An 89,790-nucleotide genomic window follows, 5' to 3' on the forward strand; every position below is an offset into this window, starting at 1 on the left:
CGCCCGCCACTTGAGGTATAGAACGTCACGCCGGTAACGAATTTACCGTTTCCGTAGGTTATCGTGTCGCCGTTATAGACCGAACTGATCGTTTCGCCGTTCACCATATCGCTTCCAGGCGAAAGAATACCGTCTTCGTTGTCATCCGTAAGCGTGACGGTAATGACCGTCACATTTACAGGTGTTCCGTTCGCAGGGTCAAAATTGTTGTCAAAGGTCTGTGCGGTGTAGGTTTTGGCCATCGGCTCACAATACAAAAAACTTAATAAATTATCTCTGAGCATAGGGCTTTTTGTAAAAGCTTCACAACAGTTTCCTATCTTGTGATGGTGTTCGTTCAATCAGAACTATGTGAACAGGAGTGGCGCCAGCGCGTAGGTTCACCCGTGGCGAGCGTTCATCCAGCTTTCAAGCGCGGTTTTCTGGTCATTGCTAAGCCGCAAGCCGAGTTTGGAGCGGCGCCAGAGGATATCATCGGCGGTTCGGGCGAATTCCTTGTTGATGAGCCATTCAACTTCGCGTGCGGTTAGGGTGGCGCCGAAATCTTGGCCGAGGTCGGCCACGGATTGCGCGCCCTCGAGCAGGTCGAAAGCTTCGGTTCCGTAGGCGCGCACGAGCCGCGCGGCCCAGTCAGATGTGAGGAAAGGGAAGGTCTTCGCCAGCTTTTCGGTAAGCGCCGCCACGCCATCAACGGGGAAATCGCCCCCAGCAAGAGGGACGCCAGCTGTCCAGTCGTCGGTGATCTGCGGGAAATGAACGCGCAACTTCTCCAGCGCGGATTCCGCGAGGCGGCGATAGGTGGTGATCTTGCCGCCAAAGACGTTGAGCACAGGGGCGCCCGCGGTTTCGTTGAGCTTCAAAACGTAATCGCGTGTCGCTGCTGAGTTGGAGCTTGCGCCGTCGTTAAAGAGGGGCCGCACGCCCGAATAGGTCCAGACGATATCTGATTTCGCAAGCGGCGTTTTGAAGTATTCCGAGGCAAAGTTGATAAGGTACTCTTGCTCTTCTTCGGTGCAGGTGGGCGGCGTATCGGCGGCGGCATGGTCGGCGTCTGTGGTGCCGATCAGGGTAAAGTCACGCTCGTAGGGGATGGCGAAAATAATGCGCCCGTCGCGGCCTTGAAAGAAATAGCTTTTGTCGTGGTCATAGAGCTTGCGGGTGACGATATGGCTGCCGCGGACAAGGCGCAGGCCGAAGGGGCTTTCGATATCAAGCGGGCCGGTGATGAGATCGCGCACCCATGGACCACCAGCGTTGACGATGGCGCGGGCGGTTGATTGGCGGGTTTCGCCTGTGTCTTTGTCTTGCAGCGTGATGTGCCAAAGGCCATCGATCACCTTTGCGCCGGTGACTTTGGTTTGGGTGTTGATTATTGCGCCACGGTCGGCGGCATCGCGGGCGTTCAGCGCGACAAGGCGGCTGTCTTCGACCCAGCAATCTGAATATTCGAACGCCTTTGTGAACTGCTCTTTGAGCGGAGTGCCCTCTGGTGCGTTGCGCAGATCGAGTGTTTTGGCGCCCGGAAGGATGTTGCGGCCTCCGAGGTTGTCATACATCAACAGCCCAAGTCGGATGAGCCAGTCCGGGCGGCGGCCTTTGAGCCATGGCATGACCACGGAGAGGAGTTTTGATGTTGGCGTATCGCTTTCAAACCGCATGTCGGGCGAGAGTGGCAGAACAAAGCGCATGGGCCAGCTGATGTGGGGCATTGCTCTGAGCAGGGTTTCGCGCTCGATCAGCGCCTCCCGAACCAGTCGAACTTCCCAATATTCCAGATAGCGCAGCCCGCCGTGAAACAGCTTGGTCGAGGCGGAGGAGGTGGCCGAGGCAAGGTCGTTCATCTCTGCGAGTTCAACCGAAAGCCCGCGCCCCGCCGCATCCCGCGCGATCCCGCAGCCATTGATGCCGCCGCCGATCACAAAGAGATCGACAGGTGCGTCGGAGGATTTTGCGGTTTCGGGCATGGTGCTGGTCCGTAAATGAGGAAAGCGAAATATGCGCGCATACGAACATGAAAACGGCTAAAACCGCAAGTGAATTATGTTCGTTTATGTTCCTTTTGCGTTTGAGGCTCAGGTACTCCGGCATTCTTTTGGGAGGTCGCGGCTCCATTTTTCCAATTCATGCAGGAACCCAAGTGCGGTGCGGCCAAAATCGGTGAGCTCGTATTGAACCGACACTGGCGCGGTATCCATGACCTCGCGGCTGATGAGGCCGTGGCCCTCAAGCTGGCGGAGGCGCTCGGCGATCATCTTTTTGCTCACGCCACCGATTGAACGGGAGAGCACGTTAAACCGCACAGGGCCATACTGGAGGTGCCAGAGAATCGAGCCGGTCCATTTGCCGCCGATGATCCGCATGCCGTCTTCGATAGAGCAGGGCTGTTTCTTTGATTTTGGCGAAGTCGTGCCGGAGGCTTGGGTATTTTCCATTATTTGCCCTCAATTTGTAGGTTACAAAAAGTATACTAGTTGCCTTTTGTTTCTTGCAAGCACAGATATGGCCTAACGCTGCCGATAGAGACAGCCGACACGAGAACGAAAGACATTGAATCATGCAAAAAATCTTGATCCTGAACGGGGCTGTGCCCCACAACAATTCCATCGAAACGCTAAACAGCAGCTTTGCCGAGCGCGCCCGCGACAATCTTGTGGGGCAGGGCCACGAGGTGCGGTTAACCAACATCGCGCAGGGCTATGACATTGATGCGGAGGTCGCGGCGCATGTCTGGGCGGATGCGGTTATTTTGCAATTCCCCGTGCATTGGATGGGATTGCCGTGGACATTCAAGAAATATTTCGACGAGGTATATACCGCCAACACCGATAACCTTTTGTTCACCAGTGATGGGCGCACAAACGCCGATCCAAAGCGAAACTACGGCATGGGCGGCGTTCTGACGGACACGCGTTATATGCTGTCGGTGACCTTTAATGCGCCAAGCGAGGCCTTTGATAATCCGGACGAGCCGTTCTTTGCGGGGAAATCCGTTGATGACATGTTATTGCCGGTTCACAAAACGCTACAGTTCCTTGGCATGAAGCCAACAGCGACATTCTCGGCGCATGATGTGGTGAAGAACGCAGAGATCGAGAGCGATTTTGCACGGTTTGATACGCGGATTGCCGAGTTTGCGGCCGAAGGGAGCGACGCAGCCGCCGCCTAAGCCAACCGCCAGAAACGAAAACGGCCACGCGCAGAAGCTACGCGTGGCCGTTGTTTTTTATGCTAAGAGCGACTTAGAAGTGCGCCGACTTTGTTGTTGAAGGAACAGACAGGGGCGGTGCGAACTTGGTTAGGTCGATGCCCTCGACGGCTGTTTTGTATTCCTCAAGTGTTGGCGTACGGCCAAGGATCGCAGCGAGAACAACAACCGGCGTGGACGCCAGCAGGGATTCACCCTTCTTCTCTGCGCTGTCCGCAACGACGCGGCCTTGGAACAGGCGGGTCGATGTGGCGAGAACTGTGTCACCTTTGGCGGCTTTCTCTTGGTTCCCCATGCAGAGGTTACAGCCAGGGCGCTCGAGGTAGAGGATGTTCTCATACTCGGTGCGGGCTTCTGTTTTCGGGAACAGATCGTCGAAGGTAAAGCCGGAGTAGCGCTCGAGGATTTCCCAATCGCCTTCTTCTTTCAGCTCGTCAACGATGTTGTATGTCGGGGCCGCAACCACGAGGGGCGCATTGAACTCGACCGTGCCGTTGGCTTTTTCGAGGTTCTTGAGCATTTGGGCCACGATCTTCATGTCGCCCTTGTGCACCATGCAGGAGCCGACAAAGCCAAGATCAACTTTTTTCTCGGCATTATAGTAAGAGACCTCGCGGATTGTGTCGTGCGTATAGCGCTTGGACACATCGGCGTTGTTGACGTCTGGGTCGGCAATCATTGGCTCGTCGATGGCATCAAGATCAACAACAACCTCTGCGAAGTATTTTGCATCGGAATCTGGTGTCAGGGCAGGTTTTGCGCCTGATTTGATTTCTGCGATACGGGCGTCGGCCTTGTCGAGCAGGCGCTGCAGCATGCCGTTTTCATGCTCCATGCCTTTGTCGATCATGATCTGGATGCGGCTCTTGGCCAGTTCCAGCGACTCGATCAATGTGTCGTCGTTGGAGATACAGATCGAGGCTTTCGCCTTCATCTCGGCTGTCCAGTCGGTGAATGTGAAGGCTTGGTCGGCGAGGAGGGTTCCGATATGCACTTCGATCACCCGGCCTTGGAAGACGTTGTCGCCGTGTTGCTCCAGCATCTGTTTCTGGGTGGCGTGAACCACATCGCGGAAGTCGAGGTGGTCGGCCATTTTGCCTTTGAACGTTACCTTGACCGACTCGGGGATCGGCATGGAGGCTTCGCCTGTGGCAAGTGCAAGCGCAACTGTGCCGGAGTCCGCGCCGAAGGCAACGCCTTTGGACATACGGGTGTGGCTGTCGCCGCCGATGATGATATCCCAATCGCTCACCGTAAGGTCGTTGAGGACCTTGTGGATCACGTCGGTCATGGCGTGGTATTCGCCTTTGGGGTCGCGGCCCGTGACAAGGCCGAATTCGTTCATGAATTTCATAAGCTTAGGCGTGTTGGCCTGTGCTTTTGAATCCCAGACCGAAGCCGTATGACAGCCGGACTGATAGGCGCCGTCAACTGACGGAGACACAACCATCGCCGCCATCGCTTCGAGTTCCTGAACGGTCATTGGGCCAGTGGTATCTTGAGAGCCGACAACATTGACCTTCACGCGCACATCAGAACCAGCAGAGAGGGTTTTGCCCTCGGCCACGCCGATTGCGTTGTTGTTGAAGATCTTTTCAACCGCTGTCAGGCCTTGGCCCTCGGCGGAAATCTCTTTGGATGGCGCAAACACCAACGGCGCCTCGACGCCAAGCGTTTCGGCCGCGAATGTCTGGAGTTTCTTGCCGAAGACGATGGCGTAAGAGCCGCCAGCCTTCATGAACTCCATCTTTTGCGGTGTGAAGGCGGAGGACACATCGGTCAGCTCTTCGCCGTCTTCGCTCAGGAGCTTGTGGGATTTGGTGTTGATCTTGAGAACAGTACCAGTTTCAACCGAATATTTCTGTTCAAGAACAGGGTCGCCGTTGTTGTTCAGGATCGGGTTGCCGTCTTCATCCAGCTTCTTGACCCAGTTCTTGAGGTCAAGGCCGATGCCGCCGGTCACGCCAACGGTTGTGAGGAAGATCGGCGAGATGCCGTTTGTTCCGGCCACGATCGGCGCATAGTTTACAAACGGCACATAGGGGCTGGCTTGCTTACCTGTCCAGAGCGCCACGTTGTTGACGCCCGACATCCGCGAGGAGCCAACGCCCATGGTGCCTTTTTCGGCGATGAGCATGACCTGCTTATCTGGGTGCTGGAGCTTCAGCTCGTTAATGTGCTTTTGCGCAGCTTCGGAGATGAGGCATTTGCCGTGAAGTTCACGGTCTGCGCGGGAGTGGGCCTCGGCACCGGGGGAGAGAAGATCGGTGGAGATGTCGCCTTCAGCGGCAACAAATGTCACCACTTCGATTTCTTCGTTTACGTCCGGAAGCTTGGTGAAGAACTCGGCTTTGGCATAGCTTTCGAGGATGTCTTTGGCCACGGCGTTGCCAGCTTCATAGGCAGCGCTAAGGCGATCTGTGTCGGCCTCATAGAGGAACACTTGTGTTTTCAGAACATCCGCAGCGTCCGCCGCAGTTTCCGCGTCATCGCCAAGGGCGAGATCAAGCAGAACCTCAACAGAAGGGCCGCCCTTCATGTGAGACAGAAGTTCGTAGGCAAATGCGGGTGTGATTTCAGGAACCTCGGACTCGCCAAGGATGATCTCCTTGAGGAAACGGGCCTTCTCGCCAGCGGCGCTCGTTGTGCCGGGGAGGGTGTTGTAAATAAGGTAGTTGAGCGAGTCGTTGCGATACGCGTTGTCGGTATCCTTGATCTGGGCAATCAACTCTGCGACAAGCGCGCCGTCATCAATAGGCTTAGGGCTCAGGCCCTGTTCTTTACGCGCGTCGATTTCTTTCAAATAGTCTGTGTACAAGCTCATGATGATCCTGGCGGTTTTGAGTTGGCTATCGCATCAACGCCGGACCTTCGGGCCATGACCCTTTACCCAGCGACTCTGATTGTATGCGGATGTATACCAAATCTCTCAGGGCTGCAAGGCGCTTCGTTTGCTCGCAGAACCGTAGGGCGACAGGCGCGTAACAGTGGGATTGCCAAACCTTGGATTTGTGGATCGGTCATGAGGGCTGCCGGCCCGGTGATAGGCCGGCAGTCTGTGTTGTTTATGGCTGCAGCATAATCTTGCCGCGGCGTCCTGGCTCCAATGCAGCTTTCATTGCTTCTGAGCATTGCGATAGCGGGAACTTTCCGCCGGTTTCGAGCGGTAGGTCGCCTTGAACGGCCAACCCAACCAACTCTCCGATGAGGCGGAAGCGGGTGTCGGGGTCCATTTCCTTGCTCACGCGCGATCCCCAGAAGCCTTTGACTGTGATGTGTTTCATAATCAATGCGCCAGAGGACACAGGCAGCGGCGCGCCCGTCGCGGTGCCGAAGATGATCAGTTCGCCATCAACGCCAAGTAGCTCAATAAGCTGTGCGCCGACTTCGCCACCGACGGAGTCAATCGCGGAGGTTGCGCCTGCTTCTCCGATCAACGCTTGTGCCTTGGCAACCCAATCTGGATCATCGGTGGACAATACGTTTTCGACGCCAGCGGCTTTGAGTTCATCAGCAGCTTCTTGGCGCCGCACGAGGTTTAGCAAATGGATACCGCGCGCTTTTGCAAGACCTGTCATGATCTTGCCGACGGCGCCATTGGCGGCTGTTTGCACGAGCCACTGTCCTTCGCTGACTTTGAGCGTTTCAAGAAGCGAAATTGCGCTGAACGGCATCGCTACAAGTTGCGCCCCTGCCTCATCAGGAATTGCATCTGGCAGCGGGAGGAGTGCTGCGGCGGGGCCGGTAAAGTACTCTGCCCAAGTGCCGTGAACGCCTGCGGCCACGACGCGTTTGCCAATGAGATCAGAAGCAACGCCTTCGCCCACCGCTTCAACGATACCGAGGGCTTCGGAGCCGCCGATCGCGCCGGGAAGCTCGGGTTTGTATCCATAGTTGCCGCGGATCGTCCAGAGATCGTGGTTGTGGATTGGAGATAGCAACATACGCACCAGCGCTTCTCCTGCGGCGGGTTCTGGTTTGTCGGTTTGACGCGCTGAAAGAACCTCGGCAGGTTCGCCGAAGCTATCGTGGATAGCAGCTAACATAGTATTTTCCTTTATTAAGAAGTTGTGTTCCCGATGGGGGAAAGGTGTTTCGTGGCCTCGTCTTTGGCCATGCGAAGAGGGGCGTCACTTTGGGCAAGTTTCGCAAGTACGGCCGCGCCAACCCATTTGGCATAGAGCATCCGAGCGGTTGTTTCGGGGTCTTCAAAGGCGCGCACGCTTCCGTCTTGTTCGCCTTCACGTAGAAGCTGTGCAAGGCGATCAACAAGGGCGTTCACGCCAGAGTCGAGAATTTCGCGCATGGTGTCTGAGAGATCGGCGACTTCAGCGCCGAGTTTAATCACAAGGCATTTCGTCGCGATTCCGGGCTGATCACCCTCGGCGAGCCATGCATTCCAGAACAGGTTGAATTTCTCTCCCGCAGTTTCAGGCCGCGCGATCAACGCATCAACGCGTTCGGTATACCCTTCAACGTAATCTTGAAGGAGCGCTGCGCCGAATGCTTCCTTGGAGGGGAAATAGTAATAGAAAGACCCCTTCGGCACGCCGCTTTCGGCCAAAATGCGCGAGAGCCCAACCCCAGAGAAGCCATGGCGCAACAGCAAGCTGCGCCCTGCGTCAAGAATTCGGCTCCGTGTTAAATCTGATTTACTTGCTTCTGTCATGTTCTGGCAGATAGTCAGTAATAGACCGGTCGTCTAGTAGTGATCGCGTTTTCGTGAAGAGGGAGGTTTGGCCATGCTGGCAGCGCCCTTTAAGGGAGCTAGTTTAGCGGAGAAGGCAGGGCTAGTTGCGGTATTTTAGCGGGGGTCGCGCATTTGCGTTGCGCCATGCTTTGGGTGGCTGACCGAATTTGCGGCGGAAGGCGTAAGTGAAATTTGAGGCGTTTGCGTAGCCAAGGCGGTGTGCAATGGTTTTTACGGCTTCGCCATGTCTGAGCGCAACGCAGGCCGCCTCAAAGCGCAGATCAACCAATGCTTGCCGGATTGTCACGCCGTGAACCTGAATAAAGGCGCGCTCGAGACGGTGGGTCGAGAGACCGACCATTACGGCGATCTCGGCAATGAGTGGCGGGTTGGCAAGGTTTTGGCGCAGAATGTCCATCGCTTCATGGGCGCAACGGATTTGAAATGCATCAACGGAATGTTCGACAATCGTTTCTTGCGCGGCCGCATACATAAGGTGCGACATGATCTGGAGCGTTATCCCTTCGGTCGCAATACGAGCGAGCGGTCCAGTGTCAGAGAGTTGAGCCTGTAGGGCGGCTCGAAGCGGGGCAGGGACGGTAAGCTTTTGACACAGGGTTTGATCGACCTGATCCCGCGCGAACGGTTTCAACTCGTTTGGAAGCGTGTCACCGAACCATCGCCCGATCACATCGAGATGCATATGAATACCAAAGAGCAGGATCGGGCCCGGAACCAGATCATAAACAACACTCTTATGTGCCAGACGGGTAAGCGATACGCTCTTCGCGTTCAGGTTCTGCCCATCTTGACTGGACATGGTAAACCCCCCGCGCAGGGCGATTTGGGTAAAGATAATCTCGGTGGATTTATCGGAGCCGACCTCAAGGTCTGTTTTCTCGGAGACGTCTACTTCGGTTTTGCGCCATCCAACTCCCGCGCCGGTCACGCCCGGATCCTCGTGAATCCGAACTTCAACGTCTCTGCTCGCATAGGCGAAATCTATGGGTGCATTTTTGGGATGCTCCCGTAGATTCAAATAGCCGCGAGCGGGCCTGGATGCCGTTTGTGTATTAATTTGCCTGTCCGTCCTGTTTTCGCACCCGAGATGCAATATTGGAATATGAGGAATTTCAACAATTTTCTGGATCAAACGCAAAATTCATTGGCGAAAATGTTGGATTTCAGCCGGTGCGGGTAAATTAGCATCATATTCTTTGAATGTATGTTTGCGCGTTCCCGTATCGAATGGAACGCGCGCTATCGTTTAGATTGCGTTGCCTGTCCGACGCTTTGATTGCCGCGAACCCCATATTTTATTGTGGATTACTGCAGTATTGGTTGCGGCGAGAGTCCAGAGAGGGCGGCCAGATTTGTAAACAAAAGCCGCGCTCTATGGCGAATGTGTCTAATTTATCAACTGTTGAATTTGGCAAACAATGTTGAGATCAAATAGTTAACATTGAGTTAAATTAGCTAACACTCTAACGTCACCCGAAAAAAGTACCCGCAATGTGGCAATTTCGCGCATTGCGATAGTTGAGAGTAACACAGTTTGCGGCGGGCTTGTCCTGCCGTTTTGTGATGTCGGGAGGTATATGGTTAACGCGATGATACATAAATCTGCGTGGCTTGGCGTTATGTGTGCGGCAATCGTGTTCATGACCGCAAAGGCATTTGCAGTGGAGCGTATGTTCGAGGATTGGGAACTAACCTGTCCGTCGGATGGGCGGATCTGTACGATTGCGACGACCAGCTTTGCAGAAGACCGCACTTGGCTTGCGACGTTGCGCCTTCAACCGAATGGTGTTGAGGGTGCGAACCTACCGTTGCAAATTCTTGTGCCGCCCCAAGTTCATTTGGCGTCTGGTCTTTTTGTATCTGTGAACGGTGTTGGCCAACGTCAGGCCGCGTACCAAGTGTGTTCCCCCCGCGCTTGTGATGCGCGCCTGACCCTTTCCGAAGATGACCTACTGGCGTGGAAGCGTGCGCGGAGCGCGCAAATCCGGTTTCGCCCAAACCCCGCATCTCCGCCCATTGAGTTCGAAGTTTCGCTCATGGGGCTGACCGCGGCAATAGACGCAGTGGACGAGGTGGCGAAATGATGAAGCAGGTCTTTAGAGTATGTGCCATTGTTTTGGCGATGGCTTGCGCGTTGCCCGCTGCGGCCCAAAGTTTCCGGCTTGAGGGAATTTCTGTTGGGTCTTCTAGTTATCTGGATGAGGCCGAGATAAACCGCGTCACCCAGAAATATATCAAGCGCAATATCACTTTTGATGATTTGCAGACGATGATCGGCGAGTTAAACGCACTCTATACTAAGTCCGGTGTTCCGACCGCACAGGCAGTTTTGCCGCCCCAAGAGATTACCAACGGCATTCTGGAGGTTTCGCTGGTCGAGGCTTCGATCTCCGAAGTGGTGTTTGAAGGGTTTGATTCAACGAACCCCGGCTTCCTTAGAAGTACCTTGGCGCTTGATGCCGGCATCAAACCGGACTTTGATGCGCTGGAACATGATCTCCTTCTCTATGATATAGCGCATGATATTTCGCCGCGCCTGACATTTGAGGCAGGAGAAGAGGCCGGTACGACACGCGCGATTGTCACCGCCGAAGAACCAGAGCGATATTCATTTACCACTTCCGTGGATAACTTCGGACGCGAAGAAACCGGCGTTGCGCGGCTGACGTTGTTTGGGCGGATGGCCTCGATGACGGGGGTGCGCGACACGCTTTCGGTTCAGGCCCAGAAATCCAGCGGCGCCTCTTCGGCCTCTGCGAGCTATTCACGACCCGTTGGAACCGAAGGCGGGCGCGTGATCGCCGCGGCGAGCTTTTCGCGGTCTGGCATCATCGGTGGTGATTTTCAGGGGCTTCGGGTGATTTCGGATTATGCCTCCGCGAGTTTGTCATTCCGACAGCCGGTGTGGGTACAGACAAATCAATACACGATGCTCGAGTTCGGTAGCTCGCTTGAAGCGACAAGCTCGACCATCACAGGAAAAAAGTTTGCCGATGTCGACCTTTGGGATGTTTTCGCGCAGGCGCGCTATCTTCGCCGCACAGCGCACTCGACCTTGGGATTTAGCGCGGGGATGCGCGCGGGGAATTCCGAAGCGCTTGGTACATCCCTGACCGAAGGCGATTTCTGGCTTCTATATGGTGACGCGCTCTATGGGCGGAACCTTGGCAAATCCGTCACCTTCAACGGCAATATCAACTTCCAGCTCGCGCCGGGCGAAAACCTTCCGGTTGCGCGCGTGTTTACGGCGGGGGGCATTGGCTCTGTTCGGGGTTACCCAAGCAATATCCGCGCAGGCGACAGTGGCGCGGTCGTGAACCTTCAGCTTTCGAAATCCACACCTTACCGGCCGGACTCTCTGCCCAAACTTGATGTCACCCCCTTCGGGTTCGTCGATATGGGCTTGGTTGTCCCGTACCGCCTTGATGGCGGGGTCGATATGGACCGAGATTTCATTGCCTCGATCGGCGGCGGCGCAACCGCGAAATACGGCGACCATATTAATGTGTTCGCCGTTTTGGGCGTTCCGCTTCGAAACACCTTGGGATTCTACAACAAAGGCGATCCCGACTTTTATCTCGGCTTGGATTACGCGTTTTGAATCCGGCCACCTTGTTTAACGACCATATGAATGGAGCTAACACCTAATGACGATCATAACCCGACTTGCTTTGGCCGCTACGGTAGCGCTTAGCCCGCTGACTGCATTTTCGCAGGATGCAGAGACAACAGAGGAAGCCCCCGTAGAAGCCGCTACGGATGTGGTGAACGGATCTGCTTTTGGCGACTGGATTGTCGATTGTCAGGCTCTTACCGCCAAGCGCACGGCCTGTCGTCTTATTCAGGAGCAAAGCCTGCGTGAAACGGGCGAGCTTGTTGCACGGTTTGTTGCGGTGCCGGTTGAAGATGGCGCCATTCTTTTGGCTCAGGTGCCCATGGGTGTCTATCTGCCGGGTGGCGCTGTGTATCGCTTTACCGAGAATGAAGAGGTCGAGCAGCGCGATATGATTTGGCAACGCTGTGCCGCTGACATCTGCGAGGCCGCTGCGCCGCTTGATGACGACGAGCTGGCGATTTTCGCGGAACATGACTCCTTGCTCTTTGGCTTCCGCCCAACAGCGGATGGTGAGCCTGTGATCCTTAACGTGGATATTTCAAGTTTCGCCGAGGCCATCGCGGCCCTGCGCGCCAATAACAGCTAGGCGATTACGCCTTCATACAAAGGTTCGGGGCGAGTGACGCTCAATTCGGCCCGAACGCAAAGCGATTGATAGAGATGACATTATGTTAAAAGCTCAGTCTACCAAGTCCCGCAAACACATGCCCCGCAAAGGGCGCGTGAAGAAACAATCGCTGATCTCGCGCATCGGCGGTTGGGCCGGAGCCGTTTCGGTCGGGCTTATGCAGGTTTTGCCGGCATATGCGGATGTGGTGGCTGTTGGCGGGTCGGGCACAAGTGTTTCCTCCCCAAATGGTAATGTTGATGTCACAACGAGCAATGTGCAGAGCGGCACAGCGTTCAATCAATTCTCTGAATTTAATGTAGGCGGCGCGGATACCGTCAACCTGCACCAGCCACTTAACGCCCAGAAGCTGGTCAACATTATCAGCGGCGGCGGGTCGCAAGTTGATGGTATCGTCAACACATACTTTGGTACGCCGAGCGCTCGGACTGCCAATATGACCGATGTTTACTTTGTAAACGCTGACGGTTTTGTTGTTGGCTCTACCGGTGTGATCAACGCGGGGCAGCTTACGATCACAACCCCGACATCGGATTTTGTCTCTGATCTTATTGACGAGGCCAACGGAAGCGGGCCGATCACTTACACACCAACACAAGAGCTTTTTCTTGGTAGCGAGCCGTTGAACCCCGATGGTGTGATCGACATTCAAGGTGAGATTTTCGCGAAACGTCTGGATCTTCGTGCTGGTGCGCGGATGATCGTGGATGGGCGCATTGATATCGATACGAATGAAACGACAGGGCAAATTGATCCTGCGGTGAATCTTCAAGGCGTGCCAACGGCGGGTGGCGTGAACATCGACGCAAACGGCGTGATCCGGCTCGTGTCTGAAGGCACGGTCGAAATCGGGGATACGGCAGAGATTTCAGCGAAGGGCTCGACACTCGGCGCGAACGAACACGGCGGCTTGGTTGAGGTGATCGCCGATGGCGACATCACCGCAAGTGGCAGCATTGATGTTTCCAACGGCACGGGTGATGCGGGCAGCGTCATGCTTTATACCAAAGGGTCCGCCCGATTGGAGCCTGCTTTTTCGGTTGTGGCCAATTCAACGGGCGGATCGGGCGGCTTTTTTGCTCTGCGCGCCAAAGAGGATATCACAAGCGCAGGCGGTGATTTTGACTTGAACGGCAGCGGTGGCTCTGGCGAAGCGTTCCTGATTGCCAAGAATATCACAATTGATAATGACCTGAGCACCAACGGCGGTTCGCTCGGCGTAAGCGCATCGAAAACCGCGACAGTGACAGGCGCAACTGTTGATACTGCGCCTACTGCGGGCGGCGTCGCAGGTGATCTGATTATCACAGCGCCCTCGATCACAATCGAAAACAACGCCGAGCTTCTCGCCTCTTCGGCGGGGGCGGATAACGGCGGCTTCTTGGGGCTGATTGCGCGCAATACCAACACGGGTATCGTCTGGGCGATCAATCCGGAAAGCGAAGTCGCGGAAATCAACATTTCCGACGCGACAATCGAGGCGGGCTCAATTGTCATCAGTGCAGTTGCGAAAGCGTCAAATGTGTTTGGTGATCCACTGGATGACGATCTTGAGGCGACACAAGTCGAGGCGATGGAGAACTCCTCGACCGAAGAGCAGTTTGAAGAGATGGTCACCGCCATCGGCAACACAGCTACGCTCGCGCTTGAGGGTGGTCTTTCAACGCTGAATGGTCTTATTCCCCTGCAAGTTCAGGTGCTTACAGCCGATGCGAGCGTTACGATCACGGATAGCGACATCACCGCAAACGGCAACTGGGCCGGACGCAACTCAAGCGCGCAAAACAACGAATTGGAATATGCCGAAAACGGTTTCCTTTCGCCGCTTGGCCTGCGCGAAGACACCTATCGTTTCATGACAGCGGGGTCGTATTTTGATGTGCTGTTGGGCGACGATAACGCCTATCAGATGAAGCTCTATCTCCCCAGCGAATGGGACAGAGACGCAGATTCGCTCTTTATTCATAGCCATGCAGATAGCGAGCTTTCGATCAGCCCGTTTGCCTATGGTCTTGGGCTTGCTGTTTCGGTGACGGATACGAAATCGCAGGTGAAGGTAACAGACAGCGATCTTCTGACAGATGCTGGCAACATGAGCCTCGTTGCGACGGCGATGGAAAACCACACCGTTAATATTTCTGCCAAGAAGATTGCGAACGGTGCGGCGGCTGTTGTGGTCTCGGTGCGGAACCTGACGAACCAGGTTGTGGTTGATGGCGGCACCACAAACAGCGCGGGAACGCTTGATGTGGCGGCCTTTACGGGGCGCAACCTTTCGATGACGACGGTTGCGAATTCCGGTATGGAAGGACGCCTTGCCATCGCGGTTAATGTTGATGTTTCGAACTCACTGACCGAAGCCGCGCTTGGCGGGACTGTTACGGCGGGCGGGAATGTGAACGTCGAGGCAGAGAACCTGTTCTTTAACCTTGCGCATGTCACCACCGCGACCATGGGCCTTGCGAATGTGCAGAAGGTTGTTGCGAGCCACCGAAATTCCACCAGCAGCACAACAGGCCTTGCCGGAACGCTGATGGCTGCGGCCTCTGGTAAGCCAGCAGACCCGAACCGAAAGGCGCATTTTGGCCTTGGTGTTGCGGTTGATCTTCAGCTTAGCGACGACAACACATATGCCACTATCGGCGGCACCTATCACGATTTCGACGATCTCGATGCCACTCCGCTCGCGCTCGGTACAACAGAGGTCACGGCAACGGGCAAAAACGTAGCGGTTAACGCGTCTTATCGGTTTGCGGATCGCGGCTCTGAAGGTGGCAGCGGCTTAACGCGCGGAACATCTGCGGCCTTTGGCAAGCTCACCTTTGTGGTGCAGAAAATGCTCGAGCGTTACAACGCCAAGAATCCAGCCAATCCGGTAACAGAAGATGAGCTTCTTGGCCGTTATAGTGACGCGCTGATGATGAACATCTCGATCGCGTCATTGCTTGGGGAAACACAGGCGGAAATCGGCGGCAATGCAACGATCAATGCAGGCAGCCTTGATGTTAATTCCGTCACACGCTTCCCAAACACAAACCCTGTGGAGTCCCTTGTAAATCAATGGGATACATATGTTGACCATTACACAGATTATCAGCCCGTCGCCGAAACAGGGCAGGCCGAGCCACCCGCGGTTGAGGCCCCAGTTGCGCCGGATATCGCTGGCTTTATCGAGCTGGTGAACCCGCTCACATATCTAACAACGGATTCGAAGGCCAAAGGCGAGGCGCCTGTGCCTTCCGATGGAAGCAAACCGGTTGTGCCTGACTCAGAGCAGGGCAAGGCGATTGGCCTTACGGTTACGTATTTCAATACCTCGAACACAACCAAATCGGTGATCCGCGACGGCGCGACTGTTAACCTCAAGACCGAGGCAAATGTGAAGGCCTCACAGGAGTCTCTGTTCCTGCATGTGGTGAACCTTCCCAAGAAGAATCCGCTGTCGGGCGAAGCGAAAGTCAATGATGCCATTGGCGCAGGTATCTTTGTATCGCGCACGGTTTCTGATGTGATTGCAGAGATCGAAAGCGGCGCGAAGGTTATAGTGTCCGAAGGCAACGTGAACGTGGACGCAATAACCGACAACTTTGTTGCGAGCCTTGCCTATTCTGGCGGTCAGGGATCGGATGTGGCGGTGAACGCCACCATCGATGTACAGATTTCCGACGCGGATACTGTTGCGCGGATTGGCGAAGAAGCCGAAATCAAGGCCGAAGAGGTGTCGATCAAAGCGCGGGATGAATCTGTTAGCTGGTCGAGTGCGGGCGCTATTTCCGGCTCTGAAAATGTCGGCGTCGGGGCCTCGGGCGTGGTGAATTTCAACACCCGCAACATTTGGGCCGGCATTGGCCCCGCGGACCGCACAGCAACACTTGCTGATGCGAGCCTGACCGTCATCAAAGCCGACAAACTTGATATTCTGGCCGAGAACGCCACCACAGAGATTACAGTAGCGGTTGCTGGAACAAAAGTTGTCGGCAAGCCAACACCACCGGCCAATCAAGAGCCGCCTGCCAACGACTCCGAAGACGATATGATTATTCCGTCCTGGCTCTTTAGCGAGGACGAAGAGGATCAGGTAAACGCGCAGCAAAACGTCAACACGCCAGCAGATCAGCAAGGCCAGCAGCAGAAATCCGGTTGGGCTGTCTCTGGGGCGGCGGTTGTAAACCTGTCGCTTGGTAGCACGGTTTCGGCGGAAATCCTGACCAACAACAAGATTGATCTGACGGGCGACCTTAACCTGACTGCGAAGAGCACGGCCACTTCGGTGAATGTTGGTGGTGCGGTGTCGGCCGGTATGGGAAGCGCGCAGGACACGAATGCGATCGCAGGGGCCTTTGCTGTCCATGTTGAAGATCGCATTCTACGTGCGCGCATTGTCGGCGCAGAGGTCTTTGCCGATGACGTTATCCTCACCGGCGACGATCAGGCCACGGTTGTGAATATCGCAGTAGGCGGCGCGGGGACTTCGCGCGGTGATATTGCACTGGCGGGTTCGGTTGCGGTTGCGTCTTTGGGCGGTGAGGTCACGACGGAGCTACTGGATGCAGAAATTACGTCTGAGGCCCTGACGCTTGATGCGGATGATACTTCGACAACTGTTTCAGTTGGCGGTGCCGTGGGCATCAATATGGACGCAACGCAGGGTTACGGTGTTGGCGTTGGTATTGCTGTTAATGCGGTGAATCGGAGCGCGATGGCCAAAGTGAGCGGCAGCGGCTTTGTTGATACGGGCGCCTTTGCGGTGTTGGCCAATAGCACGCAATCGATCTATGGATTTGCGGTCTCGGCTGGGGTTGGCAAAACGGGTCTTGCGGGGTCGGTGACGGTGAACACGATCACGAGTGGAGCCAAGGCGCTTGTTCTGGGTGAAGAGGACGGCGTGAAGCTTGTTGTGAACGCCGACAGCGCCGAGGTTAAGGCCGAAGAAAATAACACGATTTTCGCGCTTGGTGGCGCATTGGCGGGTGGGCGATCAACGGCTGTTGGCGCGGCCCTTACCGCGAACGTAATCACCGCCGCAACAGAAGCGCGTTTGCAGGATGTGAGCCTAAGCAAACGGGCGGCAGGTGTTGATCTGGGGGCGGTGCGTGTCACAGGTAACAGCACCTCAACAATCACTACGATTGCAGTTGCGGGCGCAGCGGCGGCCTCTGGAATGGCAGCGGGCGTTGGTCTTTCGGGCAATGAAATTACTGCGACCAACCTTGTTTCGCTTGCACGTAGCGAGATCACAGACGCCGAACTCATTGAAGCCACAGCAGATGCGGGCCGCACGATTGCCTCGCTTGGCGGCGGTATTGGCATTTCGGGCAAAGGCGCTGCGGGCGTTGCGGCAACCTTGAACCTTCTGCTCGGCAACACAACCAAAGTCGACCTGACAGGCGCAAACCTCAGCACGCGCGATAGCGGCGCCATTTCCGCCAACGCCATTGCAAGCGGTACGATCCGCTCTATGGCAGCAGGGATTTCGGCCTCCAGCAATACATCTATCGGCGGCGCGGTCACTGTAAACGTGACGACAGCGGAAACATCCGTAATCGCGAATGGTGCCACAATTACAGCGGACGGAATGCTAACCCTTTCAGCAGATGACTCTGGCACTGTTCAATCGCTCGCAGGCGGCGCAGCGCTCTCGCTGAGTGGAAACGCAGCGGGTGGCGCGGTTGCGGCCAACTTTATCGATCATGACACAAAAGTCATCACCAACGGCGGGAGCCTCACCGGTGAGGGACTGTTGCTGAGTTCAGAGAATTCCTCAACCATTGAATCCATGGCAGTTGGTCTTGCGGGCGGCAATGGCAATGCGTTTTCGGGCTCTATCGCCATCGGCAGCATTGGCAACACAACGACAACGCAGGCGGTCGATACTGACCTGAACGCAAAATCCGGCGTCGCGCGACTTGCGTCAGCGCGGACCGGCGATATTGATATTCTTTCCGGTAGCGCAGCGGTTGGCGGCGCAAATGCTGTTGGTGTTGCGCTGACCGTGGCGAGCATTCACGGCGGCGTAAGTGCGGACCTTATTACCAGCGGAAGTATTAGCGGCGCGGCGCTTGAAGTAGCGGCGACCAACACCGCAAGTATTGATGCGCTTGCGGTTTCCGGCGCACTTGGCCTTGGTGGCGCGGGCGGTGCTGGCTCTGTGGTTTATACACAGATCGGACGTCCGGGCGTGGATGGGCCATCCATGCCGACTGTCGAGGGCGATGATCCAGCCGTTGACCCCATTGCGGACACCCAAACAGCCGTTGAAAACGAACGTGATGCAGCCCTTCAGAGCCTCGTGGAAGCAACCTCCTCCAATGCAACCTCGCTTGATTCAAATGATCTGGCGATGGAGCTTGATGTTGACGATGTTGTCCGCGCGCGGGTTGAGCTGACGGGTGCCGATCAAACCCTTCCTGGTGTGAGTGTTCAGACAACCGAAACAACAACCACGCGCTCGCTCGCTGGCGCGGTTGGCATTGGTGTGTCTTCGGCCGGTATCGGCGCAGGTCTTGCAGTGAACCTGATGTTTGGCAAGACAGAAGCAGAGCTCATTCTTCCTTCTGGCGAAGATACTTACGTTGATGGAGATATCGACGTGGGCATTACCCAGACAGGCACAGTTGAGACTGCGGGCGTTGCTGGCGGTGGCGGTAGTTCTGTTGGTGGCGCGGGGTCGGTCACGGTTAACGTGATGAACCGTCAGGCTGATGCACGGATTGCGGGGGCCCTGACCGGAACGCAATCGGGGCTTTATACAGACGGCGGAAATGTTGATGTCACCGTAACGCAGGGCGGTACAATTGACTCTCTCGCGGGTGCCGTGGGCATTGGCGGGACAGCTGGATTTGGCGGCGCGATCACTGTGAATGTGATGTCGGACGACGCTGAGGCAAAAGTCGAAGACGTAACCCTTGTTACAGCAGAAGCAACAACTCCCGTTGGCACACCGCTTTCGACAGCGGGTGATGTGACGATTACAGCGGATCAAACCATGTCGCTTGGCGCGGCGTCGGTCGCAGTTGGCGGCGGGGGAACCGGCGCGTTTGCGGGATCTTTTGCAGTGAACGTGGCTGATGGCGAAGTTCTTGCCACGCAGCGCAGCACGAATTTTGATGTTAAGAGCCTCACCCTTGCGGCCACGGCGACGCCATCGCTTGTTGGCAATGCGGGCGCAATTTCGGGCGGGGGCTCGGCGGCTGTGGGCCTTGGAATTGTAACCAATGTGACGCGCCAAACCGTGCGCGCGGACTATGATATGTCCGAGACTTTCGCGCATGGCAACGTCAGCATCACGGCCAAATCCAACGGCAGCATGTCAGGCAATGCTATCTCTGGCTCCGGCAGTGGCGGCGTAGCACTCACAGGTTCGGGCGTTGGCAACTCTGCTGAAAACCTCGTTGAGGCGCTGGTCCGCGATACGGATGTGGTGCCTAACGATGACTATCCAACAGGTGAAGCACCAGACGACTATGTTCCAGACGGCGGCAGCTATATCGGTACGCGGGGTTCTATCCTTGTGCTGGCCGAGGGTACGAACAACATCTCGCTCTTGGGCGGTACGGATGAAACTCCCGGAATCTCGGTGAACTTTGCGGGCGGCGGAACAGCGGGCATCGGGGCGTCTGTAACGGTAAACACGCTTGCAAATGATGTGCGCACGGCGGTTGAGGGCAACACTGTTCTTACTGGCCTTGGCAACAGCACGATTTCCGATGGAACAGATACCCATCGCGGTGTGGCGATCAAAGCGCGGGGCAATAGCACGATCAATATGGTTGCGGCCAACGGCGCGGTTGGTGGTGTTGCCGGTGTTGCGGCGTTGTTTGCGATGAACCTCATCAAAGATAAGGCTCGCGTTCAGATTTCCGCAAACAAAGGTATCGGGATGAGCGCGCGGATCAACGATCCATCGCTGCTTGATGATACCCTTGAGGACAAGATCGGCACCAAGGTCGCTAATAGTAATCAAGATACTGTTATTGAAGCGAAAACCGACAACTCGGCACTTGCCGTAACGGCGAATATTGCGGTTGGCGGTTCTGCGGGTGTTGGTGCGGGTTCGGGCAATACGCTTGTGACCAATCTGGCCGAAGTGGATATCGGGGAGGCGTTCATCGGCGCGCGCAAAACCGTGGATATTGATGCCTTGGCCAAGACCAAGATCGAAACTGTGACGCTTGGCCTTGCGGGTGGATTCGTTGGTGTGTCGGCGAATGCTGGCGTAAACCGGATTGCCTCTGAAGCACTTGTTACGCTCGACGGAACAGGGGTTTTGGCTGGCGATGATGTGCTCATTACCTCGAAAGTTGACAGTGACAGCTATGGCCTGACTGGTGCTGCAGGTGGTGGCGCGATTGGTGGCGCGGGTGGCGTTCAGGTCACGTTGTTTGACAGCACTTCGAAGGTCACAATCGGCAAAAGCCGCGCCTATTTTGAAGGTACAATCGAAGCTGGTGACGATATTGAAACCGAAGCCCTGACCGTTTTGAAAACCGATGCGAATGCGGTTTCCGGCGCAGTTGGTGGCGGCGCATTGGCGCTTGCGGCAAATATTTCGCTTATTGAAGCCACGACCGAAGTTAACCTTGGCGCAGGGACGCGAATGGATGCGGGTGGATCGCTCCTGCTGCGGGCGAAGGATGAAGCGGATATTGACAGCCTGACCGGATCGGTCGGTTTGGGCGGCGTCGGGATCGGTGCGTCTATTGATTACGTGAGCTTTGAAGGCACAACCAAGGTTGCGATTGGCTCTGGTGCAAAAATCAACGCTTATGTGGGCTCAAATCCGGTGGCCAACCCTTCTGGAGCAAGCGACGGCCTAACAATCGAAGCCCTTTCAGAGCGCGATGTTGAGACAGGAGTCTTGGCCGTTGGCGCGGGCTTCCTGAGCCTTGCGGCGGCGATTTCCGCGATTGATATGGGTGGCGCTTCTGAAGGCGACGATGGCAATACCGCAACCTTGCTTGCGCAAGCCCAACAAGAGTTGGATGCGGATCAGTCAGGCGAAACGACCCGCGACGTTGATGATGACACGCGTGAAAGCACAGAGCGGGAACTAAGCGACGAAGACAAGAAGAGTTCTGCGGGCTCACTGATGACATATGCAGGTGCGTCCGGTACGGCCTCTGAAGTTACCGCGTCGCGTCAGTCGATAGACCTTCTTGCAGCGCCCGGAGCGGATGTTGTGAAGGTTGAGATCGGATCGGATGCGATCCTGACTTCGCGCGGGAATGCGACCATTAACGCCACAAGCCGCACGGCGGTTAAACAGACCGCAGGTGGTGCAGCGGTAAGCCTCGCTGGTGGCGCGATCAGCGGCACGGCGGTAAGCAACATCGGAACAGGTTCGAGCATCACGATGGGCTCTGGCGCGCGTCTGCTGGCGGATGGCAATATTGCGTTGAGTGCCGCAAACGAAAACATCGCTGGCCGCAATCTGATCGAGTCAAATGCGGTTACTGTGGCAGCTTCTGGCGGCTTTAGCGCCGGTGTCGGGGTGTCCTATGCGAAATTGAGCGGCAGTTCCAAGATTGATCTTGGTGCGGGTACAGCCCTTGAGGGTCATCTTCTCACCCGTGCCGAGAAAGTTGCACTGAGCGCGACGCGTAGCGGAACCGTGCTGACCGATACGTTCAACCTCTCTTTGGGGGTTGCTGGTGGTGTTGGTGTTGCTGTGTCTCATGCCAAAAACTTTGGCAGTTCTATCATCAACATCGGCCGAAACGGCGGCGCGACCTCGCGTATTCTGGCCGAAACGGTGACGCTCAAAACGGATGATACATCACGGGCCGAGGCCACAGGTGAGGGGAGTTCGGGAGGCATCGCGGCAGGCGTGAACGCAGTTGTTATCACTGCGGATGCCGGTAGCGACAGCGTGTTGACCACTCATGCGCTTGATGTGGATGCGCGCACGATCACATTTGAAAACCTAAATGCTGCTACGGCCTATGCCGAAGCTCGGGGTATCGCGGTTGGCGCAGTTGCCATCGGCGCAGCAGTGGCCCGCGCGAACCTGTTCAGCACAGTCACAACCGCCGTAAATGCCAATCTAGATGCGCGCACGATCACGTTGAAAAGCAAGATCTATAAAGGCGCATATGATCACGCCAAGGCGATCTCGGCTTCGACGTCGGGCGGCCTTCTTGCAGGTAATGGCGCGGAATCAGAGGCTTACGCGAACTATAAGGTCAATGCTGCTTATTCCGGTTCGTTCCAAAGCGATGGCCTACTGACCTTTGAAACCGATGCAACGGCCGTTTCGACACGCGCAGAAACAACAGGACGTGCAGGCGGTTTGGCGGCCATTGGCGTAACCATTGCGCGGTCAGGGCAAAACACGGCTTCCTCGCTTGATGCGGCGGATCGTGTGGCCACCGTTACGGCCTCTGTGAACGATGCAACGATTGCGGCGGAGAGCCTTGTCATCAATACAGGCAACGCGCCAAGTGCATATTCCAAGGCGGATTCCGGTTCGGGCGGTGTGGTCTCTGGCTCTGGTGCGGAAACGCGCGTCACCACAAACACAGCAACGGTAACCAATCTTGGGAACAGCGGAACATTCAATGTTGCCGCCGATACCGTCACCATTTCGACAGGCCAAACGGCTGCGCTTGGCAGCAAGGTTGATACCATGAGTGCCGCTGCGATTGGTGCTTCGGGTTCAGATAGCCGTACAAACGTCGCAACGGCCGTTGTGACGCGCATTGGTGGCAATGCAAACATTCTTGCCAAGAACATCGATATTACAGCCAAAAACACGGTGAACCGTCCTGAAGATGATTGGAATATCAAGTCGGGTTCCGGCGGCGCAATTGACGTGGCCGCGATGGTTAGCCGCGTTGGGGTTGACGCAACAACCGATCTCTATGTCGATAACGGTGCGAAGCTGACGCAATATGGCATCACGGGCGCGAACCAGACGTTCGAGATGGGCACATATACAAACATGGCCATCGTCGATCGTCTTAAACTGGATGCAGGCGGGGCGATTGCGATTCCGATCGGCGAGAGCGAAATTCGGATCAACACCAATACCGCGAAGGTCACGATTGGCGCGGCAGACATCTTTGCCATTGATGATGTGACGTTCTATTCCGGTGGTGACGCGACGATTAAGGCAGAGGTGGATGCCAAATCCTATGGCCTTGCCGGTGCCGCAACAGGCAGCACCGAAGCAATCTTTAATTCCGACAACCGCGTCATCTTTGGCAATGGCGCGCGCATTGAATCGCTGCGCAATGTGAAAGCACAAGCAGGTTTCGGCGCTCGTGAAGCCCAAGACGTTAGTGTCCGTGCGGAAACCCGTGTGTTCAACAAAACCGCGATCCCGATCCCAACAGACCCAGCCGCAGACGCAGAAGCCAACACGAACTCTATCGTTGATATTCAGCAGGGTTCCGAAATTTTTGCGGTGAAGGACGTTTATCTTCTTGCCGAAGAGGGGAGCCGCGATATCGTTGGTTACGGGCGCGGCAAAGACCTCTATCGCGAGGCGTTGGCCGCGCTTGGTTCTGCATTTAGCGAAGCTTTCGGCGGCGAGCCGGTCAGCCTTGATATTGAGAGCGGAACGTCGAAGAACATCTCCAATGATGGCATTCTGGTAAACGGCTATGTGCGTGCAGGTTCGCGCAACAAGCAGATTCTGATCCTGAATGCGCTAAATGAATTGGATAACGGCTCGGTCGATGATGCAAATGGCAATCCGTATACAGACGAGATGGTCGAAGGCATCGCGTATTCCATCCGCAAGAATGTTCTTATCGCGTCAGAACTTCAGGAGCGCATCGACCTTCTTACAGATCTGATTAATGACCCAATTCTGAATCAAGACGCAGCCGCTGTGCTTGCATGGGAAGCAGAGAAAGCCCAGCTACAGGCGCGCGCAGCAGGGGCCGCGGGAACCGCAACATTTGTGGACCTCGAAGATATCATTGCCTCTGAAGGTAACATCGTTATCCGCGCAGATTACGTGCACGGCACCAATACAGGTACGCTCGACGCACCAGGTAATGCTGAAATCAAGGTGCATATCTGGGGCGAGAACACATATCTTAATACGGCGAATATGATCATCCCCGAGAACGAGGGCGGCCGCATTATCTTTAATGACGTCAACGTTCAAACGCCTCAGGATATCAATGCGCTTTCCGATCCGAACCGTCCGGGTATCACAAACTATACCATGATCTCGGGTGATGATGCGGGCGAGCCACGGATCGAAGCTGTCACCTATGGCGGCGGCGGGCTTATTGTGGGTGGTGACATCTATAATGCTGATGGCGTGGCACATTTCACAGCGAATGGCCCGACCGCAGATTTGGACGTACGCGGCGACATTTCTGCAAAAACGATCGAGCTTAGCGCTGGCCGCGATTTTGTTCAGGGCTACAAAGCGGGCTTTACCGAAATCGAAGGCGACCCGCGCGAAATCTACGAGTCGTTCTTTGAAACGCACGAAGGCAAGGCGCGCAAGACTGTGTTGGCTGGTCTGACTGTGACGGGCTATTCTGGTGGCAACCTGTCGTTTGATTTCATGGGTAACCCTTTAGTCATTGGTTCGGTTTCCGAATTCAGCATCGCGCCGCGCAAAGGTATCATTCAAGCGGGCCGGAACGTTTATATTTCGGCGGATAAGCTTAACATCAATGGTCTGATCCAAGCGGGCACGGGTAGCTATGATGTAACAATCGCCGCTGACATTGATACCTACCTCGACCAGTTGCTCAAAGATGGCATCAGCGGACCGGTTCTTCTGCATAACCCTGCTGAGCCTGTGAACAACAATGTTGTGCGCAACGAACATATCACCAGCGATGTAATCATTAAGTTTGAGGAAAATGGCGTCGACGCCGACGGTAATGTTACCGGCAAGATCGTTGTGTCTCCGATGGTTGTTCAAGGTGGACGCGTAGAGCTTGTTGGTGAAGTCTTCTCGACAGGTGGCGGCGAAATCCGTTCGCTTGACGGGTTTGGAACGGTCAACGTGAATAGCGGTTCGAAATATGCGCTGGAGCTTGGCCGCATCGACCTTGGTGAGCTTGGCGAACTGGGGCAGGGCGTTGAGGGCGTTGTTCGGATTACCGATACAGGGCGCGAAATCCGTCCGGATGAATTCCTGATTACCGAATTCCGTCGGATCGGCACCGAATTCCGAGAGCTGAACAACCTGACCTACGACGTTGAAAACTTCGATTTCAACGAAGATGGGAAAATTGATCTGGTGCGGCACAACCCGACCAATAACGTCACGGATTCTTCCACGACGTCGGCTAACGGGCGCTCGGGCATGTATCAGACCCGCGAGGACAGAGACCTTGTGATCAATCGCGCCGAAACCGTTACGCAGAAAACCAATAAGACCCAGACGCAGTTCTTCTTCTGGGCCGGTTTTGGAAAGGGCGTAGAGAGCGAGAAGGAGCCAATTCAGGCGACTCCAGAGCCCGCGGATGTTCAAAACGGCTTGAACGGTATGTATCTTGCGGACTCGCTTGGTGGCTCGGACTACGCGTATCACTTCTCCGGACGCCGCGTGAGCAACTCTTATGAAGACAGCGATGAATCCGTCGATGACAAACGCTTCCTAGGCATTGGCGATGTGGTCACAACATGGACCACAACCCAAACCGCGACCCATCTTTATACGCACCGTCTAAAAGCGGACTATGGCGTCAAAATTACATTTGATGGCGGCGATACGGGCGGCATGAATGTGATTAGCGGCGGAGATGTGATCTTTACCGGCAATGTGAGCAACTCGGTTGGCAATACTTCGGTAACCTCGAACAACGGTTCTATCCTGTCGTCGGATTCCTCTGTTGGCTTTAATGTTGGTGAGCTTCAACTTTATGGATATGGCGGACGCATTGGCGGCATGTCTACGGCTTTCCGGGTTGATCAACATGACGGCACTGCGCTGACCGCCATTGCGCGTGACAGCATCGATATCCGTGAACTCGGCGGTGACATGATCATCGACGAAGTCCGAACCACGCGACGCACAATCCAAACCGGGACAGGCGAAAGCGGGCAGGTTGCCCTGCAAGCGGAAGGCAGCATCTTTGGAGCGGCTTCGACTTCAAAAGTGACCGGTTCCTCGATTTCGCTGCTCTCGACAGACGGTGGTATCGGAACGGATACGGAAGCGCTGAAGATTCATGAGGACGGCGGCAGCTTGATCGTCAAGGCCCGCAACAATGTAAACATCACCGAAGAAACGGGCAATCTCCACCTCAACACAGTTGAGAGCCAAACCGGCAGCGTAACGCTGACGTCACTTGGCGGCGCAATCCTTGATCGGAATGACGTTCAAGTGCGGGATGTACGCACCGAGGATGAGTTGGGCGAGCTTTGGACAACCGATCTTGGCCTGAATGGTGCGGGGCTTGATGTGCGGATCGACGAACAGATCGCTGCCCTCAAAGCCGAGCGCAAACGCAGCTATGAGGCGTACTGGCGCGCGCGAAATGCTGACGGCGGCGCAGCGCAGACCTTTGAACTTGATCCTGCTACCGGCCAATCGCTTTTGGATGGCGGCTGGAGCCAAGCGCAACTTGATGCATATATCGCCGAACGCGAGGCGCTTTACACAGCATGGAACGGTGAGGCGGTCTATGATGCGAGTTACGAGTATGACGTATCGCTTGCGGAGCGCGCTGATTATCTTGATGGTGTGGAGTGGACCAATAAGGAGCTGACCGAATGGATCCGCGCCGGTCTGATCCGCGGTACAGGCGACACGAACATTCGTATAGAAGATCCGAACGTCATCGCTGCAGGAGACATCAATCTTTATGCGGCAACCGAGGTTGGCGAATTGCTTCCGGAATATGTTCTGGGCGGAAACCGCGCCGATGATCTCGAAGCACTGGCAACAGCAGAGCGCGCGGATGTCATCATTGATGATGTGAACAACACAATCACCGTGCGCCGCGCAGAGGATGTTAACTTTGCCTTTACGGCCGTTGACACCAATGGCCATTCGCTCGGGAACCTTCGGGTTGAGTCCGCTGCTGGCGATCTGTTCTTGAGTGCGGAAACGGCGGCAACGCTTGCCAATCTAACAACGCCGGAAAACATTCGCCTCAAGATCGACGGCGCAATGACCGATAATCGTGATGGCGTTGCAGCGGTGACCGGTTCTGCGATTATCGTGGAAGCAGGGAACAACGCATCAATTGGCGAGGCGGGCAATCCTCTAACCTTTGATATCCATGCTGGGGGCAACCTTATTGCGCGGGCGGGGCACGATGTGTTCATCCACGCAATTGATGATATGCTGCTCGCAGAGGTCTTTGCCGGCGGTAAGGCCGTAATCTCCGCAGTTGGAGCGATCACAGATGACGTTGCCACAGGCGCAGTGCGGGTTCGTGCGGCGGACCTTGTTCTTGATGGCGCGTCGATCGGAATTGACGCCGAACCGCTTGTGATTGAGATCACCGACAATGTTGACGGTGCGCTCGACCTCGAAACAACATCTGGCGACGCATATGTAACTGCTGCAAGCGACCTTCGCCTGAAGAAAGCGGTTATTGCGGGCGGTGGCCGCATCGAAACCACAGGCGAGTTCGCATTCTTGAGCAATAATACACTCGCCTTCGGTTCTGGTGCGACCCTCACGCTCATCGCGCCAAAAGGCCTCGACCTTAGCGCGTCTTCGGGCACCGACATTGCGGGCGGCACGCTGATCATTCAATCCGGCGGTGGCGTGGGCAGCTTGAGCAAGCGTCTTGAGACTGTTCTGGCGGGTCTGACATTCATGACTGATGGCAGCGATCCAACGTCTCTGTTTGTCAACGATCTGGATGATTTGCGGATCGAAACCGTGGTTCAGACCCACGCGGACGCCGTCACTGATGTAATCGCTGGCGGAACGATCTCGGTTGGTACAATTACAAACGCATCCGATGTCATTCTGCTGGGGCAGGGCATTGCGGATGGTCGTATCGTTGCAGAGCGCGTCGAACTTCGCGCGGTTGGACCTGATGCGGCGGATGGCATTGGCATGGCTTCGATGATGGACCTCACAACAGGCCGCTTGTTTGCAAACGCCACTGCGGGCGACATTGCGATTTCCTTGCGGGATCGGGACACCGAAATCGAGGAAGTCATCGCTGGTGGCGCAGGTTCCATTCGCCTTCTGAGTGACAATTCCGCGCTGACCCTGCTTGCTGGAAACGGCATTGCAACTGAAGGCGGCTCGATTGAAGTCTCAGGAACACAGCTTCTTACTATGGCTGAAATTCTCTCGAAGGGCGGCTCTATTGATATCGCGGGCACAAGCCTCCGTACAATGGCAGACATCCTTTCAGAGGGCGGCGCAATCGACATCCTGACAGTTGGCGACTTTATCCAGCAAGCAGGAACCAAAGTGGACTCCGGCACAGGTCCGCTCCGCGCGGCTGTTGGCGGCGATATGGAACTGGCTCAACTTACAACAACCTCCACAGGGCTCGCGCTTGATCTATCGGTTGAAGGAATGCTCTCTGTGGCGAGCGGCCAGACCGCAACGCAGCTTGTGGCCAATACGGTGAACTCGCGCACAATGCTTCGTGCTGGACGGATTGATGCCATCGGGCCGGATGGGTTGGCGACACACCTTGCTGAGCTTGATGTGGTAACACAAGCTGGCGCGCTTCATATCCAAGAAGCAGACGGGCTTATCCTCTCTAATGCGGAAACACAGGATGGGTTGATCGATATTTTCACTGGCGGACGCACAGTGATCGGTACGCTGAACTCTGTGAGCAGCGAGGAAATTGTTATCTCCTCAAGCGCGGGGAATTTGGTCTCTGATGGAGCTGTGTTGCAAGGCGGAGATGTGCGGTTGTTTGCCTTCGGCGGCGCTCTGACGGGCGAAACTGTGGGCTCATTCCAAGGTGATACAAAAGACGGAGTAACCCTCCATCTCGTTGCTCAGGACGATCTCTTTTATACGGAAACCGCTGGCGATCTGCGGGTGGCCTATGCCCTCTCTGACCAAGGCAATCTTGAGCTAAACGCGCCGAACGGTTCTGTGGAGTTCGGGGTCCTCGGAGCAGCTGGTTCTATGGATCTTGAGGCCCTTGGTGAATTGCGCGTTACCGTGATTGGCGGCTCCTCTGTCGATCTTGCGGATGAAGATGCGCTGCAGCTCGTGAACCCGGAATACTACGGCAAGCGCGACGTCAAAGCGCCCGAGGCAATTGAAATGACGGCGCGCGGTGTTGGCAGCAAGCTCTATGGTGGGTTCATAAACGGCAAAGGAAGCATTGGGCTTCATGCGGATAACATCGACGTTCACCTGAATGATGCGCGTCCGTCCGACAGCATGTTGCTTGTCATCAATGATGATCGCGGCGGTATTGCAGAGAATGTAGATGTGCGCTCCATCGGCGATGGCCCGAACCTGTTCATTACGGACTACTTCGCCGACGTTCGGACGCGCCTTCAGGGGCGGACCCTTTCGCAAGGTGAGTTGATCCTGACCCATGGCCGGATTGGATCGGGGCAGGTGACCCACGCAGGTGAAAGCTTCATTGGCGAGGATATCGTTATTGGCGGGAATGTATGGTTCCGTCAGCGGAGCTTCGATTTGCTCGCAACGCGTGAATACACCGAACTTTCGACCGAAGCCGATGTTCAGGCTTTGGCGCTGAACGGTGGCCGTATGGTCTTCTCGATGCAGAACGAGATTGGCCTCGTGACCATCGATCCGAGTGATGACATTGACGGCTCTGGTGGTTCTGTTCTGATCCTGAACCGTCGCCTTGGCGGCGTGGACCTTAATGGTGGTCAGGGCTTTGCTTATGGTGTTGGCGTGGAGACAGATATCCTGAGCTATGCGTTTATCTTCCACGGCGCTGACGCGGGTGTGATCAACAATGCGCTGATGAATCTTCTCGCAGATCAACAAGAAGCCGCAGAAAAAGTTATCCTGCCGCAGTTTATGACCGAAGTAGAGAACGACAACGATTGCGCCAGCCTGACTGAGGGCGAAAACTGCGCCTGACAGGCCGCAAATCCTGATGTCGTGAGTGTCGTCGGGATAAAGAAAGGCCCCGCTTTTGCGGGGTCTTTTTTTGGGTGTATTTGGGCGCGCTTCGGCTAAATCGGGTCGGTAAACTTGCGTGGCAGGGTCATTGAGCACCAGATATCCGAGAAATTATCTAGGCGGCTATTTTGACCAAGGTTTTGCTGTCGGCACACAGTTATTCTGAGCAAAAACAACAGAGTATCCATAGATTAAGAATCTTGAAACGTCCGTGATCTTACTGCGAAACGCAGGCTTAACATGGAAATTTCCTTAGAAATCTCACGCAGCGGCTTGACAGAATCCGTGCAATCTCCTTTAGTTCGTCCAGTTACCGAACTAAAGGAATTACAGTGGGACCTCAGTCAAAAATCTCAAGGCGAATGTCTCAGAGCGCCGTTATTCAGGCGATCGCCAGCTATGGCCCAATTTCCCGTGCAAGCGTCGCGAAGCAAACAGGGCTTTCCAAGCAAACCGTGTCTGAAATCGTCGCCGCTCTGGAAAACGACGGGTGGGTGCAGGTTGTCGGTCAAACCGAAGGTAATATTGGTCGGCGCGCTGTTGTTTATGAAATCGCACCCTCTGCTGCGACGGTCGCGAGCGTTGATTTGGGCGGCACAAAGGTGCGGGTTGCGCTCTGTGATTTGACGGGAAAAGTACTAGTCGAACGTGTAGAGTCAACGCACGAGAGCGGCGGTATTCACGTTGTTGATCAAATCGTGCGGATGATCCAATCCAGCGCCGAAGAGCCAGATAGCTCTTTTGGAAAATTGCGGATTGCGGTCATCGGCGTTCCTGGTGTTCCAGACGAAAAGACCGGCGGCATTTTGCTCGCGCCGAACATCAAGGGCATCGACCAGATTGATCTTGCCGGATCGATAGAGGAGCGCTTGGGCGTTGAGGTTTTTGTCGAGAATGACGTGAACCTTGCCGCGCTAGGAGAGCATTGGCTCGCCAATTCCGAAACGGACGATAACTTGGTCTTTATCTCTGTGGGCACGGGTATTGGCGCGGGTCTTGTCGTGGGCGGCAACTTGCTGCGCGGCAGCACCGGCGGGGCGGGTGAAATCGGATTCCTGCCTTTTGGTGCAGATCCCTTTGACGAAGAAAGCCTGAGTGTTGGTGCGTTGGAGCGCGTCGCGGCAACCAATGCTATTGTTGAGCTTTACCACTCCCTCTCTGGCAAGAAAACTGATGTTCCCGGTGTCTTCGATGCGGCGGGGGCAGGCGACGCTGCTGCTGCGCAAACACTGGATGAAGTTGCAAAACAAATTGCGCGAGGGGCCGCGGCCTTGGTTGCTGTTGTTGATCCGTCTTCGATCATTCTTGGCGGGTCGATTGGCGTTAGAGAAGAGCTTCTGGCACGGGTACAGCGCTATATGGTTCTGTGCTGTCCAAAGTCCGTTGCGATCAAGAAGTCCCAACTCAATGACCATGCGGCATTGGCGGGTGGAGCGTCTGTCGCGTTATCGCATCTGCACACATCACTATTTGCCGAAGGGCAGAAGGGCGCGGAAATTTCCGTACCCCCGCCAGATATCGCATCCTTTAAGGCGGGCGCATCATAATGGCCAAAAATCTGGAACAAGCGCTAAAGCAAGCGCAAGACAGAACGCAAGACATCGATCTTTTGAAATCGGCGCTGTCGATCAACAGCATCACAGGGCAAGAGTCTCGATTTGCAGAATTTCTGGCTTCCGAACTCAAAGCGCTCGGCCTCTCAACTGATACCGGCGAGTTTCTGGAAGACCGCCTGAATGTCTGGGCGGCAACACCGGAAGCATCCGAGAAAAACCTGATGATCGTCGGGCATACAGACACAGTACACGTCCGTGGATGGGAAGACTTTTGGGGCGATGACCCAAGAAGCAATCCTTTCGCAGGTGTCGAGCAAAACGGCGAAATATGGGGCCGCGGCGCGAGCGATTTGAAGGGCGGGATTTGCGCTGCGATTGCGGGGCTACGGTTGTTGCAATCCGCCGGTTTTGAGCCAGAAAACCGTCTGACATTTGCATTCATCGGCGATGAAGAAAGCGGCGAGCCGGGGACAGGTGTCAGCGCTGGTGCAAAAGACCTTGTGAAGCGGATCGGCACCGGAGAGATCGCAAAGCCGGATTTCGCCGTTTATGTCGAGCCTTCAAACCTTGATGTATTCACGGCGCAAATCGGGTTTTTCATTGCTGACGTTACAGTTACGGGAAAGACCGCTTACTTTGGCACGCCCGAAATTGGCGTTGATGCGCTCAAAGCCACCCATGAGCTGATCGCGCGTTTGTGGGCACATGAAGCAGAGTTGGCAGAGGGGCCGACGCACGAATTGCTTGGGCCATCTTCTTTGCTCATTACGCATCTTGAAGCTGGCGGATTTATTGCGGTTCCTGGGGAAAGCAAATTCTCTCTTATCCGTAAGCTGCGACCAGGGGAACAACTGGATGACGCCGTTGCGAGCTTTGAATCTGCGCTCAAGCTGCAAGATCTACCAGAGGGCATAAGCGTTGATGTGAGCTATCCGGCTGGACGGGATCACCCGAACGGTGGCTCTCCGGTTGAAATTTCCCGCGACACGGAAGCCGCACTGCTGCTTCAAGATTGTGTCCAAGCTTTTCGACCGGATTGCGGGGCTTTCGCGGGTGCGCCGTTCTGGAGCGAAATGCCGTTTCTGACCGATCAAGTGGGATGCCCCACAGTCTATTTCGCACCAGGTGATATCGCGGTGGCGCACACCTTCGAAGAGCGGATCGACATTGAAGACTACCTCGCTGCTGTACGTTCGTTTGCGCTGTTTATCGCGCGGTACTGCGGTGTGAAGCCCAAAGAAAAAACACCAACAGAGGAGTAAATCATGAAACATTTTCCAAGCCAGATTGCGGCTGCGGCGCTGCTAAGCGTTGTTGCTTTCCCAAGCCTTGCAGAAACCGTGGGGCCAAATGGCGAAACGGCAACGCCTTCAACAGAGGTTGTTGTAGGTGACGATCACGTTTCGGCGGTTCAAGACGCAAGCTATACAGCTGCTCTCTTGTGGCACGACCAATCCGACTTTGTGAATGCTGTGACAGCAGGCGCAAGCGACGAGTTTGAACGCCTCGGCATCGAAGTTGTTGCTGTAACCAGCGCGGGATTTGACGCGGCGAAGCAACGCAGCGATATCGAAACCGCTCTGACCAAAGAGCCTAACATCATTCTCGCACTGCCACTGGATCCGGTTACATCCGCAGCGGCATTCGAAGAAGCGAAAGAAGCTGGTGTGGCGCTTTCATTCCTGTCGAACCTTCCAGCGGGCTATGAGCATCCTGCGGATTATGCTGCCATTGTTACCGATGACCTGTTCCAAATGGGGAAACAAGCTGCCGATGCTTTGGCAGAAGCAATGGGCGGCAGCGGAACAGTCGGCTGGATCTATCACGATGCCGCGTATTACGTGACCAATCAACGTGACAACGCCTTTAAAACAACAATCGAAAACGATTATCCGAACATCTCGATCGTAGCAGAGCAGGGCATCAGTGATCCGGCCCGCGCCGAAGAGATCGCCAACGCAATGCTTCTGAAGAACCCTGATATTGGTGGCATCTATGTAACGTGGGCTGGCCCTGCTGAAGGTGTTCTGGCTGCGCTGCGTGCCAACGGGAATGACACCACAAAGATCGTAACGCTCGATCTGTCGGAGCCTGTGGCGCTTGATATGGTGCGTGGCGGAAACGTTGCTGCAATCGTTGCGGACGAGGCTTATGAGCTGGGTCGCGCAATGGCCGCTTCTGCGGTGCTCGATCTCCTCGGCGAAGATGTACCTCCGTTTGTTGTCGCACCTGCGATCACCGTTACGGCGGACAACGTTGCGGAAGGCTGGAACACATCCCTGCGTATCGACGCGCCTAAAAGCCTGACAAGCAATTAACTTTACCTCCCTGAGCGGGCTGCCACGGCGGCCCGTTTGAAACTTACGCAAAGGGTAATTGCAATGACGCAAGCCATGACCAAACTTAAGACACTCGACTTGCAGAAAAGCGTGATTTATCTCGGCTTTCTTGGGATTTTCCTATTCTTTGCAGTCACTCTTCGGGACGACGGATTTCTGACCTCCCGCAACCTGACCAATATTGTTTTGCAAACAGCGCCCGCAACGATCATGGCGATCGGCCTCGTGTTTGCGCTCTCCGCTGGTGAAATCGACCTGAGCTTCGGCTCCATCGTCGCGGTGTCAGCACTGGCCGCAGCAGTTGTTTTACAAGACTATCCATTAATCGTCGGCGTTATGGCCGGTATCGGTATCGGGGTGGCAATTGGGGCATTCAACGGCGTTCTTGTTGCCTATCTGGGTTTGCCTTCGTTTCTTGTCACGTTGGCGACAATGGGGCTTTTCGCAGGAATCGCGCGCTCTATGACTGATCTGCGCTCGATCCCGGTCCTGAACGATACATTCACCGGAATTTTCGGGTCTGGTAAGCTGTTTTCGATACCGTCTCTTGTGATCTGGACGATCTTGGCGGTGACCATTGGACACATCGTCTATCGCAACACGAAATTCGGCGCGCATGTGCTTGCTGTTGGGGACAATCCTCGCGCAGCGCAGGTTTCTGGGATCAAGGTTCCGCGCGTGCGCCTATATGTGCTGATGCTTTGTGGCGGTATGGCTGGCCTTGCAGGACTGCTCTATGCCGGACGTCTTCAAGCCGCGAAATATACTTTGGGCGAAAGCGACCTCATGATTGTCATTGCGGCGGTCATCGTTGGCGGAACGGCGCTGAATGGCGGCAAAGGCTCCATCATTGGCGCGTTGCTCGGATCGCTCCTGATGGGGATGCTCAACAACGGCCTTATTCTTATGGGGCTCAAGGTTTCGGATCAGATGATCGTTCGTGGCCTCATTATTCTTGTCGCGGTGGCCGTGTCGCTGCGTGACACTAGCCGATAAGGAGATTTCACATGTTTCTTGATCTTTTGATGCGGCGGAACCCGCAATTCATCGAAGCCGCCATGGCGCTCCACCAGCAAGGCAAGCTTCCATCGAATGCCTATGTTTTGGACCTTGATACTGTCGAGGAAAACGCACGGGTGTTTCAGGCCGAAGCGCGCAAACACGGGCTCACAACCTTTGCCATGACCAAACAGGTTGGACGGCATTCCGGTTTTTGTGAGGCTGTCATGAAAGGCGGCATCGACCGTTCGGTTGCTGTCGACATGGCCTGTGCAACGGCGTGTGATCGCGCTGGATTAAAAACCGGACATCTTGGCCATCTTGTACAGGTCCCGTCAGGCGAAGCCGAATTCGCCGCTGCGAAACTGCAGCCCGATTTTTGGACCGTATTTTCAGATGCCAAAGCAAAAGAAGCCGCCGACGCCAGCGCCAAGGCAGGTCGCGTCCAAAAACTTCTGGCGCGGATCCAGACTGAGGGTGATACATTCTATCGCGGGCACGAAGGCGGCTTTGACGCCCAAGATATCGTCGCTGTCGCTGATCGGTTGGATACGCTTGAAGGCGGAGAGTTTGCCGGCATTACAACTTTTCCTGCGCTTTTGTTTGATCAGGAAAGCCGCAAGGTCATTCCGACTCATAACCTCAGCACCCTAAACCGAGCAGCAGAAGCACTCGCTGCGATCGGACGCAAAGATATTGCGATCAACGCGCCGGGTACAAATTCCGCTGTCATGCTTGCCGCCCTCGCAGAAGCGGGCGCGACCCAATGCGAACCTGGCAACGCGCTTCACGGAACCACTCCACTGCATGCGGTCGAGGACCTTCCAGAGGCGCCAGCGGTTCTCTATCTGTCCGAGGTTTCGCATCACTATGGCGACAAAGCTTATTGTTTCGGGGGTGGTCTGTATATTGATCCGGTTTTCCCGAAGTATCAGGTGAAGGCGTTGGTAGGTTCAACGCCAACATCAAATGCCAAAGACCTGCGCAATGTTGAAATTCCCGATTACTCGGCGATTGATTACTATGCGATGATTGATACAGAGGGCGATGCCGCCCCGAAACCGCGCGACACAGTGGTCTTTGGCTTCCGCGGACAAGCCTTTGTTACCCGCGCTTTGGTTGTGGGCGTGCGTGGCATCTCGACGGGCAATCCAACAGTAACAACAATTGAAAATGGCTTTGGCGACCCCGTTGCTTGGCCGGGGAGCTATCAGTCATGAGCACAAACGAACCAGTGTTGGAACTCAAGAATATCCACAAGGCCTTCTCGGGTATCGTTGCTATTCAGGACTTTTCACTTGATCTTAAAGCGGGAGAAATTGTTGCTCTTGTGGGCGATAATGGCGCCGGTAAATCAACCCTGATCAAGATGATCTCGGGGGTCTACAAGCCAACCTCGGGCGAAATCCGTTTGGATAACGAAGGGGTATCGTTTGCTGATGCCAGTTCGGCGCGCAGTCGGGGTATCGAGGTTGTTTACCAAGATTTGGCCCTAGCGGATGAGCAGCCGGTTTTCATGAATATGTTCTTGGGGCGAGAGCTGACCAAAAAACCATTCGGGCTTCTCGATAAAGAGAAGATGCGACGCGAAACTCAAGAGCTCGTTGACGATCTAGATGTGCGTATTCCGTCGGCCAGTTCGACGATCCGTGATCTGAGTGGCGGCCAGCGCCAAGGGATCGCCATTGCCCGCGCCACACATTGGGCCAGCAAACTCATTCTGTTGGACGAGCCAACCGCCGCACTCGGGGTTGCCGAAACCGCGAAAGTCGAAGAGCTGGTTGCCTCGCTCAAAGCGCGCAACCTTGCCATTCTGATTGTGAGCCACAGCCTCGATCAGGTCTTCAAACTGTCGGACCGCATTTGCGTCCTGCGGCGCGGCAAGCAAATCGGAATTCGCGACACAGCGACAACCGACAAGAATGAAATCGTCTCAATGATAACAGGTGTGAACTAAAGCCGTGTCCAGTTTTAAAACCCATATGGCGAAAGAGATCGCCGAAATTCCGACGATGTTTGAACGACAACTGCAAGACGGGCTGAAACAGTATTGGGAGACCGGCGCGGCACTTCGTTCGTCAAATCCGCGTGGGTTCGTTACTTGCGCGCGTGGGACATCTGATCATGCCGCCGCGTTCTTTAAGTATGCATTTGAGACGAAAACGGGCCTCCCTGTTGCATCAATCGGCCCGTCGGTTGCCTCTGTGTATAACGCCCAGCTGAAGCTGGACAGGTTCGCATCTGTTGCCTTTTCCCAGTCCGGCGGCAGCCCCGATCTGACGAAACTCCAAGAAGCCGCACAAAAGGGCGGAGCGGAAACAATCGCAATCCTGAACGTTGTTGATAGTCCCCTCGCCAGAGCGTCAAACTCCGTTTTGCCGATCTATGCAGGCCCTGAAAATGCGGTCGCAGCGACAAAGTCCTACGTGGGTATGCTCTTTGCGTCTTTGGGGATTCTCGCTGGGTTTACAGAGGACAAAGCGCTGCAATCCGACCTGTCAGAGCTTCCCGATTTGGCAAGAGCGGCCTTAGCTGTTGATTGGAGTGCGGCCACAGTCCCTGTTGCGCGTTCTGGCTCATTGTTCTGTATCGGCCGAGGACCAAGCTTTGCGATTGCCGCTGAATCGGCGTTGAAATTCAAGGAAACCTGTCGCCTACATGCCGAGGCCTATTCTGCGGCCGAAGTATTGCACGGGCCTGTTGCCATCGCAGGCGATAGATTTGCCGCTTTACTGTTTTCCTCCGGTGACATGGCAGCAGACTCTATAACCGCAGCCAAAGAAAAGCTCGAACATCAAGGTGCGGCCGTCTTTGAGGTTGGTGGGATCGCGGGGCCGAAATCGCTACCGTCACCTCGCTCCAGAAATCCGCTACTCAATCCTCTCCTGCAAGCAGTCGCCTTCTATTGCTTTGTCGAAAACCTATCGCTTCGGCTGGGCCAAAATCCTGACGCGCCCGAAGGGTTGAAGAAGGTAACAGAGACCGTCTGATCACTCAGAGGTGACCAAGCGTGGCGTGCGTTTGCTTGTCTCGGGCGCGAGGTAATCTATGCTTCTCGTGATGAGGAGCACGCCATGATCAGGATACTTGTAACGACAATGGCCGGCTTGTTGCTGTCTTGTGGCGCAACCACGGCCCAGAGCCCGTTTGAACTCGACCCAATTGCAACTTTGGATCGGCCTTGGGCCATGACCGCTTTGCCGCAGGGCGGGTTTCTGGTCACGGAAAAGGCGGGGCGATTGGTCTATGTCTCCGCAACTGGCGAAAAACAAACCATTGCGGGCGCACCAGCCGTGAATGACTCCGGACAGGTCGGGCTACACGATGTGGCCCTTGCGCCGGATTTCGCATCATCAGGGATCGTGTATCTTACATGGGTTGAAGGGTCTGGCGGTGGCGCATTACGCCTTGGGCGCGGCCGACTGGATTTGAACGCTTCGGCCCTTAACGGATTTCGAGAGATATGGCGCGCTGAGCCAACGGGGGGTAGGGGGCATCCCGGCGCGATGATCGCATTTGGCCCCGATGGGCATTTGTTCCTTTCCAGTGGTGATCGTCAACAAGGCAGCCCCGCACAAGACATTTCGGACAGCCGCGGCAAAATCCTGCGGCTGAATACAGACGGTACACCCGCAAGCGGCAATCCGTTTTCAGAGGCACCAGATGTTTGGACCCTCGGCCACCGAAACCCCTACGGGCTTGTATTTGACGAAAGCGGCAGGCTCTGGTCGCACGAGATGGGGCCGCGCGGCGGAGATGAGCTAAACCTGATCACCGAAGGGCAAAACTATGGATGGCCGCTTGTTTCCGAAGGAGAGCAGTACAGCGGCCAAGCAATTCCTGCTCATGCCACACGGCCGGAATTCACGCCTCCACTTATCGACTGGACCCCCATCATCGCCCCCGCCGGCATGATCTTTTATACTGGAGCAGCTTTCCCCGATTGGCGCGGTTCGCTGTTGTTGGGCGGGCTGGCATCACAGGCTTTGGTCCGTGTCGAGATCAACGCCAACTCCGCGCGAGAGGTTGATCGCTGGGAGCTAGACAACCGGATTCGGGACGTTGCCGCCGATAATGCTGGCCATGTCTATGTGTTGGAAGACGGCGAAGATGCCCGCCTTCTGCGCGTGGTACGCGGCGAATAAAAGAGAATGCACCGATAGACGCAGCAAGAACGACGGCATTCTCCAAACCACCAACACCAAAACGCTACATGGTTTAAGTGCCGAAACATTGAAGCAGGCCCATCGCATCATTGAAACGGGTTCGATGATCGGTAAGCTGGTAATCAAGTACTAATCAAGGCAACACCATGCGAGACACAATGAGCGCAGAGCAGCTTGAAGGCGAATACGACTTCATAATCGTCGGTGCGGGAACGGCCGGTTGTGTTCTTGCAAATCGGCTGAGTGCGGATCCGAAAAACAGGGTGTTGCTGCTCGAAGCGGGCAAAAGCGACAATTACCATTGGGTGCATATTCCTGTTGGGTATCTCTATTGCATCGGCAATCCGCGCACCGATTGGATGATGAAAACCGCACAGGAACCCGGCCTTAATGGCCGCTCGCTCGTATATCCGCGCGGCAAGGTTTTGGGCGGATGCAGCTCGGTCAACGGGATGATCTATATGCGTGGGCAAGCCGCCGATTACGATCATTGGCGACAGCTTGGAAACTCTGGGTGGGGCTGGGATGATGTCATGCCATATTTCCTGCGCTCCGAAGACCATCACGGCGGCGACAGCGAAATGCACCGCAGTGGCGGCGAGTGGAAGGTCAGCAAACAGCGCCTCAAATGGGACATTCTTGAATCGGTGCAGAAAGGCGCGATGGAGTTTGGCATCGAGCCGCGCAAAGATTTCAACGACGGCAATAACGAAGGATCCGGCTTTTTCGAAGTCAACCAACGCAATGGCGTTCGGTGGAACACGGCGAAGGGCTTTTTACGACCAGCGATGAAACGCCCGAACCTCCGCGTTTTGACAGAGGCTGAAACCCATCACTTGGTGATGGATGGGTCCCGCGTTACAGGAATTGTGTTCAATCGGAATGGCAAAACCCAGAGCGCAACAGCCCGCCGCGAGGTTTTACTTGCCGCAGGAGCGATCAACTCACCTAAGCTATTGGAGCTATCGGGCATTGGTCGACCAGAGGTATTGGCAGAACACGGCATTACCACGCAACACGCGCTAAATGGCGTCGGCGAGAACCTACAAGATCACCTGCAAATTCGTACGGTTTATAAAGTAAAAAACGCCAAAACGCTCAACACAATGGCGAATTCGCTTCTCGGCAAAGCCAAGATCGCGCTGCAATACGGGCTTACGCAAAGTGGTCCGATGTCGATGGCGCCAAGCCAATTCGGGATGTTCACCAAATCCCGCCCAGACCTCGAGACGCCCGACCTTGAATACCACGTGCAGCCGCTCTCAACCGATAAGCTCGGTGATCCGTTGCATCCGTTTCCGGCGATCACCGTTTCGGTTTGCGACTTGCGGCCAGAAAGCGTTGGGAGTTGCCATATCCAAAGTGCCCGCTTGGAGCAGCAACCGGATATTTGCCTGAACTATCTGTCGGCAGAGGCCGATAAATCCGTTGCCGTGGCCTCGATCAAACAAGTGCGGGACGTGATGACCGCAAAGGCTCTGGCGCGACATCAGCCAGAAGAGATACTGCCCGGTTTAGGGGTCGAAACCGATGACGACATCCTCGCAGCCGTCGGCGATATAGCCACAACGATCTTTCATCCCGTCGGAACCTGTAAAATGGGCACAGACGACACCGCTGTCGTAGACCCGAAACTTCGTGTTCGAGGCTTACAAGGGCTTCGGGTCGTTGATGCCTCCATCATGCCGAAAATTGTCTCGGGCAACACCGCATCACCCGTGATTATGATCGCAGAAAAAGCTGCCGATATGATTTTGAGTGCGGGGCGGAGTTAGCCGACCATCGGTGTCGCACCCTAAAGTACGAGCAATTTTGTCCTGATAATTAAGATTATGTTAATTATATAGAAGCTCTGCGCGGAAGTTGGTGCGGATCGCGCCGCACCAGTTCGTTTTACTTGCCCCAACGCAGCACAAGCGGATCAATCGGTTTGAGTAAGCTTATGAGGCGGTCCTTGATGGCCGGATGCAGAGGGTCGATTGGGTGACGGCAGAAGTCGGATTTTATCACGCCGCCTTCTTTCATCGCCACTTTACAAGATTGCCAACCACACTGGCGGTTCTCGTGATTGATCGCCATCGCAACGCGACTATAGGCGGCAGTGGCTTCGTCGATGCGGCCTGCGTGGTGATGGGTCAGCACCGGCTTGATCTGATCGACGATCATACCCGATGTCATCGTGCCCGTAGCACCAGCATCAAGGTCGGCCAACAGCGTGATCGCTTCCTCGCCATCGAACGGCCCTTCGATTGCGTCTCCGCCTTCTGCAATCAGATCGCGCAGCTTGTTGGCCGCCCTTGGGCACTCGATCTTGAAGAGTTTCACCATTTCAATGTCTTGCGCCATCTTCACAAGAAGCGGCACCGGAAGATCAACACCCGACAGCGGCGCATCCTGCACCATAATCGGAATTCCAACCTCGCCCACGGCTTTAAACTGCTCGAAAGTCTGCTTGGCGTTCCCCTTAAGAAGCGCGCCATGATACGGCGCCATCATCATCACGATATCCGCACCGAGGTCTTTGGCAAATGCCGCACGCTCCACAGCTATCTGCGTGGCAAAATGGCTGATCGTCACGATAACAGGAACCCGCCCCGCCACATGCTCAAGGCACAGCCGCGTCAGGGTTTCGCGCTCTGCATCCGAGATCAGGAACTGCTCGGAAAAGTTGGCAAGGATACATATCCCGTCTGCGCCCTGATCAATGAGGCAATCCAAAACGCGTTTCATCCCCTCGAGGTCGAGCGTGCCGTCCTCATGAAACGGCGTTGGGGCAACGGGCCAGATGCCGGAATATTTCACTGTCATTCTCTCTATCCTTAACGTGTGTCTTTATTCGTTGAACGGCGCAACCGTATTGCGGCGGCCAAGCATGAATGCATCGGCCACATGAACAAGCGGCGAGAAATCCGCATCAATGCCGCCCTCTTTCACAAGGGCCGCCATCTTGTCGTAAAGGCGCGGGTATTCACCCGAAAGCGCATCGTCGGGCGCGGCTTCTGCGGGCTTGCCGTCAATTTCCATCCGCGCGCCACCATCAAGCAGGCGCAGCGTGCCTTCTTCTGTTTCAACCTCAATCGTCCAGTACTGATCGCCCTCTTTGCGCCAATCAAATACCGCCGAGACCTCGGCTCCTTTTGGATGAGCAAAGGCAAGCTCTGCGCCAATCGGGGCCTGCCGCCCTTCGGGGAAATCAAGGCTCGCGCCTGTGAGGTGGATCGGGTCAGGCAGAATTTCCGTCACAATCGACAGCGCGTTGATACCCGGATCAAACACACCCATGCCGCCCGGTTCCCAAATCCATTCCTGCCCTGGATGCCAGCGGCGCACATCTTCGCGCCAATCCACATGCATCCGTTTGAGCGTCTTGCCCGCGAGCCACGCCCTTGCCGCCGGAACCATCTCTGCTTCGCGCGAATGCCACGTGGCGTAAAGCGACAAGCGCCGCTCCTTTGCGATTGCCAGCAACTCATGACATTCCGCCAAAGTCGCCCCCGGTGGTTTCTCAAGCATCACATGCCGCCCCGCCAAAAGCGCGGCCTTGGCATATTCAAACCGAGGCACCGGCGGCAAACAAAGCGACACCACGCGGATATCAACGCGCTCCTTCAGCATCTCAGCGAAATCGGTATAGGCCGGAACACCCTCAACCGAACCATGCCGCGACACCGTCGCCGACAATGTCCAATCTGGTGAGGCGTTGATCGCGGGAACGTGCTGATCTACCGCGATTTTGCCAATGCCAACGAGTGCAACATCCATCAATGCGAATCCTTTCCAACGGGCGCACCACGGCACCCTTTCAAAAAGCTGAGATCTGCGCCGGAATCGGCCCCCTCAACGTGATTTTGGTGAAGCCACGCATAACCGGATTTCTCCTGCTCATGCGTAGGCTTCCACCGTTTCAGACGTTCCGTGAGTTCGGCGTCCGAAATATCAAGATGCAGCGTTCGCGCTTCTACATCCAGCTCAATCATGTCTCCGTTTTGCACAACAGCGAGCGGCCCTCCTGCGGCGGCTTCGGGCGAAGTGTGCAACACAACGGTGCCGTAGGCCGTGCCCGACATCCGCGCATCCGAAATCCGCACCATATCGGTGATCCCCTTGCGCAGAACCTTGGGCGGAAGACCCATGTTGCCAACCTCCGACATCCCCGGATAGCCCTTCGGTCCGCAGTTTTTCAGGACCATCACACAGGTTTCGTCGATGTCGAGATCCTCGTCGTCGATCTTGGCTTTGTAGTCGTCGATATCCTCGAAGACGACGGCGCGGCCACGATGCTTCAGCAGATGAGGCGAGGCCGCCGATGGTTTCAGCACCGCGCCTTTGGGGGCAAGATTGCCCTTAACAACGGCAATGCCGCCCTGATCGGTGAGCGCCTTCTCAAGTGGAAGGATCACATCCTCGTTATGGTTCACCACGTCCTTGACGTCATCCCAGATCGGGGTGCCCGCCACGGTAAGCGCATCTTTATGAAGCAGCCCCGCTTCACCCAAACGGCGCAGAACAACGGGCAATCCACCCGCGTAAAAGAACTCTTCCATCAGGTATTTGCCCGAGGGCATGAGGTTCACAATCGTCGCCACATCGCGGCCACAGCGGTCCCAATCATCAAGCGTCAGGTCAAGCTCAAGCCGCCCTGCAATCGCCAGCAAATGAACAACCGCGTTGGTCGAGCCGCCAATCGCGCCGTTGGTGCGGATCGCGTTCTCAAAGGCCTGTTTGGTCATGATATCAGAAGGCTTCAGATCATCTTTAACCATCTGAACAATGCGCCGCCCAGACATCTGTGCCATCACGCGACGGCGGCTATCGACCGCCGGAATTGCCGCGTTGCCCGAAAGCGCCATGCCCAAAGCCTCCGCCATAGACGCCATCGACGATGCGGTGCCCATTGTGTTGCAGGTGCCTGTGGAGCGGCTCATGCTTTGCTCTGCTTCAAGGAACTCGTCAGCGGTCATTTCACCCGCCTTCACCGCCTCGGAGAACTTCCAAAGATGTGTGCCGGACCCAACCCGTTCCCCTTGGAAATACCCATTGAGCATCGGCCCGCCCGTCACAACAATCGACGGCAAATCGGTTGAGGCTGCCGCCATCAGCAGGCTCGGCGTGGTCTTGTCACAGCCCACCAGAAGCACAGCGCCGTCAATCGGCTGGCCGCGCATCTGCTCCTCGATCGACATGGCCGCAAGGTTGCGGAACATCATCGCCGTGGGGCGGAACGTGTTTTCCGAAGCCGAGAACGCCGGAACCTCAACAGGAAAGCCGCCGGCCTCCCAGATCCCCGCCTTGACCTTCTCACCCAACTCGCGGAGATGCCCGTTGCACGGCGTCAGCTCCGACCAAGTGTTCATGATCCCGATCACAGGGCGCCCATCGAAAAGATCGTTCGGGTACCCCTGATTTTTCATCCAACCCCGGTGATAGATCGCGTCGCGACCAGTACCGCCATACCATTCCTGGCTTCGGAGTTTGCGGGGCCATTTTGCAGGTTTGAAAGTCATTGCAGTGCCCTAGCTTTGCTTGCTTTTGTTGTAGACGTCGAAGATCACGGCCGCGAGCAATACGAGCCCCTTAATGATCTGTTGGTAATCAATACCGATGCCCATGATCGACATACCGTTGTTCAGCACACCCATGATAAAGGCCCCGACAACCGCGCCGATAATCTTGCCCGATCCGCCAGACATAGACGCCCCGCCGATAAACACCGCCGCGATCACATCAAGTTCCACGGCGAAACCGGCCTTTGGCGTTGCCGTGTTGAGCCGCGCTGCAAAGATAAGCCCCGCGAGCGCCGCCAACACGCCCATGTTCACAAAGGCAAGGAACGTCAGCCGCTCTGTTTTGGTGCCGGAAAGCTTCGCCGCCTTCTCGTTGCCACCAAGCGCATAGATGCGGCGGCCCGTTACAGTGTTTTCGGTCACAAAGGCATAGAACACCGTCAGAAGCGCCATAGAGATCAGCACATTCGGCAAGCCGCGGAACGTCGAGAGCTTATAGGCCACGAACATCAGCGCGCCGGTCACGATCGCATTGCGGATTATGAAAAAGAGCATCGGCTCGTCTTCGATTCCGTATTGGCGATTGCGCATCCGTCCACGCAGGCCAAGCCAGATGATCGCGCCCACCGCCATTGCACCGGCTGCGAGTGCCGTGCCGTTCGGGCGGCCAATGCCGAAGACGTCTGGAATAAAGCCCGTGGAGATAATCTGGAATTCCTTGGGGAATGGCCCAACCGATTGCCCTTCAAGAAGCCAGAGCGACATACCGCGAAACACGAGCATCCCCGCCAGCGTTACGATAAAGCTCGGAATTTTCCAGAACGCGACCCAATAGCCTTGTGCTGCGCCGATCAAGCCACCAGTGACAAGACAAATCGGAACCGTCACCCAGACGCTTAGCTCAAAATTGACGATCAAAACCGCCGCCAAAGCCCCGACAAACCCCATCACAGAGCCGACCGAAAGGTCGATATGCCCCGAGACAATGACAATGAGCATCCCCAGAGCCATGATGATGATATAGCTGTTTTGCAGGAACAGGTTGGTGATGTTGATTGGCCGCAGCAATGTGCCGTCGGTCATGATTTGGAAGAAGCCCATTATTGCAATGAGAGCAAAGAGCAGCCCGTATTCTCGCATGTGTTTCGCAAGATATGTTTTTACCGAGCTTCCCGCCTCGGCTTGGGGTGTTGCTTGATCTGTCATTTTGTCCTCATTCCGACACGATCATCGACATGATGCGCTCTTGGCTTGCATCCTCTGCCGATAGTTCGCCTACGATTTTTCCTTCATTCATCACGTAAACCCGATCACACATGCCCAATAGCTCGGGCAGTTCGGATGAAATCATGATGACCCCTTTGTCGCGGGCCGACAGATCGTTGATCAGCCCGTAAATCTCGAATTTTGCGCCGACATCGATGCCCCGTGTCGGCTCGTCGAGGATCAGCACATCCGGCTCGGTAAAGAGCCACTTCGCCAAAACAACCTTTTGTTGGTTGCCGCCTGAAAGATTGCCGACCGTCTGTTGAACCGAAGGCGTCCGTATGCGGAGCGCCTTGCGGTAACTCTCCGCCACTTGCGCCTCTTCTTCCTCGTTGAGGATGCCGTTCTTTGACACGCCCGCGAGGTTCGCCAGCGTCGTGTTGCGCTGAATATTGTCATCCAGAATGAGGCCAAGCGATTTGCGGTCTTCGGTTACATAGGCCAGCCCCGCATCAATCGCGCGGGTCACATCCGAAACATCAACTGTCTTGCCACGCAGCTTCACCGTGCCGGAAATATTCTGGCCATAGGATTTGCCGAAAATGCTCATGGCAAGCTCGGTCCGCCCCGCGCCCATCAAGCCCGCAATGCCCACAACCTCGCCCGCACGCACATTGATATTGGCGTTATGGATCACCTGACGGTCGGCGTGTTCGGCGTGGAACACATTCCAATCCTCAACTTCCATCAACATCTCGCCCGCCCGTGGCTCTCGCGCCGGATAGCGTTGCGACATATCCCGCCCGACCATATCGCGCACGATATCATCTTCCGAGATTTCACCCGTCCGCGCATCCAGCGTCGAAACGCTCATACCGTCTCGGATAACCGTGATCGTATCGGCAACGCGGCGGATTTCATTGAGCTTGTGGCTAATGATGATCTGGCTCACACCCTGCGCTTTCAATTCCAGCATCAGGTCGAGCAACACAGCGCTATCCGCTTCGGAAAGCGCGGCTGTTGGCTCGTCCAGAATAAGCAATCGCACGTCTTTGCTGAGCGCTTTGGCGATCTCGACAAGCTGCTGTTTGCCAACACCGATGGAATCCACCTTGGTCGAAGGGCTTTCCGTCAGCCCGACTTTTTTCAGCAATCCCTTGGTGCTTTCGAATGTCTCGCGCCAGTTCATGATGCCGTTCTTGGCGCGCTCATTGCCAAGAAAGATGTTTTCGGCAATCGACAGAAGCGGCACAAGCGCCAGCTCCTGATGAATAATGATGATACCCTTGTCTTCGCTGTCCGAGATGGAGCGAAATTCGCTTAGGGCATTGTCGTAATGAATTTCACCGTCATAGGACCCCGCTGGGTAAACCCCCGACAGCACCTTCATCAGCGTAGATTTTCCGGCCCCGTTCTCGCCACAGATCGCATGGATTTCTCCTTCTTCGACCTTGAGGCTCACACGGTCCAGCGCCTTCACGCCCGGAAACTCTTTGGTAATGGATTTCATTTCCAACAAAGTGGACATGGCGGACTCTTCTTTGTGAGTAGAGGCCGCCCGCAATAAGGGAATTACAGGCGGCCAGTAGGAGGCTTACTTGATTTGATCTTCGGTATAGTAACCGGACCCAATCAGAACCTCTTCCCAGTTGCTTGCATCCACGGATACGGGCTCAAGCAGATAGGACGGAACGACTTTAACGCCGTTGTCATATGTTTCGGTGTCGTTGATTTCCGGCTCGCCGCCTTTGATAAGCGCATCCACCATGCCAACAGTCACACGCGCAAGTTCACGGGTGTCCTTAAAGACTGTGGAATACTGCTCGCCAGCAAGGATCGACTTGACCGAAGGAACCTCTGCGTCCTGACCGGACACGATTGGCATCGGCAGATCGCCAGAGCCATAGCCCACACCTTTGAGCGAGGAGAGGATACCAATCGACAGGCCGTCATATGGCGACAGAACGCCGTGAACCTGCTTTTCGGTGTAATGGGCAGAGAGAAGGTTATCCATCCGCGCCTGTGCAACCGCACCATCCCAACGCAGGGTACCAACAGTTTCCATGCCTTCCTGACCAGACACGATCACAACGTCACCTGAGTCAATCAGCGGCTGAAGAACCGACATCGCGCCGTTATAGAAGAAGTACGCGTTGTTATCGTCAGGCGAACCACCGAATAGCTCTACATTGTAGGGGCCATCGCCAAAACGCTCTTTCAGGCCGTTCACAAGGCTCGTGGCCTGCTGAACGCCGACTTTGAAGTTGTCGAACGTGGCATAGTAATCAACATGGGCGCTGTCGCGGATCAGACGGTCATATGCAATCACGTCGATACCCGCGGCATCTGCGTTTTCCAGCGCGTTGGACAATGTTGTGCCGTCGATCGCCGCAATAACCAGAACATTCACGCCCTTAGTGATCATGTTCTCGATTTGGGCAAGCTGGTTGGGGATGTCGTCTTCTGCGTATTGCAGGTCAACATCATAACCGGCAGCTTGGAATTGCTCGACCATGGAGTTGCCATCAGAGATCCACCGCGCGGAGGATTTGGTCGGCATCGCAATGCCGATTGTGTCGGCCGCAAACGCGCCAGTTGTCATGGCGATCGCAGCTGTTGCCGAAACCAGTACAGATTTCAATTTCATATCTTCTCTCCCTGTCACACCTCACAATCGGAGGCGCGTTTCGTTTTGAGGGTTCCAGACCCATACGTCGTTCTAGGGAGGCTCGACATAACAAACAAATGCAACTATTGATGAAATGCATAACAAAACGGGTATATCGCTATGGATCTCGTCCGCCGCCTAAAGCCGCAACAACTCAGGTTTATTGAGAGAATTGCCGCGTCGGGGAAATTGCAACTGGCCGCTCAGGAGTTGAATCTTTCGCAACCTGCCGCCTCGCGAAGCCTCTCGCAGATCGAGGAAACCCTCGGCGCACAGCTTTTCGAGCGTACTCCCAAGGGCATGGTCGCCACTCCCGTGGGCCACGCGCTTTTGCGCCATTCGCAATCGATTCTTGCCGCTTATGCCAACCTTGAAACCGAGGTGCAGGGGCTTGGCGAAGGGCAGATAGGCGAAGTTCGGATCGGCGCGGTCAACGGCCCCGCTGTGCGCTGCCTCGTTCCGGCAATTCTGGAGATCAAGGAAACCTCACCCCAGATCGAGCCGACCCTCGAAGTGGCCCCCTCCTCCGAACTGGTGCGGCTATTGGATCAAGGCTTCTTCGATTTCGTTATGGCGCGCATGCCCGCAAACTACGATAGCCGCGGCTTTCAGATGCTCCCCGCCCGCCACGAACGTGTGGTGCCGATTGTGCGCGCGAGTCATCCTCTTGCCGACACGCCAAGGCTCACGCTCGCTGATCTTACATCCTATAGCTGGACCATTCAGGAGCGCGGCAACCCGATCCGCACCGCTCTGGAAGAAGCTTTTGCCGAAGATGGTCTGGCCGTTCCGTCCAACATCACCAACACCTCGTCACTCCTGATCACGCTTGGCCTTGTTGAAAACTCCGACACAATTGCCGCCACCACAGAAGAGGTCGCCGAAGTCCTCGGCACCGGCGAAACGCCGCGCCGATTGCGCAAACTGGCGCTGGATAAAACGATCACCGTGTCGCCCTATTACGTCATCATGAAGCGCGGCCGCCGCCTCTCTCGCGTGGCCGAGCGGATTCTCGAAGGGGTGCTGAAACGGTTCTGAACTCCACTCGCACGCCATCGCCGCCCCGAATGACGGGCAAAATCAGGGTAATTTACGTAAAAGAGGTGCGTGACATTCCCGCAGTACCGTAGAAATACGGTGCATGCCTATTTCCAAACGTGATCGAGTGTTTTAAACGGGACCCCATCATCAAAGTGCCCAGAGGGAGCGGCGCACCTTGTCCCAACGGGGACACCAAGCATGGATCACCATGCCACCCGAGCCGCCAATGCTTCCATCCGAACCTGATTCCAGCCAGAAACAGCGCCGCCCGCGCAGGGCCGCCTGTTGCCAGAGACACGACAAAGGATGATCCCGTGCTAGATATCGCCAACCTCCGCAGCACTCTTTCCGAGCATTACGATCTTGCGCCCTCCCCCGAGTTGGCTGCCGAAATGTCCGCGATCTATGAAACGATGAACCGTGTGGTGAGCCCCGCGGATTGGGCGATCTATGCGCCCTATGTCGCCGCGATCAACAAGCTCAAGAAAGAGCGCAACGCTGTCATCCTTGCGCACAACTACATGACGCCCGAAATCTATCATGGTGTTGCGGATTTTGTGGGAGACAGCCTTCAGCTTGCAATCAAAGCAACCGAAGTCGAAGAAGCGGTCATCGTGCAATGCGGTGTGCATTTCATGGCCGAGACTTCGAAAATCCTGAACCCCGCGAAAACCGTGCTCATCCCCGACACCGAGGCAGGATGCTCGCTCGCAGAGTCAATCACTGCCGAGGGCGTCGAAGAGATGCGCGCCAAATACCCCGGTGCGCCGGTTGTTTCCTATGTGAACACCACCGCCGAAGTGAAGGCCGCGTCTGATATCTGCTGCACCTCCGCGAACGCGCTTCAGATCGTGAACGCCATGGAAAGCGACACCGTCATCATGACGCCCGATCAATACCTCGCGCAAAACGTTGCCAATGAATCCCACAAGAAGGTCGTGTTCTGGGAAGGGTCGTGCATCGTTCACGAACTCTATACCGCCGAGGATCTGCGCGCCTATCGCGAGCATAATCCCGAGGTAAAGATCATCGCGCATCCCGAATGCACCCCCGATGTGGTGGCCGAAGCCGATTACACCGGCTCCACCAGCGGTATTGTCGATTGGGTTCACCAGCACAAACCCAAAGAAGCGATGCTCGTGACGGAATGTTCCATGGCGTCCAACATCGCCGACGAGCTTCCAGATGTGGAATTCTCCAAGCCGTGCAACATGTGCCCCTATATGAAGAAAATCTCGCTCGAGAAGATCCTCTGGTCGCTGCACAATATGTCGGACGAGGTTGTTGTGGATACGGCCGTTGCGGAAAAGGCTCGCAACGCGGTTGAAGAAATGATCCGCCTAAGCCGCAAACTCGGATTGTAACGCCACCCCATGACGCAGCCTCCGGTTCAAACAAATCGTATCGTGATTGTCGGTGCCGGTCTAGCCGCACTCTATGCGGCGCTGCGTCTGGCTCCGCGCCCTGTTCTGGTGATCTCGCCAGAGGCGCTTGGATACGGAGCAAGTTCCGCTTGGGCACAGGGCGGCGTGGCCGCTGCAATGGCGCCGGGTGATACGCCGGAAGCCCATGCCGCCGATACGGTCCGCGCCGGTGCTGGCATTGTCGACGCCGAGGTTGCACGGCTCGTAACCGATGTGGCCCGCGAACATATCCTCGACCTTACCGATCTCGGCACGCCCTTTGATAGGGATGCAAAGGGCGGCTATGTGATGAACCGAGAGGCCGCCCATTCCGCCGCCCGCGTGGTTCGCGTTAAGGGTGATCAAGCTGGCCGTCAGATCATGGAAACCCTGATTGCCGAGGTCCGCGAGACCCCTTCCGTTCAGGTGATCGAGGGCGCGCTGGCCTCTGGCCTTGAAGCCGAAGGTGGTAAAGTTACTGGCGTTTGGATTGAAAGCGCTGCCGAACCTGCCTCTGCGCCGCAACTCATCCGATGCCCTGCCGTTCTGTTGGCGGGCGGCGGCTCTGGTGGGCTGTTTGCCCATACCACCAACCCGCCGCGCATCCGCGGACAGGTGATCGGTATGGCCGCCCGTGCAGGCGCGGTGATCTCTGATGCGGAGTTTGTGCAGTTTCACCCAACCGCAATTGCCTCTGGCGAAGACCCGATGCCCCTTGCAACCGAGGCCCTGCGCGGCGAAGGCGCGGTGCTGGTCAACAAGAACGGTGAACGGTTTATGCAAGCCCTCCACCCAGACGCCGAACTTGCCCCCCGCGATGTTGTGGCGCGTGGCGTCTTTGCCCAAACACAAGCAGGGAACAAGCCGGTTCTCGACACCCGCGAAGCCCTTGGTGCCGAGGTAAGCGAGCGTTTTCCCGCCCTTGCCGAAGCCTGCGCGCGCGCTGGAATTGACCCGCGCGTTGCACCTGTTCCTGTGGCAGCAGCTGCACATTATCACATGGGCGGCGTAGATGCCGATGCCGATGGCCGCACAAGCCTTGCCAATCTCTGGGTCAGTGGCGAAGCCAGTTCGACAGGGCTACACGGTGCGAACCGCTTGGCCTCCAACGGGCTACTCGAAGCGCTGGTCTATGCCCGCAACGCCGCACAAGACATCGCCGCCAACACCGACCCCCAAGACGCGCCGGAATTGGCGATAAACTTCAGCGGCTCCAGCACCGCGCCAGACCCTGCCGCCGTTGCCAAACTGCGCGAAACCATGACTGTGCATGTGGGCGTGATCCGCAACGCCGCTGGCCTTAAGACCGCGCTGCGCACAATCGACACCCTTGCCGAAAGCCACCCGCCCTGCGACGCCTTCGCCAACATGGTGGCCACCGCAACGCTCATCACCGCCGCTGCGCTTCTACGCGAAGAAAGCCGTGGCGGACATTTCCGCGATGATTTCCCAGAGGCAAACCCCGCCCTCTCCGAACGCAGCCACCTGACCCTAGCCGACGCACGCGCCCTGCGCCGCAAAATTGCCCGCGAGGATTCCGAATGACAGCCCCCTTTGCCGCCCTGCCCGATCTGATCCTTGAGCCACTGGTCCGTGCGGCCCTCCTCGAAGACCTCGGCCAATACGGCGATGTCACTACCCGCGCCGTGATCCCTGCCGACAAAACCTATGCCGCCCGCCTGAATGCCCGCGCCGATGGCGTTGTGTCGGGGATGCAAATCGCCGCCATCGCCTTCCGCCTTGTCGATCCCGCGCTTGAGGTCAAAACCCTCATAGCTGACGGCACACCCTGCAAAGCGGGTGAAACGCTGATGACAATCAACGGCTCTGCCGCCTCAATCCTGATGGGCGAACGGGTGGCGCTCAATTTTGCGGGGCGGCTCTCGGGCATCGCCACGCTCACCGCATCTTTCGTGGCCGAAACCAAAGGCACCGAAACCCGCATCACCTGCACGCGCAAAACCACGCCGGGCCTGCGCATTGTAGAGAAACAAGCCGTGCTTCACGGCGGCGGCTACAACCACCGCTATTCGCTGTCTGATGCAATCCTGATCAAAGATAACCACATCGCAGCATCAGGCGGCATCAAACCCGTCCTGACCGCCGCGCGCAATTCCGCCTCGCATATGATGCGCATCGAAATCGAGGTCGACACGCTCGCCCAGCTTTCCGACGTGCTTGAAACCGGTGGCGCGGATGTGGTCCTGCTTGACAATATGGATACCCCGACCTTGCAAAAAGCCGTTGAAATGGCGCGCGGCAAAATCATCACCGAAGCATCCGGCAATATGACCCTGCCGCGCATTAACGAAGTTGCCGCAACAGGTGTTGATTACATCTCCTCGGGCGCGCTAACCCATTCGGCGCAAACACTCGATCTCGGTCTGGATTTCTAAACGATGAAGTTTTCGGCAAACCTCGGCTTTCTTTGGGCTGACCTGTCTCTCCCTGATGCAATCCGCGCCGCCAAACGCGCAGGGTTTGACGCGGTAGAGTGCCACTGGCCTTATAACACGCCCCCCGCCGAAGTAACCGAAGCGCTACTTGAAACCGGCCTGCCCATGCTCGGCCTGAACACGGCTCGCGGCCATGTGACACGCGGCGAAAACGGCCTCGCCGCTGTGCCCAACCGGATCAACGCCGCTCGCGCTGCCATTGATCAGGCGATTGATTACGCCGTTCTGACCCATACCGCGAATATCCACGTCATGGCGGGCATCGCCAATGGGCCAACCGCGTGCAAAACCTTTATCGAGAATTTGCGCTACGCCTGCCACCTCGCCGCGCCGCTTGGAAAAACCATCCTGATCGAGCCGCTCAACGCCCATGACGCGCCCAACTATTTCCTGCGCGACACCGAACAAGCCGCCGAGATCATTGACAAGGCCGGCGCGCCCAATCTCAAACTGATGTTTGATTGCTATCATGTTGGCCGCACAGAGGGCCGCGTGATCTCCCGCTTGCGCACACTCTTTCCGCTGATCGGCCACGTGCAATTTGCCTCTGTCCCGGATCGCGGTGCGCCGGACCAAGGCGCGGTTGATTACGCCGAAGTTTTTGCCGAGCTCAACACCCTCGGTTACACCGCCCCGCTCGGCGCCGAATACCGGCCCGAAGGCAAAACCGAGGACTCCCTTGGTTGGCTCTCTGCGGATTGGGCACGGCCTTCTCGCTAACCCACTGATTTTGCATAGGCGATTGACAGAATTTGGCCCAATCGCATACTAACGCGTTAATTCAAGATCATTTCAGGCACAAATTTTGCCTGCCGCACAAGATTGGAGCGTGCCCGTGGCCGCCGAACAAGACGTTGTCGCAAATCTGAACCCCATCGCTACCGAACACATTCCGCCCTATGTTCCGCTTCCGGGCCAATCCGATTGGCTCATGACCGGAACGGCAATTTTCCTGATAGTTATGATTGTCGGCATCGGAGTTTTCTATCTAAAGCTTCATACGCTTCCGGACCGGATGGCTCACAAAGGGCAGAAACTTCAGTTCGAAATCGTGGCCGTACTGTGCCTCATTGCGCTGTTTACCCATAACCATGCGTTTTGGATTGCGGCCCTCTTGCTCGCACTGGTTCCAATTCCAGATTTTAGATCACCAATCGTTTCCATGGCGGATTCCCTCGCGATTATCGCGAAATCCTATGCGCCCCCGCCCGACCCCGCGGAGTCTCCCGCTCCCGTCGCTGCTTCGCAAGCAACCGTCGAAACATCCGACATAGCAGCAGAACAGACTCAAAATATTTCTGATCAGGACAAAGGCTGACCCATGTTTGAACTTACCCTTTGCTCCATGTTCACCATCCTGCCCGATTATCTCTATCGTCGATACGGACAGGACAAGCGGATCGGCCGCGAAATCACGCTGTTTTCGGTTTGGTATGAATTGCGGTGGGGCATCACGCTCTGCTTCATCCTCACTGTCAGCCTGATCACCGCGATCTTCTATTTTCACCCCTCGACCAAGGCGGCGAACTCCGTGTATCGCACCGTCACCATTCTTCCCGAGATCAACGGTCGGGTGGAGGAAACCTATGTTGCCATCAACGAAAAGGTTTCCGAGGGCGACCCGATCTTCAAGCTCGACGATAGCAAGCAACGCGCCAGTGTTGAAATGGCCAAGCGCAAGATCGAAGAGATCGACGCGCGTATGATTGTTGCCCAGTCACAGCTTAAAGAAGCCGAAGGCCGCGTCATTCAGGCACAAGGCGTGCTTGAACAGGCCATCGACGAATATGAAGTCCGCGCTGAACTGCTTGAAAGCAATTCTGGTGCCGTTTCCGAACGGGATGTGGAGCGCCTGAAGGTCAGAGTCGATACCGAGCAAGGTTCCGTCGATGCCGCCACCGCCCACAAAGAAGCCATCGAATCCCAGATCGAATTCCAATTGCCCGCCGAAAAGGCCAGCGCGGTTGCGAGCCTCGATCAAGCGATGGTCGAACTGGACAAAACCCTTGTTACGGCCAGCACAGATGGCATCGTCCAGCAATTCGCCCTGCGCCCGGGCGATGTGGTTAACCCGATGCTACGCCCTGCCGGTATCCTCGTTCCCGAGCGTCTCGAAACCGGACTCGTCGCAGGGTTTGGACAAATTCAATCCAAGGTCCTGAAGGTTGGGATGATCGGCGAAGTCACCTGCATGGCGCGCCCATGGGAGATCATTCCTGTGGTTGTCGCCGAGGTTCAGAACGTGATCGCCGCAGGGCAAATCCGCCCAACCGACACGCTCGTCGATGTGAGCAAAATTGCTCCGGACGGAACGATTACTGTTATCCTTGAGCCACTAATCGAAGGGTCTTTCGAAGGCCTGCCGCAAGGGGCTGCCTGTATTGCCAATGTCTACTCCAGTGGCCACGAAATGCTGGCGCGTGACGATCTCACGACCCTGCAAAAGATTGGCTACCACGGCATGGATACAGTCGGATTGGTGCACGCTCTGATCCTGCGCATTCAGGCTCTTCTGTTGCCAGTCCAAACGCTCGTCCTTAAAGGGCACTAAAACGGCCCATCCCATCAACGCGAAAAGGCTCCCCATTGGGAGCCTTTTTCATTTCAAACGCCGCGCTGGACTATTGCGCCAAAAGATTAACGGAGTTGAGTTTGTCCCAGTCGAAGATGACGCCGGTTCCGGGGGTGTCGGGGGCGACGGCGCGGTGGTTTTCAACTTTGAGCGGGCGGGTGGTGTAGGCATCAATCGGGAAGGAATGGACCTCGATCCAACCCGCGTTGTCTTGGGCGGACACAAGGCTCACGTGCAGCTCCTGCATCCCGTGGCTACAGACCGGAATGCCATATTTGCGGCTCATCTCGGCCACCTGCAAAAACCCTGTGATCCCGCCACAGTTCGAGGCGTCGGGCTGGATGAACGAGAGTTTCGCCTGCTCGAACGCGTATTCAAACTCGTGGATCGTATGAAGGTTCTCACCCATGGCCAGCGGCATCCCCGTGGCCTCCGCAATCATCCCCATGCCGATATAATCATCGGGAATAATCGGCTCCTCAAACCACGTCAGATCATAGGGTTTGAACGCCTCACAGGCCGCAAGCGCCTCCTCGCGGGTCATGGAATAATTGGCGTCGACCATGAACTTCACGTCCGGCCCGATGAGCTTGCGCACGGCGGCAATCCGCTCCACATCCTCGGCCAAACTCGGCTGGCCGATCTTGATCTTCACGCCGTTGAACCCCTGATCAAGATAGCTCTGGATGCTGTCCAAGAGCTTGGGCAGCGGGAAGTTCAGATCAATCCCCCCGCAATAGGCCTTGCAGGTGTTATCCGCGCCGCCCGCCATCTTCCACAGGGGCTCGCCCCGCTGTTTGCCGCGACAATCCCAGAGCGCAATATCCAGCGCCGAAATCGCAAAGCTCGCAATGCCGCCGCGCGCCACGTAATGCACATGCCACTGCATCGCCTCGTAAAGCGCCTCGACCTCCGCGCCGTCCTGACCCAGCAAAAACGGGATGAGATCATCGTCAATCATCGCCTTGATCGCGCTGCCCCCCTTGCCGCCGGTATAGGTATAACCGGTGCCCTCGGTGCCATCCTCAAGCGTCACCGTCGCGGTGATCAGCTCGAAATGCGTATGCGTGCCGTGCTTCGCATCCACCAGAACCTCGGCCAAAGGCACATGGAAAATCTGAGACTTGATTGATGTGATACGGGTCATTTGCGCGCCTACATCACCGCCCCGATTTGCCACGGGACAAACTCGTGATCACCAAGACCGAGCGCCTCGCTCTTGGTTTGTTTGCCCGAAGCCGCCGCGAGGATCGCGTCCAGTATTTCCGCGCCCTTATCCTCAAGCGAGACACCGCTGCTCACGATATCGCCGCAGTTGATGTCCATATCATCGGGCATCGCGCCAAAGAGGCGGTCATTCGTGGCAACCTTGATCGTCGGCGCGGGTTTCGAACCAAACGCAGAGCCGCGCCCCGTCGTAAACACAACAATCTGCGCGCCGCTGGCGATCTGGCCTGTTACGGAAACGGGGTCATAGCCGGGCGAGTCCATGAACACAAAACCCTTAGATTTCACCACCTCGCCGTAAGCCACAACATCTGTAAGCGGGGTCGAACCCGCCTTGGCCGAGGCACCCAGCGACTTCTCAAGGATGGTGGTCAACCCACCTGCTTTGTTGCCAGGCGACGGGTTGTTATCCATCGAACCGTTGTGCATCGCGGTGTAGTCTTCCCACCACTTGATAAGGTCCACCAGCTTCTGGGCCACGGTATCGTTCGCTGCCCGCCGCAACAAAAGCTGCTCCGCGCCGTAAATCTCGGATGTCTCCGCCAAAATCACTGTGCCGCCAAGCCCGACAAGCCCGTCTGCTGCCATGCCAAGGGCGGGGTTGGCCGTAATGCCGGAAAACCCGTCGGAGCCGCCACATTGCAACGCCACGGTCAGCTCTGACGCGGGGCATTCTTCGCGCTTGGTTTTGTTCACCTCTGGAAGCAGTTCGGCCACTTGCGCCTTGATGCGCTCGATCGTGGCGCGCGTGCCGCCGGTCTCTTGGATGGTTAGGCCGTGGAAGCGCTCGCTGCCGTCGCCCTCAAACATCTGGCGCATCTTGGCAACCTGCATCACCTCGCAGCCAAGCCCCACGAAAATCGCCGCACCCACATTCGGATGGGTCGCATGCCCCCACAACACCCGCTGAAGGTTGTCCCAGCCCTTGGTGTTCGTCGCCATGCCGCAGCCCGTCCCGTGCGAGAGCGCAACAACGCCGTCAACATTTGGGTAATCGTCGAGCATACCGCTCGCCTCAACCTCGGCGGCGGCCTTTTTGATCACCGTCGCAGAGCAGTTCACCGTGGCGCAAAGCGCAATCATGTTGCGCGTACCAACGCGCCCATCCGCGCGGCGATAGCCCATGAACGTGCGCCCTTCCATCGACGGAATAGCCGCCTGCGCTTTCTCAAGATCAGCGCCGAATTCATAGGTCTGGCCATGATCGCCAAACGCGCAGTTGTGCGAATGCACATGCGCGCCCGCAGGGATATCCTCGGTGGCATAACCAATCAGCTGCCCAAATTTATAAACTTCGGCCCCCTGGGCCAAAGCTTCCCGCGCTATCTTGTGGCCGCTGGAAACCGCTTTCGGCAAGGGCGCACCAATGCCAAGCGGATCGTCCCCCTCACCTGCGCGCGCAGTCAAAATCGCAACGTTATCGGATGGGTGCAGCAACAGCGTTTCAGCCATGGTTCAATGTCCTGTTATCAAGAAGTCAGCGCAGCAATGATACCGCGCAATTCGGCAAGCCCGCGAAGCCGTCCGATCATCGGATAGCCGGGGATAGCCCCCGCGCCGATATCGGTCAGTAACTCGTGGCCGTGATCGGGGCGGAAAGGTATCGTGTGGTCGGCGCGACCCGCATCACGGCGGCGCGCTTCTTCCTCAAGCAAAACCCGCACAAGCGCGACCATATCGGTATCGCCGCCCAAATGCGCCGCTTCCTCAAAGCTGCCGTCCGGATCTTTGGCCACATTGCGCAGATGTGCAAAATGGATGCGGTCGGCAAACTGGCGTGCAATTGCAGGCACATCATTGGCAGGGTTCGCCCCGAGCGAGCCGGAACAAAGCGTCAGCCCATTGGCCGCGCTCTCTACGGCGCCAAGAATCCATGCAATGTCATCGCCATCAGACACAATCCGTGGCAGCCCAAGGATATCACGCGGCGGATCATCGGGATGCACACACATGCGAATGCCCAATTCCTCTGCGGCTGGAATAATCTCCTCAAGGAAGCGGCGGTAATTCTCGCGCAACTCTGCGCGGCCTATGCCCTCATAAGATTTGAGCGCCTCACGCAGCCCCTCAACATCATAACGATCAAACGCGCCGGGCATCCCCGTCATGATCGACGCGAGAAGCTCTTCGCGGTCTGCTTCGCTGGCTTGTTGAAACCATGATGCAGCCTTGGCGCAAACTTCTGGCGGATAGTCATCCTCCGCGCCCTCGCGCTTCAGCATGTGAATTTCAAACGCCGCCATCCGATGCGCTTCAAACCGCAAACACGTGCCGCCGCCTTTTACAGGAGCGGCCAGATCGGTGCGCGTCCAATCCAGAAGCGGCATGAAGTTATAGCAAATCGTATGAACGCCCTCTGCGGCCAGATTGGCCATCGAGGTGCGGTAATTCTCAAACAACGGCGCAAGGTCGCCGTCACCGCGTTTGATGCTCTCGTGAATAGGCAGGCTTTCGACCACAGACCATTCAAACCCCGCGCCGCGAATTTCTTCTGCGCGTTTGGCAATGGCTTCGCGGCTCCACACTTCGCCATACGGGATTTCATGCAGCGCATTCACAATACCCCTCGCGCCCGTCTGGGCCACCTCACCAAGTGTGATCTTGTCAAACGGCCCGTACCAACGCCACGTTTCCAGCATGCTGCCTCCATGAATTTTCGGTTGCGATAGTCAGACTTCTAGCGCCAAGGATCACATCCCCGCGCAGATTGCATTTCTTCGGAAAACTATCGGATCTGGAATGCATATATTCTAGCATATCAGTCTGGTCAAACTCAATTGCCTCTGCGTCACATTGCATTCCGTCACAGAAGCGATAGGCTTATGCTATACACCCTCGTCATTCAGCGGAGGCGCCAGTGGCATAGGCGGCCCAAACAGGCTCTATCAAAGCCCAAATGCGCCCGATTGCTAAAGAGACCCGCCAGACAATGGAAAACACAGAGCAACATTTCAGCCGCTTCGCGGTCTATATCGTTCCTGGTGATCACGAGCACGAACTCGCCGCCTTTGGCGCGCAATGGCTCGGCTGGGACATCAACCACGGGCGGCTCACCAATTTTCTGACGGTCCTTGATCTTCCCGCCCCTATTCAGAAGATCACCGAAACGCCCCACCGATACGGGTTCCACGGCACGATAAAACCACCCTTCCGCCTTGCCGAAGGGAAGCACTTCGCCGATCTGCACAACGCATTCCTTGCCATAACCCGCGCGCAGCGCCCGCTGTCTCTTGGCCGCCTGAAACTCGAAAAACTCGGCTCCTTTCTCGCCCTTACGCCGGAAGTTCCAACCGCCGAGTTAAGCGCCTTTTCTGCCGAGTTTGTGACACATCTCGATGAATTCCGCGCCCCACCAACAGAGGCCGAAACCGCCAAGCGTAAATCCGCGGGCCTAACGCCGCGCCAAGAGGAATTGCTCGCGCGGTGGGGCTATCCCTATGTGTTCGACACGTTCAAATTCCACATGACCCTCACCGGCCCCCTATCCGAACCAGACCTCGCCCAAACCCAAGCCGCCCTCGCGCCCGTCGTTGCGCCCCTCTTGCAAGAACCGGTACGGATCCAAGAGGTCTGTCTTGTTGGAGAGGATCACACAGGCCGCTTCCATACCCTGACCCGCGCTAAGATCGGCGCGTAATTGGGCCGCAATAGAGCCTGTCTCAACGCGCATCTATTCATTCCACACGTAAATTTGCACCATACTCTCTTTCAAGACGGTCGAATTTACCGCACACTCAATTCAAGCAACATGTCGAAAGGAGAACCCATGCACCGCTCCGCAGCCCTCTGCCTCGCCGCAGCCTTTTTCGCCGGCCAACCTGCACTCGCCTCGGATTACACCGAATATGGCACGTCCGGCGACTGGTCCGTTCTGATCGACGCGGAAAAGGGCAACGGCTGTTTCGTGCAAAAAGAGTTCGAAGACGGCACCCTCATCCAGATGGGCTATTGGCCTTCGCGCGAGGGTGGTTTCTTTGGCGCATATAACGCCGCATGGGCCGCCGACCGAACAGCGGAGGACGGCGACAAAGCCATGGTGAAATTCGATTTCCCCGACAAACGTTTCAAAGGCGAATCCGAAGCCCATACCCTAGACGGCACTCCTGGCGCCTTCGTGTTCTTCGACAATCCCAACGTCCCGGACGAGATCGCCAAAAACACCGAAATGGCCATCCAGACAGAGAACCGCCCCGACATTCCCGTGAACCTCAAAGGGACCTCAAACGCGATCAAAGCCGCGCGTGAATGTCAGGCAAAACAGGCGGAATAGTCACTGAAGCTGTAGGATATCCGCCACGCAGGGCTTGCGGTTTGCGGGCATCTGCGTGGCCCCATCCGAACGGCGAACCCGCGACCCGCTGAACTTGATATCGAAGTTCGGATCATCAAGCGACCCCGTAACCGAGAACGGAAACGGCGCCCGCGCCAATGGTTTGCCAAGCGCCCTTGGCTCGCCCCGCAGATCAATCGTTCGCTGCTTCAAATCCACACCACCAAGCAACAACAATTGCACGGATTCAGTCTCTAACACACTTACATCCGTCGAAATCCGCCCCGCATTAATCGTCAAAGGCGCTTCAACGCATCCAACCCGCGTGTAGCCTTGCCCCAACTCATCCGAGAACAGCCACCTGAAAATCCCAAGCCCCGCAAGCTCCAACAGACTGGTCGCAACCGCCCCCTGCCCCATGCTCACCTGAACATTGCCGTTCAGACTGGCAAGGATCGCAGGCAGCGACGTGTAGGTTGCGCCAAGGTTAAACTGCAACGATGGCTTGCCGCGTGCATCCATGTCCACACCGGCCAATTCCATCAAATCCGAAAGCTCCCAACCGCTTGCCCGCCCGTTGACGCGCGCATATTTCGGGGAATTATCAAGATCAACCGATGCGGCCGCGTTGAAATACCCGCCGCCATAGCTGAACTCCAACGGACCCAATCGCGCAATCGCATCCTTAACCGTCAACTCGGACTCTATCCGCGAAACACCCGCTTGCCCCGTGATCTTTGGCACATCAATCGCCACATCGACATCAACCCAATGCAAGGCTTCCTTCTTGGTCAACGGAACATAAAGCGCCGAAGGGTCGACCACAAAGCTCTCTTCCGGCTTGTCATCTGCAACCACAAAACTCTCTTCGGGCTTATCATCAACCGGCTCTGATTCAGGCTCTAACACGAAGGATTCTTCGGGTTTGTCGCTCTCTTCGCCGTCTTCGTCCTCACGCTCGGCAACGAGATTGTCAACCAAAGCATTGCTCCACGTGATGGCATTCTTGAAATCATCAATCCGCAATTCCGGGCTCGATAACGCCCCACGAACCTCCATTGTTTGCGGCAAGTGCGATGTCGTGAGATCAAGGTTCAGATCGGACTCCCCTGCCGTAACCTCGGTAATGAATTCGATATTCGGCCCATCTCCCGTCACATCAAGCAGCAACGAAAGCGGGCCCGCGTCCTTCACGTCATCACCCAAAGCGCCCGCAAAGGCCGCACTATCAGGCACGCCAAGATCAACACCGATATGAAGACCCTTCATCTTGGTTACTTCTGCCAGCTCGAACTCAAGCCCAAGGTTCCAAATATCGCTGTCTCTGGTGCGCCCGCTGAAGTTTGTGATCGCCAGATGACCCGGTTCATCCGTAACCGAGAAAGACGCATCAAGCCGCCCAAAAGCTTCATTTCCTTCTTGCCCGAAATTCTTCAGAACAAGCGACGCAGGGACATCTAGCGCACCTTCAAGCGTAAGCCCTTCGAACGCTAATAAATCCTCAAGATCACCATCCGCAGACAAGAAAGGCGTTCCCAGCGGCCCAACCTGAACATGCACGTCCTGAAGCGAAAGTTTGCTGTCTGGTGTTCGGTAAATTCGCCCAACAGAAATCGGCCCGATCTCGTTAAAGTCCTTCACAAAATAATTGGTCCCGACATTGATCTCGTTCAACGCGTAATCGCCCGCATCCCCTTCCCAATGCGCCGAGAAATTCAGCAAACGGAAATCCTTGAGCTTCTTCGCCCGTGGCGGCTCCTCGCCCTCGGGATACAGCGCAACATCGCCGGTAACATCGACCCCAACCATGGTGAAAAGGTCCTCTACCGCGCCACTTAACTGCACCGATTTTCCATCGTCAAAGTTCATATGGAGGTCAATATCCTGCGCCTTCAACCCGCCCGGTTGGCGGGTCAAACGGCTGGTTAGATGCCCCTCACCTTTCACCGAGTTTTCGAGCTTCAGAACATCAAACAGATCGCTAAGTTCGTTAACATCGAAATTCAACTCGCCCGTATATCCCGGCCCCGCTTCACTGGGCAAAGTCGTACCGTTGAAACTCAAGCTCGCGCTGGAAAATGATGCGTTTGTGGTAAATGGTTTCCCGTCGGGATAGAGCCCCGAAACGGTAAACTCCTCGCCGTTCACGGTTCCGGACCCAGAAACTTCAAGCGTGGCCCTATCATCAATCTGATGGAACAAAAGCGAAGCCAGCTGGAAGTCGAAAACAAAACCGGTGCTCTTGTTATCAACCACAATCGATACGCCAGTCACGTCAATGGTTCGCCGGCTCACAAATGCGGCGATACCCGTCGCGTATTTATCAACATCGCCGGTCGATTCCTCTTTTTCCGCATTTTCCGGCTGCGTGGTCCAAGTATGGCGTCCGTCCTCAAGCGTCAGAAGGTTAACGGACAACCCATCAATGATAAAAGTATCGAGGGTGATATCGTCCTGAAAATATTTGACAGGATCGATGTCAAATTCGAGCAAATCAAGGCGGGCTAGGGTCTCATTTTCGATATCTTCGCTCGGAATTTCCACCCCAGCAGCCGTAACGGTCATGATCCGCCCGAATGCGATCTTAAGCGTCCCGTTAACTTCGACTGGTTGGCCGAAAGCTTCCGTCAAAAGACTTGAGACAATCGCCTGTCGCCGTTCTTCAAACAGTCCAGACGATAGAAACATCCAAATCCCGACAACGCCGACAATGACGAGAAAAACAAGTGCTTTAAGCAAGAATAGTAGGATCCGCATCGTCTTCCTCGTGTCCGCCCGCTAATCCACGCGGCTTGGTTTTCCTGTCACTAGAACCGTGTCGACGCCACTTGGCAAGGCCTCTTCCCTACTTCGCATGTGCCAGCTCAACCTGTGTCACATTCGTGTGCCCAACCTGAAAAGATGCGGAACAAATTTCGAGATAATACAACCACGTCCGAAGAAACGCGCGGTCATGCCCAAGCGCCATCACGTCCTCGGCTTTTTCCATCAGCCGCTCCGCCCAAATGCCGCACGTCTTCGCGTAATCAAGCCCGAACCCGTGGCTTTCGTTAACCACAAGTCCCGCCTTCTTGGCCTGTTCGCGAATGTTGGCCTCCGAAAGCAGCATCCCGCCTGGAAACGTGTAATGCCGAATAAAATCCGACCCGCTTTTATAGATCGGGAAATAGGAATCCGGCACCGTAATCGCCTGAATCATCGCACGCCCGCCCTCAGCCAACCGCGCCTTCAGCGTCGAGAAATACGTCGGCCAATAATGCTCCCCGACCGCTTCGATCATTTCGATCGACACGATGTTGTCATAGGTGCCTTCGCTGTTGCGATAGTCCAGCAGCTTGATGTCCGCCGATTTACCAAGCCGCTCATCGGCGTATTTCTTCTGGCTGGGCGAAATCGTCAGGCCCGTTACAAACCGCCCGTCTCCTGCTGCGCGTTCCGCAAATCCGCCCCATCCACATCCAACTTCAAGAATGCGCTCCCCATCGGATAGCTTCCCAAGAATGCGGTCATACTTCCGGTGCTGCGCCCGAAAGAGATCGTCATCCCCTTCCGTGAACAACGCAGAGGAATAGGTCATGCTTGGATCAAGCCAAAGCTCATAGAAATCGTTGCCAACATCATAATGCGCCCGAATATTGCGCGACGCACCGCGCTTTGAATTCGCGCGCAACACACGGTCCAAAAGCTTGAACCCCAGCGTGTTCCAAAAGTTAGCATATGCATACCGTCTGAACTCATGCATGTTCCGGATGGCAACCATCAAGACATTCTTAACCGACGGAGAATCCCACAGTCCGGCCACATAGGTTTCCCCAAGGCCAATGTCCCCCCGCGCCGCCGTCGCGCTTACAACCGACCAATCGTGGATTTCCATTTCCGCAAACGGCTCGCCCGCCCCGAAATCATGGACGTCGCCCTCAGGCGTCCGGATCCGCAAGCTTCCCTCACGAATTGTGGCGCAGGTCTCGAGAAAATCGCGCTTAACGCGGTTGCTTAGAAATAACATACTCACCCCGAAATCAGGCGCGCAGACAGCAATTTTGCCACCCGCCTCCTCGCGCTGACGAAAAAACTACATTAAATTAAACACAATTTTTGGCTATTCGCCAAGGGCTTGGGGTTTAGAGTCTGCGCTACCTACGGTGTGCGCCCTAAAGCTCAGAGGCCCAAGGCGGATTTGCGCCCGCGCGTGTTACCGTTACGGCCGCGACTCTGGCGCCAAAGTCCAATGCGGCTTCAAGCGTTTCCAAGCTTAAATCGCGCAATGTCTCTTTTCTGATCGCATCCAACTGATCCAACTTCGCCAAGAAGCCCGCGTTGAATGTATCGCCCGCGCCAACGGTATCTTTTACCGTTACAACCGGCGGCTTAACCTCAACCGTCCGCCCATCCCGAAGCCGTCCAACCGGCCCCTGCGCGCCACGCGTCAGAACCGCAACACTTGGCCCTGTTGCCTGAAGCTCCGCGAGCTTTTCAAGATGAGACGCAGCACCAGGCACGAGCCAATCAAGGTCCTCGTCGGAAACTTTGACGATATCTGATTGCGCGATCATCTCTTTGACACGCGCAACATAGCCGTCACGATCTTTAATAAATCCAGCGCGGATATTCGGATCAATCATGATGACCCGCTCGCCGGATTCACGTGCGCACAACGCGGCAAATGCACTGGCTGCAGGTTCGGAAATAAGGCTAATTCCGCCGAAATAGAGACTGTTTACGCTCTCTGGAATTGTGGGCAGGTCTTCTGGCGTCAAGCTTCGGCCGGCTGTATTCTCGTCATAGAACGTATACTCCGCATGGCCGTCTGTTAACTTTACAAAAGCAAGTGTTGTCGGCCGATCCGAGCGCACAGTGAGCGATGTATCAACATTGCTTTCGCCCAAAGCGGCCTCCAGCTGCGCGCCGAACAGGTCCGTGGACAGCCCGCTAAAATAGCCCGCTTCCGCGCCAAGCCGCCCCAATGCGATGGCCGTGTTAAAGATCGCGCCGCCCGAATGTGGAACCAACCGGCCCTCTTCGTCAGGCACCATATCGATCAAAGCTTCACCGCAACACAAAATCATTTCAGGTAACTTTCATAATCCGAAACCAAAACATCCGCCCCTTCGCGTCCAACACAGCTGGCATAAGGAAAGCGCGTTGTCGGGAACCTATAAGGAAATCTTCACATGTCGAGTCTGAAAGCGAGTTAGCGCTAACATTTTTTCGGCCCTATCAGCAAAACAGACCCTATTCCGCCTCAAAAGCGTCTGGGAACAGCTCTTCCCAAAACTTGAAAATCTCATTCGCATTCAGCGCAGACATCCAACCATGCCGTTCAAAATCTTGACGTTTGGCCGTTTCACTAATCTTTGCCGCAAAGAGTCGCTTATCCGCATCCCGCTGGGTCGGTGTCCGCGAAGCCGCCAGATCACGCACGCGACCAAGCTTCTTGGCTCTGGCGCTTGTGACCTTGGCAACCGGCTTCTGCGCCCCCTGCCCTTCTTTGTAATCATCGCGCAACGCTGCCGCGAGGTAGCGTTCCGGATGCTCAACGCCGCTTTGTTTGGCCACGTAGTCGAGCTTCTCTTCGATCGTGTTTTCCCCATGGAGCGTTAACCATTGTCGGGCCAAGCGGTCCGCAACCCCAAGCGCACGAAGACGGTCATACACGGGCGCATGCCGCTGCCCTGCCCCATCATCCAGGTCGAGTATCGCAAGTTGTGGGTTCGATTTGATCGCAAACCGAATATCGCTCACCGAACGCCCTTTTTTGCGCACTTCGGGCGTGATGATAATGTTGCTGGACTTGTTGATTTCCGCCACCGCGGGCTTGATGATCTTCGCGTTCAGGTGCTTATAGCTCTCGTAATACTCGCTATCGGCCACCCCCATCAGGCGCCGAAACACATCGAGCGGCCACCAGCCCGTGCTCCCCGTCCTATGGAAGCGGTAGCAATTTTCATAAAGAGCTAGAGCGTGGCCGGAGGTAAATTTTCTCTGAATCTTGAGGTTGATGAGAGCAAAAACCTTGGGGTCACTTAACTTTTCGGCAAGGGCTGGCGAATACGCATATTCACAAATGCCGTCTTTAAGCTTCGCATAGGACAAGAGGCTCGAAACGCCCCATTCCTGTCGCCCATCGCCATCGAGCATGTCCCATTCCGCCACCGTTTCCGCAAGCCCGCGCAGCGAGGCCTTCAGGGTTTCGAAATCATTTGAATTATACCCGACCATCATACACAGCGTTCGCGCATCCATCTGGAACCGCTGCTGTTTGGTCAGCGTGTCATAAGCATTCAGAAGCAGCACATTTGAAAGTTTGCGTTGCAGAAGCGTGAGCTTGCCCGACACATGGATTGCGGCCACATGCTTTTTCACTGCATCACGCCGAAGCGCGCCCGTTAGTTTTTCCTTGGGAATGTCATTCATCCTGCCGCCTGCCCTGTTCAATCTGCCTCGAATCCGACTCTCTTTTCGGGTCGGTATGCACGCATGTTACATCAAAAGGCACCCGCAAACAATCTAGCGCGAGATACCTTTACGCTCGAATTTCCCATCCTGTATTCGGGTTCCTTAACAAACAAAGACCCCTGCGCGCGTTGCGTAAAGGAACCTGTTTACGGTATCACGAGTCACGGCAACTTTGGCCAGAGTCCGCGAAACAGTGTCTAACACGCTGAATAGAGCCTTATCCCGCTCTCATCCCGCGAATCGGTACTTTTTGTCCTGTCTGGTGGTGCCGTTCGTCCTGTATTTCGGTACCTATTAACCTGTATTCAGGCACCCAAATCACAATAGGCTATTGAAAAATAATGAGTTTAGAAATCCAAAGTCTTTAAAGAATCTATATATAATTAAACAATCAGGTCGTTGTTTTTCTTAAATTCTTGATTTTAGGATTTGAGAGATTCCTTTTTACCGTTCGATGTGCGATATTTTTTCGAAAGTGAGCAGTTAATCACAACATCGGTGAAAAAGAATGACATCTTCAGGCAAATCTCCCCTACCCCCCTATTTTGGCATAGACCCGGAAGCCGCCGAGGCCAAGCTCTCTCAGCCTATCGATACCGGACGATTCGCAAAAGCCGCCGCGTTCGCTGCGAAAGGGCGCGAGGAATTAGCCAAGGGTGGCCATGCCCCAGACGGTCAAAAGCGCCTTCGAAAGTTCTCCACATGGGAAATTTGCCGCTATCTTATTCCAGTTGCTCCGGCGCATTTTCGACGCGTTCTGAAGGCCAACCCCGACCTTCCTCAAGGTCATGGCGAAGGTAACACCAAGTGGTTTTCGCTCGCCGAAGTAATGACCCTCCGCGAGCATTTCGCTACCGAAGGAGCCGCCAACCGAGAGTACCGCCCCTACCGCCCCGAGGGCCTGCAAGCCAAAGTCCTGGCGGTCGCCAATTTTAAAGGGGGTGTCGGCAAAACGTCGACCTGCGCCCACCTTGCCATGAGCGCGGCGCTCGACGGGTATAAGGTGCTGGTCATTGACCTTGATAGCCAAGGTTCTATGACCTCAATTTTGGGCGGCTCGATTCAGGACGAATGGCAGACAGCTTTCCCCATTCTCGCGGGTGATTTTGCGCGTCATGTTCAAGAGGAAAACAGCGTTCGCGTAGCTCAGGGGCAGCCAGAAATTCCATTGGATGAGACCCTCTCCGAAGCCCTAGAGGTTTCGCCGCGAAACCTCGTTCAGAATACGCACTGGCCCAATATTGATCTGATCGGGGCGCAGTTGAACCTGTATTGGGCGGAGTTTCAGATCCCTGTTTGGCGGATGCAGAGCCGAAATTGGGCGCTTTGGGATGCGTTAACGAATGGTTTAGACGCGGGTGGATTGCTCGACGAATATGATCTGATCTTGCTCGATACGCCCCCTGCCCTCGGGTACCTTACGATTAATGCGCTGGCTGCTGCGGATATCCTTTTGGTGCCTCTTGGTGCGTCATTTCTGGAGTTCGATTCCACGGGGCGTTTTTTCGATATGTTGTACTCGACATTCGCAAGCATTGAGGATGGGGAGAACAGCCAGCGGCGGCAGTTGGGGCTGGAGGAAGTTCGGTTTGAATGGGATGCCGTCCGCACTTTGATCACCCGATTTGATGCGGCGCAGCAGACTGATTTGGCCAATGTGATACAGGCCTATTTCGGGGATTTCATGACAACGTTCCGGCAAGACATGACCGCAATGGTTGGGCAGGCCGGCGAGCAGGTGAACGGCATTTATGAAGCCGACTATAGGGAGTTCAACCGCGATACTTATGTGCGCGGGCGAGAGACGTTCGACCGCACTTGGGCGGAGGTGAAGGAGATCATTCTTGGTGCGTGGTGGCGCGACGAGAAGATGAATGAGCAGGAGGCAGAGCATGGCTAAACGAAGAAAAATCACGGCCCCGTCGGCAACGGATCTGAATAAGATCGAGGAGGAGTTTCGCCGCGAAACCCTTAACCGTGCGAACGCTGGTGTTGCGCCGATTTCACAGATTGCGGGAGAAACCGCACAGAGCGCACCGGTTGTGGATGCGGAAACGCGGGCAACGCAGGCAAAAGACAAGACGGATGCAGAGGCATTTCGGTCCGCAGAATCTCAGGGTCGTTTAATCCTTGATTTACCTATCGATTCTATCATGGAAGACGCGATAGTGCGCGATCGCATGGTTTTGGATGCAGCAGAGATGGAGGAGTTGAAACTATCGATATCGGCCAACGGGCTTCGGCTCCCGATAGAGGTTTTCGCGCAGGATGCGGGCGCAGAGGGCAAACCCTATGGGCTGTTGTCGGGCTATCGGCGGCTCAAGGCGATACGGGATTTATATGCGCTTACGGGTCAGGAAAAATACGCCACCGTTAAGGCTCTGGTGCGCGAGCCGGATGCGCTCGGCGGAGCCTTCGCAGCTATGGTTGAGGAAAACGAAATCCGTGCAAGCTTGTCGCATTTCGAGCGCGGGCGTATTGCGGTGATCGCAGCTCAGCAGGGGATTTTTCCGAGTGGCGAAGCGGCGGTGGCACATCTGTTCAGCGCAGCGTCGAAGGCGAAACGATCCAAGATCCGCTCTTTTGCTCTGATCTTTGAAGAGTTGGGGGATATGCTTGAGTTCCCTGAGTTCTTGAAAGAGCGTGATGGGCTTCGTGTGGCGGCGGCGCTGCGCAATGGTCTGGAAGGGCGATTCCGTGATGTGCTTGCCCATGGGCAGCCTACGTCGCCAGAGGAGGAATGGGCGCTGCTTGAAACGGTGGTTCTTGAGGCCGAGGCGGAAGCGCAACCGGGTAAACGCGGCGGACGGCCGAAAAGCAAACCGCAGGTGGGCTGGACAGGGCCGGATACCTTGCGCTTGTCATCCGGAGTTGTGCTTAAACGGCAAAGCGACGCGAACGGCCATTCTATTCGCATAAGCGGTCGAGGCGTGGATACGGTTTTGATCGAGGAAGCGATGCGGCAGTTGGCGCATTTGTTTGATAAGCCGTAGCATGGGCCATTGACCGGCTTGTCGATGTCGTGCGCGAGAGGTGCGCAGAGGGCGCCTTGAGGGCTGCGGAGGGTGAGTGATGGATTTAGCGACGACAGAGGCCATAGAAGGGCGCATACGCGCTCTGGTGGCGGAAATAGCGCCAGACGTGCGGTATGTGCCGAAGTATGGCGGGCTGGTGATGTGTTGCGACCCGACAACCGACAATCGATTTGTCGGCGGGATATTCCACTACAAAGAACATGTCTCGCTCGAGTTCACCCATGGTGCCGGTTTTGATGACCCGCAGGGAAGGCTTGAAGGCGGCGGGAAATATCGCCGCCATTTGAAGTTTATAACAGCATCAGAGGTGGACGACAAAGACGCGCAAGGGTTCTTGCAACAGGCTTTCGCGGGCGTGGGCCAATAGGCGGGCAGGGCGCTGGCGAGGTTTTACTCAATCCCGTTTGCGCGCTGTAGCTCGCGGATATAGGCGATGATCATGGCGACGTCCGCGCGGGTCAGCCCTTCGACGGGGGGCATATCGCCAAAGCGCCAATGATGGGCCTTAACACCCATGGCCGCGGCACGTTGGAAAGACTCGTCACCATGATGGTTGGGTTCATAAATGCCATGAACAAGCGGCGGCGCGATGCCATCCTGCCCAACGGCATTGGGCGCGTGGCAGGTGGCGCATTTCGCGTCATAGATCGTTTTCCCGAGCGCCGCGTTTTCCGACAGCGTGGCGGGCAGGGTGATCTGAACGATAGACGTTTCTGTTATGGGAGTCATCGAGACGGTTTCGCTGCTATTTCCGCGCGCGAAATACAGGGCGGCGACGCCGGCGAGAGCAAGTGCGGCAACAGAGAAGATATGCTTGGGTTTCATGGCGGGCTCCTGAATTTTCTGCGTGCTACAGGCTCCAGTGAGGGGAAGGTCAAGCGCCAAGTTGCCGGAAATTGGCAACCCGATCTTGCGGTAGGAGTGAAGGCTGCTTGGTCACTGATCGGAGGTCCAAGGCGCTCGAGACCCGAAAGGCTATCGAGATGGAAGCGGTATTGATCCGCGCGTGCGTCTAAAATAGGCAATGAAAAAATTGTTTTTTATCAATAAGTTATGAATTATATAAGCTAGCGTTTCAGCAAGTCGTTATTGGCGCCAAGATGCGGCGCGGCCCCATGTGCGCGTGGTCGGGTACCGTCAATCCGCAAGGGCGCGGCCAGCGTCTGGAAGGATTCGACGCCGCGCGTTGTTGGCGTGATCATATCGAGTTCTTGCAGCACGCCCGAGTCCATCATTCCGTTCCAATCCATCACGGGCGCCGCCCAGATGTCGGCCTTTATCATCGCGTCCATCCAGTCTTGGGTTGAGCCATTCAGCAGGTGCGCGGCGAGTTCGGCTTTGATGGAGTCGCGGTGTTTGAAGGGGTCGAGGTCGTGGAATGCGGCCTCTAGGCCCAAACAATCGCAGAGGTGTTTGAGGTCGTTCATCGCGACGGCAATGTGCCCGTCCTCGGTTTTGTAGACGCCGTAGGGGGCGGAGAGATAGGCGTGGGCGGGGTTGTTGTTGGGGCGTTGGGGCAGGATGCCGCCATCGTTGAGGTAGGTCGTCAGCAGCTCGAATTGCAGGTCGGTGATGGCTTCGATCAGCGAGGTTTCGATGTGTCCGCCTTGGCCAGTACGTTCACGGCGGAAGAGCAGGGCGAGCAGGCCTTGGGCGAGGGCGGCACCCGCGAGGATATCGGCAATGGGCAGGCCAAGGGCCACGGGGCCGTCGGTTGCGCCGCCGGAGAGCCACATGATGCCGCTGCGGGCTTGGGCGAGGAGGTCTTGGCCGGGAAGCTTTTCCCAGTCGTGGCCGCTGCCGTAGCCGGAGATCGAGCCATAGACGATATCAGGTTTACGCTCTTTCACCGCGTCGTAGCCAAGGCCGAGGCGTTCAATCACGCCCGGGCGGAAGTTTTGGATCACAACATCGGCGCTATCGACGAGGGCGAGGATTTGTTCGCGGTCGGCCTCTTGTTTCAGGTCCAGTTCCACGGAGGATTTTCCGCGGTTGATGGCGTGAAAAATGGTGCTTTCGCCGTCGATCATCACGTTGGAGACATAGAGATAGCGGGACAGATCGCCCTTGCCTTTGCGCTCGACCTTGATCACCTCTGCGCCCATATCGGCCAGCCGTAGTGAGGCGTAGGGCCCGGCGAGGAACTGGCTGAAATCAAGGATGCGGACGCCTTTGAGGGGCGGGTCATAGGGGGCAGGGGCTGTTGTATCGGCAGGCATCGGGTACTTTCTAGGCGAAGCTGGCGGCAAAGCGCGCGTTGAGGGCGGCCATGGCGGCGTCTGGCGAGGTTTTGCGACGGAGGGCATCGGCAATGATGTCGGATCCGTCTTGCTGGAAGCCCATGTAGCCGTCGTGACGGGGGCGGAGCCATGAGGCCTCGTGGGTGAGGCGGGTGTTGTAATAGGCGCCATGAACGGGCGCGTTGACGGCGGGGTTGGCCCAGGCCACGGCGTTACCAGGTTGGCCGTTTGAGGCGGAATAGAGACCTGTTTGGCACTCTGCGCCCGCAACCCAGAGCGCGAAATCAACGCAAACATCGGCATGCGCGGTCTTGGCGGATACGGCGAGGCCAGTGCCGCCGAGCGCTGCGCCGATGGGGCCAGAGGCGCCGATTGCGGGGATGTCGGTAAAATCGATGCGGTTTGGGCGGTAGCCGTCGTTGGCGTAGCCTTTGTAGAGATAGATCAGCGGCGTGAGGTGGAAGCGATCCTCGGTTGCCATGAGATCAAGAATGGCGATCGGGTCCATGTCATAGCAGATCGGATCGACGTGATCGGACACGGCCATGAGAGCTTCAATCACTTTAACGCCGATGGGGGCGGGCAGAAGCTCGCTCTGTGTGGAGGCACAGGGGTGGCCGAGGTTGGCGGCGAGCGTATAGAAATTCATCAGCGTATGCGGGTTGCGCATGGCCCAGAGAACCTCGCCTGCTTGCGCCTTTTTCACCACATCGGCCCAGCTTGATACGCGGCCACAGAGATCCGGGCGGTGGGCCTGTACCTGTGTGGCGGCGTCAACGGGCAGCGCCCATTGGTGACCAGAGAGAAAGTAGCTGATGAAGCTTTTGCCCACAGTCTCGTTCGCGAGGGCGGCGAGGGCAGGGGCGGGGGCGTGTTCATCCAGCGGCAGCAGATGCCCTTTATCGGCCACAGAGCCCACATGAGGGTGATCGATGATCATCAGGTCATAGGCAGCAGCAAGCTCGTCAACGGGTGTGCTTTCAAATCCCTGAAGCGAGCGCTTGTCCCATGTGATGGTGACGTGGGGGTGTTTCTCGGAATAAGCGCGGGCGGCGGCCGCAACGGGGTCATATCCGCGCGGATCGGACCATGTCATGCCCTTGAGCGTAATCGATTCTGTCATGTGTTCCTCCGGTTTCAGCTAAGAATAGGGAGGGTCCATTTAAAAGTAAAACAGAATTTTATATATGATTAGCCTTCGGAGGCCCCATCCGCAGCGCCCGCGCCGATCATCTGGGAAAGTTGCTGGCAGGCTTGGCTTAGGCGCGTACGGGTTTTGTCGATATCGGCGTCTGTGGTGCTGTTGAGGCGGTGGATATAGGGGATGGTAAGCGCCGCTACGACATCGCCGTTATAGGAGAAAATCGGTGCGGAGAGGTTGACCACGCCCTGCATCACAGCAGAGGGGCTATAGCAGAAATCGGTTTCCAGAGCCTCGACGATGTTCTTGTCGAACTGTTCCATCACATGGGCGGGCCGGTCATCAATGCGCGCAACGATTTCATCGCGCTTTTTGGCGGGCATCTTGTAAGTCAGCATAACGCCAGAGGCGGTCATGATGATCGGCACCCGCGCGCCAAGGCGCACCGCGGTGATGTTGTTGCCGGGGGGATCGGTTTGGGCGATCACGAGGATATCGCTGCCGTGCAGGATTGCGAGGTGTAGGGACTGGTTCAGCTCTTCGGCAAGGTTTTCCATCACTTCGCCAGCAACCGCTGTCAGACGACGGATCGGTGGATGCCGATGCGCGATTTCAAACAGACGCGGCGTAAGCGAATAGGTTTCGCTGGTTTCGTCGAGCGAAACATACTGGCGGTCTTCCAACACGGCGAGCATCCGAAAAATTTCGCTGACCGAGCGATCAAGCGCCTTGGCGATTTCGGATTTTTTCATGCCTGTATTGCGGCTGGCCAGCAGTTCGAGAATATCGAGACCTTTGGACAGGGCAGGGGCGTTGTATTTCGCCGTTTGTGTGTCTGTTTCGCTTTTCGTCATAGCAGTGTCCTCGCGTTGTGGAGTGCATACAGGCTTGGCGCGGTTTGGCAAATATTTATTGGCCGTAGCGCCCCTAGAGGTTCCAAATACGGGCGGCATTGCCCGAATAGAGCGCCTCGCGGTCGCCTTTGAGCCAATCGGCGGTGATGGCGCGGGTTGTTGCGACCCATGTTTCCAGCCCGCCGCCAAGATTGCACACGGGGTTGTCGCTGCCCCAGACGAGGCGGTCGTGGCCAAAGGCAGACACCACGTGATCCACGTAGCGGCGGATATCGGAGAGCGCCCAGTTTTCACCATCGGCATAGGCGATGACGCCAGAGATTTTGGCGGTCACGTTGGGGCGTTTGGCGATTTCGCTAATGCCGGTGGACCAAGTTTCGAAATCATTGGCCTTTATGTCGGGCACGCCGCAATGGTCGAGGATGAATTGCACATCGGGGCAATGATCAACGAGGGCGGTGCCGATATGGTTTTGTGACGGGAAAATGCAGAGATCGAACGTTAGCCCCGTCCCGGACAGGCGTTTGACATTGTCGCGGAAGGTGTCTGTTTCGCCAGTGCCGTCGGGGGCCGCGTGGAGGATGCGGCGGAACCCGCGAATCGTCGGGTTTTCGCGGTTGCGCTCAAGGAAAGCGGCGAAGGTTTCATGCTCTGGACGGCAGGCGGAGATCGCGCCTTTGAGCGGGCTTTCGGGCGCGGACATCAGCTCTGTTACGAGGTCAGTTTCGGCTTCGATGTCGTTTTCGGCCACATCCACTTCCATGTTGAAACAGCCCGAAATCCCCAGCCTACGCGCGCGAGCTATGTAATCTTCGAGCGTGTTCGGCTTGTTCAGCGCGGGGACGTTTTCAAGCCACGGGTAGCTTAGGCGTTCGGGGTAGATCAGGTGCAGGTGTGTGTCGAAAAGCATAAGAAGTCCTCCAAATTCTTATAGGAATAGTGATTGACTAAATATAAAAGTCAAGTTTATATGTAAAACAAGAACGGGAGTTGGACCCTTGTTCGATTCAAAATCCATGGGAGGATTACATGAAAAAATTATCACTCAAGGCGCTCTTTTCCGCGACGGCATGTGCCGCTGTGGTTGGCGCTGTGCCTGCGGTTGCAGGGGATTACGACGGCGTTACGCTGCAAGCCAAGCTGATCGGTGGTCAGCAATATGAAGCGCTTTATGCGCGCATTGCAGAGTGGGAAGCCGAGACCGGCGCGACAGTTGAGGTTATCTCCAAGAAGAACCACTTCGAGCTGGATAAAGAATTCAAATCCGATCTTGCTGCTGGCACTTTGGGCTGGTGCGTTGGCTCCAACCACTCGTCTTTCGCGGCGCAGTATCCGAGCCTTTACACAGACCTCACACCGTACCTCACCGAAGAGTTCATTGCTGAGTATGTTCCTGCGAACATCGCGGCTTCGAAAATCGGTGATGCTCTGGTGATGCTGCCACGTGCGCAGTTTGACGTTTCCGCACTCTACTACCTCAAGGATATCTATGAGGATGAGGCCAACAAAGCGGCCTACAAAGAGCAAACTGGTAACGATCTTGCGCCACCGGACACATGGGAAGAGTACAAGACTCAGGCCATTTTCTTTACTGACGCGCCGAACTTCTATGGCACGCAATATGCCGGTAAAGACGAAGCAATCGTTGGCCGTTTCTATGAGATGGTGATTGCCGAGGGTGGTCAGCTTTTCAACGATGACTGGTCTCCTGCGTTCAACTCCGATGCGGGCAAGCGCGCTTTGGCGTGGTTTGTTGATCTGTACCAAGCGGGTGCGGTTCCTCCGGGCACAACGTCTTACCTCTGGGATGATCTTGGTCAGGGCTTTGCGTCCGGTTCCATCGCTCTCAACCTGGATTGGCCAGGCTGGGCTGGGTTCTTCAACGATCCTGAAGCGTCCAAAGCAGCGGGCAACGTTGGTGTGAAAGTTCAGCCAGCGGGCTCCTCTGGTGCGCGCACCGGTTGGTCCGGTCACCACGGTTTCTCTGTGACAGAATCCTGTGAGAACAAAGAAGCCGCGGCATCGCTGGTTGCGTTCCTCACAAACGAAGACAGCCAGAAGCTCGAAAGCTCCGCCGGTCCACTTCCAACACGCTCCGCAGTTTGGGAGCATGTTGTAGAGGCCGCCTCTGACGATCCTTACCGCAAGGAAGTTCTGGGCGCGTTCCAGCAAGCGGCTGCGCACTCTTTCCCAGCACCGGCAACGCCATACTGGATCGAGGCAACAAACCTGATCTATCCAGAGCTGCAAGCTGCAATTCTGGGCGACAAAACCATCGACGAGGCGCTGGAAACAGCAGCTGAAGCCGTTGATGAAATGATGATGGAAAACGGCGAATACTAAGCCTTTCCATGCTCCCGGGGGGACGGCTCACGTAGCCGTCCCATCCCCTGAAATTTCTCAAAGAAAAGATACAGCCATGCCCCGCATCAAGCTGCCCACGTGGTTCGTGCTGCTGCTGCCTGCGATTATTATCCTCGCAGCCGTCGTTCTGATCCCCCTCATTCTTTCGCTTTACTCAAGCTTCACGCCCTATCGGTTGACGCGGCCAGAGACGCTCTACAAGTGGATCGGTACCTACAACTATGAAAAGGCCGCCAAGGACATCAATTTCTGGAAGGCTTTTGGCCGGACGATCTTGTTGCTCACTGTGGCGCTGAACCTTGAAATGCTGTTGGGGCTTGGCCTCGCACTTCTGGTGAACAAGGTCACGATGGGCCAGCGGATGCTGCGCACGTTGATGATGTTCCCGATGATGTTCTCGCCCATCCTTGTGGGCTTCCAGTTTAAATTCATCTTCAATGACAACGTGGGTCTTGTGAACAACGCGCTCCAGTCGCTTGGGTTCTCGGATGTGGCTATTCCGTGGCTCGTTGACGGGAAACTCGCGTTCTTCTCGATTGTGTTCGCGGAGATGTGGACCTCGACTTCGGTGTTCGCAATCCTGATCCTTGCGGGCCTCTATGCGATCCCGCGCGATCCGATGGAAGCGGCCAAGGTTGACGGCTGTACCCCGTGGCAGACCTTCCGCCACATCACCCTGCCGTTCATCATGCCGTTTATCTATATCGCGCTGGCGATCCGGAGCCTCGACGTGGCGCGGGCCTATGACATCGTGCAAATCATGACCAATGGTGGCCCCGCGCGGCGCACCGAGCTTCTCTGGACGCTCATCGGGCGCACCGGCTATGTGGATGCGAAAATGGGATATGCCAACGCAATGGGCTATATCTCGATTTTCCTCGCCATCTTCTTCACCGTCTATTTCTTCAAAAAGCTCAATGCCGCGCGTACCGAGCTAGGCATGGCAGGGTAAACTCATGGATATTAACAAAAAACACCGCCTGAAGGGGTATGCACTGAGCGTCTTGCACAAGGTGACGCTGTTCATCGCGATGTGCATCATCTGTGTGCCTGGTCTGTGGATTGTGCTGAACTCGTTCCGCCCGACGGTCGAGATCATGGCAAAGCCGCCGGTCTGGATTCCCAACGAACTTAACCTTGACCACTACCGCGCGATGTTCGGCGGCGTGGGCGAGGGCGGCGTGCCGGTGGTTCAGTATTTCACCAACTCGCTGATTATCTCTGTGACCTCGACGTTGATTGCGATCCTTGTGGGGATGGCGGGCGGCTATGCCTTTGCGCGGTTCCGGTTCAAGGGGAAAGCGGCGATCTTTATCGGTCTTATGCTGACCCGTGCGGTTCCGGGCGTGGCCCTATCGCTGCCGCTGTTCATCGTGATGGCCAAGACCGGCCTGATTGATACGCACATCGGGTTGATCCTCGTCTATGTGGCGATGAACGTGCCGTTCACCATCTGGCTGATTGACGGGTTTTTCCGCCAAGTGCCGCCGGACCTTGCCGAAGCCGCCGAGATTGACGGCTGTACACGCTGGCAGGCCTTCTGGCGGGTGGAATTCCCCGTGGCGCGGGCCGGTATTGCTTCGGCGGGTATCTTTGCCTTCCTCACAAGCTGGAACGAATACGCGCTGGCAAGCCAGCTCACCCGTTCCACATTCTCTAAAACGATGCCGGTTGGTTTGCGGGACTTCACATCGGAGTTCACCATCAACTGGGGGGGCATGTGCGCGCTGGCCGTGCTTATGATTATCCCCGCTCTCATCCTCACGTTCATTGTGCAAAAGCACCTCATTGCCGGCCTCACATTCGGCGGTGTGAAAGGATAAATCATGGCGCAAGTTAAGCTCAATAAAATCGTCAAGAACTATGGCAACCTCGAAGTTGTTCACGGGATTGATCTGGACATCCAGCACAACGAGTTTGTGGTGCTGGTCGGGCCTTCGGGCTGCGGGAAATCAACAACGCTGCGGATGATCGCAGGGCTTGAGGATATCTCCGGCGGCGAGATTTCGATTGGCGACAATGTGGTCAATGATCTGCCGCCTCGGGACCGCAATATCTCGATGGTGTTCCAGAACTATGCGCTTTATCCGCATATGACTGTGCGCGAGAACTTGGGGTTCAGCCTCAAGATCGCCAAGAAAAGCGAGGCCGAGATCGAAAAGGCCGTGGCTGAAGCTGCTGAAATTCTGTCACTCACGGAATATCTGGAGCGCAAACCCGGAGCGCTTTCGGGTGGTCAGCGGCAGCGTGTGGCCATGGGCCGCGCGATTGTGCGTCACCCTGATGTGTTCCTCTTTGACGAGCCGCTTTCGAACCTTGATGCCAAGCTGCGGGCGCAGATGCGGATCGAGATCAAGAAGCTGCATCAGAAGATCAAGACAACCATCGTTTACGTGACCCACGATCAGGTCGAGGCGATGACGCTGGCAGATCGTATCGTGATTATGCGCGACGGTTACATCGAGCAGCAGGGCACCCCGCTTGAGGTATTCGAGACGCCGGTGAACACCTTTGTTGCGACCTTTATCGGCTCGCCGCCCATGAACCTGATGGATGCCACCATCAAAGGCGGCAATCTTGACCTTGGCGATGGCGTTGTGATCCCAGTGCCGCCGGAGTTTGAGGGCAAGGTCAGCGACGGGCAGAGCGTTGTGTTCGGGTTCCGCGCTGACAACATCATGCCCGTTGGCCACTCGCTTCCGATGGAAGGGGCGCATGCCACGTTTGACATGACCATTGGCCTTACGGAGCCTCTGGGCACGGAAACGCTGCTTTTTGCAACGCTGGCAGGTACGGAAATTCAGGCCAAGATGCTCAACCCGCGTCCTGTTACGCCGGGCGAGCGGCTGACCTTCCAAATCGACCTGACGCGCTGTCACCTGTTTGACGGTGAAACCAAGAAATCGCTGAGGTAGTTCCGATGGCCAAGATCACCAAAGTCGATATTTTCATGATCGATCTGAAGCCCAAGGTGAAACGGGTGGATGCGATCCAGAGTTTTGTCAGTCAGGAAACGCCGTTTGTGCGGATCACCGATGAGGATGGGCAGGTTGGCCTTGGCTATACCTACACCATCGGGCAGGGCGGCGGCGCGATCATGTCGCTTCTGCGCGAAACCTTGGTGCCGCAGTTGATTGGCCGCGAGGCCGAGGAGATCGAGCGTATCTGGCGCGATCTGCTGTTTTCAACGCACGCAACGGCGGTTGGGGCGATTACGTCGCTGGCGCTTGCGGCGATTGACACGGCGCTTTGGGATTTGCGGTGTAAGCGGGCGAAACTGCCGCTGCATGTGATGCTTGGCGGCGCGAAAGACAGCGTTCCGATGTACACCACAGAGGGCGGCTGGCTTCACAAGGAAACCGAGGAATTGGTGGCCGATGCGCTTGAGGCACAGGCCAAGGGTTTTCACGGCTCCAAGGTCAAGATCGGCAAGCCTCATCTCAATGAGGATCGCGAACGACTTGCCGCTGTACGTAAAGCCGTTGGCCCGAATTACGAGATCATGGTGGACGCCAACCAGAGCCTCTCGCGGGCCGAGGCGACCCGCCGCGCCCATATGCTTGAGGAGTTGGACATCGCTTGGTTCGAAGAGCCGCTTCCGGCCGATGATGTGCTGGAGCACGTGGGGCTGGCCGCAGCTTCGACCGTGCCGATTGCCGTGGGCGAGAGCATGTATTCGGTGAGCCAGTTCAAAGATTACCTCGTGTCTGGCGGGGCAGCGATTGTGCAGGTTGATGTGGCCCGTGTGGGCGGCATTACGCCATGGATGAAGGTTGCGCATATGGCGGAGGCGCATAACGTGCCGGTTTGCCCGCATTTCCTGATGGAACTGCATGTGGCGCTGGTTTGTGCCATTCCGAACGCGCCATGGCTTGAGTATATCCCACAGTTGGACGGCCTCACCAAAACCCCGATGCGGATGGAGCAGGGCCGTGCCTTTGCCAGCACCGAGCCGGGGCTTGGGATTGACTGGGACATGGAGGCGCTAGACGCGCTCAAAATTGACGGGTTGAGCGCCTCGTTCGGCGCCTGATCCGATCTGACGATAAGGAGACAGACATGCAACGAATGGGAATGGTCATCGGTGTCAACGCCGAGAAGATCGCCGAGTACAAAGAGCTTCATGCCAACGCATGGCCTGGTGTTCTGGAGATGATCTCGAAGTGTAACATCAAGAACTACACCATCTTCCTGCGCGAGCCAGAGAACCTTTTGTTCGGCTATTGGGAATATCACGGCGATGATTTCGAGGCCGATATGGCCAAGATGGCCGAGGACCCCGAAACGCAGCGCTGGTGGGATGTGTGTATGCCCTGTCAGAAGCCGCTTGAGACTCGAAAAAAGGGCGAGTGGTGGGCGATGATGGAAGATGTGTTCCACCTCGACTGAGGAAAGCGCCAAGGAAACGATATGACGTTTGAGCTTCAGCAACACTGGCCCAAAGCCTCCGCTCCGCTGCCGATTGTGATTTTCGGCGCGGGGTCGATCGTGACGGATGCGCATCTGCCCGCCTACAAGAAGGCCGGTTATGCGGTTGCGGGGGTCTATGACCCTGATCTTGCGAAGGCGCGCGAGGTGGCTCAGGCGTGGGGCTGCAAGGCCTATGCCATGCCAGAGGAAGCGATTGCGGAGCCGGATGCGCTGTTTGATCTGGCTACGCCACCTGATGCGCACGCCGGTATTCTGCGCCAATTGCCAAAAGGCGCGGCTGTGTTGTTGCAGAAACCGATGGGCAGCGACCTCTCGGGCGCGACAGAGATCCTTGAGATTTGCCGCGAACGGAACCTCAAGGCGGCTGTGAATTTCCAGCTTCGGTTTGCGCCGATGATGCTGGCGCTTCGGGATGCGGTGAACAAAGGCCTTTTGGGCGAGGTTGTCGATTTTGACGCGTGGCTGGCGCTTGATACGCCGTGGGGCTTGTGGAAATTCCTAGAGCCGCTGCCACGGGTGGAAATTTCGCTCCACTCAATCCACTACCTCGATTTCATTCGCGGGCTATTGGGCGACCCGAAGGGCGTTCATGCCAAATCCATGGGCCACCCCAGCAGCAAGATCGCCCAGACCCGCACCGCCGCAATCCTCGACTATGGCGACACGGTGCGCTGTGCGCTGTCGATCAATCACAACCACAGTTTCGGCCGCAAACACCAAGCCTGTGAATTCCGTATCTGCGGCACGCAGGGCGCGGCTTACGTTCAGCTTGGCGTAAACCTCGATTATCCACGCGGAGAGCCCGATATCCTCTCGATCAACACGGGCGAGGGGTGGCAGGACATCGCGCTAGAGGGCGCTTGGTTCCCCGATGCCTTTGCCAGCCGCATGAGCCAGCTTCAGCGCTTTGCCACGGGCGAGGACGCCGAACTTATAAGCAGCGTCGAGGACGCATGGAACACGATGGCCCTTGTCGAAGCGGCCTATGAAAGCAGCGCCGCGCCCGCGACGCCGATTGCAAGGAAACCGTAATGGCACAAGATAACTTCCTCAGGCTGCATGACAGCGACAACGTTTTGGTGGCGCTTCGTGGCGTTCCCAAGGGCACAGAGGTGGCCGATAGCGGAAAAACATTCACCACCGCGCAGGAGGTTTCGCTTGCCCATAAGATCGCCGCGAAGGACATCGCAGAGGGCGAGATCATTACCAAATACGGCATGCCCATCGGCACGGCGACCAAGGCGATTGCCGCGGGCGAAAACGTGCATGTGCATAACGTTACCAGCAACTACACAGCCACGGTTTACCGCGCCGAAGAAAGCGGCGTGAGCAAGGACGCAGTATGACACAAGTGTTTCAAGGATATGCCCGCAAGGATGGGCGCAAGGGCATTCGCAACGTGGTTGTCGTGGCCTATCTTGTGGAATGCGCGCATTTCGTCAGCCGCAAGATTGCGCAGGGGTTTGGCGAGGACGAGGTGCATCTGATCGGGTTTCCGGGGTGTTTTCCGAACGACTATGCGCAAAGCATGATGGAAAAGCTCTGTACGCACCAGAACGTGGGCGCGGTGCTTTTGGTGTCGCTTGGCTGCGAGAGCTTCAATCGTGCGCAGCTTGAGCGTGTGATTGCCGACTCTGGCCGCCCCGTGAAAACGCTGGTTATCCAAAAGAGCGGCGGCACAGCCTCGACCGTTTCCGCAGGGCGCGATTGGGTGACGCAGGCACAGGCAGAGATTGCCGATGTGCCGCGCGTTGACATGACGGTGAGTGATTTGGTTGTCGGTACGATCTGTGGCGGCTCTGACGGGACGAGCGGCATTTCGGGCAACCCCGCAGCGGGCAAGGCGTTTGATATGCTGGTTGCCGAAGGTGCGGCCTGTATTTTCGAGGAAACGGGCGAGTTGATCGGCTGTGAGGAAATCATGGCAGAGCGCGCCGCAACGCCGGAGCTGGCCGAAGAATTGCGCCAGTCGGTGGCCAAGGCCGAAGCCTATTACGACACGCTCGGGTTTGGCAGTTTTGCTTCTGGCAACGCCACCGGCGGCTTGACCACGATCGAAGAAAAATCGCTCGGCGCCTATGTGAAATCCGGCAGTTCGCCGATTTCGGGCCTGATCAAACCCGGTGATGTGCCGCCTACGGGGGGGCTTTACCTGATGGATGTGGTGCCGGATGGGGATGTGCGCTTTGGATTCCCGAATATTGCGGACAACGCCGAGATCACCGAGATGATCGCTTCTGGCGCGCATGTGACCCTGTTTGTGACGGGGCGCGGCTCTGTTGTGGGCTCGGCCCTTGCACCTGTTATCAAGATTTGCGCCAACCCAGACACCTATCGCGCGCTTGAGGGCGATATGGATGTAAACGCGGGCGCGATCATTGAAGGCGAAAAGAGCCTTGAGCAAGTCGGTCAAGAGATTTACGACAGGATCGTCGACACTGCGCAGGGTTCAAAGACCAAGAGCGAGGCGCTCGGCCATCAGGAGTTTATCCTGACATACAAAAGTTTCGAGCCAATTGGCCCAAGCTGCTTGCCCGCATCCGCCTAGCAAAGACGCGAACGGCAAGGCCGGGGTTAGAGGCGCAACATTGGTCTGCGCCTTTGGCGAAAGAATTGCGGGATACACGCCGCAGAAGACCACAGCACTGAAAGGGAGAATCCGGTGCAAAGATTAAAGGGAAAGACCATTCTGGCCACTGCCGCTGCGCAGGGGATCGGGGCAGCAACCGTTAAGCGCATGGCCGAAGAGGGCGCGCGCGTGATTGCAACCGATCTGAACATCGCGCCGCTTGCGGATGCAACCAACCTTGACGTACGGCAACTCGACGTAACCGACACCGACGCGGTAAACGCGCTGGCGGCGGATATTGGCCCTGTTGATGTGTTGTTCAACTGTGCGGGTGTTGTTCATGCAGGCACGATCCTTGAGGCCACCCAAGAGGAGTTGGATTTTGCGTATCGCCTTAATGTTCAGGCGATGTTCGACACCATTCGCGCGGTGCTTCCGGGGATGCTTGAGAAGGGCGCGGGCTCTATCGTGAACGTGGCCTCTGTGGCCAGCTCGATTACGGGCGTGCCCAACCGTTTCGTTTACGGCACCACCAAAGCGGCGGTGATCGGCCTGACCAAATCGGTTGCGGCGGATTACGTGGCGCAGGGTGTTCGGGTCAATGCGATCTGCCCCGGCACAATCGACAGCCCCTCGTTGCAACAACGTTTGCGCGACACGGGCGATTACGAAAAAGCGCGCGCAGAATTCAACGCGCGCCAAAAGGTTGGCCGCCTCGGTACACCCGAAGAAGTGGCTGCGCTTGCCTGTTACCTTGCTGCTGACGAGAGCAATTTCACCACCGGTCAGGTGCATGAGATTGACGGCGGCTGGACCATCTAACCCACGGAGATACAAATGAAATTTCTACGTTATGGCCCGCGCGGCTCCGAGAAACCCGGCGTGCTTGATGCAGCGGGCAATATTCGCGACCTGAGCGGTGTTGTTGGTGATATTGCGGGCGAGGTGCTGACGGATCTTGGCCGCTTTGCCGATCTTGATATCGAGAGCCTGCCTGTTGTTGAGGGCAACCCGCGCCTTGGCGCTTGCGTTGCGGGCACAGGTAAATTCATGTGTATCGGCCTCAACTATGCCGACCACGCCGCCGAAAGCGGACTTGAAGTTCCGAGCGAGCCGGTTCTGTTCATGAAGGCCACCAGCGCGATTTGCGGTCCGAATGACCCGATCATCATTCCGCGCGGTTCTGAAAAGACCGACTGGGAAGTGGAGCTTGGCGTTGTGATCGGCAAGTCCGCGAAATACGTGGACGAGGCGGATGCGCTTAGCCACGTGGCGGGCTACTGCGTGATCAACGACGTGAGCGAGCGTGCCTATCAGATCGAGCGTCAGGGTCAGTGGACCAAGGGTAAATCCTGCGACAACTTTGGCCAGACGGGCCCTTATCTGGTGACACCGGATGAAGTTGGCGATCCGCAGAACCTCGGCATGTGGCTTGAGGTGAACGGCGAGCGGGTTCAGGACGGCTCCACCAAAACGATGGTTTACGGCGTTGCGCATCTGGTGAGCTATCTGAGCCAGTTCATGACCCTGCACCCGGGTGACATCATCTCGACAGGGACACCTCCAGGTGTTGGCCTCGGCTTTAACCCGCCGCGCTACCTCAAGGCAGGCGACAAGGTCGCGCTCGGCATCGAGAAGTTGGGTGAGCAAGAGCAGGTTTGCGTCGCGGATCAGTAAGCCCGCGAAATCGTCAAGAATTTAGGGAAACGCGCCGTTGCACAACTTCAGCGGCGCGTTTTTCATTCACGGCGGTATTGCGGGGATCGCTGAGCCGCTATCTTTTGGTGTTCTTGAAAGTAGAGTGCTATGAGCCGACAAGTTCGGCCACCGTTCCATCGGGCAAACGGAAGTGGACCCAGTAGCGGCCGTCCTCGGATTGAATTTCAGTAAGCTGTTCAACGCCGAGCCGCGTTAGCCGTTCCCAGCTTCTTTTGAAATCGGGAACCGAGAAACCAACAACCGGGCCCGTTGTGAAGAAGCTGTGAAAGTCGTTTTCGTTTGAATAGGCTTCAAGGCGCGTGCCGTCTGACATTAGATAGCCAACCTGATCTTTCGTCGCATCGGTCGGTTTCAACTCTAGCCCATCTTCAAAAACCGCGCGCAATGCGTCCAGATTGGCCGCCCGAAACCCGACAAAACCAACTTTCTCAACAGCCATCGCGCAATCCTGAAGAACCTGTTTCCAACTGCTATCGATTGTTACCCAATTCGTAGGGATTTGCGAAGGCCATCGTGCTGCGCGACGGGTTGAGAGTAGCTTTGCGCGGCGTCTTTGGTGCTTTAACGCGGTGTTCATGGATTGCGGGCCATCCTTGCGAGGATGATTTTGCGATTCTTTTTATATGTGCCGGTTTTGCTTGTGGCCTGTCGCGTTTGGGCGAATGGTGCCTTGGCCGCGCGAACTATACGGTTCCGTATGGTATGCCGCGAGGCGCCGGCTTGCTGATCAAAAGGGCCGCACCGCTATCGCGCGCCAATTCCGCCTCCGTTGCCGCCGCCAAGACCGGTTGCGAAAACTATCTGGGCTATTCCACCGCCAAGCTTTTGACGGGTGAAACCGCCTGCGCGGTTAAGCGCTTAGATAGGTCGCGTTGTCCGCGCCGAGAGCGGGCGCGCCTTTTGGGCTGGTCAGGGTTTCGCCATCTATGCGAATGGGGCAGCGGGTTGTTTCGACCTTGGTGCCGCCGTGGGACGTTATGGTTTGTATGGCGTCGAGCGCATGGAAGCCCTCTTCCTGCATCATGCGCGGGTAGTCCAGAACCTCCGCGCACCAGATGTCCGCAGGCTCCAAGACATCGAGAACCTCGCGCACGGTTTTGGTGGCGAGGAAATCACGCAACACGGCTTTGATCTCGTCGCGTTGGGTATAGGCGATGCTCGGGTCTCCGTAGGCGGCGAGGGCGTCACAGCCGAGCAGGTCAGCGAGTTGGGCAATCGGGGCCATTGCAATGGCGACATATCCGTCGCGCACCGCATAGGAGCCATAAGGCGCGGTGGAGTGGACCGAGGCGTTGGAGACCTTGCAACGCTGCGGCTGTGAACGGTCGCTGGCGAGGAATGAGGTGATGAGTTCGAACTGCATATCAAGCGAGCTGCTCATCAAATCGACCTCAACCAAGGCGCCTTTGCCCGTTACGCCACGGCGCAGCAAGGCAGCAAGGATCCCTTGGGTGAGGTGGTTGCCGGTGGTGATATCAAGCACGGCGAAGGCCACGGGAACAGGCCCCTGATCGGCATCGCCAGAGAGCCACTGAAGGCCGGTGAGGGATTGGACCAGCAAGTCCTGCCCCGGTTTGCGGACCCACGGCCCCTTGGTGCCATAGCCCGTGACCGAGCCATAGACGAGGCGCGGGTTTAGATCGCTAACAGTTTGATAATCAAGGCCAATCTTCTCCATCACGCCGGGGCGAAAGTTGTGGATCAACACATCGGCGGTTTTGATAAGCTCTTTGATTTTCTCAAGATCGGCGGGTTTCTTGAGGTCGGCAGTCACGCCGGATTTGTTGCGGTTGATGGTATGAAACAGCAGGCTGTCGCCGTCGAGTTTCTGATCGGCCACAACGAGCGAGCGGCAAAGATCGCCGCCTTCGGGGCGCTCAACTTTGATGACTTCCGCGCCCAAATCCGCAAGTCGAAGCGCCGCAGCAGGCCCCGCCAGAAACTGTGCGAAATCCAATACCCGAAGGCCCTCTAGCGGTTTCATCGGCCTGCTCTCCCTGCAACCTTAACATTCTTATATGAAACTTAGTTTTATATTGTAAACTAGTCAAGCCGCAGATTCGCGGCAAACTGAGCCCGATTGCGATAGTGGAGGAGAGCGAGATGGCAGAAAATTTCAATTACAAAGAGTCTGATTTACCGGTCTTTAATACCGAGACATGGAAGTACGACGAATTCGAAGTGGGCAAGAAGGTTCGCTCTATCCGCCGCACGATTTCCGAGGGGGAGGCGATGTTGTTCAACAGCCTCGTGATGGACAATCACCCCTATGTCGCAGACCAGATTTTTGCCGAGGAAGACGGGCTATTCGGCAAGCGGCTCGTGGCGGGGGCGATGGTGTTTAGCTATGGGCTTGGCCTGATGGCGCATAACAACGTTCACACGTTTAGCTATGGCTATGACAAGTTGCGGTTCATCAAGCCCGTGTTCATCGGCGATACGATCTTCACGGTGCGCACGCATCTTTCGAAGGAACGCAAATACGAGAAAATGGGCCTGATCCGCGTGAGCTATGAGGTGTACAAAAACGAGGGCGAGCTTGTTCTGTATTGCGAGCATATTCAGACGGTGAAGTACAACGAGACCGAAGACTGATCGCCATCGTTGGGCGAAAAGCTTGGCCCTCGTGCCGCGCGTTAGTGAAGAGGGCCAGCCGCGTTGCGAACCACAGCCATTTCGGCGCCTTTGGCGACACGGCTTGCGGTTTTCCAATTGGCGGCGTTTTTTGCGAGTTCGGGGAACAGGCTGGCGATTTCTTGATAGGTTGCGCTGTCTTTGCTGGTCAGGAAATCTCCGACAAAGAAACTCTCGGTCGGGGCACCTTCGGCATAGATGATTTCGTGTTGATCAAACATCAGGTGGATGTAGGTCACGCTGTCTTGGGGGGCGCGGGTGATTGTGCTGTCGTTACAGAGACCAATGGCGGAACAGAGGGCCGTTTCCTCTCCTAGGAAAAGCTCGGCGCGCCAATCGTCAAGCAGCATCCGGTGTTGCGGCGAGACAAGCAAATCACGGGTGTTCCCAAGCGCACCCGCTTTTATCAGAACGGGGGCAAAGCTCCCTTGGCCACTGACCTTTCGAGCCTGTATCCAGCGGATCGGTTGCGGGCCATTGTCGCGGGTTATGACGCGGTCGCCTTCGGTGAGCTCTTCGACAAGAACCTCGCCACGGTCGGTTAAGATCAGAGTTCCGGCAACAAAGCAGGGGGGTGTAGTTTCAAGATCGCCGACGGGCGCATTGGTGCTGGAGGTTACAATCGAAGTATCGTCAATGCGGCCGTTTCTTATCGTCTGACCATCGTCGGGAATAAAATACCGCCCGCCACTTGAGGTATAGAACGTCACGCCGGTAACGAATTTACCGTTTCCGTAGGTTATCGTGTCGCCGTTATA

The 89,790-nt window shown here is 56.3% G+C and carries 65 protein-coding genes and 1 pseudogene; 38 read left to right on the forward strand and 28 right to left on the reverse strand.

Annotated elements, in window-relative coordinates:
• The 3 genes and pseudogenes from OU789_RS16265 to OU789_RS16275 all read right to left on the reverse strand — a co-directional run.
• Positions 1-242 (reverse strand): annotated as a pseudogene (locus OU789_RS16265) (Hint domain-containing protein); the annotation flags it as partial.
• A 138-nt stretch (positions 243-380) separates the two neighbouring features.
• Positions 381-1,964, reverse strand: a complete 1,584-nt coding sequence (glpD, locus tag OU789_RS16270; RefSeq protein ID WP_274656792.1) for a glycerol-3-phosphate dehydrogenase — start codon at positions 1,962-1,964, stop codon at positions 381-383.
• A 108-nt stretch (positions 1,965-2,072) separates the two neighbouring features.
• Complete coding sequence (locus tag OU789_RS16275; RefSeq protein ID WP_274656793.1) at positions 2,073-2,432, reverse strand: winged helix-turn-helix transcriptional regulator; 360 nt, start codon at positions 2,430-2,432, stop codon at positions 2,073-2,075.
• Between the two features lie 122 nt (positions 2,433-2,554).
• Here OU789_RS16275 and OU789_RS16280 point away from each other — a divergent pair, with 122 nt between their 5' ends.
• Positions 2,555-3,166, forward strand: a complete 612-nt coding sequence (locus tag OU789_RS16280) for an NAD(P)H-dependent oxidoreductase (RefSeq protein ID WP_274656795.1) — start codon at positions 2,555-2,557, stop codon at positions 3,164-3,166.
• 73 nt (positions 3,167-3,239) lie between these two features.
• On the opposite strand, the gene OU789_RS16285 is transcribed toward OU789_RS16280, so the two are convergent.
• The 4 genes from OU789_RS16285 to OU789_RS16300 all read right to left on the reverse strand — a co-directional run bounded on the left by OU789_RS16285 (position 3,240) and on the right by OU789_RS16300 (position 8,844).
• Positions 3,240-6,029, reverse strand: a complete 2,790-nt coding sequence (locus tag OU789_RS16285) for a bifunctional aconitate hydratase 2/2-methylisocitrate dehydratase (protein ID WP_274656796.1) — start codon at positions 6,027-6,029, stop codon at positions 3,240-3,242.
• Between the two features lie 241 nt (positions 6,030-6,270).
• A complete protein-coding gene (locus tag OU789_RS16290; protein WP_274656798.1) occupies positions 6,271-7,251 on the reverse strand; it encodes a zinc-binding dehydrogenase in 981 nt (326 codons plus the stop codon).
• A 14-nt stretch (positions 7,252-7,265) separates the two neighbouring features.
• Positions 7,266-7,874 carry a TetR/AcrR family transcriptional regulator gene (locus OU789_RS16295; protein ID WP_274656799.1) on the reverse strand — a complete coding sequence of 203 codons (609 nt, stop codon included), beginning with the start codon at positions 7,872-7,874 and terminating at the stop codon, positions 7,266-7,268.
• A 121-nt stretch (positions 7,875-7,995) separates the two neighbouring features.
• Complete coding sequence (locus tag OU789_RS16300; protein ID WP_274656800.1) at positions 7,996-8,844, reverse strand: helix-turn-helix domain-containing protein; 849 nt, start codon at positions 8,842-8,844, stop codon at positions 7,996-7,998.
• A 661-nt stretch (positions 8,845-9,505) separates the two neighbouring features.
• Here OU789_RS16300 and OU789_RS16305 point away from each other — a divergent pair.
• The 13 genes from OU789_RS16305 to OU789_RS16365 all read left to right on the forward strand — a co-directional run bounded on the left by OU789_RS16305 (position 9,506) and on the right by OU789_RS16365 (position 41,017).
• Positions 9,506-10,000: an invasion associated locus B family protein gene (locus OU789_RS16305; RefSeq protein WP_274656801.1), complete on the forward strand. Its 495-nt coding sequence runs from the start codon at positions 9,506-9,508 to the stop codon at positions 9,998-10,000.
• On the forward strand, positions 9,997-11,517 hold the full coding sequence (locus OU789_RS16310) for a ShlB/FhaC/HecB family hemolysin secretion/activation protein (RefSeq protein ID WP_274656802.1): 1,521 nt from the start codon (positions 9,997-9,999) through the stop codon (positions 11,515-11,517). Before OU789_RS16305 ends, OU789_RS16310 begins: the two co-directional genes overlap by 4 nt.
• 46 nt (positions 11,518-11,563) lie before the next feature.
• A complete protein-coding gene (locus tag OU789_RS16315) occupies positions 11,564-12,118 on the forward strand; it encodes an invasion associated locus B family protein (RefSeq protein ID WP_274656803.1) in 555 nt (184 codons plus the stop codon).
• A gap of 82 nt (positions 12,119-12,200) precedes the next feature.
• Positions 12,201-30,140 (forward strand): leukotoxin LktA family filamentous adhesin, encoded by a 17,940-nt coding sequence (locus tag OU789_RS16320; protein WP_274656805.1) that lies wholly within the window; start codon positions 12,201-12,203, stop codon positions 30,138-30,140.
• 404 nt (positions 30,141-30,544) lie between these two features.
• A complete protein-coding gene (locus OU789_RS16325) occupies positions 30,545-31,729 on the forward strand; it encodes an ROK family transcriptional regulator (protein WP_274656807.1) in 1,185 nt (394 codons plus the stop codon).
• A complete protein-coding gene (locus tag OU789_RS16330) occupies positions 31,729-33,000 on the forward strand; it encodes a M20 family metallopeptidase (RefSeq protein WP_274656809.1) in 1,272 nt (423 codons plus the stop codon). Before OU789_RS16325 ends, OU789_RS16330 begins: the two co-directional genes overlap by 1 nt.
• Before the next feature lie 3 nt (positions 33,001-33,003).
• Positions 33,004-34,056, forward strand: a complete 1,053-nt coding sequence (locus OU789_RS16335; protein WP_274656811.1) for a substrate-binding domain-containing protein — start codon at positions 33,004-33,006, stop codon at positions 34,054-34,056.
• A gap of 75 nt (positions 34,057-34,131) precedes the next feature.
• Positions 34,132-35,073: an ABC transporter permease gene (locus OU789_RS16340; RefSeq protein WP_274656813.1), complete on the forward strand. Its 942-nt coding sequence runs from the start codon at positions 34,132-34,134 to the stop codon at positions 35,071-35,073.
• A gap of 11 nt (positions 35,074-35,084) precedes the next feature.
• Entirely contained in the window at positions 35,085-36,296 is a 1,212-nt protein-coding gene (locus tag OU789_RS16345) for an alanine racemase (RefSeq protein ID WP_274656814.1), read from the forward strand.
• The gene (locus OU789_RS16350) at positions 36,293-37,033 is read left to right on the forward strand and encodes an ATP-binding cassette domain-containing protein (protein ID WP_274656815.1); all 741 of its coding nucleotides are present in this window, start codon (positions 36,293-36,295) and stop codon (positions 37,031-37,033) included. The genes OU789_RS16345 and OU789_RS16350 overlap by 4 nt, the downstream gene beginning before the upstream one ends.
• Positions 37,034-37,037: 4 nt before the next feature.
• Positions 37,038-38,066 (forward strand): SIS domain-containing protein, encoded by a 1,029-nt coding sequence (locus OU789_RS16355; RefSeq protein ID WP_274656816.1) that lies wholly within the window; start codon positions 37,038-37,040, stop codon positions 38,064-38,066.
• A gap of 84 nt (positions 38,067-38,150) precedes the next feature.
• Positions 38,151-39,221 carry a PQQ-dependent sugar dehydrogenase gene (locus tag OU789_RS16360; protein WP_274656818.1) on the forward strand — a complete coding sequence of 357 codons (1,071 nt, stop codon included), beginning with the start codon at positions 38,151-38,153 and terminating at the stop codon, positions 39,219-39,221.
• Between the two features lie 167 nt (positions 39,222-39,388).
• Positions 39,389-41,017, forward strand: a complete 1,629-nt coding sequence (locus OU789_RS16365) for a GMC family oxidoreductase (protein WP_274656820.1) — start codon at positions 39,389-39,391, stop codon at positions 41,015-41,017.
• 118 nt (positions 41,018-41,135) lie between these two features.
• Here OU789_RS16365 and OU789_RS16370 read toward each other — a convergent pair whose 3' ends face one another.
• From OU789_RS16370 to chvE, 6 genes are all read right to left on the reverse strand, one after another.
• Positions 41,136-42,050 carry a dihydrodipicolinate synthase family protein gene (locus OU789_RS16370; protein WP_274656821.1) on the reverse strand — a complete coding sequence of 305 codons (915 nt, stop codon included), beginning with the start codon at positions 42,048-42,050 and terminating at the stop codon, positions 41,136-41,138.
• Between the two features lie 24 nt (positions 42,051-42,074).
• Entirely contained in the window at positions 42,075-43,004 is a 930-nt protein-coding gene (locus OU789_RS16375; RefSeq protein WP_274656823.1) for a Gfo/Idh/MocA family protein, read from the reverse strand.
• Positions 43,004-44,746 (reverse strand): L-arabinonate dehydratase, encoded by a 1,743-nt coding sequence (gene araD / locus OU789_RS16380; protein ID WP_274656825.1) that lies wholly within the window; start codon positions 44,744-44,746, stop codon positions 43,004-43,006. Before araD ends, OU789_RS16375 begins: the two co-directional genes overlap by 1 nt.
• 9 nt (positions 44,747-44,755) lie before the next feature.
• On the reverse strand, positions 44,756-45,952 hold the full coding sequence (gene mmsB / locus OU789_RS16385) for a multiple monosaccharide ABC transporter permease (protein ID WP_274656827.1): 1,197 nt from the start codon (positions 45,950-45,952) through the stop codon (positions 44,756-44,758).
• Positions 45,953-45,959: 7 nt separating this feature from the next.
• Positions 45,960-47,480, reverse strand: a complete 1,521-nt coding sequence (gene mmsA / locus OU789_RS16390; protein ID WP_274656829.1) for a multiple monosaccharide ABC transporter ATP-binding protein — start codon at positions 47,478-47,480, stop codon at positions 45,960-45,962.
• A 66-nt stretch (positions 47,481-47,546) separates the two neighbouring features.
• The gene (gene chvE / locus OU789_RS16395) at positions 47,547-48,599 is read right to left on the reverse strand and encodes a multiple monosaccharide ABC transporter substrate-binding protein (RefSeq protein ID WP_274656831.1); all 1,053 of its coding nucleotides are present in this window, start codon (positions 48,597-48,599) and stop codon (positions 47,547-47,549) included.
• Positions 48,600-48,740: 141 nt separating this feature from the next.
• Between chvE and OU789_RS16400 the strand changes: the two genes are divergently transcribed.
• The 7 genes from OU789_RS16400 to OU789_RS16430 all read left to right on the forward strand — a co-directional run bounded on the left by OU789_RS16400 (position 48,741) and on the right by OU789_RS16430 (position 56,071).
• Positions 48,741-49,658: a LysR substrate-binding domain-containing protein gene (locus OU789_RS16400; RefSeq protein ID WP_274656833.1), complete on the forward strand. Its 918-nt coding sequence runs from the start codon at positions 48,741-48,743 to the stop codon at positions 49,656-49,658.
• 317 nt (positions 49,659-49,975) lie between these two features.
• On the forward strand, positions 49,976-51,025 hold the full coding sequence (gene nadA / locus OU789_RS16405; protein WP_274656834.1) for a quinolinate synthase NadA: 1,050 nt from the start codon (positions 49,976-49,978) through the stop codon (positions 51,023-51,025).
• A 9-nt stretch (positions 51,026-51,034) separates the two neighbouring features.
• The gene (locus OU789_RS16410; RefSeq protein WP_274656836.1) at positions 51,035-52,609 is read left to right on the forward strand and encodes an L-aspartate oxidase; all 1,575 of its coding nucleotides are present in this window, start codon (positions 51,035-51,037) and stop codon (positions 52,607-52,609) included.
• Positions 52,606-53,460, forward strand: a complete 855-nt coding sequence (nadC, locus tag OU789_RS16415; protein ID WP_274656838.1) for a carboxylating nicotinate-nucleotide diphosphorylase — start codon at positions 52,606-52,608, stop codon at positions 53,458-53,460. The genes OU789_RS16410 and nadC overlap by 4 nt, the downstream gene beginning before the upstream one ends.
• Positions 53,461-53,463: 3 nt before the next feature.
• Positions 53,464-54,240 (forward strand): hydroxypyruvate isomerase family protein, encoded by a 777-nt coding sequence (locus tag OU789_RS16420; protein WP_274656840.1) that lies wholly within the window; start codon positions 53,464-53,466, stop codon positions 54,238-54,240.
• Between the two features lie 115 nt (positions 54,241-54,355).
• On the forward strand, positions 54,356-54,838 hold the full coding sequence (locus OU789_RS16425) for a hypothetical protein (protein WP_274656842.1): 483 nt from the start codon (positions 54,356-54,358) through the stop codon (positions 54,836-54,838).
• 3 nt (positions 54,839-54,841) lie between these two features.
• Positions 54,842-56,071 carry an HlyD family secretion protein gene (locus tag OU789_RS16430; protein WP_274656844.1) on the forward strand — a complete coding sequence of 410 codons (1,230 nt, stop codon included), beginning with the start codon at positions 54,842-54,844 and terminating at the stop codon, positions 56,069-56,071.
• A 70-nt stretch (positions 56,072-56,141) separates the two neighbouring features.
• On the opposite strand, the gene OU789_RS16435 is transcribed toward OU789_RS16430, so the two are convergent.
• The 3 genes from OU789_RS16435 to uxuA are packed head-to-tail and all read right to left on the reverse strand — an operon-like array spanning position 56,142 to position 59,958.
• Positions 56,142-57,239: a mandelate racemase/muconate lactonizing enzyme family protein gene (locus OU789_RS16435; RefSeq protein WP_274656846.1), complete on the reverse strand. Its 1,098-nt coding sequence runs from the start codon at positions 57,237-57,239 to the stop codon at positions 56,142-56,144.
• Positions 57,240-57,247: 8 nt separating this feature from the next.
• A complete protein-coding gene (locus tag OU789_RS16440) occupies positions 57,248-58,771 on the reverse strand; it encodes a UxaA family hydrolase (RefSeq protein WP_274656847.1) in 1,524 nt (507 codons plus the stop codon).
• Positions 58,772-58,788: 17 nt separating this feature from the next.
• Positions 58,789-59,958: a mannonate dehydratase gene (uxuA, locus tag OU789_RS16445; RefSeq protein WP_274656848.1), complete on the reverse strand. Its 1,170-nt coding sequence runs from the start codon at positions 59,956-59,958 to the stop codon at positions 58,789-58,791.
• Positions 59,959-60,248: 290 nt separating this feature from the next.
• Between uxuA and OU789_RS16450 the strand changes: the two genes are divergently transcribed.
• Positions 60,249-60,956, forward strand: a complete 708-nt coding sequence (locus OU789_RS16450; RefSeq protein WP_274656850.1) for a DUF1045 domain-containing protein — start codon at positions 60,249-60,251, stop codon at positions 60,954-60,956.
• 129 nt (positions 60,957-61,085) lie between these two features.
• Positions 61,086-61,589 (forward strand): hypothetical protein, encoded by a 504-nt coding sequence (locus OU789_RS16455; RefSeq protein WP_274656852.1) that lies wholly within the window; start codon positions 61,086-61,088, stop codon positions 61,587-61,589.
• Here OU789_RS16455 and OU789_RS16460 read toward each other — a convergent pair whose 3' ends face one another.
• From OU789_RS16460 to OU789_RS16475, 4 genes are all read right to left on the reverse strand, one after another.
• Complete coding sequence (locus OU789_RS16460) at positions 61,590-64,346, reverse strand: AsmA family protein (RefSeq protein WP_274656853.1); 2,757 nt, start codon at positions 64,344-64,346, stop codon at positions 61,590-61,592.
• An 88-nt stretch (positions 64,347-64,434) separates the two neighbouring features.
• Positions 64,435-65,595 carry an SAM-dependent methyltransferase gene (locus tag OU789_RS16465; RefSeq protein WP_274656855.1) on the reverse strand — a complete coding sequence of 387 codons (1,161 nt, stop codon included), beginning with the start codon at positions 65,593-65,595 and terminating at the stop codon, positions 64,435-64,437.
• A gap of 145 nt (positions 65,596-65,740) precedes the next feature.
• Complete coding sequence (locus tag OU789_RS16470; RefSeq protein WP_274656857.1) at positions 65,741-66,655, reverse strand: carbohydrate kinase family protein; 915 nt, start codon at positions 66,653-66,655, stop codon at positions 65,741-65,743.
• Between the two features lie 166 nt (positions 66,656-66,821).
• A complete protein-coding gene (locus OU789_RS16475; RefSeq protein ID WP_274656858.1) occupies positions 66,822-68,003 on the reverse strand; it encodes a replication initiation protein in 1,182 nt (393 codons plus the stop codon).
• A 550-nt stretch (positions 68,004-68,553) separates the two neighbouring features.
• Here OU789_RS16475 and OU789_RS16480 point away from each other — a divergent pair.
• The 3 genes from OU789_RS16480 (at position 68,554) to OU789_RS16490 (ending at position 71,447) form a co-directional block, all read left to right on the forward strand.
• Complete coding sequence (locus OU789_RS16480; RefSeq protein WP_274656860.1) at positions 68,554-69,945, forward strand: AAA family ATPase; 1,392 nt, start codon at positions 68,554-68,556, stop codon at positions 69,943-69,945.
• Positions 69,938-71,038: a ParB/RepB/Spo0J family partition protein gene (locus tag OU789_RS16485; protein ID WP_274656862.1), complete on the forward strand. Its 1,101-nt coding sequence runs from the start codon at positions 69,938-69,940 to the stop codon at positions 71,036-71,038. The genes OU789_RS16480 and OU789_RS16485 overlap by 8 nt, the downstream gene beginning before the upstream one ends.
• A 79-nt stretch (positions 71,039-71,117) precedes the next feature.
• Entirely contained in the window at positions 71,118-71,447 is a 330-nt protein-coding gene (locus OU789_RS16490; protein ID WP_274656864.1) for a DUF1801 domain-containing protein, read from the forward strand.
• 23 nt (positions 71,448-71,470) lie between these two features.
• Here OU789_RS16490 and OU789_RS16495 read toward each other — a convergent pair whose 3' ends face one another.
• From OU789_RS16495 to OU789_RS16515, 5 genes are all read right to left on the reverse strand, one after another.
• Positions 71,471-71,809, reverse strand: a complete 339-nt coding sequence (locus OU789_RS16495; RefSeq protein ID WP_274656888.1) for a c-type cytochrome — start codon at positions 71,807-71,809, stop codon at positions 71,471-71,473.
• Positions 71,810-72,147: 338 nt separating this feature from the next.
• Positions 72,148-73,386 (reverse strand): CaiB/BaiF CoA transferase family protein, encoded by a 1,239-nt coding sequence (locus OU789_RS16500; RefSeq protein ID WP_274656865.1) that lies wholly within the window; start codon positions 73,384-73,386, stop codon positions 72,148-72,150.
• Positions 73,310-74,443 (reverse strand): extracellular solute-binding protein, encoded by a 1,134-nt coding sequence (locus OU789_RS16505; protein WP_274656867.1) that lies wholly within the window; start codon positions 74,441-74,443, stop codon positions 73,310-73,312. Before OU789_RS16505 ends, OU789_RS16500 begins: the two co-directional genes overlap by 77 nt.
• Before the next feature lie 68 nt (positions 74,444-74,511).
• Positions 74,512-75,315, reverse strand: a complete 804-nt coding sequence (locus OU789_RS16510; RefSeq protein ID WP_274656868.1) for an IclR family transcriptional regulator — start codon at positions 75,313-75,315, stop codon at positions 74,512-74,514.
• Positions 75,316-75,388: 73 nt separating this feature from the next.
• Positions 75,389-76,225, reverse strand: a complete 837-nt coding sequence (locus OU789_RS16515; protein WP_274656870.1) for an amidohydrolase family protein — start codon at positions 76,223-76,225, stop codon at positions 75,389-75,391.
• 119 nt (positions 76,226-76,344) lie between these two features.
• Between OU789_RS16515 and OU789_RS16520 the strand changes: the two genes are divergently transcribed.
• The 11 genes from OU789_RS16520 (at position 76,345) to OU789_RS16570 (ending at position 86,356) form a co-directional block, all read left to right on the forward strand.
• Positions 76,345-77,658 carry an extracellular solute-binding protein gene (locus OU789_RS16520; protein WP_274656871.1) on the forward strand — a complete coding sequence of 438 codons (1,314 nt, stop codon included), beginning with the start codon at positions 76,345-76,347 and terminating at the stop codon, positions 77,656-77,658.
• A gap of 76 nt (positions 77,659-77,734) precedes the next feature.
• Positions 77,735-78,631 carry a carbohydrate ABC transporter permease gene (locus OU789_RS16525; RefSeq protein ID WP_274656873.1) on the forward strand — a complete coding sequence of 299 codons (897 nt, stop codon included), beginning with the start codon at positions 77,735-77,737 and terminating at the stop codon, positions 78,629-78,631.
• A 4-nt stretch (positions 78,632-78,635) separates the two neighbouring features.
• Positions 78,636-79,502, forward strand: a complete 867-nt coding sequence (locus OU789_RS16530; protein ID WP_274656874.1) for a carbohydrate ABC transporter permease — start codon at positions 78,636-78,638, stop codon at positions 79,500-79,502.
• A gap of 3 nt (positions 79,503-79,505) precedes the next feature.
• Positions 79,506-80,594 (forward strand): ABC transporter ATP-binding protein, encoded by a 1,089-nt coding sequence (locus OU789_RS16535; RefSeq protein WP_274656875.1) that lies wholly within the window; start codon positions 79,506-79,508, stop codon positions 80,592-80,594.
• A 5-nt stretch (positions 80,595-80,599) separates the two neighbouring features.
• Positions 80,600-81,712 carry a mandelate racemase/muconate lactonizing enzyme family protein gene (locus OU789_RS16540; RefSeq protein ID WP_274656876.1) on the forward strand — a complete coding sequence of 371 codons (1,113 nt, stop codon included), beginning with the start codon at positions 80,600-80,602 and terminating at the stop codon, positions 81,710-81,712.
• A 26-nt stretch (positions 81,713-81,738) separates the two neighbouring features.
• Positions 81,739-82,068, forward strand: coding sequence for an L-rhamnose mutarotase (locus OU789_RS16545; RefSeq protein WP_274656877.1), 330 nt, complete (start codon positions 81,739-81,741; stop codon positions 82,066-82,068).
• A gap of 21 nt (positions 82,069-82,089) precedes the next feature.
• Positions 82,090-83,142 (forward strand): Gfo/Idh/MocA family protein, encoded by a 1,053-nt coding sequence (locus tag OU789_RS16550; RefSeq protein ID WP_274656878.1) that lies wholly within the window; start codon positions 82,090-82,092, stop codon positions 83,140-83,142.
• A complete protein-coding gene (locus OU789_RS16555; protein ID WP_274656879.1) occupies positions 83,142-83,456 on the forward strand; it encodes a UxaA family hydrolase in 315 nt (104 codons plus the stop codon). Before OU789_RS16550 ends, OU789_RS16555 begins: the two co-directional genes overlap by 1 nt.
• The gene (locus tag OU789_RS16560) at positions 83,453-84,658 is read left to right on the forward strand and encodes a UxaA family hydrolase (RefSeq protein WP_274656880.1); all 1,206 of its coding nucleotides are present in this window, start codon (positions 83,453-83,455) and stop codon (positions 84,656-84,658) included. Before OU789_RS16555 ends, OU789_RS16560 begins: the two co-directional genes overlap by 4 nt.
• A gap of 114 nt (positions 84,659-84,772) precedes the next feature.
• A complete protein-coding gene (locus tag OU789_RS16565; RefSeq protein WP_274656881.1) occupies positions 84,773-85,501 on the forward strand; it encodes an SDR family oxidoreductase in 729 nt (242 codons plus the stop codon).
• Between the two features lie 15 nt (positions 85,502-85,516).
• On the forward strand, positions 85,517-86,356 hold the full coding sequence (locus tag OU789_RS16570; protein WP_274656882.1) for a fumarylacetoacetate hydrolase family protein: 840 nt from the start codon (positions 85,517-85,519) through the stop codon (positions 86,354-86,356).
• Positions 86,357-86,483: 127 nt separating this feature from the next.
• Here the strand turns inward: OU789_RS16570 and OU789_RS16575 are convergent, their stop codons facing one another.
• Complete coding sequence (locus tag OU789_RS16575; RefSeq protein ID WP_274656884.1) at positions 86,484-86,837, reverse strand: VOC family protein; 354 nt, start codon at positions 86,835-86,837, stop codon at positions 86,484-86,486.
• Between the two features lie 411 nt (positions 86,838-87,248).
• Positions 87,249-88,382 carry a CaiB/BaiF CoA transferase family protein gene (locus OU789_RS16580; RefSeq protein WP_274656885.1) on the reverse strand — a complete coding sequence of 378 codons (1,134 nt, stop codon included), beginning with the start codon at positions 88,380-88,382 and terminating at the stop codon, positions 87,249-87,251.
• Between the two features lie 119 nt (positions 88,383-88,501).
• On the opposite strand from OU789_RS16580, the gene OU789_RS16585 reads away from it, so the two are divergent.
• Complete coding sequence (locus OU789_RS16585) at positions 88,502-88,993, forward strand: MaoC family dehydratase (RefSeq protein ID WP_274656886.1); 492 nt, start codon at positions 88,502-88,504, stop codon at positions 88,991-88,993.
• A gap of 41 nt (positions 88,994-89,034) precedes the next feature.
• Here OU789_RS16585 and OU789_RS16590 read toward each other — a convergent pair.
• On the reverse strand, positions 89,035-89,790 hold a 756-nt coding region (locus OU789_RS16590; protein ID WP_274656887.1), incomplete at its 5' end, for a Hint domain-containing protein.

Source organism: Halocynthiibacter sp. C4 (assembly GCF_028823805.1).
GTDB lineage: Bacteria > Pseudomonadota > Alphaproteobacteria > Rhodobacterales > Rhodobacteraceae > Falsihalocynthiibacter > Falsihalocynthiibacter halioticoli.

Bases quoted from the DNA above. Each gene is read 5' to 3' on its own strand.
- OU789_RS16580 (WP_274656885.1), bottom strand. From the start codon at position 88,382: ATGAAACCGCTAGAGGGCCTTCGGGTATTGGATTTCGCACAGTTTCTG.
- OU789_RS16500 (WP_274656865.1), bottom strand. From the start codon at position 73,386: ATGCCCTCCGTCGCAAAACCTCGCCAGACGCCGCCATGGCCGCCCTCA.
- OU789_RS16295 (WP_274656799.1), bottom strand. From the start codon at position 7,874: ATGACAGAAGCAAGTAAATCAGATTTAACACGGAGCCGAATTCTTGAC.
- OU789_RS16440 (WP_274656847.1), bottom strand. From the start codon at position 58,771: ATGGCTGAAACGCTGTTGCTGCACCCATCCGATAACGTTGCGATTTTG.
- OU789_RS16360 (WP_274656818.1), top strand. From the start codon at position 38,151: ATGATCAGGATACTTGTAACGACAATGGCCGGCTTGTTGCTGTCTTGT.
- OU789_RS16575 (WP_274656884.1), bottom strand. From the start codon at position 86,837: ATGGCTGTTGAGAAAGTTGGTTTTGTCGGGTTTCGGGCGGCCAATCTG.
- OU789_RS16340 (WP_274656813.1), top strand. From the start codon at position 34,132: ATGACCAAACTTAAGACACTCGACTTGCAGAAAAGCGTGATTTATCTC.
- OU789_RS16520 (WP_274656871.1), top strand. From the start codon at position 76,345: ATGAAAAAATTATCACTCAAGGCGCTCTTTTCCGCGACGGCATGTGCC.
- OU789_RS16350 (WP_274656815.1), top strand. From the start codon at position 36,293: ATGAGCACAAACGAACCAGTGTTGGAACTCAAGAATATCCACAAGGCC.
- OU789_RS16455 (WP_274656852.1), top strand. From the start codon at position 61,086: ATGCACCGCTCCGCAGCCCTCTGCCTCGCCGCAGCCTTTTTCGCCGGC.
- nadC (WP_274656838.1), top strand. From the start codon at position 52,606: ATGACAGCCCCCTTTGCCGCCCTGCCCGATCTGATCCTTGAGCCACTG.
- OU789_RS16475 (WP_274656858.1), bottom strand. From the start codon at position 68,003: ATGAATGACATTCCCAAGGAAAAACTAACGGGCGCGCTTCGGCGTGAT.
- OU789_RS16545 (WP_274656877.1), top strand. From the start codon at position 81,739: ATGCAACGAATGGGAATGGTCATCGGTGTCAACGCCGAGAAGATCGCC.
- mmsA (WP_274656829.1), bottom strand. From the start codon at position 47,480: ATGTCCACTTTGTTGGAAATGAAATCCATTACCAAAGAGTTTCCGGGC.
- OU789_RS16550 (WP_274656878.1), top strand. From the start codon at position 82,090: ATGACGTTTGAGCTTCAGCAACACTGGCCCAAAGCCTCCGCTCCGCTG.
- OU789_RS16375 (WP_274656823.1), bottom strand. From the start codon at position 43,004: ATGGATGTTGCACTCGTTGGCATTGGCAAAATCGCGGTAGATCAGCAC.
- OU789_RS16585 (WP_274656886.1), top strand. From the start codon at position 88,502: ATGGCAGAAAATTTCAATTACAAAGAGTCTGATTTACCGGTCTTTAAT.
- OU789_RS16365 (WP_274656820.1), top strand. From the start codon at position 39,389: ATGCGAGACACAATGAGCGCAGAGCAGCTTGAAGGCGAATACGACTTC.
- OU789_RS16280 (WP_274656795.1), top strand. From the start codon at position 2,555: ATGCAAAAAATCTTGATCCTGAACGGGGCTGTGCCCCACAACAATTCC.
- OU789_RS16330 (WP_274656809.1), top strand. From the start codon at position 31,729: ATGGCCAAAAATCTGGAACAAGCGCTAAAGCAAGCGCAAGACAGAACG.
- chvE (WP_274656831.1), bottom strand. From the start codon at position 48,599: ATGAAATTGAAATCTGTACTGGTTTCGGCAACAGCTGCGATCGCCATG.
- OU789_RS16290 (WP_274656798.1), bottom strand. From the start codon at position 7,251: ATGTTAGCTGCTATCCACGATAGCTTCGGCGAACCTGCCGAGGTTCTT.
- OU789_RS16510 (WP_274656868.1), bottom strand. From the start codon at position 75,315: ATGACGAAAAGCGAAACAGACACACAAACGGCGAAATACAACGCCCCT.
- uxuA (WP_274656848.1), bottom strand. From the start codon at position 59,958: ATGCTGGAAACGTGGCGTTGGTACGGGCCGTTTGACAAGATCACACTT.
- OU789_RS16420 (WP_274656840.1), top strand. From the start codon at position 53,464: ATGAAGTTTTCGGCAAACCTCGGCTTTCTTTGGGCTGACCTGTCTCTC.
- OU789_RS16560 (WP_274656880.1), top strand. From the start codon at position 83,453: ATGACACAAGTGTTTCAAGGATATGCCCGCAAGGATGGGCGCAAGGGC.
- OU789_RS16460 (WP_274656853.1), bottom strand. From the start codon at position 64,346: ATGCGGATCCTACTATTCTTGCTTAAAGCACTTGTTTTTCTCGTCATT.
- OU789_RS16285 (WP_274656796.1), bottom strand. From the start codon at position 6,029: ATGAGCTTGTACACAGACTATTTGAAAGAAATCGACGCGCGTAAAGAA.
- OU789_RS16310 (WP_274656802.1), top strand. From the start codon at position 9,997: ATGATGAAGCAGGTCTTTAGAGTATGTGCCATTGTTTTGGCGATGGCT.
- mmsB (WP_274656827.1), bottom strand. From the start codon at position 45,952: ATGACAGATCAAGCAACACCCCAAGCCGAGGCGGGAAGCTCGGTAAAA.
- OU789_RS16410 (WP_274656836.1), top strand. From the start codon at position 51,035: ATGACGCAGCCTCCGGTTCAAACAAATCGTATCGTGATTGTCGGTGCC.
- OU789_RS16345 (WP_274656814.1), top strand. From the start codon at position 35,085: ATGTTTCTTGATCTTTTGATGCGGCGGAACCCGCAATTCATCGAAGCC.
- OU789_RS16505 (WP_274656867.1), bottom strand. From the start codon at position 74,443: ATGACAGAATCGATTACGCTCAAGGGCATGACATGGTCCGATCCGCGC.
- OU789_RS16370 (WP_274656821.1), bottom strand. From the start codon at position 42,050: ATGACAGTGAAATATTCCGGCATCTGGCCCGTTGCCCCAACGCCGTTT.
- OU789_RS16335 (WP_274656811.1), top strand. From the start codon at position 33,004: ATGAAACATTTTCCAAGCCAGATTGCGGCTGCGGCGCTGCTAAGCGTT.
- OU789_RS16470 (WP_274656857.1), bottom strand. From the start codon at position 66,655: ATGATTTTGTGTTGCGGTGAAGCTTTGATCGATATGGTGCCTGACGAA.
- OU789_RS16495 (WP_274656888.1), bottom strand. From the start codon at position 71,809: ATGACTCCCATAACAGAAACGTCTATCGTTCAGATCACCCTGCCCGCC.
- OU789_RS16305 (WP_274656801.1), top strand. From the start codon at position 9,506: ATGATACATAAATCTGCGTGGCTTGGCGTTATGTGTGCGGCAATCGTG.
- OU789_RS16465 (WP_274656855.1), bottom strand. From the start codon at position 65,595: ATGTTATTTCTAAGCAACCGCGTTAAGCGCGATTTTCTCGAGACCTGC.
- glpD (WP_274656792.1), bottom strand. From the start codon at position 1,964: ATGCCCGAAACCGCAAAATCCTCCGACGCACCTGTCGATCTCTTTGTG.
- araD (WP_274656825.1), bottom strand. From the start codon at position 44,746: ATGACTTTCAAACCTGCAAAATGGCCCCGCAAACTCCGAAGCCAGGAA.
- OU789_RS16555 (WP_274656879.1), top strand. From the start codon at position 83,142: ATGGCACAAGATAACTTCCTCAGGCTGCATGACAGCGACAACGTTTTG.
- OU789_RS16400 (WP_274656833.1), top strand. From the start codon at position 48,741: ATGGATCTCGTCCGCCGCCTAAAGCCGCAACAACTCAGGTTTATTGAG.
- OU789_RS16275 (WP_274656793.1), bottom strand. From the start codon at position 2,432: ATGGAAAATACCCAAGCCTCCGGCACGACTTCGCCAAAATCAAAGAAA.
- OU789_RS16490 (WP_274656864.1), top strand. From the start codon at position 71,118: ATGGATTTAGCGACGACAGAGGCCATAGAAGGGCGCATACGCGCTCTG.
- OU789_RS16530 (WP_274656874.1), top strand. From the start codon at position 78,636: ATGGATATTAACAAAAAACACCGCCTGAAGGGGTATGCACTGAGCGTC.
- OU789_RS16485 (WP_274656862.1), top strand. From the start codon at position 69,938: ATGGCTAAACGAAGAAAAATCACGGCCCCGTCGGCAACGGATCTGAAT.
- OU789_RS16570 (WP_274656882.1), top strand. From the start codon at position 85,517: ATGAAATTTCTACGTTATGGCCCGCGCGGCTCCGAGAAACCCGGCGTG.
- OU789_RS16325 (WP_274656807.1), top strand. From the start codon at position 30,545: ATGTCTCAGAGCGCCGTTATTCAGGCGATCGCCAGCTATGGCCCAATT.
- OU789_RS16430 (WP_274656844.1), top strand. From the start codon at position 54,842: ATGTTTGAACTTACCCTTTGCTCCATGTTCACCATCCTGCCCGATTAT.
- OU789_RS16540 (WP_274656876.1), top strand. From the start codon at position 80,600: ATGGCCAAGATCACCAAAGTCGATATTTTCATGATCGATCTGAAGCCC.
- OU789_RS16320 (WP_274656805.1), top strand. From the start codon at position 12,201: ATGTTAAAAGCTCAGTCTACCAAGTCCCGCAAACACATGCCCCGCAAA.
- OU789_RS16480 (WP_274656860.1), top strand. From the start codon at position 68,554: ATGACATCTTCAGGCAAATCTCCCCTACCCCCCTATTTTGGCATAGAC.
- OU789_RS16435 (WP_274656846.1), bottom strand. From the start codon at position 57,239: ATGACCCGTATCACATCAATCAAGTCTCAGATTTTCCATGTGCCTTTG.
- OU789_RS16525 (WP_274656873.1), top strand. From the start codon at position 77,735: ATGCCCCGCATCAAGCTGCCCACGTGGTTCGTGCTGCTGCTGCCTGCG.
- OU789_RS16515 (WP_274656870.1), bottom strand. From the start codon at position 76,225: ATGCTTTTCGACACACACCTGCACCTGATCTACCCCGAACGCCTAAGC.
- OU789_RS16315 (WP_274656803.1), top strand. From the start codon at position 11,564: ATGACGATCATAACCCGACTTGCTTTGGCCGCTACGGTAGCGCTTAGC.
- OU789_RS16535 (WP_274656875.1), top strand. From the start codon at position 79,506: ATGGCGCAAGTTAAGCTCAATAAAATCGTCAAGAACTATGGCAACCTC.
- OU789_RS16450 (WP_274656850.1), top strand. From the start codon at position 60,249: ATGGAAAACACAGAGCAACATTTCAGCCGCTTCGCGGTCTATATCGTT.